Here is a 113,221-nt window from a genome sequence, read left to right as displayed (position 1 = left end):
ATATCGAGCATGTCGGTCAGCTTCTGGCTCAGCTCGGCCCAGCTCGGCAATTCGTCGACGCCGAGGATGTGCAGCAATCTGGCCTGCAGCGTATCGAAATTATTGGCGTATCTCGGTACGGCGGCCGAGATTGCCGCGGCGTTCGAGGTGATGAAGGCGGCCAGGATCAGCACGCTGGCGACGATGCCGATCAGCACGATCAGCCGTCGCCAGCGTCGCCCCAGCCGGCCGATCAGCGGCAGGCGCACCATCGCATCGGCGGCGGTGGTCAGGATATAGACCACGATGACCGCCATCAGCACCGGCAAGAGGATCGATTGGCCCACCCGCAGAAGCCAGCCGATCATCAGCATCAGCGCGATGGAATAGGTCGTCACCATCAGCCGGTTGCGGCCCTCGATCTGCATGTGGTCTCCCTTCGGGGTGGCGCCGCGGTGGCGCGGCCGGGATCAGAAAAGCAGGACCGGCGGCGGGGGGCAATGGGGCAGGGCGCGGCGGCGGGGATCGGAGCCCATGTTTCCGATAGGAGACGCCATTCACCGCGCATCACGGGAATGCGACATTTCGACAGAATTTCACGACATCACCGATATTGCGCGATCCTCGAATCGCCAGTATATCCAGCAGCGGGACACCCCTCCCCAACGAGGGGCGCTTATCTGGAAGGTTAATGTCACATGGCTGACAAACACCCGGTATCGCGGCCGGCTAACCCGCGTTTTTCCTCTGGCCCCTGCGCCAAGATCCCCCATTTCAATCTTGAGATGCTCGCCGACGCGCCGCTCGGCCGTTCGCACCGTGCCGCTGTCGGCAAGGACAAGCTGAAAGCCGCGATCGAAACGACGCGCGAGATTCTCGGGATTCCCGCTGACTATAAGATCGGCATCGTCCCCGCGTCGGACACCGGTGCCGTGGAAATGGCCCTCTGGTCGATGCTCGGCGCCCGCAAGGCCACCATGCTGGCCTGGGAAAGCTTCGGCGCCGGCTGGGTGACCGATGTGGTCAAACAGCTCAAGATCGACGCCGAGGTGAAGACCGCCGAATACGGCCAGATCGTTGATCTCGCCACGGTCGATTTCAACACCGACGTCGTCTTCACCTGGAACGGCACCACCTCGGGCGTGCGCGTGCCGAATGGCGATGCGATCCCGGCCGACCGCGAAGGTCTGACCATCTGCGACGCGACCTCGGCCGCTTTCGCGCAGGATCTGCCCTGGGACAAGCTCGATGTCACCACCTTCTCCTGGCAGAAGGTGATGGGTGGCGAAGGCGGTCACGGCATGCTGGTCCTGAGCCCGCGCGCGGTGGAGCGTCTTGAGACCTATACCCCGGCCTGGCCGATGCCGAAGATCTTCCGCATGACCAAGGGCGGCAAGCTGATCGAAGGTATCTTCAAGGGCGAGACGATCAACACGCCCTCGATGCTGGCGGTCGAAGACTATCTGGTCGCCCTCGAATGGGGCAAGAAGGTCGGTGGTCTGCCCAAGCTGATGGAACGCGCGGATTTCAACGCCAAGATCATCTGGGACTTCTGCGACGAATACGACTGGATCGACAACCTCGCCGAGGATCCGGCGACCCGGTCGAACACTTCTGTCTGCCTGAAGTTCACCGACGATCGGATCAAGGATCCGGCGGCCTTCGCCAAGGCTGTGGCCAAGAAGCTGGAAACCTATCAGGCCGCCTATGACATCGGCTCCTACCGCGATGCGCCGGCTGGCCTGCGCATCTGGTGCGGCGCCACCGTCGAAGCCGCTGACCTGGAGAAACTGACGCTCTGGCTGAAGTGGGCCTTCGAGGTCTGCATCGCAGAGCAGGAATAAGAGCCGGCGGCGGGCTTCGGCCCGCCCCACGCCTCTGTTTCCACCGTTTCCGGTAGCGCGGGCTGCAGCCCGTCTTCCTTCCTATTTCCGACTTTCGAAGGAGTGCCTGACATGGCCCCCAAAGTTCTGATTTCCGACAAACTGTCGCCCGCCGCCGTTCAAATCTTCAAGGATCGTGGCATCGAGGTCGATTTCCAGCCCGACCTGGGCAAGGACAAGGACAAGCTGGCCGCAATCATCGGCAACTATGATGGTCTGGCGATCCGCTCGGCCACCAAGGTGACCGACAAGATCCTGGAAAACGCCACCAACCTGAAGGTGATCGGCCGCGCCGGCATCGGGGTCGACAACGTCGACAAGGAAGCGGCATCGAAGAAAGGCGTGATCGTGATGAACACGCCCTTCGGCAATATGATCACCACCGCCGAACACGCCATCGCCATGATGTTCGCTGTCGCCCGGCAAATCCCCGAGGCCTCTGCCTCGACCCAGGCCGGCAAGTGGGAAAAATCCAAGTTCATGGGGGTCGAGCTGACCGGCAAGACCCTGGGCGTGATCGGCGCCGGCAACATCGGCGGCATCGTCTGCGACCGCGCCCGTGGCCTGAAGATGAAGGTCATCGCCTTCGACCCCTTCCTCAGCCAGGAAAAGGCCGACAAGATGGGCGTCGAGAAGATCGAGGATCTCGACGAGCTGCTGAAGCGTGCTGATTTCATCACCCTGCACGTGCCGCTGACCGACTCGACCCGCAACATCCTCAGCAAGGAAAACCTCGCCAAGACCAAGAAGGGCGTGCGGATCATCAACTGCGCCCGCGGCGGTCTGGTCGATGAAGCGGCGCTGGCCGAGCTGATCAAGTCCGGCCATGTTGCTGGTGCCGCCTTCGACGTCTTCTCGGTTGAACCGGCCACCGAAAACCCGCTGTTCGGCCTGCCGAACGTGGTCTGCACCCCGCACCTGGGCGCCGCCACCACCGAGGCGCAGGAAAACGTCGCCCTGCAGGTCGCCGAACAGATGTCGGATTACCTGCTGACCGGCGCCGTCACCAACGCGCTGAACATGCCGTCGGTCACCGCCGAGGAAGCCAAGGTGATGGGCCCCTGGATCAAGCTGGCCGGCCATCTGGGCAACTTCATCGGTCAGATGACCGAAGAGCCGGTGAAGGCGATCAACATCCTTTATGACGGCGTGGCCGCCACCATGAACCTCGAGGCGCTGAACTGCGCCGCCGTGGCCGGGATCATGAAAAAGTTCAACCCGGACGTGAACATGGTCTCTGCTCCGGTCGCCGCCAAGGAACGTGGCATCAAGATCTCGACCACCAATCAGGACAAGTCGGGCGCCTTCGAAGGCTACATCAAGCTGACCGTCGTGACCGAAAGCCGTGAACGCTCGGTGGCCGGGACCGTCTTCTCGGACGGCAAGCCGCGCTTCATCCAGATCAAGGGCATCAACATCGACGCCGAAGTGGGCGGGCATATGCTCTATACCACCAACCTCGACGTGCCGGGGATCATCGGCAAGCTGGGCACCCTGCTGGGCGAAAACAACGCCAACGTGGCGAACTTCACCCTCGGCCGTGCCGCCCAGGGCGGTGAGGCGATCGCCATCGCCTATCTTGACGAGCCGCTGAAAGCCGAAGCGGTCGAGGCGCTGCAAGCCACCGGCCTGTTCCGTCAGGTCAAGCCGCTGGAATTCGAGGTCGCCTGACCGGCTGGCCGTCCGGCCGGAGCCTTGTAAGGAAATGAAAGGGCCGTCGCATCCCCCGGGTGCGGCGGCCCTTTCGCTTGGTATGGGTCAGGCGGGGCTGCGCCGCGCCCGGCCGCCCTTGAGCACCACCCCCGCGAAGACCAGCATCGACAGCAGGGTCAGCATCGAGCCGATCTTGGCCAAGGTCTCGCCCTCGCGCTGCAGCGCCATGACGATCCCCGGCACGATGGTGATCAGCCCGGCGGTGGCGATCAGCAGATGCACCCGCGCCAGCGGATTGTCCGCTGCCGAGGGAACCGAGTGATAGTAGAAGGCGAAGATCGCGCAGCTCACCCATCCCAACAGGTTCAGATGCGCATGCGCTGCCGCCATCGTGTGATTGCCGCTGGCCGACATCTGGATGCCCCAGGTCATGCCCAGAATGGCCGAGATCACCCCAAGCAGCATGAAATACCGTGCAATTCCGTTCATGTGTTCCGTCCCTTTCATTTGGGCCGGTCGCGATATCCGCGCGCCGGCCTTGCCTGGGCGTCCCGGTCCCCCTCCCGGCCGCGCCCGTCCTGAGGCTGCCTCAGGACGGGTCGTTCGCAAAGAAGATTGATGGCGAATGCAGGTTTTCCTGCGCCGGGGCCGGTGGCGGGCCTTTCCCCCGGTGGCCATTTGGGGCATCACGGGCCTGTCCCGGGCAGAGCCGGAACCGGAGGCGGACGCGATGACTGAACCGATCTATGCGGTGGCCGATATCCATGGGCGGCGCGATTACCTAGACCGCGCGCTCGATCTGATCGAGGCGGATGGCGGCGGCGGCGCCGAGGTGATCTTTACCGGCGATCTGGTCGATCGCGGCCCGGAAAGCCGCGCGGTGATCGACACTCTGATGCAGGGGATCGCGGCGGGACGGAACTGGCAGGTGCTGCTGGGCAATCACGACCGCATGTTCGCGCGCTTCCTGCAGGACGGCAGCGTGCATGACGCGCGGATCCGCTCGGGCATCACCTGGACGCATCACAAGGTGGGCGGGCTGACCACGCTGGCCTCCTATGGCATCGAGGCCGGCGCCGAGGTGCCCTTGCCTGATCTTTTCGCCGCGACGCGGCAGGCGGTACCGGCGGCGCATCGGGATTTTCTCGGCGCCCTTCCGAGGGTGCTCGAGCGCGAGGGGCTGCTGTTCGTTCACGCCGGGCTGCGCCCCGGGGTGGCGCTGGCGGATCAGGATCCGGAGGATCTGATCTGGATCCGCGACGAATTCCTTGATCATCCGGACCCGCACCCCTGGTTGGTGGTGCACGGGCATACGGCGCTGGAGTATCCGCAGCATTTCGGCAACCGGATCGACCTCGATGGCGGTACCGGCTATGGCCGGCCGTTGCATCCGGCGGTGATCGAGGACGGCAAATGCTGGCTGCTGACCGAGCGCGGCCGCGAGGCGCTGGAGCCTGCGACCTGACGCCGCCCCCGGCCCCGATCGGGCCGGAAACAGGGCGTCGAGGCACCCGGGCGCGTCATTCCGGCGCAGGCGGATCGCTGGCACCCCGGAGTTTCCGGGCTAGATTACGCCCGTCGCCAGGCCCTGGGCGGCGTTGAATTCCAAGCCCCGCAAACCCGGATCCAGACACCCCATGCCCGCCAAGCCCTCCGCCCGCCAGTTGATCACCGCCGCGCCGAAACGGCTGCTCAGGCAATCCTCCTCTTGGGCGCTGGCCTCGGGCGTGCTCTGGCCGTTGCAGGCGGGGCTGATCGCCTGGGTGGTGGCGCAATGGGCGGCCGGTACGCTGGGCGGGGCCGGTTGGATGGCGGCGGCGGGTTTTGCGGCGTTGGGGATCGCGCGGGCCGGGGCCGACCGGATGGGCGCGCGCCGGGCCTTTGCCGCCGCCGATCTGGCGATTGCCGAACGGCGCCGGCTGCTTTTGGACCGCGAGGCGCTGCGGATGGATCGCCGGGTGTCCTCGGCCGATCTGGCGGCGCTCCTGTCGGAAAAGCTGGCGATGGTCGGGCCCTATATCTCGCGCTACACGCCGGCGATGTCGCGCACCGCGGTGCTGCCGCTGGTCTATCTGGCCTGCACCTTCTACGTCTCGTGGATCGCCGGGCTGATCCTGGTGATCTCGGGGCCGCTGATACCGGTCTTCATGGCGCTGGTCGGCATGGCCGCGAAAGAGGCCAGCGAACGCCAGATGGCGCAGATCGGCGACATGAACGCGCTGCTGATCGACCGCATCGCGGCGCTGCCCGATATCCTGCTGCTGAACGCCGCCGACCGGTCGCGCGCCGATTTCGCCGACAAGGCCGAGGGGCTGCGCAAGCGCACCATGGCGGTGCTGCGGGTGGCCTTCCTGTCCTCCACGGTGCTGGAGCTGTTCGCTGCCATCGGGGTGGCGATGGTCGCCGTCTATACCGGCTTTTCCCTGTTGGGAGAGATCACCATCGGCGCCTGGGCGACGCCGCTGACGCTGGGCGAAGGCGTGTTCATCCTGCTGCTTGCGCCGGAATTCTTCCAGCCGCTGCGCGATCTGGCCTCGGCCTGGCACGACAAGGCCTCGGCCGACGCGGTGAGCGCCGAGCTGCAGGCGCTGGCCGAACGGGACAGCCCGCCGGTGCTGGGCCAGGGCGCCCCGGCGCCGCGGCTGGAGGGGCCTGCGCGGTTGCAGATGAGGGGCGTCAGCCTGACCCGGGGTGGCGCCTGCCGGGCGCTGCCCGATCTGGTGGTGGAGCCGGGCGAAAGCGTTGCTCTGCGCGGCCCCAGTGGGGTGGGGAAATCCACCATGCTCGACCTCGCCGCCGGGCTTTTGCAACCCGAGAGCGGCGAGATCACGGTCGCGGGCCAGCCCCTGAACGACGATACCGCCGATGGCTGGCGCGCCCGCGTCGCCTTTGTGCCGCAGTCGGTGCATGTGCCGGATGTCACCCTGCGCGCCTTCCTCGACCCGCATGGCTCCGGTGCCGATCTGAACGAGGCGCTGGCCCGGGCGCGGGCGACCGATATCGTCGCGGGCCTTCCTGAAGGGCTCGACACCCATCTGGGGGAAACCGGCGCCGGTGTCTCGGGGGGCGAGGCGCGGCGGTTGTTGCTGGCGCGGGCCTTCCTGTCCGGGGCCGATGTGATCCTGGCGGACGAACCCACCGCCGATCTCGATCGCGCCACGGCGGCCGAGATCACGGCGGCGCTGGCCGATCTCAGGGCCGAGGGGCGCACGGTGATTGTCGCCACCCACGACGCGGCGCTCTGCGCGGCGATGGACCGGGTGGTCGATCTGGAGGCGGCGGCATGAAACACCTGTGGCAAATCCTGAAACTCCTCTGGTCGGCCGATCCCTGGGCGATGGGGCGCGGCGCGGCGCTGACGGTGGTGGTGCTGATCATGGGGGCGGCGTTGCTGGGCCTGTCGGGTTGGTTCATCACCGCCACCGGGCTGGCGGGGGTCGCCGGCATCGGCATCGCCTTCGATGTCTTTCGCCCCTCGGCCGGGGTGCGGTTCCTGGCGCTGGGGCGGGCGGCGGCGCGCTATGGCGAACGGCTGTTGACCCATGACGCGACGCTGCGCGCGCTGTCTGCCCTGCGGGTCAGCCTGATGCGCCGGCTTGAGCTTTGGCCGATGGAGGCGCTGCGCCGGCTGCGCGGAGCCTCGGCCTTGACCCGGATCACAGCGGATGTCGACGCGCTGGACGGTGTCGCGCTCAGGCTGGCGCTGCCGGTGGCAGCGGGGCTGGTGACCCATCTGGTGGCCTTCGTGCTGATCGCCTGGCTGGTCACCCCGCTGGTGGCGGTGAGCCTGACCGCCGGTTACCTGGTCGGTGGGGCGCTGGTGCTGCTGCGGGTGGCGGCGCGGACCCTGGCGCCCTCCACCCGGGCCGAGGCCGCGATGCAGGCGCTGCGGCGCGGCGCCATCGGCCTGTTCCGGGGCCAGCGCGAGGCGATCCTGCAGGGCGCCCTGCCGGACTGGCGCGCCCGCATCGACGCCGAGGAGGCCGAGGCGCGCGCCGCCCACGATCTGCTTGACCGGATCGACGGCGGCGCGGGCTTTGCCCTGTCATCGCTGGTGGCACTGATCACCGCGCTGATGCTGGGCCTTTCCGGCGGGCTGGTGGCGGCCGGAGGCATCGACGCGGCGCAGGCGGCGATCGGCGTCTTCGTGGCGTTGGCGCTGGCCGAGACCATTCTGCCGCTGCGCCGCGGCGTGGGCGAGATCGGCCGCATGCGCGACGCCGCCGCCCGGGTGCTGGCCGATGTGCCCGCAGGGCCGGCGCCGGTCGCCGCAGCAAAGACCCTGCCGGCAGTCGACCCCGACCGAGGCATTGAGCTGCGCGAGGTCACCCTGATGCGCCCCGGCCGCGCCCGGCCGCTGGTCGAGGGGCTGAGCTTTTCCGTCGCCCCGGGCGAGATGCTGGTGATCAGCGGCGCCAGCGGGGCAGGCAAGAGCACGCTGCTGGACGCGCTCGCCGCCGTCGTCCCGGTGGCGGGGGGGGAGATTCGCTGTCTGGGCGCGGCGCTGGCCGATTGGCCCGAATCAGAGCTGCGCCAGCGGCTTACGCTTTTGCCGCAGCGCAGCGCATTGCTGGGTGGCAGCGTCCGCGACAATTTGGCGCTCGCCCGTGACGGCCTGACCGACGAGGCCGCCTGGGAGGTGCTGTGCGCGGTCGCGCTCGACCAGGTCGTGGCCGAGCGCGGCGGGCTCGACGCCATGTTGGGAGAGGGGGGCGCGGGCCTCTCCGGGGGCGAGTCGCGCCGGCTCTCCCTGGCGCGCGCATTGCTCAGAAAGCCCAATATCTTATTGCTGGACGAGCCCACCGAGGGGCTTGATCCGCAAACCGCCCGGACGGTGGTGCGGGGCATCCGCGCCTATCTGCCCGGGGCCGCGATCATCGCGGCAAGCCACCGCGCCGCCGAGGCCGAAATGGCTGACCATCACAGGGAGCTGAAGGGGGGCGGGAAAAATAGATTATGAAACAATAACCCCTTTGACGCAGATCAAATCAGCTTCCCGCCTCATGGGTGTAGCTGGTAACAGTAGAAAATCATGCATTTTCAAGGCAGGTTTGTGTCCAATGGACCTGCAGAACCAAACCCGAGGAGATGCACATCATGCATATTGATGTCGTCGAGCTGTCTCGTCTGCAATTCGCGATGACGGCTATGTACCACTTCCTCTTTGTGCCGCTGACGTTGGGTCTGTCGATCCTCGTCGCGATCATGGAGACGGTCTATGTGATGACGAACCGCCCGATCTGGCGACAGATGACCAAGTTCTGGGGCACCCTGTTCGGCATCAACTTCGTTCTCGGTGTCGCCACCGGGATCACCATGGAGTTCCAGTTCGGCATGAACTGGTCCTACTACAGCCATTACGTCGGTGACATCTTCGGCGCGCCGCTCGCGGTCGAAGGGCTGATGGCCTTCTTCCTCGAAGCGACCTTCGTCGGGCTGTTCTTCTTTGGCTGGAACAAGATGTCGAAGGTGGCGCATATGATCGTCACCTGGCTGGTGGCAATCGGCTCGAACTTCTCGGCGCTTTGGATTCTGATCGCCAACGGCTGGATGCAAAACCCGGTCGGCGCCGCGTTCAACCCGGAGAGCATGCGGATGGAGATGACCTCCTTCTTCGACGTGGTCTTCAACGAAGTGGCGCAGGCGAAATTCGTGCACACGGTTTCGGCCGGTTACGTGACCGCCTCGGTTTTCGTGATGGGGGTTGCCGCCTGGTACATGCTGAAGGGACGTCATATCGAGCTGGCCCGCCGGTCGATCGCCGTTGCCTCGGCCTTCGGTCTGGCAGCCTCGCTTTCGGTCGTGGTTCTGGGCGACGAGTCGGGTTATTCCGCCAGCCACACCCAGAAGATGAAGCTCGCCGCGATCGAGGCGATGTGGGAAACCCATGATGCGCCGGCGCCCTTCACCCTGATCGGCATTCCCGACCGCGAAGCGCGTGAAACCCATTATGCGGTTGAGGTTCCCTGGGTCATGGGGCTGATCGGCACCCGCTCGCTGACCAAGAAAATCCCCGGCATCAACGAATTGGTCGCCCAGGCACAGGACAAGATCCGCTCGGGTCTGATCGCCTATGACGCGCTGATGACCATCCGCGCAGAGCGGGCCAACACCCCGGCCGAAGTGCGTGCCACCTTTGAAGAGCATTCGGCCGACCTGGGCTTTGCCTTCCTGCTGAAACGCTATGTCGACGATCCGCGCACCGCGACGGAAGAACAGATCGCCATGGCCGCCAATGACACCGTTCCCGGCGTCGGGCCGCTGTTCTGGGCATTCCGGCTGATGGTGGGTCTGGGCTTCGGCTTCATCGCGGTGATGATCTACTTCGCGGTGACGGCAAACCTGCGCGGCATGCGGTTCCCGCGCTGGGCGCTGCGTCTGGCCGTGATCATCATCCCCTTCCCCTGGATCGCAGCCGAGCTGGGCTGGTTCGTGGCCGAGTTCGGGCGGCAGCCCTGGACGGTGGACGGCGTGCTGCCCACGGTTCTGTCGGCCTCGCGTCTGAGCGTGGCGGATCTGCTGATCACCCTGGCGGGCTTCGTGACGCTCTATACCGTTCTCTTCATCATCGAGATGGGGCTGATGATCAAATACATCCGCAAAGGCCCCTATGAAGACGTGGAGGAAACCGAAATCTGGATGGCACGCCATGAAGACCGTCTGAAACATAGCGGCGGCTTGGCCGAGCCTGCGGAGTAACAGCCATGATCCTTTCTGAACTGATTGATCTCGATATCCTTCGCGTGATCTGGTGGGTGCTGCTGGGCGTCCTGCTGATCGGCTTCGCCCTGACTGACGGGTTCGACATGGGGGTGGGTGCGTTGCTCCCCTTCGTCGGCAAGACCGATGTGGAACGCCGCGTGGCGATCAACACCATCGGCCCGGTCTGGGAAGGCAACCAGGTGTGGTTCATCCTGGGCGGTGGCGCCATCTTCGCCGCCTGGCCGCCGCTCTATGCGGTCAGCTTCTCGGGGTTCTACCTGGCGATGTTCACCGTCCTGGCGGCACTGATCCTGCGGCCGGTGGGCTTCAAGTACCGGTCGAAACGTGACAGCGCCGCCTGGCGGAACGGGTGGGACTGGGCGCTGTTCGTCGGCGGCGCGGTTCCGGCCCTGCTGTTCGGCGTGGCGGTTGGCAACGTGCTTCTGGGCGTGCCCTTCCACTTCAACGAAGATCTGATGGCCTTCTATGATGGCAACTTCTTCACCAAGTTCATTGGCTTGCTGCGCCCCTTCGCGATCCTGTCCGGGGTGGTGTCGCTGTCGATGCTGCTGATGCACGGTGCCGCCTGGCTGACGCTCAAGACCGAAGGGCCGGTGCAGATGCGCGCCCGCACCATCGGCTCTTACGCCGGTATCGTCGCCGCGGTGGCCTATGCGCTGGCCGGTGTCTGGCTGGCCTATGGGGTGGATGGCTTCCATCTGGTGGGCGAGGTCGCGGCCAATGGCCCGTCGAACCCGCTGCACAACGAAGTCACCCATGGCGGTTCCTGGCTGGTGGCCTATAGCGAACGTCCCTGGATCGTCATTGCGCCGATCATGGGCTTTGTCGGCATCGCCCTGGCGGTGATGGGGCTGCGCGCGGGGCGCGAGGTTTCGACGCTCCTGTGGTCGAAACTGGCGATCACCGGGATCATCTCCAGCGTCGGTCTGACGATGTTCCCCTTCATCCTGCCCTCGACGGTCGATCCCAACAGCTCGCTCACCGTCTGGGACAGCTCGTCGTCGCAACAGACCCTGTTCGTGATGCTGGTGATGGCGGTGATCTTCATGCCGATCATCCTGGCTTACACCGCCTGGGTTTACAAAGTGCTCTGGGGCAAGGTGACCGAAGACGAGATCACCGGCTCTGACCATAGCTACTGAGGAAGGAAAACGAGAATGTGGTATTTCGCCTGGATCCTTGGCCTTCCGCTGGCTGCGATGTTCGCAGTGCTGAACGCGATTTGGCTTGAAATGCGTGAAGACGCGAGGCTGACCGAGGAAGACAAGAAGCATTGAGCGCTTCCCGGTCGAGACAGAGAAGCGGGCGCCCCCTTGGGCGCCCGTTTTCATTTGATGGATGACGATACCGGGGGCGCGCGGCAGCGAGGCCCCGGCTTTCGCGCTCTCGCCTTCCGGGCCGCTTGCGCGCAGTATGGCCGCGACAGGACGGCAGGGAGGCGCCCATGAACATCCTTTTCATCATGTACGACCAGCTCAGGCACGATTACCTGGGCTGCGCCGGTCATCCGCATCTGAAGACGCCGAATTTCGACCGGGTCGCGGCGATGGGGGTGCGGTTCACCAGAGCCTATGTGCAATCGCCGATCTGTGGCGCCTCGCGGATGAGCTTTTACACCGGACGCTACACCTCCTCGCACGGGGCGCAATGGAACGGCTTTCCCCTCAGGGTGGGAGAGCTGACGCTGGGCGATCACCTGCGCAAGATCGGCATGGACTGCTGGCTGTTGGGCAAGACCCATATGAAGGCCGATGCCGAGGGCATGGCGCGGCTGGGCCTCAGCCCCGACAGCATGATCGGGGTGCGGCAGGCCGAATGCGGTTTCGACGCCTGGGTGCGCGACGATGGTCTCTGGGCCGAGGGGCCGGACGGGTTCTATGACGAGAAGCGCTCGCCCTATAACGAATATCTCAAGGCCGAAGGCTATCCCGGCGCCAACCCCTGGGCCGATTTCGCCAATGCCGGGATCGAGGGCGGCCAGATTGCCAGCGGCTGGATCCTGAAGAATGCCGACAAGCCCGCCAATATTCGCGAGGAGGACAGCGAAACCCCCTGGCTGACGTCCGAGGCGCTGGATTTCATGGAACAGGCCAAGGCGCCCTGGTGCGCGCATCTGAGCTACATCAAGCCGCATTGGCCCTATATCGTGCCGGCCCCCTATAACGACATGTTCGGCCCCGACCATGTGCCCGTCGCCTGCCGGTCTGAGGTGGAGCGGGACGGCGCCCATCCGGTGCTGGCGGCCTATATGGAAACCCGCGTGGCCGAGGCGTTCCAGAACGACGCGGTGCGGCAGAAGGTGATCCCGGCCTATATGGGGCTGATCAAGCAATGCGACGATCAGCTTGGCCGCATCCTCGATTATCTCGAAGAGACCGGCGAGATGGCCAATACCATGATCGTGCTGACCTCGGATCACGGCGATTATCTGGGCGATCACTGGATGGGCGAAAAAGACATGTTCCACGATCAGGCGGTGAAGATCCCGCTGATCATCTATGACCCGCGGGCGGAGGCCGACGCGACCCGCGGCACCACCTGCGACGCGCTGGTCGAGGCGATCGACCTGACCGCCACCTTCATCGAGGTCGCCGGCGGCGAGGTGCCCGGCCATATCGTCGAGGGGCGCTCTCTGCTGCCCTGGCTGCGGGGGGAGTTGCCGGCGGACTGGCGGCAGGTGGCGATCAGCGAATACGACTATTCCAGCACCGGGCAGGCGGTGAAGCTGGGGCTGGAGCCGCGCGACGCCCGGCTGTTCATGGTGTTCGACGGGCGGTTCAAGCTGATCCATGCCGAGGGCGGCTTCCGCCCGATGCTGTTCGACCTTGAGACCGATCCTGAGGAATTCCACGATCTGGCCAAGGGCGACGGTCATCAGGCCGAGATCGCCCGGCTTTACGATCACCTCGCCCGCTGGGGGAGGCGGATGTCGCAACGGGTGACGAAATCGGATGCCGAGATCGTCGCGGGGCGGGGCAGGTCCCTGCGCCGGGGGATTCTGACCTTTCTCGCCGATGGCACCGAAGTGCCGGAGGAGCTGGTGATGAAATACATGGGACCGGCCAAGGCGGATTATACTGGCAGCTAGATATTGGGGGTTACCCCTTCCGCCCGCCGCTTATGTGGTTGTTCTCTGGCGGCTGTTGCACGTGGAACATTGGATGCCGGCCCCCGGGGCGATGCGCGGGCACAGCCCGGCGGTGCGGTTTCGTCCGGGGCCGGAACAATCTGTCCCATCCCTGTCGAATAGCGGCTGAACACAAGTGGTTCGTTTCGCAAGATGCGATGATAAAGATCAAATGTGACTTTAGGAGCTTTCGGAGAGACATAATATTGCGCGGAGTGATTGACAAACGGCAGGGGGACCGGCTGATATGTCAGGAATCCGCAGGATTTGTGTTTGCATGTCACATGCGGAATCGCGGCCCGACCCGGGGAAGAGGAGCCCCGCCAGGGACTGCTGCGCATGGCGCAAGGGGAGGGGAATTTGGACATCTTGCAACTGCTGGTCAGCGGGCTGGCAAATGGCTGCGTGTACGGTCTGATCGCGCTGGGCTTCGTCCTGATCTACAAGGCGACCGAGGCGGTGAATTTCGCCCAGGGCGACCTGATGATGTTCGGCGCCTTTGTCGCGCTGGGCCTGACCAATGCGGAATACATCGGCCTGCCGTTCTGGATCGCGGCGCCGCTGGCGATCATCGTGATGGCGGTGATCGGCTATCTGCTCGACCTGCTGATCCTGCGCCACATCTTCGGGCAAAGCCAGACGGCGGTGGTGATCCTGACGATCGCGCTGGGCTTCGTGCTGCGGTTCATCGCCGGGGCGATCTGGGGGCACGAGCCGCAGACTCTGCAAAGCCCGCTGGCGACGGGAGACATCCGGCTTGGCGGCGTGGTGCTGGGGATGGCCGACGTCGCGGTGATCGTGGTCACCGTGCTGCTGACCATCTGCCTCTATCAGTTCTTCCAGCGCACCAAGCTGGGGCTGGCGATGCAGGCGGCGTCGCAGAACCAGATGGCGGCCTATTACATGGGGATCCCGGTGAAACGGGTGCAGGGGCTGATCTGGGGGCTGTCCGGTGCGGTGGCCGCCGTGGCGGGCATCCTCTTCGCCTCCAAGGGCGCAATCGACCCTAACGCAGGGCTTCTGGGCATCAAGGCCTTTGCCGCGGCGGTGATCGGCGGCTTCGGCTCGCTTCCCGGGGCGCTGGTGGGCGGGCTGATCGTGGGGGTGATCGAACCCTTCGCCTCGCGCTATCTCGCCGCCGGCTATTCGCAGATCGCACCCTATGCGCTTTTGCTCTTCGTCCTGGTGTTCCGCCCGCACGGCCTGTTCAGCCAGGTCCGCGTCAAGAAGGTCTGACCCATGCGCATCCACTTCAAGACCTCTTACGACCACGACATCCGGCTGTTCCCGGATTGGTGGAGCTTTTCGGTCTATGCCGCCCTGGTGATCGTCGCGGTGATCCTGCCCTGGGTCCTGGGCGATTTCTATCTGGGCGAGGTCACCAATGTGCTGATCTGGGCCATCGCCGGGCTTGGCCTGATGTTGCTGACCGGCCAGACCGGCCAGGCGAGCCTGGGTCATGCCGCCTTTCTGGCGGTGGGCTGCTATTCCTGCATCATCCTGATGGAACACGGTTGGCCCTTCCTGCTGGCCTTCCCGGCGGCGGGGGTCATCACTGGGGTATTCGGCACGCTCTTCGCGATTCCGGCGGTGCGGCTGCATGGCATCTATCTGGCGATCGCGACCATTGCCCTGTCGATCCTGGCCGATGACATCATCGTGCTCCTCGCCCCCTGGACCGACGGGGTCAGCGGCAAGTTCGCCCCGATGATCAATATCTTCGGGCTGGAGATCGAACGCTGGAGCACGCCGGACCGGTTCTATTGGCTGGTGCTTGCGGTGACGATCCTGTGCACCCTGGCTTATCGCAACCTGTTGCGCGCGCCGCTGGGCCGGGCCTTTGCCGCGGTGCGGGATTCCGAGGTCTCGGCGACGGCGATGGGGGTGCATATCGCCTTTACCAAGGCGGCGGCCTTCGGCCTGTCCTGCGCGATCACCGGCTTGGCCGGGGCGCTGATGGGCTTCTATGCGGGGGCCTTCAATAACGAGACATTCTCGATCACCATTTCGATCAACCTGCTGATGATGATCGTCATCGGCGGCCTGGGGGCGATCCACGGGGCCTTTTTCGGCGCAATTGTCATCGCCTTTCTGCCGCAGGCCCTGTCGATGGTGACCGATATGATCGGCGGCGGCATCGCCATCCCGGGGCTGGAAATGGGGGTCTTCGGCGCGATCCTGATCCTCTTCATCCTGTTCGAGCCGATGGGCATCTATGGCCGCTGGCTGAAGATCCGCACCTGGCTGGAACTTTTCCCCTTCGCGCGCAAGGACATGTTCCGCCGGCAGAAATCCTATCTGAAAACGGAGCGGCTGAGATGAGTCTTCTTGAGATCGACCGCGCCACGTTGAAGTTCGGCGGGGTGACTGCCGTGAACGACCTGAGCTTTTCGGTCGAGGAGGGCGAGGTTTACGCCATCGTCGGCCCCAATGGCGCGGGGAAATCCACCGTCTTCAACCTGATCTCGCGGTTCTATGAACCCTATTCGGGTCGCATCACCTTTGCCGGGGAAAACCTGCTGGACCGGCGCGCCGATGCGGTGGCCGATCTGGGCATCGCCCGGACCTTCCAGAATATCGAGCTGTTCGATCACGCCACCGTCCTGCAAAACCTGCTGGTCGGCCGGCACCGGCACCGCCGCACCAATATGATCGAGGAGCTGCTGTTCACCCCCCGCGTCCGGCGGGAGGAACGGCGCCATCGCGAGGCGGTGGAGGAGGTGATCGATTTCCTTGATCTCCAGCCCTATCGCGACAAGATGATCGCCGGCCTGCCCTATGGCGTGCGCAAGGTGGTGGAGCTGGGCCGGGCGCTGGCCTCCGGCCCCCGGCTCTTGCTGCTGGACGAACCCGCCTCGGGCCTCTCGGTCGAGGAGACGCAGGACATGCGCTGGTGGATCGACGACATTCGCAAGCAGATGGGGATCACCGTCCTGATGGTGGAACACGACATGGGGCTGGTCTCGGGTGTCTCCGACCGGGTGCTGGCGCTGGCCGATGGCGCCAAGCTGGCCGAAGGCACCCCGGCCGAGGTGCAGAGCGATCCGGCGGTGATCGCCGCCTATCTCGGCGCCCCCGCGGATGGGGAGGCGGCGTAATGGGGCGGACCATTCTCGAGATCAAGAACCTCGAAAGCTTCTATGGCCCGATCATGGCGATCCGCGGCGTCAGCCTGAAGGTCGAAGAGGGCAAGGTCGTCACCGTTCTGGGGGCCAACGGTGCCGGGAAATCGACCCTGATGAAGACGATTTCGGGGATCATGGACCCGGAGAAGGGCCAGATCCTGTTCGAGGGGGAGGAGATTCAGGGCCGTGAACCCCATGCCATCGTGCGCCGTGGCATCGTGCATGTCCCCGAGGGGCGCGAGGTCTTCCCGCTGCTCACGGTGGACGAGAACCTGAGCCTTGGCGCCTATTCCCGTCATGATCGCGCCGAGATCGCGCGCGATCGCGACATGGTCTTCGATTATTTCCCGATCCTGGCCGAGCGCCGCGATCAGGAGGCCGGAACCCTGTCCGGCGGCCAGCAACAGATGCTGGCGATCGGGCGCGGGCTGATGCTGCGCCCCAAGATCATGCTGCTGGACGAACCCAGCCTCGGCCTGTCGCCGCTGTTGGTGCAGGAGATTTTCGCGATCCTCAAACGGCTGAACCGCGCCGAGGGGGTGACGATGATGCTGGTCGAACAGAATGCCCGAGTGGCGCTCGATCTGGCCGATTTCGGCTATGTGATGGAGATCGGCCGCATCGTGATGGAGGGCACGGCCGAGCGCCTGATGCAGAGCGAGGATATCAAATCCTTCTACCTCGGCCATCAGGAGGAAGGGCAGCGCGGCGAACGCCGCTGGAAACGCAAGAAGACCTGGAGGTAGGCCGATGAATGCGCAGGCGCCCAATATGACCGAAATTCGTGGCGTTCAGGTCAACGCCCGCCCCGGCACCCGGCCGGCGCTGGTGGATGGCTGCGACACGATGGTGAAGCTATTCGCCAAACGCTGCGCCGAACTGGGCGACCGGGTGGCGCATCGTGAAAAGGACCTGGGGATTTGGCAGTCCTATTCCTGGCGCGACTACTGGACCCATGCCAAATGGCTCGGTTTGGGTCTGCGTGCGCTGGGTCTGCGGCGGGGCGAGGTCGTCTCGATCCTCAGCGAGGATCGCAAGGAATGGCTCTATGCCGATATGGGGATTCAGGGGGTCGGGGGCATTTCCTCCGGTGTCTATACCACCGATTCCGCCGCCCAGCTTGAATACCTGCTCCGCGATTCCGGCAGCCGCTTCCTGTTCGTCGAGGATGATGAGCAGCTCGACAAGTTTCTCGAGATCGAACATCTCGCGCCGCAGGTGCTGAAGGTCATCATCCTCGAAAAGGAGGGGCTGCACGACCTGCGCCATGACAAATGCGTCTTCATCGACGAGCTTTATGAGACCGGCCGCGCCTTCGAGGCCGAAAACCACGGGGTCTTCGAAGCCGAGATCGACAGGGCCAGGCCCGAGGATGTGGCGCTGCTGATCTATACCTCCGGCACTACCGGGGCGCCCAAGGGGGCGATGCTGACGCAGGAGAATATCGTCGCCGCGATGATCTCCGGCATGCATGCGCTGCCGGCCTATCCCGAGGACGAGCAGCTTTGCTTCCTGCCGCTTTGCCATATCCTCGAACGCGATGTGTCGATCTATTTCCCGCTCGCCGCGCGCTCGACCGTCAATTTCGCCGAAAGCGTCGAGACGGTCTTCGACAACCTGCAAGAGGTGTCGCCGGCGCATTTCACCGCCGTGCCGCGGGTCTGGGAAAAGATCTATTCCAAGGTGCGGGTGCTGACGCAGGAGTCGACCGCCATCGGTCAATGGGCCTTTGCGCGGGCACAGAAGGCGGGGGCGGCGCGGGCAGAGTATCTGATCGCCGGCAAGCGGGCGCCGGCGCTGGTCTCGGCGCGCTATGCGATCTGGGATTTTCTGGTGCTCAGGAATCTGCGGCGGATGCTCGGGCTCGACAAGATGCGCCGCTGCACCACCGGGGCGGCGCCGATCTCTCCGGAACTGCTGAAATGGTACTGGTCGATCGGCGTGCGGCTGATCGAAGGCTATGGGATGACCGAAAACACCGGCATGGCCACGATCAACGCGCCCGAGACCAATCGCGTCGGAACGGTGGGCCGGCCGGTGCCGGGGGTCAAGGTACGCATCGCCCCGGATGGGGAGATTCAGACCCTAAGCCTCGGCAATTTCCTGGGGTACTGGCACAACACCGAAAAGACGGCCGAGACCTTTACCGAGGACGGCTGGCTCAGGACCGGCGATATCGGCAGCCTGGACGCGGACGGCTATCTGCGGATCACCGGGCGGCTGAAGGACATCATCATCACGGCGGGCGGCAAGAACATCACGCCGTCGGAAATCGAAAGCCGGCTGAAGTTCAGCCATTACGTCTCGGACGCGGTGGTTATCGGCGACCGGCGGAAATATCTGACCTGCCTGATCATGATCGACCAGGAGAACGTCGAGAAATTCGCCCAGGATGCCAAGGTGCCGTTCAGCGACTTCGCCTCGCTCTGCGCCGCGGCAGAGGTGGTCGACCTGATTCGCGCCGAGGTGGAGGCGGTGAACAGGGAATTCGCCCGGGTCGAACAGATCAAGGATTTCCGCCTGATCAACATCCTGCTGACGGCGGAGGATGAGGAGTTGACCGCAACCATGAAGCTCAAGCGCAGCTTCGTGGAGAAGAAACACAAGGCGCTGATCGACGAGATGTATTGAGCTAGTCTGATCTTGCCGGCCGGTAGGAGGAGCCGCGCCGGCGCAACGGGAGGAACGATAATGAAGAGACTGACCAAGGCCCTTGCCGCATTGGCCGTCGCCGCCGGGATGACCGGCATGGCGCAGGCCGCCACCCAGGGGGTGAGCGATGACGAGGTCGTCATCGGCTCTGTCAACGACCTGAGCGGCGTTTTCGCCGCCATCGGCGTGCCGGCGGTGAACGGCGCCCAGCTGCGGTTTGACGAGATCAACGCGGAGGGCGGCGTCTATGGTCGCAAGATCCGTTTTGTCGTCGAGGACAACGGATATCAGATCCCGCGAGCGATGCAGGGCTATAACAAGCTGCTCAATCGTGACAAGGTCTTCGCCATGCTGCTGTCGATGGGCACGCCGATGAACCTGGCGGGCTTCAAGCTGCTCGATCCCAAGGGAATTCCGAACATCAGCCCGCTGTCCGCCGCCCGCGAGATGCTGCAGGAGCCGACGCACAACAAGTTCACCGGGTTTTCCAGCTACTGGGATCAGGTGCAGGTCGGGGTGGAGTATCTGGCCAAGGAAAAGGGTGCGACCAAGATTTGCACCATGTATCTGCCCACCGACTTCGGCGAGGAGATCGCGGGCAGTGCCCGGGATGTCAGCACCAGGCTGGGTCTGACCCTGGCCGGAGAGACCACCCACAAGCCGGATGAGCTGGATTTTGTCGGCTCCCTGACCAAGCTGAAGGCCGAGGGCTGTCAGGTGATCGTGATGGCGCTGGGGGTGCGTCAGGCAATCACCGTTGTCGGTACCGCCAAGAAGCTGGGCTGGGACGACGTGACCTTCATGAATACCTCGGCCGGTTTCCTGTCGGCGGTGGCCGCCGTGCCCGGCGGGGTGACCGAGGGGCTCTATGCCTCGTCGGGGTGGGTCGACATGAAGGCGCGCGCCGATCAACCCGAGGTGGCCAAGTTCATCGCCGACTACAAGGCGAAGTTCAATCAGGACCCGGGCGGCTTTGCGCTCCTGGGCTATGCCGCGGCGGACACGCTGGTGCGCGCGCTTCAGGCCGCCGGCCCGGATCTGACCCAGGACAGTTTCATCAAGGGGATGGAGACCCTCGATTACTATGATCCGCTCAGCGACACCAAGATCACCTATGGCCCCGAGGATCATCAGGGCGTCGATGATGTGGTGATCTCGATCGTCGAGAACGGCCAGTGGAAGGTGCTCGACCGGCGCTGACATATTCCCCGCCACCTGGCGACCTGGAGCCGGTGCGCGCCGTCGCATCGGCTCCTTTTGTCCGTCGCCGGGTCACAGCTACAACAAAAAAGAATGGTAGTTACCAAAATCCTGATTTGCACAGTGTTCCTGTTACATTAAACAGGTCACTCAATCGTATGCGCTGCTGAAGGGAAGAGGAACGAGGCGGGCTCCGCTGGCAGGCAGTCGCGAACGGTGGATTTGGCAATTTCGTTGCCATGACTGGTCAAAGGGAGGACTCACATGACCAATCGGAGAACTGTGCTGCGCGCCGTGGGCGGGGCAGCCCTGGCTGCGCTGACCACTGGGTTGCTGGCGACGTCGGCGCTGGCGCAGGAGGTCACGCTGAAGCTGCATCAATTCCTGCCGGCCCAGGCCAATGTGCCAAAGCTGGTTCTGGATGTCTGGGCCGACAATGTCGAAAAAGACTCCGGTGGCCGGATCAAGGTTGACCGCTATCCTTCGATGCAGCTTGGCGGCAAGCCGACAGAGCTGATGGATCAGGCGATCGACGGCGTTGCCGATGTGGTCTGGACCGTGGTGGGCTATACCCCCGGCCGCTTCCCCTCGACCGAGGTCTTTGAACTGCCCTTCATGATGACGAACGCGCGCGCCACCACTCGCGCCTATTACGAGATGTTCGAAGAGCACATGAAGGACACCGAATTCAAGGATGTCCATATCCTGGGCGCCTGGGTGCATGGTCCCGGCCTGATCCATACCGCCGATCCGGTTGAACATCCCTCGGACATGCAGGGGATGAAGATCCGCGGCGGGTCGCGTCAGGTCAACGCGCTCTTGACCCAGCTTGGCGCCACTCCGGTCGGCATGCCGGTGCCGGCGATTTCCGAGGCGCTGAGCAAGGGTGTGATCGACGGCACCACCATCCCGTGGGAAGTCACCCCGTCGCTCAAGGTGCCGGAGCTGGTCGAGAACCACACCGAATTCGAAGGCTCGGCTCTTTATACCGTGACCTTCGTTCTGGCGATGAACAAGCAGAAGTACGACAGCCTGCCCGATGACCTGAAAAAGGTGATCGACGACAATTCCGGGCTGGAATTCTCGATCTTCGCCGGTGGCACGCAGGCCGATGCCGATGGTCCCGCCCGTCAGGCTGCCGTGGATATGGGCAACAACATCATCACCCTGACCCCGGAACAGACCGAGGAATGGCGCGTTGCGGCCCAGCCGGTCTATGACCAATGGCTTGCCGACATGCAGTCCAAGGGCATCGACGGCCAGGCGCTGCTGGACGAGGCGCGCGCGCTGATCGCGAAATATACGCCGATGTATCAGAACTGATCGCTTGCGCGATCGGATCCCGGGCCGCGGCGGCGCTGGGTCGCCGCGGCCCCGTCTTTGAGGGTGGGAGCCAATGCAGAAACTGATGAGGGGACTGTCCCGGTTCATGGCCGTGGCCGGGGGGCTGGTGTTGAGCGCGCTGATCGTGCTGACCTGCCTGTCGATCGCCGGGCGGCTGCTGAACGGTGCGTTTCACAGCAACCTGATGCGCGACATCGCGCCGGGCTTTTCAAGATGGATGATTGAGCACGGCGTCGGCCCGATCAACGGCGATTTCGAACTGGTCGAGGCCGGTGTCGCCTTTGCCATCTTCGCCTTTCTGCCGCTGTGCCAGATCACCGCTGGGCATGCCTCGGTCGATGTGCTGACGAACTTGTTTTCGGCCCGGGTGAACCGGGTTTTGCGGATGCTGACCGAGATGCTCTTTGCCGCGGTCCTGGTGCTGATCGCCTGGAAGCTGTTCGACGGGATGATGTCGAAGAAAGAGCATGGCGAAACCTCCTTTCTCCTGCAGTTCCCGCTCTGGTGGGCCTATGCCGCGAGTCTGGTGGGCGCGGTCGCCGCTGCTGTCGTGGGGGTCTATATGGCCGGCGTCCGGATATCCGAATGCCTGACCGGCCGAATTCAAATCTGGGACGGGATCGAGACCGGCCACCCGATGGAGACTGAACAATGAGCGCACTTGACGTCGGGATCGCCTCCTTTCCGGTGCTGATGATCCTGATCTTCCTGCGGGTTCCGATCGGGTTGGCGATGTTCGTGGTGGGGCTGGGCGGGCTGGTGATGGTCACCGGTGACACCACCGTCGCCTTCGCCCGGCTGAAAAGCGAAACCTACGGCACCTTCTCGAGCTATTCGCTGACCATCGTGCCGATGTTCCTGCTGATGGGCCATTTCGCCACCCTTGGGGGCATGTCCCAGGCGCTGTTCAAGGCGGCGGAAAGCTGGCTCGGCCACCGCAAGGGCGGTGTCGCCATGGCGGCGATCGGCGCCTGCGCCGGCTTTGGGGCGATCTGCGGTTCCTCGCTCGCCACCGCGGCCACCATGGGCCGGGTCGCCCTGCCGGAACTCAGGCGCTATGGCTATGAGGGGGGCTTTTCCACCGCCACTTTGGCGGCCGGCGGCACGCTGGGCATTCTGATCCCGCCCTCGGTGGTGCTGGTGATCTATGCCATCCTGACCGAGCAGAACATCGCCAAGCTGTTCCTCGCGGCCTTCATTCCCGGCCTGTTGGCGGCGCTCTGCTATGTTCTGGCGATTTCCGTCTATGTCCGGCTCTATCCCAAATCCGCCGGGGTGCGGCCGCGGGTGCCCTATGCCGATCGGCTGACCGCGCTGTTCAAGGTCTGGCCGGTGCTGCTGGTCTTCGGGCTGGTGGTCGGCGGCATCTATCTGGGTTGGTTCACCCCGACCGAGGGCGCCGCGGTCGGGGCCGCCGGCACCGGGCTGATCGCCTTCCTGAACGGCGGGCTCACCCGCGCCACTCTGGTCGACAGCTTCTATGTCACCGCCCGTTCGACCGCGATGATCTTCTTCATCGTGCTGGGGGCAGGATTCTATAACGGCTTTCTCGCCCTGACCCAGGTGCCGCAGGAGCTGTCGAATTTTGTCGTCGGCCAGGGCTTCAGCCCCTGGGTGGTTCTGGCGCTGATCCTGGTCTTCTATCTGGTCTTCGGCTGCCTGATGGACAGCCTGTCGATGATCCTGCTGACCATTCCGATCTTTTATCCGGTCATCAGCGCAATGGATTTCGGGCTGGTGCATCTGGCCGACCTGCAGGCCAGCGCGGCGATGGAGGTGCTCAAGCACGGCGTGCCGGACGGCATGGCGGCGGATATGTTCGACTCGATCAAGAGCGCCATCGCCACCGGGGCGGAGCTGACCCGCGACCAGATGAAGGCGCTGGATATCCGCGTGACCAAGGCCATGGCCAACCGGATCGAGACCGAACATGTCGCCATCTGGTTCGGCATTCTGGTGCTGATCGTGGTCGAGGTCGGGCTGATCACCCCGCCGGTGGGGATGAACCTGTTCATCATCAACGCGATGGATCGCAAGACGCGGATGGTCGACACCTATAAGGCGGTGATGTTCTTCGTCACCTCGGACATCCTGCGGGTGATCCTGCTGGTGGCCTTCCCCTCGATCACCCTGTTCCTGCTGCACTAGCGGCGGGAGCCAGGGACGAACTCAGACCCGGTCCCCCGCGTGGGGGCCGGGCCTTTGCATGCCGGGGCAGGGGGATCAGATCGGCTGACCGCGCAGCAGGCGGGGCAGATCGCCGGTCAGCCCGGCAGCCTCGCGGATGAAGGTGCGGCGCAGCGGCGGCAGGGCGTTGACCAGCCCCAGCCCCAGATCGCGGCCCAGCCGCAGGATCGGGTTGTCGTTGGAAAAGAGCTTGTTGAAGGCATCGGTCGCCAGCGCCAGCGTCGCGGTGTCGAACCGGCGCCATTGCTGATAGCGTTCCATCACGTCGCCGGCGCCGATATCCTGCCCGCGCCGGGCGGCCTCGACCACCACCTCGGCCAATGCGCCGACGTCGCGCAGCCCGGCATTCAGCCCCTGGCCTGCGATCGGGTGCATCCCATGCGCCGCATCGCCCACCAGCGCCAGCCGTTCGGCGATGAAGCTGTTGGCGACGGTCAGGTTCAGCGGATAGCTCCAGCGCCGACCGGCCAGCTTGATCTCGCCCAGAAAATCGCCAAAGCGCGGCCGCAGCGCGGCCAGATATTCATCTTCGGGCAGGGCGTTGATCGCCGCCGCCATCTCGGTCCGTTCGCTCCAGACGATGGAACTGCGGTTGCCGGTCAGCGGCAGGATCGCCAGCGGGCCGGGTGGCATGAAGAACTGATGCGCGATGCCGTGATGCGGTTTTTCGTGTTCGATGGCGCAGACCAGCCCGGTCTGGCCGTAATCCCAGCCGGTGCGCTTGATGCCGGCGCGGCGCGCGGTGCCGCTGGCGCGCCCGTCGCAGCCGACCAGCAGCTTGGCCGAGAGCACCCGCCCGTCGGCCAGCGTCACGCTGATCCGGCCCGGTTCGGCCTCCTGGGCGATGACGGTGCCGGCGATCTGGGTGATGCCGGGGTCTTCGTCCATCGCCTGCAGAAAGGCGGGGCGCAGGTGCCGGTCCTCGACCATGAAGCCCATCGGGCCTTCCTCGATCTCGGTATGGTCGAAATGCAGGAAGAAGGGCGAGGGGCCTTCGCCGGCATGGCCATCGGTGACCTTGATGTCGAGCATCGGCTGCGCCTCGGCCGCGACGCGGGACCAGACGCCGATGCCGTCCAGCAGCCGTTTCGACGCCAGCGCCAGCGCATAGGCGCGCCCGTCAAAGCCCGCGTCCTTGCGGGCGCTTTCGGGCAGGGCGTCGATGACGGTGACGCGCTGGCCCGCTCGGGCCAGTGCCAAGGCCAGCGCCGGGCCGTTCAGCCCGCCGCCCACGATCAGGATATCGGAATCTTCAGTCATGGCGGGCACTATGCCTTTGGCTTCGGGATTGTCCATGCGCGGTGCTGTCGCTACCGTCATGAAAAAGCAAATCAGCAGGGGAACCGGGATGCAAGACTGGTTGAAGATGACGGCGGCGGATCTGGGGCGAGGCATCGGCGCGGGTGAGATCGACCCGGTCGATCTGGCCGAGACCTATCTGGACGCCATCATGGAACATCCGATGCGGGAGCGGATCTATGCCCGTCTGACGCCGCATCGCGCCCGGGCCGAGGCTGGCGCGGCGCGCGCCCGGGCCCGTGCGGGGCAGCGGCTGTCGCCGCTCGACGGGGTGCCGATCAGTTGGAAGGATCTGTTCGACAGCGCCGGCACTGCGACCGAGGCGGGATCGGCCCTGCTGAAGGGGCGGGTGCCGCGTCATGACGCCCTGGTGCTCAGGAACGCCTCGGCCATGGGGCTGGTTTGTCTCGGCAAGACGCATATGAGCGAACTCGCCTTTTCCGGCCTCGGGCTGAACCCGATCACCGCGACCTCGCCCAACGTGAACTATCCCAACGGCGCGCCCGGGGGGTCGTCCTCCGGTGCCGCGGCTTCGGTCGCCTTCGGGCTGGCGGCGGCCGGGATCGGGTCGGATACCGGCGGATCGGTGCGCATTCCCTCGGCCTGGAATGATCTGGTCGGGCTCAAGACCACCTCGGGCCGGCTCAGCCTGGAAGGGGTGGTGCCGCTCTGCCTGAAATTCGACACCGTCGGCCCGCTGGCCCGCAGTGTCGAGGATGCCGCGCTGCTGTTCGCGGCGCTCGATGGCAAGGCCCATGCGCCCGATCTGCGCGGTGCCACGCTGGAGGGCAAGCGGTTGGCGGTGTTGAAGACCGTCGCGCTTGACGATCTGCGGGAGGCGCCCGAACGCGCCTTTGCCGAGGCGCTGACCCGGCTCAGCATGGCCGGGGCCGAGATCGTCGAGATCGAGGTGCCCGAACTGGCCGAGGCCTTTACCCTGACCCCTGTGCTTTATACCGGCGAGGCTTATGGGCTCTGGCGCGATGTGATCGAGGCCAATCCGGAGGCGATGTTCTCGGAGATCCGCGAGCGGTTCCGGGCCGGCGCCAAATTCTCCGCCCCCGATTATGTTGCCGCCTGGTCGCGGCTGATGGCGATCCGGCTGGTCTGGGACGAGGCGGTGGCGAGCTTCGATGCGGTGCTCTGCCCGACCTCGCCGATTCTGCCGCCCGATCTGGACCGGCTCGAGGAGGATTCGGACTATTATGTCACTGAAAACCTGCTGGCGCTTCGCAATACCCGGGTCGGTAACCTGATGGGGCTCTGCTCGGTCTCGCTGCCGACGGGCACGCCAAGTTGCGGTCTGCAGCTCATGGCGGCGCCCGGGACGGAGCCTGCTTTGCTGCGCCTTGCGGCCGCGGCAGAGGCGGCGCTGGCCTGATTGCCACATTTGCCCAAAGCTTCATCGGCTTAGTCTGGACGCACGCCTGTCCTTTCTGTAACCTCCCCAGCAAACGGGACGTCAATGATCCCGATCCAGAGGCAGACATAATGGACTATCCTGAGCGGTTTTCGAACCTGCCGCCCTATGCGTTTCCGCGCCTGCGCGCGCTGCTGGACGATCATGCGCCCGGCGGTGAGGTCGTGCACATGACCATTGGGGAGCCGAAACACACCTTCCCCGAGTGGGTCACCAGGGTGATTGTCGAGAATGCGGCGGGCTTCAACAACTATCCGCCGAACGAAGGCACGCCCGAGTTGCGCGGCGCCATCGCCGACTGGATGGGGCGCCGCTATGGCGTGCCGGTCGATCCCGAGACCCAGGTCATGACGCTGAACGGCACCCGCGAGGGGCTTTATAACGCCGCCATGGCGCTTTGCCCCGAGACCAAGAACGGGCAAAAGCCGGTGGTTCTGATCCCGAACCCCTTCTATCAGGTCTATATGATCGCGGCGATTTCCGTGGGGGCCGAGCCGGTGTTCCTGCCGGCCACCGCGGCGACCGGCCATCTGCCCGATTTCTCCGCCCTGTCGGAAGAGGTGCTTAACCGCACCGCCATCGCCTATGTCTGCTCGCCCGCGAACCCGCAGGGCGCGGTGGCGAGCCGGGAGTATTGGGCCGATCTGATCGCCCTGGCCGAGAAATATGATTTCCGCATCTTCGCCGATGAATGCTATTCGGAAATCTACCGTGACACCCCGCCGCCGGGCGCCTTGACCGTGGCGCGGGACATGGGCGCCGATCCCGAACGGGTGACGCTGTTCAATTCGCTGTCGAAACGGTCGAACCTGCCCGGGTTGCGCGCCGGTTTCGTCGCCGGCGGGCCGGGCAGCGTGGCGCGGATGAAGACGCTGCGCGCCTATTCCGGGGCGCCGATCCCGGGGCCGCTGCAGGCCGCCGCGGCCGCCGTCTGGGCGGACGAGGCGCATGTGGTCGAAAACCGCGCGCTTTATCAGGCGAAATACCTGGTCGCGGACGAGGTTTTTGCGGGCGTGCAGGGCTACATGCCGCCCGAGGCGGGCTTTTTCCTCTGGCTGCCGGTCGACGACGGCGAGGATGCGGCGAAAAAGCTCTGGCAGGACACCGGGCTCAGGGTGCTGCCCGGCGCCTATCTGGCGCGCGAGGTGGATGGCTTTAACCCCGGCAAGGGGTTCATCCGGGTGGCGATGGTGGCACCCGAAGATCAACTCCGCGAGGCGCTTTGGCGCCTGCGGGATTGCCTCTACGGATAACAAGAAACGAAGCAGAACCGAGGACAGGCATGGCATATCAGACTCGCAGCCGCGACCCGCTGCTCGACAGCGACATGCAGGCGGTCATCGAGAAACGCGGCAAGGAACTGATCGGGATCGCCCTGATCTGTCTGGGCCTGGCTGCGGCAGCGATGATCGGCTCCTATACGCCGGACGATCCGAACTGGATGGTCTCGACCGACGCGCCGGTGCAGAACTGGCTGGGACGGCTTGGCGCCTCGATCGCCGCGCCGCTGTTCATGGTCGTGGGCGGCGGCAGTTGGGGCATTGCGCTCGTGCTGATCGGCTGGGGGCTGCGCTATGCCTTCCACAGTGGTGAGGACCGCGCGGTATCGCGACTGATCTTTACCCCGATCGCCATCGTCCTCGGTTCGGTCTATGCCGCCACCCTGGTTCCGGGGGATCTCTGGCGTGCCACCCACAGCTTTGGCCTGGGCGGGCTGTTCGGCGATACCGTGGTGGGCGCGCTGCTCACGCTGCTGCCGTTCGGGTCGCATTTCGCGGTGAAATTCCTGTCGCTGATGGCCGCCGTCGCCATGCTGGGGATGGGGGCCTTCGTGCTGGGGTTCACCCGTCCCGAGGTGACGCGCCTGCTGCGCTTCATCATGGTCGGCATGATCATGGTCTATGGGTTTGTCGCCAGCTTGCTGGGCAAGGGCGGCGTCGGCGCGGCGCAGATGGCGCGGCGCAAGATGGTCGATTTCTCCAGCCACCTGGCCGAGCGGCGCGAAAGGATCGCTGCCGAGCGCGCCTATAAGCAACAGATCGCCTGGGATGCCGAGCAGGCCCGCGCGGCTGAGGAGGCTGCGGCCTGGGCCGCGGTCGAGGAAGCCGAGGCGCAGGTGATCGAGCCCATCTATGAACCGGTCTATGCGGCACCGGTGGTGCCGCGGGTTCAGGCGCCTATCCCGGTGCACCGGCCGCAGGCGGCCGAATATGTTCCGCCGCAGGCGCAACCGCTGCAAGCTCAGCCGGCGCAGTTCCCGCCGATGCAGGCCGAGCCGCCGCGGCCGGCCTTGCGTCCTGAACCGCCGATGGCGACCGCCGCGCCGGTGGCCGCACCGGCGACGGTGGTGGCGGCCCCGTCCGTGCCGCGCCGTGAACCGGTGGCCGAAGAGCGCGTCGGGTTCCTGTCGCGGATGCCGTCGCTGCTGCGCCGGTCCGAACCCGCGCCGATGCTGGAACCTGAACTGGTCGAGGCCGACAGCTTTGCGGATGACTGCGACATGCCGGGCGACGATCGGATCCGCGCCAAGATTGCCGATGCGATCCGTGCCCGGTCGCAATCTGGCCTGCCGCCCGAGCCCGAGCCGCTGCCGGATCCGTCGCGCCCGCTGACCAAGGGCCGGGGATATGGGCCCAGACCCCTGCTGTTCAACCCGCTGCGCCGCGGCGCTGCGCCGGTTGCTGCCGCGCTGCCGCCGGAACCCCCGGTGACTGCGGCCCAGGTTGCCGCCCAGCCCGTTGTCGCCGCGCCGGCCCCGATGTCGGAACCGACACCGGCCCCGACCCTGCGCGCGCCCGAGCCGCATCCGGTGCAACAGCCGATGCCGCAGCCGCAGGTTCAGCCCGAGACCTATAGCGACCCCTATGCCGAGGCCTATGAGGCCGCCTATGCCGACAGCTATGTCGATTACGGCGATCCGGCCGAAATCGAGACGGATTACCCTGTCGACACGGTGGCTTATCAGTCCGAGCCCGAGCCTGAGGCGCATTATCCCGACCTGGCGCCGCTGCGTGCGGCCATCCCGCCGGTGCCGGAGCCGCGCAAGGTGGTCCAACCCCCGGTCCGCAAGCCGCTCGAGCCCTCGCGCCGGGCCCAGGCCGAGGCGCAGCCAGGGCTGACCTTCGAAGATCAGCAAAGCGATTTCGAACTGCCGCCGCTTGGCCTCCTGGCCAACCCGGCCGAGATCGAACGGCATTACCTCAGCGACGAGGCGCTGGAGGAAAACGCGCGGATGCTGGAAAACGTGCTCGACGACTATGGCGTCAAGGGCGAGATCGTCAGCGTGCGCCCCGGCCCCGTCGTCACCATGTACGAGCTGGAGCCGGCGCCGGGCCTCAAGGCCAGCCGCGTGATCGGCCTGGCGGACGATATCGCACGGTCGATGTCGGCGCTGTCGGCGCGGGTTTCCACCGTGCCGGGACGGTCGGTCATCGGGATCGAACTGCCGAACGAGAACCGCGAAAAGGTGGTGCTGCGCGAAATCCTCGCCGCCCGCGATTTCGGCGACAGCAAGATGAGCCTGCCCTTGGCGCTGGGCAAGGACATCGGCGGCGACGCGGTGGTGGCGAACCTGGCCAAGATGCCCCACCTGCTGATCGCCGGGACCACCGGCTCGGGTAAGTCGGTGGCGATCAACACCATGATCCTCAGCCTGCTTTACAAGCTGACGCCGGACGAATGCCGGCTGATCATGATCGACCCGAAGATGCTGGAACTTTCCGTCTATGACGGCATCCCGCATCTGCTGTCTCCCGTCGTCACCGATCCGAAGAAGGCGGTTGTCGCCCTGAAATGGACGGTGGGCGAGATGGAGGACCGCTATCGCAAGATGTCGAAGATGGGCGTGCGCAACATCGAAGGCTATAACGGCCGCGTGCGCGAGGCGCTGGCGAAGGGCGAGATGTTCTCCCGTACCGTGCAGACCGGTTTTGACGACGAGACCGGCGAGCCCGTGTTCGAGACCGAAGAATTCCAGCCCGTCGCGCTGCCCTATATCGTGGTGATCGTCGACGAGATGGCCGACCTGATGATGGTCGCGGGGAAAGAGATCGAGGCCTGCATCCAGCGTCTGGCGCAGATGGCGCGCGCCTCGGGCATTCACCTGATCATGGCGACGCAGCGGCCTTCGGTCGACGTCATCACCGGCACCATCAAGGCGAACTTCCCCACCCGGATTTCGTTCCAGGTGACCTCGAAGGTCGACAGCCGCACCATCCTGGGCGAACAGGGTGCCGAACAGCTTCTGGGCATGGGTGACATGCTCTATATGGCGGGCGGCGCCAAGATCATCCGTTGCCACGGCCCCTTCGTCTCGGACGAGGAGGTCGAAGAGGTGGTGACCCATCTCAAGCAGTTCGGCCCGCCGAGTTATGTCGGCACCGTTCTGGACGGCCCGGACGAGGACAAGGCGGACAGCATCGACGCCGTGCTGGGCCTGTCGACCGGCGGCAACACCGATGTCGAGGATGCGCTTTATGACACCGCCGTGCAGGTGGTGATCAAGGATCGCAAATGCTCGACCTCCTACATCCAGCGCAAGCTGGCGATCGGCTATAACAAGGCCGCGCGTCTGGTTGAGCAGATGGAGGAGGAAGGTCTCGTCAGCCCGGCCAACCATGTCGGCAAGCGCGAGATTCTGGTGCCGGAACAGCAGTAACGCCACATCGGCGCCCTTTCGCAGATCGCGCCCGCGCCGGCTTACAATCCGCGCGGGCGCTCTTATGTTGAGACCCATGAAACAGATTGCTTTCGCCTGTGCCCTCGCCCTGGCCGCGCCGCTGGCCGCGACCCTGCCTTTGGCCCTGACCGCGCCCGCCGCCCAGGCGGCCGAGAAATTGCCCCTGTCGGCGATCTCGGCCTATCTCAATAGCTTCAAGACGGCGAAAAGCCCGTTCACCCAGATCAATGACGACGGCACGCTGACGACCGGCACGCTGTACCTGCAACGTCCCGGGCGGGCGCGGTTCCAGTATGATCCGCCCAGCGGTGCGGCGGTGATCGTCGGGGCGGGGGCCGTGGTGATCCATGATCCGAAGTCGAATCAGCCGCCCGAAAGCTATCCGCTCAGCCGCACGCCGCTGTCGATCATCCTGGCCAGCCAGGTCGATCTGGGGCGGGCGAATATGGTGGTGGGGCATGACTTCGACGGCACCGCCACCATCGTCACCGCACAGGACCCCGATCACCCCGATGCCGGCAGCATCCAGTTGGTGTTCACCGACAACCCGGTCGAGCTGCGCAAATGGGTGATCAACGACGCCAGCGGTGCGCAGACCACGGTGATTCTGGGGGCGTTGCAGACCGGCATGTCGCTGAACGGCAGCCTGTTCACGGCCACTGGCGGCGGCGCACCTTCGGACCAGCGCTGAACCGGGGTCCGGTTCAGCGGCAGGAGGCCAGTTGCGCGTTGTACATCCGGGCACGCCGATCGACATCATCGGCGACCCGCAACAGCCAGCTCTTGTCCTGGTGCGAACCGCGGGCATAGCCGCCGTGGCCTTCGTGATAGGCGAGATACTGGTTGCGGGCATCGGCCAGGGCGATGCCATTGCGCTGATTGCTGCGCGTCATGTACCAGCCCATGAAATCGGTCGCATCGCGCATCCGGTCGCGTTTGGCGCGACGGTTGCCGGTGGATCGGCGATATTCGTCCCAGGTTCCGTCGAGCGCCTGGCTATAGCCATAGGCGCTGGATTGCCGCCCCATCGGCAGCACGCCCAGCACATAGCGGAAGGGCGTCCGCGCATCGGAACGATAGCGGCTTTCCTGATAGATCACCGCCATCTGCACATGAGTCGGCACGCCATACTTCCGCTCGGCGGCTTGGAAGGCGCGTTTGTACTCGGGACGTTCTGCCAGAATGCTGCAAGCGTTGTCCAAATTCCGTGGAGGCGCCTTATAGCCACCGCTACAAGACGCAAGAATCAGGATCAGCATTAATGCGCTCAGATGTCTGCTCATCTGCCTCGTGCCTTTTTTGGTGTGATTTTAGCGTATATTTCTTGGGGATGGAATCACATTCGCCGGAGCTTCGGCACGAAGGCGCCCGAAGCCGCCATCGCATGTCCTCACTGTCATATTCGGTTGTACAGATTGTTTCTTCGAAACCCGCCGGGGGGATTGGACAATCGGGGCATGATACGGTTAAGAACAAATGATAGGGGCTGTTTACCGATGCTGAAAACGCGCGCGAAATATCATCTGGGCCAGGTTGTGCGCCATCGGAAGCACCCGTTTCGCGGGGTGATTTTCGACGTCGATCCCGAGTTCTCCAATACTGACGAATGGTACGAGGCGATTCCCGAGGACAGCCGCCCGGTGAAGGATCAGCCCTTCTATCACCTGCTGGCCGAGAACGAGCATACTTATTACGTCGCCTATGTCTCCGAGCAGAACCTGATCGCCGACTATTCGGGCGAGCCGGTGGACCACCCCGACATCCCCGAGATGTTCGGCCCGTTCCAGGACGGTTCTTACCCCCTTCATTTCCAATTTAACTAAAATCTCGGCGCTTTTCAGCCCGGGATGAGGAGCCTCCGGACCCGCCTGAGCGGATCCGGCCTGTTTCTCTGTTCAGTACCCCAGGGCGCAGCCGTCCTTGCGCGGATCGCTGGCCGCCTCCAGCACCCCGTCGGGGCGGATGCGGATGGCCTGGGCGCCGCCGATCGGCTCTTCGGGGATCTCAACCTTGTGGCCCATATCGGCCAGCTCCTGCCGCACCGCGTCGGTATAGCCGCGCTCGACTCGCATGATCCCGGCATCGGTAAAGCTGCGCGGCGCATCCAGCGCGGCCTGCAGATCCATGCCGAAATCGCGCAGGTTGCTGACCACCCGCGCATGGCCGTTGGGCTGATAGGCGCCACCCATCACGCCGAACGGCATCAGCCCGCGCTCGTCGCGCAGCATCGCCGGGATGATCGTGTGCATCGGCCGGTTGCCGCCGATCAACTCGTTCGGGTGACCCTGGTTCAACGTGAAGCCGGCACCGCGATTCTGCAGCAGCACGCCGAAGCGGTCGCTGGCGATGCCGGAGCCGAAGCCGTAATAGATCGAATAGATGAGCGATACCGCCATGCGGTCGCGGTCGACCACGGTGATATAGATGGTATCCTTGTGCACCGCCTCGCTGACGGCGGGGGGATTGGCCATCGCGCGTTTCATGTCGACCAGCCCGGCGAGCTTTGCCGCGGTTTCGGGGGCGAGCATATGGTCCAGCCGCGTCATGCGGTCGGGGTCGGCGATGAAGCGGTTGCGCGCGTCATAGGCCAGCTTGGCCGCCTCCGCCTCGACATGGGCGCGCTCTGCGCCGAAGGGAGCCATCCCGGCGATGTCGAAATGCGACAGGATCTTCAGCATCAGGATCGCCGTGGCGCCCTGGCCGTTGGGCGGGTGCTCGAACAGATCGGCGCCGTTATAGGCGCCGGAGACGGGCCGGCCCGCGGTACAGCGGGTGGCGGCGAAATCGTCGAGCGTATGCACGCCCCCCAGCGCGTTGAGCGAGGCGCAGATATCCTCGGCCACCTCGCCGGAGTAAAACCCGTCGCGGCCCAGCTTCGCCACCCGCCTCAGCACTTCGGCCTGACCGGGCGCGCGGAAGAGTTCGCCCACTTTCGGCACCCGGCCGTCGATCAGATAGGTCTCGCGCGCGCGGCCCTTCAGGGCGGGCGCATCCTTGATCCAGTCAAACGCCACCCGGGGCGCCACCGGCACGCCCTCTTCGGCATAATGGATTGCCGGCGCCAGCAGGGTGTCGATCCCCAGCTTGCCGACGGTTTCCGACAGGTGGCAGAAGGCATCCATGGCGCCGGGGATGGTCACTGCCTCGACCTCCTGGACCGGGACCGTCTGCAGCCCGCGGTCGCGCAGCGCAGCGGCGCTCGCCGCTTTGGGCGCCCGACCCGAGCCGTTCATCGTCTTCATCTCGCCGGTCGCGGGGTCGGTATAAAGCACGAAGCAATCACCACCGATCCCGGTCATCTGCGGTTCGCAAATCCCCAGGAGCACGGCCCCGGCAATCGCCGCATCCATCGCATTGCCGCCGCGGCGCAGCGTATCGACGGCCACCTGTGCCGCCAAAGGATGCGACGTGGCGCACATCCCGTTTGTCGTCAGCACCTCGGACCGGCCGGGGCTCTGGAAATCGCGCATGACGATCACCTCCCTGTTGTTGCTGCCCGAGCTTAGGCAGCAACCCGGCCGATTGCCAACTGCTGCGGCAGGCCGATCAGGGGAGAAAGGGGAGAGAAGTCCTCGACGCCGCGCATTGGGTGGGGGCTATGACAGCGCGGCGTCGAGGGAAGCCTATTGCAGCTACCGCTCCCTTGTCGCTCAGCATTCGGGCAGCAGTTTGATGCGAATGCGGCAGTTTCAGGGCGCGACGCGGGATTGGGAACCTGCGTCGTCCTGTTCCTCAGGCAGGGCGAAGACCATCGACAGCGTGTTGCGCTGCGCCCGGCGGTCATAGCGGACCGCGCTGGTCAGCGCATGGATCAGCCCCCAGCCAAAGCCGCCTTCGGGCAATTCCTCGGCGCTGCCGGACAGATCATGGGGTCGGGGTTGGGGCATCTTGCCCTCCGGCATCGGCAGGCCGTTGTCAGAAATCCGCAGCACCAGCCGCTTGTCCTCCAGCCGCGCAGTGACGGTGATGCTGCCGTCGTCGCGTTCGCGATAGGCGTGTTCGGTGACGTTGTTCACCGCTTCGGCCAGCGCCAGTTCCACGTCACCGGCAATCTGCTCGGGCAGATCGAGCGCGCGCAGCCGTGCCATCACGGCGACGATGCCGCCGCGTGCAGCCAGCTCCGTGGCTCTGAACCTATGCGTGAAACGCTCTGGCATTGCGGTTATCCGCTACTCCGGCACACACGGGCCGCCGGTTCAGCCCTCAAGCCCGACCATGGCCTCGTCGATCGACGGAAACAGGGTGAAAACTGTATCCATGCGCGTCAGCCGCAACACTTTATCGACCAGCGGCGTCAGCCCGGCAAGATCCAGCCGCCGCTCGTCGCCAAGTTGCTTCATGGCCGCGACGATCGCGCCCAATCCGCTTGAGTCGATGAACTTCACCGCCGAGAGATCCAAGATCACCCGATCGGGCGCGCTTGCGGTCTCGGTACGCATGTCCTCCTTGAACTGGATGGCGACGGCCGCGTCGATCCGCTCGGCGTTGACGGTGACGATACGCGTGTCGCCCCTTTGTATACTGCTCAGGAACATGGCTCTCCTCAGGTGGTAATTCGGGCAGTTTCAAGCTAGACGGGAATTCTTACCAATCGGTTTTCCGATACCTGTGGAGGAGACGGGATGAAAGAGGTTGTGATCGCAGGGGCCGCGCGCACCCCGATGGGAGGGTTCCAGGGCATCTTCAACGGTGTGGCTGCCGCCGAACTGGGCGGCTCGGCGATCCGGGCCGCGCTGGCCGGGGCTGGCGCCCGGACGGTGGACGAGGTGCTGATGGGCTGCGTGCTGCCCGCCGGCCAGGGCCAGGCGCCGGCACGGCAGGCCGGTTTCCTGGGCGGGCTGGGCGAAGAGGTGCCGGCCACCACGCTGAACAAGATGTGCGGCTCCGGCATGAAGGCGGCGATGCTCGCCTTCGATCAGATCGCGCTCGGCCAGACCGACGTGATGATCGCCGGCGGCATGGAAAGCATGTCGAACGCCCCCTATCTGTTGCCGGCGATGCGCGGCGGCGCCCGCATCGGCCATGGCCAGACCATCGACCACATGTTCCTCGACGGGCTGGAGGATGCCTATGACAAGGGCCGGTTGATGGGCACCTTCGCCGAAGACTGCGCCGAGGCCTTCCAGTTCACCCGCGAGGCGCAGGATCAATATGCCCTGGGCTCGCTCGACAATGCGCTGGAGGCCGAGCGCTCCGGCGCCTTCGAGGACGAGATCGCGCCCTTCACCCTGCACGGCCGCAGCGGTGAACAGGTCTTCACCCGCGACGAACAGCCCGGCAAGGCGCGGCCCGAAAAGATCCCGCTCCTGAAACCGGCCTTCCGCGCCGGTGGCACGGTGACGGCGGCGAACTCATCCTCGATTTCCGATGGCGCCGCGGCGCTGGTCCTCGCCTCCGCCGAGGCGGCCGAGGCGCAGGGGCTGACGGTGCGCGCCCGCATCCTGGGCCACGCCAGCCATGCCCAGGCGCCGTCGCAATTCCCCACCGCCCCGGTGCCGGCGACGCGGAAGCTCCTGGCCCGGATCGGCTGGCGCGCCGAGGATGTCGACCTCTGGGAGGTGAACGAGGCCTTCGCCGTCGTTCCCATGGCCTTCATGCGGGAAATGAAGGTGTCGCGCGACAAGATCAACGTGAACGGCGGCGCTTGCGCCCTGGGTCACCCGATCGGCGCCAGCGGTGCGCGGATCATGGTCACCCTGCTCAACGCGCTGGAAAAGCGCGGCCTGAAACGCGGTATCGCCGCGATCTGCATCGGCGGCGGCGAAGGCACCGCCATCGCCATCGAACTGGTCTGAGCCTCGGGCGCGGCTCCCTGCGTTCTTCTCTGTCGAAATACTCCCGGGGGTGAGCGGCCCCCGGGGCCGCGAGGGGGCCGGCGGCCCCCTTGCCTTTGCCGCAATCTCGACCCAAGCTTTTGGGTCATGATCTCCCGGAAAGGTCCAGCATGCCCGTCGATTACCCGGCTCTCGCCCGCAGCATCGCCGCCCTGACCGAGGGCGAGACTGATCAGATCGCCCTGATGGCGACGCTCGCCTGCGAGGTGCATCACGCCGATGCGCGCTTTGACTGGACCGGGTTCTATCGCGTGGTCGGTCCCGAGCTGCTGAAGATCGGCCCCTATCAGGGCGGTCACGGCTGCCTGACCATCCCGTTTTCGCGCGGGGTCTGCGGCGCGGCGGCGCGCACGGGCGCGGTGCAGCTTGTCCCGGATGTGGAGGCCTTCGCCGATCACATCGCCTGTTCCAGCTCGACCCGGTCGGAACTGGTGCTGCCGGTGCGCGACGGGTCGGGCCGTCTGATCGGTGTCTTTGACATCGACAGCGACCAGCCCGATGCCTTTGGCGATGCCGATGCGACGGCGCTGAAGGCGATTCTGGATCAGACCTTCGGGCGGCTCTGAGGGGCAGTCGACCCGGGCCATCCGGTCGATCTGCGGCGCCATGCTGCATCATTCGTCCTGATCGGTCCGCTCCCAGACCGCGTCGGTCTCGGTTGCAGGAAGAGCGAGCCGTCCGATGTCGGAGCGGATGAGCCCGGGGGTCAGCAGATTCAGAAACAGCCTGTCGACGCGCTGGGACCGTGGCGGGCGGGCGATGATCCGGCTCCTTTTCCGTCGGTTTTCCGGTTTGCCGGGCAAGCCCGGGGATGGGCCAAACCTTCTCCCGTGGAAAAAAGTGGATGCGGCGGCGGCGAAAACCGGGCAGATTGCAGGCGACATGAAAAGACATCTATTTGGCATGACCTTGGCCCCCCTCCCCGAGGCAAGACAGCAATGAGTTTCGAAGCCTGGAGCGTTTTCACGCTGTTCTGGGTGGCCTTCGTCACCACTCCCGGGCCGAATGCGGTCAACTGCATATCGAACGGCATGACGCTGGGCTTTCGCCGGGCCTTGGTGGGGGTGCTGGGCATCCTGACCCAGGCGACGAGCTTTCTGGTATTGTCGGCCGCCGGGGTGACGGCGCTGATCGCCACCTCGCCCACCGGCTTCACGGTGGCGAAATTCATCGGCGCGGCGGTGCTGATCTGGCTCGGGGTGCGGGGCTGGATGAACGCCGGCAAACCCGCCCCGACCGAGGTGCGCCCGGCGCGCCATGTCTATCTGCACGCGCTGGCGATCGCCACGATCAACCCGAAAAGCGTGGCGGGATATCTGGCCGCCTTTTCCGCCTTCGTGCAGCCGCAGGTGCCGATCTGGGATCAGATGGCGGTGATCGTGCCCACGGCGCTGGTGCTGACCACGCTCAGCTATACCGGTTTCACCGCTCTCGGCGCGCTGATGGGGCGGGCGGCGCTCGGGGCGGTGTTCAACGTCTGGGTGCGCCGCGTGCTGGCCAGCTGTTTCATCCTCTACGGTCTCCTGCTGGGCTTCGCCGCGGCGCCGCAGGTGGCGGGCTAGGGTCCACCCCCGTCGCATCCGCAGTCTCGCGAGGCGGCCGCTGTCTTCCATTGCCTGGGACCAAGCCCTGGCCTAAAGCGGTGGGCGAAGAGGAGTGCCCGCGATGACAGCGCAGCCGATGACAGCCCCGGCCACGGGAACCGGGGACAGCCCTCAGGGACTGGCCTTTGCCGTCTCCGCTTATCTGATGTGGGGGGTGCTGCCGCTCTATCTCAAGCTGATGTCGCATCTTTCCCCGTTCGAGGTGGTGGCGCATCGGATCGTCTGGTCAGTGCCGCTGGCCGGGGCGCTGCTGATCGTGCTGGGGCGGACCGGCGATGTGCGCCGGGCGCTGGTGCATCCGCGCACCCTGGCGCAGGGCGCGCTGACTGCGGCGCTGATCACGGTGAATTGGGGTGTCTATATCTGGGCGATCAACAGTGGCCACACGCTGGATGCTGCGCTGGGCTATTATATCAACCCGTTGTTCAGCGTGTTTCTCGGCGCGGTTCTGTTGCGGGAAAAGCTGGGCCGGGCGCAGATCGCGGCGCTGTCGCTCGCCGCGATGGCGGTGGTGATCCTGGCGGTGGAAAATGGCCGGATGCCTTGGCTGTCGCTGCTGCTGACCTTCAGCTGGGGGTTCTATGCCTTCTTCAAGAAATCCCTGCCGATCGGTCCCAATCAGGGTTTTCTGCTCGAAGTGCTGATCCTGTTGCCGCCGGCCCTGGGCTATATCCTCTATCTCGGGGTCAATGGCGGCGGCCATTTCGGCGGGTTCGATCAGAGCACACTCTTGCTGCTGGGCTGCGGCGTGGTGACGGCGATTCCGCTGATCATCTATGCCAATGGCGCCAAGCTGCTGCGGCTCTCGACCATCGGGATTCTGCAGTACATCACCCCGACCATGGTGTTCCTGGTCGCGGTCTTCCTGTTCGGCGAGCCGGTGGGGCGGGGGCAGATCCTCGCCTTTCCGCTGATCTGGCTGGCGCTGGTGATCTATACCGGCGCGTTGATCCAGCAGAGCCGGCGGCGGGGCTGAGCGGCCGGGAAACCGGCCGGCGAGCGGCGTTTCGTCTGACCGGCCTGGGGTTTTTATCACATCTGCGGGGGCAGGGGTTCAGGCCCAGACCCTGCGCGCGTCCTACACTACCACCGCGATGCGTTTCTGTTCACCCACCCCGAACACGCGCTTATAGCGCTCGATCTCCTCGGCTGGCCCCATCGCCTTTTCCGGGTTGTCCGACAGTTTCACCGTCGGGTTGCCATTGGCGCTGACCGCCTTGCAGACCAGGCTGAAGGGCGCCAGCGCGTCATTCGGCACCAGACCGCGGAAATCATTGGTCAAAAGCGTGCCCCAGCCGAAGCTGACCTTGACCCGACCGGCGAATTTGCCGTGCAACTCGACGATCTTGTCGACGTCGAGCCCGTCGGAGAAGATCACCAGCTTCTTCCGCGGGTCCTCGCCGCGTGATTTCCACCAGTCGATCGCCACCTCGGCGCCTTCGACCGGATCGCCGCTGTCGATGCGGATGCCGGTCCAGCCGGCCAGCCAGTCGGGTGCACGGTCGAGAAAGCCCTTGGTGCCATAGGTGTCGGGCAGGATGATACGCAGGTTGCCGTCGTGTTCCTCCTGCCAGTCCTCCAGCACCTTATAGGGCGCCTGGGCCAGCTCCGCATCGGTCTCGGCCAGTGCGGAATAGACCATCGGCAGCTCATGCGCATTGGTGCCGATCGCCTCGAGGTCGCGTTCCTTGGCGATCAGGCAGTTCGAGGTGCCGGTGAACTTCGGCCCGAGCCCCTCGATCATCGCCTGCACGCACCAATCCTGCCAGAGGAAGGAATGCCGGCGGCGGGTGCCGAAATCGGCGATCCCGAGCGGCGAAAGTTCTCGCAGACGTTCGATCTTTTCCCAGAGCCGGGTCATCGCCCGGGCATAGAGCACCTTGAGCTCGAACCGGCCCAGATCGTTCAGCACGGCGCGGCTGCGCAGTTCCATCAGTACGGAAAGCGCAGGGATTTCCCACATCATCACCTCGGGCCAGTCGCCTTCGAAGGTCAGCTCGTACTGATCGCCGCGGCGTTCCAGGTAATAGGGCGGCAGCCGCAGCTTTTCGAACCACTCCATGAAATCGGGGCGGAACATCTGGCGCTTGCCATAGAAGGTATTGCCCCTGAGCCAGGTGCTTTCGCCGCGGCTGAGGGTGAGCGAACGGATATGATCAAGCTGTTCGCGCAGCTCTCCCTCGTCGATCAGCTTGGCCAGCGGCACCGAATCCGTGCGGTTGATCAGCGAAAATGTCACCTGCGTCTTCGGCTTGTTGCGAAACACCGACTGACACATCAGCAGCTTGTAGAAATCGGTGTCGATCAGCGAGCGGACGATCGGGTCGATCTTCCACTTATGGTTATAGACGCGGGATGCGATATCCACCACGGGGGGCCTCTTTGCTTGCTGCCCGTGGTTGATACGTCACGAAAACCCCCGGGGCCAAGGGGAAACCGGGAAAATCCGCCCAAACCCGACCTGGGCGGCGAAAATCATTCCACCGTCGCGCCGCGCGGAATGCTGAGCTGTTCGGCCATGCCGGCCAGCAGATCGGCCCGGCGGACCGGCTTGCTGAGAAAGCCGTCCATCCCGGCCTCGAGGCAGGCGGCGCGGTCGCTGTCGAAGGCATTGGCGGTCAGCGCGATGATCACCGGCTGATGATCGGCCTCGGCGCGGATGCGGCGGGCCGCCTCGATGCCGCTGAGTTCGGGCATCGACATGTCCATCAGCACCAGATCGGGCCGATGCGCCAGGGTCTTCTCGACCGCCTCACGCCCGTCATGGGCGAACTCCAGGTCGACCTCGAAACCGGAAAGAAACTTGCGGATCAGGGTACGGTTCACCTCGGCGTCCTCGGCGGTGAGGATGTGCTTGCCCTTCAGAATCTTGCGCAGCGCCGCATCGGACATCGTCTGGCCACCAGGCTTTTGCTCGGAGGCCTCCTCACCCTGGGGCAGCTGCAGGGCGACGGTGAAACAGGCCCCCTGTCCCGGAGCGGAGCGCACCTTGATGGTGCCCCCCATCGTCTCGATCAGCATCCGGGAAATGGTCAACCCCAGGCCGGTGCCCCCATATTCCCGCGTGGTCGAGGCATCGGCCTGGGCGAAACGTTCGAAAATCTGTTCCTGCTTGTCCGCGGGGATGCCGATGCCGGTATCCTCCACCTCGATCCGCAGGTCGCTGCCGCCGTTCTCGATCCGCTGGTTCAGCACCCGCACGGTGATGCCGCCGGTCTGGGTGAACTTGATGGCGTTGCCGACCAGATTGATCAGGATCTGGCGCAACCGGCTGTCGTCGCCATACAGGCGATCCGGCCCGTCGCCGATGAATTCGAGCTTCAGCGCCAGCCCCTTGCCGCGGGCCTGCGGTCTGAGCAGGCGCACCGGCTCCTGTATGCAGGTCTTCAGGTCGAAGGCCTCGGGCGATAGCGTCATCTTCTGCGCGTCCAGCCGCGACAGGTCGAGCACGTCGTTGATGATCGTCAAAAGCGCCTGTGCCGAGCTGCGGATGGTGTCGGTATAGACAAGCTGCTCGGCCGACAACCCGGTTTCCGCCAGCAGATCGGCCATGCCGATCACCCCGTTCATCGGGGTGCGGATTTCATGGCTCATGGTGGCGAGGAATTCGGCCTTGGCCCGCGCCCCTTCCTCGGCGGCATGGCGGGCGACGATCATCTCCTCTTCATGCTGCTTCGCCTCGGTCACGTCGCGTTCGACCGCGACGATCATCTCGACCTCGCCATTCTCGTCGATGATCGGCACCTGGTTGGTCTCGATCCAGATGATGTCCCCAGATTTGGTGCGGTTCTGAACCTCACAGCGGAATGGAGTGCCTTGCGCGGTCGCTTCGTGCAATTGATCCACCGTCACCAATTGCGTCTCGGGCGCGTTCAGCAAGGCCCCCGGCATGCGTCCGATCGCCTCTTCGGGGGTATAGCCGGTGGTGCGGGTGAAGGCCTCGTTCACCCAGGTGATCTGGCCGCGCCGGTTCAGCAGCAGGACGCTGTCGTTGGCGTGACGTGCGACCAATGCCAGCCGATGGGCTTCCTTCTGCTGGGTGGCGAGCTTGTGATTCACCGCCTTCAGCTCCGCCCCCTTCTCGATCAGCTCACGGGTATTGCGCAGCTGGCGGCGGAAACCGGCGACGCCGAAGTTCAGAAAGATGAAGACCATAAAGCCCAGTATCAGCGTGCCGGCGGCATCCATGGCAAACTGCGTGTCTGGCGGCCCGTAGAGCACCGCAGTCGTCGCGAAGAGAAGCACCGGCAGGAGGGCATAGATAGTCAGCCGAATCGTACCGGCGCCTCGGTGATAGGGCAGTACCAGCCCGCCGTTGATCGCCGTCCCGACCAGAAAGGCCACCGCGAAGAGCGGCGATTCCGACGTTTGGATGCCGAACCACGATAGCGCGATGCAGATCGAGATGGTGATCGCCTGGAAGCCGGCGGTCAGCGTGCTGATCCACTGCACCCGGCGCAGCGGCTGGCCGCGCTCCAGGCGTGCCTCGACACCCTGGAGATAGAAGCAGTCCACCGCCTCGCCGATGATGGCGATCAGCATGGCGGCCAGCCCTGAAGCCGGGCCGTTCATGATCCATAGAAACAGCCCGCCCGAGATCGTCATGATCTGGCGGCTGCCGAAATTCGCCACCCGTCCGCGCGCATAGCGGATCAGCAACCCGGCCCGATTGTTCCTGCGCTCGAAATCGGCCAGTGAGTCGCTGGACGGTGGCGCTGCCTTCTGCATCGACGGACTCCCGATCCTGTCAGATGCCCCCCGTTCAGTTAGACCTGGGGGGTCTTAACAATTTGCAATCAGATGCACTGTTTCGTCACAGCCACCATGATCTGGGCCAATTTATACCAGGCTCACCCCGGCGGCGCGCATGTCGTTCAATGCGGTCTCGAGAGACCCCCCGAGGTCGATGCCGCGACACATCGCCAGGCGGACCGTCACCTCGAACCCCAGTTTCGCCGCATCGACGGCGGAATAGTTGACGCAAAAGTCGGTTGCCAACCCGACCAGGGTCAGCTTGTCGATGCCTCGGCTGCGCAAACTCCCCTCCAGCCCCGTCGGGGTCTGGCGGTCGTTTTCGAAGAAGGCGGAATAGCTGTCGATCGCCGGCCGGAACCCCTTGCGCAGGATCATGTCCGCCCGGCTGGTGTCGAGATCGGGATGAAATTCCGCCCCCTCGCTGCCGATCACGCAATGATCGGGCCAGAGCACCTGCGTGCCATAGGCCATCTCGATCAGCTCCATCGGTGCCTTGCCGGGGTGGTTGCCAGCGAAAGAGGAATGGTCCGCCGGATGCCAGTCCTGCGTCAGGATCACCGCGTCGAATTCGGTCATCAGGGCGTTGATGGGCCGGACGATCTGATCGCCCTCTGCCACCGCCAGCGCCCCGCCGGGGCAGAAATCGTTCTGGACGTCGATCACGATCAGGGCCTGGGTCATGCGCGCTCTCCTATGTCTCCCAAGGGGTAGAAAGCCGGGCGCCCTGCGTCAATCCCGCGCCGTCGCGTTGACGGCTCTGCCCTTGCCGGATTGCAGGCGAGGGCGTAAATCCGCGCCCATGTACACGATTGCCGCACTCTATCACTTCACCCGCTTCGCCGACCCCGCAGCCCTGCGTCCGGCTCTGCTTGACCTTTGTCTCGCCCGTGAGGTCAAGGGCACGCTGCTGCTGGCCCAGGAGGGGATCAACGGCACCATCGCCGGCCCGCGCGCCGGTATCGACGCGGTGCTGGCGCATATCCGCGCCCTGCCTGGCTGCGCCGATCTGGAGTGGAAGGAGGCGACCAGCGATCATCCCCCCTTCGCCCGCATGAAGGTGCGGCTGAAGAAAGAGATCGTGACCATGGGCCAGCCGGATGTCGACCCCAAGGCCCGCGTCGGCCATTATGTCGAGCCGGAGGAGTGGAACGACCTGATCCGCAGCCCCGACGTGGCGGTGATCGACACCCGCAACGATTACGAGGTCGCCATCGGCACCTTCGAGGGCGCGATCGATCCGCAGACCGAGAGCTTCCGCGACTTCCCCGCCTGGTGGGAGGCGAACAAGGACCGGTTCCACAACAAGCGGATCGCGATGTTCTGCACCGGCGGCATCCGCTGCGAGAAATCCACCAACTTCCTGCTCGGCCAGGGGGTGGAGGAGGTCTATCACCTCAAGGGTGGCATCCTGCGCTATCTTGAGGAGACGCCGGCGGAAAACAGCACCTGGCAGGGCGAATGCTTTGTCTTCGACAACCGGGTGTCGGTGGGGCACGGGCTGAAAGAGGGGCCCTATGACCTCTGCCACGGCTGCCGTCGCCCGATCCTCGAGGAAGACAAGGCGCGTCCGGAATACGAGGCCGGGGTATCCTGCCATCATTGCATCGACGAGACCTCGGACGAGGACAAGGCCCGGTTCCGCGAAAGGCAAAAGCAGATCGCCCTGGCCCAGACCCGCGGCGAACGGCATCTGGCGGCGGAGTGACCCGCCGCCATTGATCCCTTTTACTTGGGGTCGTCCTGCCCCAGCTTCGGCGCCGCATGGCTGAGGTTCAGCTCTGCATCCGAGAAGACGAAGGGCGAGCGCACGCCCGGCACCCCGTCCAGTTCGATCTGCATGCCACGGGCCACGACCTGCGGGTCGGCCATCACCTCGGCCATGTTGTTGATCGGGCCGGCGGGCACGCCCTCGGCCTCGCAGGCGGCCAGAAGATCGGCCTTGCCGCGTTGCGAGGTCGCCGCCGTCAGCCGCGCGATCAGATCGACGCGATTGGCCAGACGGTCCTTGTTGTGCAGGAACTCCGGCGCCTCGGCCATCTCGTCGAGCCCGAGGATACGACACAGCCGCTGATATTGCGGATCGTTGCCGGTGGCGATGATGATATGGCCGTCGGCGCAGTCGAACACCTGATAGGGCGCCAGGTTCATATGCGCGTTGCCCATCATCCCCGGCGACACCCCGGTGGTCAGATAGTTCATCGCCTGGTTGGCGGTGACGGAGACCGCCACATCCAGCAGCGCCATGTCGATATGCTGACCCTTGCCGGTACGTTCGCGTTGATAGAGCGCGGCGAGGATGCCGGTGACCGAATAGACCCCGGTGAAGATATCGGTGATCGCCACCCCTGCCTTCTGCGGCTGGCCGCCCGGCTCGCCGGTGATCGACATCAGCCCGGACATGCCCTGGATGATGAAGTCATAGCCGGCGCGATGCGCATAGGGCCCGGTCTGGCCGAAGCCGGTGATCGAGCAATAGATCAGCCGCGGGTTGACCTCTTTCAGGCTGTCGTAGTCGAGCCCGTATTTCTTCAGCCCGCCCAACTTGAAATTCTCGATCAGGATATCGGCGTCGCGCACCAGTTCGCGCACCTTTTCCTGGCCTTCCTCGGTGGCGAAATCGGCGATGACCGAGGCTTTGCCGCGATTGGCGCAATGGAAATACGCAGCCGAGGTATCGCCTTCACGTTCGACAAAGGGCGGACCCCAGGCGCGGGTGTCGTCGCCGCGCGGCGCCTCGACCTTGATCACCTCGGCGCCCAGGTCGGACAGGGTTTGACCGGCCCAGGGGCCGGCCAGGATACGCGCCAGTTCGACGACCTTCAGACCTTCAAGCGGGGCCGTCATTGCTTGGCCAGCTCCGCGTCGATCACCGCCTTGAAGTCGTCCCAGGCCTGGTTCGGGACTTTCGTGCCGTTGATGATGAAGGTCGGCGTCGCGTCGATGCCGTCTTCCTTGGCGTGTTCCTGATACCAGGCGACCAGCGTCTGCGCCTTGGCGCCGTCCTGCAGACAGGCTTCAAGCTGATCGTTGTCGGTGCCGGCCAGCCGGCCGATCTTGCGCAGCGCATCGACGATCTCGGTCGGGCCGCCGGCGCGCACCCAGTCGTTCTGGGTCTTGAAGATCAGATCGGTGATGCCGAAGAACTTGCCGGTATCGCCCGAACAGCGCGCGATCATCGACGCCCACAGCCCGTAGCGGTCGAAATAGACCTCGCGATAGATCAGCTTGACCTTGCCGGTGTCGATATACTCGGCCTTCAGCTTCTTGAACGGCCCCTGATCGAAGGTGGCGCAATGCGGGCAGGTGAAAGAGGCGTATTCCACGATGGTCACTGGCGCGTCTTCGGCACCCAACACCATGTCATGAATGGTGGAGGTGTCGACCTCGGCCGCCTCATTCGCCGCCAGGGCGCTGCCAACCAACCAGGATGCCGGCGCGCGGCCCGGCTGATCGGAGAAAACGAAAGCGCCGGCCATCAGCAGGGCGGCCGCGGAAAGCGCGGGAACCAGTCGGGTCATATGTACCCCTTTCTCAGTGACTGCGTTTGGATAGAACGTTGCGGCCCAGACGTTCAAGGGCCGCGCGCAAATCGGCGTCGCCGACGCCCTCGGCTGCCTCTGCGATCTCTTTCTCCACCTCGGGAGAAGGCGCCGGCGCCTGTTTCGGCGGCGCCGGTTCGAACCGGGCATGGCCTTCGGCGAAACCGGTCGGCGCGGTCTGGGTGATCCGGACGCGGCTGATCGCGTTATAGCCATAGACGGCATTGACCCGCTCGCGCAGCTTTTCCTTCTGCATCTCGAGCATGGGGGCCTGGGCGCCGGTGGTCAGGATGGTCAGCGTCGCCCCGAACCCCTGGCGGCCATAGCCGATATTGACCGGCCGGGCGATCGAGGCAATCTCGGGCCCGGCGATCTCGGCCCAATGGGTCAGCACCCGGGTCACGGCGAAACCGCGGCTTTCGCCGGTGCGGCGGATCTGATCGTTCAGCAATGTATCGGTTCGCTTGAAACCGCGTGTTGTCGAAGATCGTCGCTGCGCCATAGATGGATTCCATTCGGTTCCACACTATTTTAGGGTCCACCTGCCCAAGCGCCAGCGAAACCGGCTAGAGAAGGCAATAAAGATTGCGTGACACCATCCCCGAGCCCGCCCTCTCCACCCAGCTGCTTGAGTGGTACGACCGCCATGCCCGCGATCTGCCCTGGCGCGTCGCCCCCGCCGATCGCAAGGCCGGGGTGGCCCCCGATCCCTATCGGGTCTGGCTGTCCGAGGTGATGCTGCAGCAGACCACGGTGGCCGCCGTGCGCGATTACTTCCACCGCTTCACCAGCCGCTGGCCGACGGTTCAGGCGCTGGCGGCGGCCGAGGATGCCGATGTCATGGGCGAATGGGCGGGGCTTGGATATTACGCCCGCGCCCGCAACCTGCTGAAATGCGCCCGCGCGGTGGCGGCGGAGCACGGCGGAACCTTCCCCGAGGATCACGACGCGCTCCTCTCCCTGCCCGGCATCGGTCCCTATACCGCCGCCGCGATCTCGGCCATCGCTTTTGATGCCCCCGAGGTGGTGATGGACGGCAACGTCGAACGGGTGATGGCGCGGATGTTCGATATCCACACGCCGCTGCCCGATGCCAAGCCCGACCTGAAGGCGCGCGCGGCAGAGCTGACGCCGCAGGATCGCCCCGGCGATTACGCGCAAGCGGTGATGGATCTGGGCGCCACGATCTGTTCGCCGAAATCGCCGGCCTGCGGCATCTGCCCCTGGCGCGATCCCTGCCAGGCGCGTGCCGCCGGCACCGCGCCGGAATTGCCGAAGAAGGCGCCGAAGAAGGCCAAGCCGGTGCGCCAGGGCGTGGCCTATCTTGCCCAACGCGCCGATGGCGCCCTGCTGTTGGAGCGCCGCCCCGACAGCGGCCTTCTGGGCGGCATGCTGGGCTGGCCCGGCTCGCCCTGGGCGGAGGCGCCGGCCATCGATCGCCCGCCCTTCGCCGCCGATTGGCAGAGCCTGCCCGGAGAGGTGCGCCATACCTTCACCCATTTCCACCTGATCCTGACGCTCCGCACCGCGCCGCTGCCCGACGGGCCCGCCCCCGAGGGGTTGCTGATCGTCGAGCGCCACGACTTCCGCCCCTCCGATCTGCCCACGGTGATGCGCAAGGCCTATGATCTCTGGCGGGGCGGGTCAGTGTGACCCATGGTCTTTCCATCGCGATCGGCTAGACTGCCAGGCGATTTCGGACACGCGGCAGGAGGTGCCTGATGATCCCCCGCGAAACGATCGCCCGCTGGCAAAGCGCCGCGCCCTTCTGGGCCACGATCCTGCTGATCCCGGTCATCTGGCTGGGCGGTGCCGTCGGCGGCTGGACGGTGCTGCTGCCGCCCTTGATCACCTGGTATCTGTTCTCTGCGATCGACGCGGCGACCGGGTTGAACCTGGAAAACGCCGATCCGGAGACCCCGGCCGAGGATCTGCTCTGGTACCGGATGCTGACCACCGCCTGGGTGCCGCTGCAATTCTTCACCCTCTTCGGGCTGATCTTCTATGTCACCCATAGCGATCACCTCTCGGTGCTGGAAAAGATCGTCCTCTTCTTCGGCATGGGGGTGGTCACCGGCACGGTGGGCATCAACTATAGCCACGAGCTGATGCACCAGAAGGACCGGTTCGAGCGGGCCTTGGGCGATCTGCTGCTGGCGATGGTGCTCTATTCCCATTTCCGCTCGGAACACCTGCTGGTGCACCATTCCTATGTCGGCACCCCGCGCGACGCGGTGACCGCGCGCTATAACGAGGGCTTCCACCGATTCTATCCCCGGGTGCTGCGGCAGGTCTGGCTGTCGGCCTTCCATGCCGAGAAGCTGAGACTTGCCCGCAAGGATCTGCGCTGGACCGACCGGCGCAATCCCTTCTGGCGCTATTGGGCGTTGCAGGCGGCGATGATCGCGCTCGCCGCGGGCTTGGGCGGTTGGGCGGGGCTGGGTCTCTTCCTGCTGCAGGCGGGGGTGGCGATCTGGCAATTGGAGCTGGTCAATTACGTCGAACATTACGGGCTGACCCGCAAGTACCTGGGCGAGGGCAAATACGAACAGGTGCTGCCGCGGCATTCCTGGAATGCCGCGCATCGGGCCACCAACTGGCTGCTGATCAACCTGCAGCGCCACTCGGATCACCATTACAAACCCGACCGGCGGTTCCCGCTGCTGCAGAACTATACCGAAGCGGATGCGCCGCAACTGCCCTATGGCTATCCGATCATGACCATGGCGGCGATGATCCCGCCGCTGTGGCGCCGGGTGATGAACCCCCGCGTGCGCGCCTGGCGCAAGAGCCATTACCCCGAGATCACCGACTGGGCGCCCTACAGCAAGGCGATGAACCCGATGCCCCGGGGCAGCATCTAGCCACCGACCGCCGCGCGAAGGGCACCTTGGGGAGCCTCCGGCGGCCGTATTTGCGACGAAGAGAAATGATAGGGGGTGTCCCGCTTCTTCTCGTGTCAAATACGGCGGGGGGCGGCCGCAGGCCGGGGGGCAGAGCCCCCCTAATAGAGCGCCCAGAGCGTCATCTTGTCCTCGATGCCGCGCACCGTCTGATCCTCCAGCCGGACCAGACCGTCAAGCGTACCGCCCGGCGCCGCGGCGCTGCCGTCGGTCTCCTCCAGCACCCGGGCGCGCAGCCGGTCGCTGATCGCCAGCCGCGCGGCCAGCGGCCGGGTCAGCGCCTCGAGCCGGCTGGCGACATTGACGGCGGTGCCGATCACCGCGAATTCCAGCCGGTCGTTGCCGATGTCGCCCAGCACGGCGGTACCGTAATGCAGGCCGATGCCGGCGCGGATTTCCGGTTCGTGCAGCCGGCGACGGTCCAGGTTCCAGCGGTCGATCACCGCGATCATTCCGCGCGCGCAATCGAGCGCATTGGCCGCGTCGCGGCCGCTGGTCACCGGCGTGCCGAAGGTCGCCATCAGCCCGTCGCCCAGATATTTGTCGAGCGTGCCGCCATGGCGGAACACCTCGCGTTCCATCCGGGAATGGAACTGGCGCAGCACCTTGATCACCTCATAGGGATCGCGATCGGCCGAGAAGCCGGTGAAATTGACGATGTCGATGAAGAGCACCGCGATTTCGCGCCGGTGCACCTGTTGCAGCGGATCGTCGTTCTGCGACAGCGCCTCGACCACATTGGGCGAGAAATAGCGCGACAGATTGGCCCGCTCCCGTTCCAGGCCGGCGTTGTCGTGCAACAGACGGTCGAAGCGGCGGGAGGAGAGGCCGAGCGCCACCGCGGTGATCAGGAAAATCGCGATTTCCTGAAGCCGCAGGCGGAAGTGAAAGGCATTCGGATCGAGCCGCGCCGCCAATTCGGAACCGGCCCCGAATGCCGCCTGGACCGCTGCGGTCAGATCGGGATGCGGGGTGGCCACGGCCCAGGAGATCGCCAGGGCGATGGCCCATATCACCGAGGTCCAGATTCCCATGGCGATGACGGTGCGCCAGGAGAAGGTCAGCGTTCCTACCGCGAGAATGCCGAAGAAATAGATGAAACTGTCGTACCAGTATTGCATCGCCAGCGGCATCTGGTCATTGCTGAGCGGGTTCGGCATGACCACCCCGAGGGTCATGATCGCCAGATCGGCGAAGATCAGGGACAGTTCGATCCGCGATTTCCCGACCTTGCCGAACTGGTACATCAGCCAGCCGTTCAACATCAGAATCCCGAGGATGGCGAGGTAGAACAGAACCTCGAGATGCGGGTCTATCACCAGCAGAAGCAGGCCGATCAGCGGCATCGCCACCAGCCGCGCCCGCATGGCCAGAGCCATCCCCTCGCGCTTGTGGCGTGCCAGCGCGGCCGTGGTGTATTTGTTTTGCGCCGCCGTCGCGTTGCGGTCCCGTGGCGAAACGAGGGCAAGCGTCGCCCTCCGGTCAGCAGCCTGATCATTCATCGGCCCGGTATCCTGTTCCTGTCCTCGCCCGCACGGTTGTCTTCCTAGCTGCAGGCCGGAGCAAATGGCAAAGCGATCCGGCAAGAAATCGCGACCCCACAAAAAAGCCCCGCCACAAGGGCGGGGCACAGGTCGGTGTCCCGGGTCAGGCCTCGGGACACCAGCGGTAACTGGAAAACGACGGATCAGATCTGCCGCATCTCGGAGCGGATCTGTTGGCGCAGCACGTCGATCGGCACCACTTTGCCGTCGCGCTTGAAGCACCAGTAGGTCCAGCCGTTGCACGACGGCGCCCCTTCGAGCGCGGCGCCCACCTGGTGGATCGACCCTTTGACTTCGCCGCCGATCAGGGTGCCGTCGGCGCGGACCTTGGCCTTGTAGCGGTTGTTCATCGAAAACAGCTCTTCGCCCGGGCGCAGCATGCCGCGTTCGACGACCTGGCCGAAGGGCACCCGCGGTTCGGCGCGCTTGCTGGTGCTGACCTGCAGCGCCTCGCGGTCGAATTTGCGCACCCGCGCGATCCGCTTCTCGGCGACCGCGCGATAGGCATCTTCGCGTTCGATGCCGATGAAGTCACGGCCCAGCATCTTGGCGACGGCGCCGGTGGTGCCGGTGCCGAAGAACGGGTCGAGCACCACGTCACCCGGGTTGGTGGAGCCCACTAGCACGCGATGCAACAGCGATTCCGGTTTCTGCGTCGGATGCGCCTTGTCGCCGTTGTCGTCCTTCAGGCGTTCATGCCCGGTGCAGATCGGCAGCACCCAGTCCGAGCGCATCTGCACGCCTTCGTTCAGCGATTTCAGCGCTTCGTAGTTGAAGGTGTATTTCGCGCCTTCGGATTTCGATGCCCAGATCATCGTCTCATGCGCGTTGGTCAGCCGCTTGCCGCGGAAGTTGGGCATCGGGTTCGACTTGCGCCAGACCACATCGTTGAGGATCCAATAGCCTTCGTTCTGCAGCGCGGCGCCGACCCGGAAGATATTGTGATAGGAGCCGATGACCCAGATCGCGCCATTGGGTTTCAGCAGCCGCCGCGCGGCCTTGAGCCAGTCCTTGGTGAACTGGTCGTAGGCGGCGAAGGAATCGAATTGATCCCAGTGATCGTCGACCGCGTCCACCTGGCTGTTGTCCGGGCGGTGAAGTTGGCCCTTGAGCTGCAGGTTATAGGGGGGATCGGCGAAAATAAGGTCGACACTCGCCTCGGGGAGGGAGTTCATCACCTCGATGCAATCGCCGGCCAATATGGTATTGAGAGGGAGCGCGGGCGCCCCCTTTGCATTGGTTCTTGTCATTGTACTGCCTCATGAACGGCGCGTTTTCGCGCTCGCATATTAGCAGTAAAGATGAGTCAATCCTGATTCTTCGTCAATTTCTTTTTTGAATCAGTCACTTACTGATTTGCCTTGATACAAGATGTTGTGCACAGGCTTGAACGAACGCCTATGATGTGGGGTTATCCCCAGATCTCGGAGCGCGGTTTTATGGCTTTGAGAGGGGTAGCCTGCATTGGTCTCCCAGCCGTAGCCGGGGTACTGTTGCGCCAAATCCACCATGAGCCGATCGCGACAGGTCTTGGCCATGATCGAGGCCGCTGAGATCGACACGGAAATCGCGTCGCCCTTCACCACGGCGCGCGCCGGGATGGTCAGGCCACGGGGGATCATGTTGCCGTCGATCAGCAGGAAATCGGGAGGCGGGTCCAGGGCGGCCACGGCGCGTTCCATCGCCAGATGGCTGGCACGCAGGATGTTGATCTCGTCGATCTCCTCGACGCTGGCATGGGCGACCGAGACCTCGGCCGCCGTGCTCAGCGCCCGTTCCAACGCCTCGCGGCGGCGCGCGCTCAATTGTTTGGAATCGTTCAGCCCGTCGGGAATCGCCCCCGGGATCAGGATGACGGCGGCGGCGGTGACCGGGCCGGCGATCGGGCCGCGGCCGACCTCGTCGACGCCGGCGATGCGAAGGAAGCCCTGCGCCTGCAGCTCTTCCTCCAGATGGTAATCAGGGGTGCTCATGAGCCTTTGCTGCCCCGTGGACCGGGGCAGCGCAAGGGGGGATCAGCGATCGGGTGTGTGCCAATCGGCGGGCGGCACCTCGCGCCGTCTGAGCCGCAGGGCCAGGCCGACGGCGACACCGACGCCGATGGCGATGGTCAGGTCGGCCACCACGGTCAGCACCAGGGTCAGCAACAACAGCACACGGTCCGAGGGGCGCGCCTGCATGTAGTCACGCCATTTGTGCGGCTCGGTCATGTTCCAGGCGGTCAACATCAGAAGCGCCGCCAGCGCCGGCATCGCCAGATAGCCGGCCAGGGGCGCGGCCACCATCATCACGATCAGAATCGTCAGCGCATGCACCATGCCGGCCACCGGCGTCTTGCCACCGGCGCGCACGTTGGTGGCGGTCCGCGCGATGGCACCGGTCGCCGGCAGCCCGCCGAACAGCGATGAGCCGACATTGGCGATGCCCTGGGCCAGAACCTCGGCATTGGGGCGGTGATGGCCGCCGATCATCCGGTCAGCCACCATCGCCGACAGGAGCGATTCGACCCCTGCCAGGAAGGCGATCACCGCCGCCGAGGGCAGCAGTTCGATCACCCGGGAATAGCTGATCTGTGGCAGGTGGGGCATCGGCAGCCGGTCGGGCAGGGCGCCGAAGCGGGAAAAGATGGTGTCGACCGGCAGCATCAGCACCGCGGCCAGCGCCGATCCCGCCCCTACGGCCACGATCAGCCCGGGGAATCGCGGGAACAGCCGCCGCAGCACCATGATCGCCACCATGGTCAGAAGACCGATGCCGAAGCTCTGCCAGCTCACCGAATCCCGGGCGGCCCAGAGCGCCGGGAGCTTCTCGACGAAATCGGCGGGCTCATGCGCCAGACTCAGCCCGAAGAAGTTCGAAATCTGGCCGAAGCCGATGATCACCCCGATGCCGATGGTGAAACCGTTGATCACCGGTTCCGGCACGAAGGCGATCAGGCTGCCGGCCCGCAGCCAGCCGGCCACGATCAGGATCAGCCCGGCCATCAGCGTCGCCAGCACCAGCCCGTCATAGCCGTGCTGGGCGATCACCCCATAGACCACCACGATGAAGGCGCCGGTGGGGCCGCCGATCTGCACCCGGCTGCCGCCGAAGGCCGAGATCAGGAAGCCCGCCACGATGGCGGTGACCAGCCCCGCCGCCGGTTCGGCGCCCGAGGCGATGGCGATCGCCAGGCTCAGCGGCAGGGCCACCATCGCCACGGTGATGCCGGCCAGCACATCGGCGCCGAACTCCGGCATGGTATAGGTTTTAAGAGTCGTCAAAAGCTTGGGTTTCATTCCGCCCGCCCGTTCATGTCTGTCTGATTGGGCAGGGCCCTGTCGTCGCCCTCAATACGGCGGCGGCGCTATTGCGCCAGGCGGCGGGCACTCCCGTGAAATATACGGGGCCGAAACGTCGCTGCGGGTCCTGTCCGAGTCTGGATGAAGCCATCAAACGGCATTGGCGCGGCGGTTTCAACTCCCCTCCGGGCAAACCCTGGGGCAGATGTGGCAAAAAGGGCGGCCCGATGGGGCCGCCCCGTGGCGCCGAGAGGAGGGGAGCGAGGCTCAGCGCCGGTTGTCGTGGGGCTGACGGCCCGGTTGCTGGTGGGGATAGACCCTCACGTGCTTGTCGACATTGCGATAGACGTTCCGGTCGACGTTGCGCTGGATATAGACGTTGCGCTGGGGCTGCGTGTAGATCGGGCGCGGCTGCGTGTAGATCGGGCGGGGCTGGACATAGATCGGGTGCGGCTGGACATAGACCGGGCGAGGCTGGACATAGACCGGCCGCGGCGGCGCATAGACCGGACGGGGATAGGCATAGGCCGGTCGCCGCGGGACAATCACCTGACGTTCGACCACGGTGGGTCGGTTGCTGCTGTCGATCGCGGCCCCGATCAGGGCCAGTGCGGCGATCCCGGCCAGAACCTTGGCGGCATCATTGTCGGCGCGGGCGGGGGCGGTGGTGGCGGCGGTCAGGGCGACGGCAACGGCCAGACCCGAAACCAGGGCGATGAATTTGCGGTGCATGACTGTGCTCCTTTTGCGGGGTGCCTCCGACCGGGGTGGCCGAGGTCTTGGATGTCCCGACCCTGCTCCCAACCCCGCCGGACAGGCAATAACGGCACCTTGTTATCGGATATCAAAGGCACCAAAGCCCTGTGGTTATTGAATAACCGCCGCAGTCGCGGCAGGATGCCCGCATGAAACATTTCACCCTCTCCCTCGTCCTCATGCTGAGCCTTTTGGCCGCACTTCCCGCCTCGGCGGCCGAGTGTTTCGCCGATTACAAGGCCAAGCGGGACAATCCGCTGAAGCTGCATTACGGCGTGATGCAGCTTCACCAGGGCTGCGACCGGCAATCCGCTTCGGCAGAGGTTTCGGCGCGGCTCAGACAAAACGGCTGGACGCTGCTGAACGTGGTGTCGGTCTTCGGCCCCGATGGGCTTGAGGGGAGGAAGGCGAATGCCGGACGTTTCTTCCTCAAGTTCTGAGCGACCACGCGGCCGCGGCTTTCCCGGCGGCCGCGTGGTGGCCTTCGGCATCGCCGCGATTGTGGCGATTCTGGCGGCCGCGGGTGGGTTGTTGCTGCTGACCCTGCCCGACGCCAATGCCTTCAACGCGCAGGTCGAAAAGCTTTTCGTCGAGAACGATCTGACGACGGGGGCCGAGATCAAGCTCTTGGAAATCCTCGCCCAGTCCGGCACCGCCTTTTCCGACACGCTGTCGAGCTATCGGATGGTGATCTTCGTGCTGCTGGTCTTCGCCACTATGATGATGGTGGCGGCGCTGGTCTTTCTGGTGCTGCTGGCGGGGCTCAATCGCCGCATGGCGCAGGTTGAACGCGCCGGTATCCAGGTGAACTCCCTGCTGATCAGCCGGGAAGAGAACACCGTCTATCTGAACAACATGGGCTTCAAGCTGACCGCCGCCGCGATGGAGACCCTGGCGGTCCTGGCCGAGGCCCGGCTGGATGACGAGGTGCTGTCGGGGGTGGAGATCGAGGCGATGATCTCGGGCCGCGATGCCGCCGATTGCGAAGAGGCCGCCGGCGCCACCCGAATCAAGCGGCTGCGCGACACGCTGGGCAATCAGATGATCAGCGAACTTCTGGTCAAGACCATCGCCCGGCGCGGCTATATGCTGGCGATCGAAAAGGACGTGATCCGCATGGTCTGATGGATCGGGGCGATTCGTGGCCGGATCGCCCCGCCGGGATCACAGCCCCAGAACGTCGACCATATCGTATTCGCCGGGGTCCTTGTCCTGCCCCCAAAGCGCCGCCTTCAGCGCGCCACGGGCAAAGATCGCCCGGTCGGTGGCGACATGGCGCAGGATGATCCGTTCGCCATCGGCGGCGAACAAAACGTCATGTTCGCCCACGATATCGCCGCCTCGGATGGCGGAAAACCCGATGTGGCCGCGTTCGCGTGCGCCGGTGATGCCGTCGCGGCCCCGGTCGGCGACCTCGGCCAGTTTGACGCCGCGCCCCTCGGCCGCGGCCTCGCCCAGCATCAGCGCGGTGCCCGAGGGCGCATCGACCTTGTTGCGGTGATGCGCTTCGATCACCTCGATATCGAAATCCTCGTCCAGCGCGGCGGCCACCCGTTTCGTCAATTGCACCAAGAGGTTGACGCCAAGGCTCATGTTGCCGGCACGGATGATCACCGCATGGCGCGCCGCCGGCTCCAGCTTGGCGATCTGCTCGTCCGTCATGCCGGTGGTGCCGATCACATGCACCGCGCGCGCCTGCGCCGCCAAGGCCGCGAATTCCAGCGTCGTCTCCGGCGTGGTGAAGTCGATCACCGCCTGGGCGCGGGCGAAGGCCTCGAGCGGCTGATCGGTGACGGTGACGCCCAGAGGCGCGCCCCCCATCGCCTCGCCGACATCGCGGCCAACCCAGGAATGGCCCCTACGCACCACCGCCCCGACAAGATGCGCCTTGTCGCTTGCCGCCACCGTCCGGATCAGCATCTGCCCCATCCGGCCCGATGCCCCGGTCACCACGATTCCCGGCTTCATTGTCATCTCGGCGCCCTCTCGCTGTCTTGCCCCGCAAACTCCTACCGCCACAGGCACCGCTTGGCAAAGCCCCGACAAGCGCCTAGATCGGAGGAATGACACAGAACAGATTCCATGAAGGGTCCGGCCCCTCGCAGCGCCAGTTGCGGGTGAGCGAGTTGATCAGGCGCACGCTGGCCGAGGTGCTGGCGCGTGGCGATATCCATGACCCGGACCTGAACCGCATGTCGGTCACCGTGGGCGAGGTGCGCATTTCGCCGGACCTGAAGATCGCCACCGCCTATGTGTTGCCTCTGGGCGGCAAGGGGCAGGAGGATCTGGTGAAGCTTCTGGCCCGCAACAAGGGCGAGCTTCGGCGCATCATCGGCAAGAAGGCCGGGCTGAAATTCACCCCCGACCTGCGCTTCCAGCTTGACGAGACCTTCGACCAGATGGACGAAACCCGACGCATGTTGTCGCAAGACGCGGTGCGCCGCGATCTGGACACGTGATCCGCGCGGCCCTGATTCTTCTGGGCCTGCTGTTCGCCTCTGCCGCCGGCGCGGTGGAGTGTCGTGACACGGAGTACGAGGGCAACCGCTATACCTTGTGCGAGGTCGATGCCGCGCAAGAGGATCTGCGATTGTTCCTCAAGGACGACCAGGGCCAGCTGCTGGGCCAGTTCGGCGCGGTGAACGCGATGCTGGCCCCCCGGGGCGAAAAGCTCGTCTTCGCGATGAACGCCGGCATGTATCATCAGGACCGCTCTCCGGTCGGCCATTATGTCGAGCGGGGGGAGGAGTTGATGCAGGTCGTCCCGAACGCCGGGCCCGGCAACTTCGGCCTGCTGCCCAATGGCGTCTTCTGCATCCGCCCCGGCCGTGCCGATGTGGTCGAAACCCTGCGGTTTCTTGAACAAAAGCCGGCCTGCACCTATGCCAGCCAATCCGGACCGATGCTGGTGATCGACGGGGCGCTGCACCCGCGCTTCCTGCCCGACAGCACATCGCGCTATGTCCGCAACGGGGTGGGGACCAGCGCCGACGGCGCCCGCGCGGTCTTCGTGCTGTCGCGCGACGCGGTGACCTTTCATCAATTCGGCCGGGTCTTCCGCGACGCGCTGAAACTGCCGCAGGCGCTCTATTTCGATGGCAATATCTCGCGGCTCTATGCGCCGCGGATCGGCCGGGACGATCTCGGCTTCGCCTTGGGGCCGATCGTCGGCGTGGTGGAAAAGGCCAATTGACCGCCCCATCGCGGCATCGGCGAAATTGACAGTGCCGCGGTCATCGGCTAGGCCCCCGGCCTCATTCGCATGACATCGGGGACAACATGGCACGCAAACGCAAGGGGCGCGATCTTTCCGGCTGGCTGGTGGTGGACAAACCCGCCGGCATGACCTCCACCGCGGTGGTCAACAAGGTGCGCTGGGCGATGGACGCGCAGAAGGCGGGCCATGCCGGCACGCTTGACCCCGAGGCCACCGGCGTTCTCGCCGTCGCCCTGGGCGAGGCGACCAAGACCGTCCCCTTCATCACCGACGCGCTGAAAGCCTATCGCTTCACCATGCGGCTGGGCCAGGCGACCAATACTGACGACGCCGAGGGCGAGGTGATCGCGACCAGCGACGCGCGCCCGTCTGACGATCAGATCAAGGCGGCGCTGGGCCAGTTCGTCGGCGACATCATGCAGGTGCCGCCAAAATTCTCCGCCGTGAAGATCGACGGCCAGCGCGCCTATAAGCTCGCCCGGGACGGCGAGGACTTCGAGGTCGAGGCGCGCCCGCTCTGGGTTGAGGAGCTGCTGATGACCGACCGACCCGACGCCGATCATGTCGAGCTGGAAATGACCTGCGGCAAGGGCGGCTATGTCCGTTCCATCGCCCGTGATCTGGGCGCCGCGCTCGGCTGCTATGGTCATGTGGTGCGCCTGCGTCGGATCTGGTCCGGCCCCTTCGATGCCGAGGACGGGCTCAGCGTCGAGCAGATCGACGCGATGGCGAAAACCACCGAGCTCGATCAATATCTGCGCCCGCTGGAAGAGGGGCTCGCCGATCTTCCGGAGGTGAAATGCACCCCGGAAGGCGCGGCGAAGCTCCGCAACGGCAACCCCGGCATCGTGCTGCCCTCCGATGTGGAGTATGGCGATGAATGCTGGGCCTCGCTCGGCGGCAAGGCGGTGGCGGTGGGCATCTACAAGGCGGGAGAGCTGCACCCGAGCCGGGTGTTCAACCAATAGACGCCCCTGCGGGGCGTCTGCCTCCGGCGGCCGTATTGGAAACGAGAAGCAGCAGCAGTGGCGCTCCTCCGTCCAACGGGGGAGGGCGCGGTGCGGCGCTTTTTCTAGCTGAAAATATCCCGGGGGGCGGCCGCAGGCCATGGGGGGCAGAGCCCCCCTTCCGCCCGCGGTACCGATCCCCGGTTTCCAATCGTGTCCCTGAGGGGCTAAACCCCGCACATGATCACCCGCAGCCATATCAAGGGCGATGCGGCCTCTGTCGCCGTCTATTCCGATTGCGAGGCCTATCGCTACAGCCTCACCCGCGTCTGGGATCCCGAGGGCGCACGGGTGGGTTTCGTCATGCTGAACCCCTCGACGGCGACCGAGGTGCAGAACGATCCGACAGTCGAACGCTGCGAACGCCGTGCCCGGGCGCTGGGATTCGGCGGTTTTCGCGTCACCAATATCTTCGCCTGGCGCGACACCGATCCGCAGGCGATGCGCCGGGCCGTCGATCCGGTGGGGCCGGAGAATGACGCCGCCTTGATCGAGGCCGCGGCCTGGGCCGATCGGGTGATCTGCGGCTGGGGCAATCATGGCGCGCATCTGGGCCGTGGCCCGGCGGTCGAGGCGCTGTTGCGCGCCACCGGCAGACCGCTTCATCATCTGGGGCTCAGCAAGGCGGGTCATCCGAAACATCCGCTCTATATCGCCTATGCCAAGGGGCCCGAACCCTGGGAGCCGCGGGCGAGCATCCGGCCCTGAGGTTTTCCTTTGCCAAGCCGGGCAAAACCGCCTATACGCCCGCATCCCGGGCCGGAATCGGCGCGGGATTTCTCCATGGGCCTGTGCTGGACGACATCCCGGCCTGCGCCATCCCTCTAACCTGCAAAGGAGACCCCGATGTCGATTACGCCGGAAGAAAAAGCCCGCGTCATGAAGGAATACGCAACCAAGGAAGGCGACACCGGTTCGCCCGAAGTTCAGGTTGCGATCCTCAGCTCGCGCATCGCGACGCTGACCGAGCACTTCAAGACCCACAAGAAAGACAACCACGGCCGCCGTGGCCTGCTGAAGATGGTTGCCCAGCGTCGTAAGCTGCTGGATTACCTCAAGGCCAAGGACGAAGCCCGCTATCAGTCGCTGATCGAGCGTCTGGGCCTGCGTCGCTGAGCCGGAAGAGATCTTAGACGATTTCAACGCCCGTTCCCTCTGGAGCGGGCGTTTTTCTGTGCCGATTTCCCGTGGAGAGGCGCGGTATCCGGCGCTTCCAGCAAAAACGGCGGCGGATTTGCGTTCTGTCAAAGTCGCGGGCTGGGAATAGATGTATCGACGGCTCAGCATTTCTGACTGAAAGAGGGTCGAAAGCCATGCGCCGCAATCCGGATACCTTCTCGCTCGCCCAGCGTGCCCTGCATTGGGCGATGGTGGCGCTGATCCTGTTCAATCTGCTGTTGCCGCAGGCCATGGGGGGCAGGGGGCTGGATCTGGGTTTCATCCCGCCGGTGTGGCTCCATATCGCTGCCGGCAGTGCGGTGCTGATCCTGGCGGTGATCCGTCTGGCGCTGCGGCTGATCCATGGTGTGCCGCCCGAGCCCTTGGGGGCGCCGTGGGTTTTCCGAGTGTTGGCGCGCAGTGGGCAATGGGTGTTTTACCTGCTGTTCTTCGCCATGCCCGTCACCGGCCTTTTGACCTATTACGACGGGTTGGTCTGGGCGCGGTTCCTCCATGCCGATGTGCTGCGGCCGTTGTTTTGGCTGTTGATCGCGGTGCACGTCGGGCTGGCGCTGGCGCATCAATTCTATTGGAAGACCGACATGCTGGGCAAAGTCATCCGCGGCTGAGCGGGTTTTTCACCGCACCACGGCCAGGGCGAAGCCGTCCCAGCCCTTTTCGCCGGCGGTTTGGATCGCCGTGGCGTCGAGCCCGGGGTGATCGGCGATCATCTGCAGGCACTGGCGCACGCCCTGCACATTCGCATCGCCGCTGTCGGGATCGACCACCGCGCCGCCGCGCACCACATTGTCGCCGATGATGACGCTGCCCGGTCGGGTCAGCCGAAGCGCCTGGGCCAGATACTGCGGGTTGTTCGGCTTGTCGGCGTCGATGAAGACCAGATCGAAAGGCGCTTGAAGCGCGGGCAGTATCTCGAGCGCCGGGCCTTCTCGCAGATCGACGCGGTCCGACAGGCCGGCGCGGGCGATATTGGCGCGGGCGACCTCGGCATGACGGGGATTGGCCTCGATCGTCACCAGTTGCCCGTTCGAGGGCAGGGCGCGGGCCATCCAGATGGTGGAATAGCCGCCAAGGGTGCCGATCTCCAGCACCCGGCTCGCCCGCATCATCCGGATATAGAGCGCCAGCAGCTTGCCCTGCGGAGCGGAGACGTCATGCGGCGGCAGGCCGGCGCGGGCGTTTTCCGTCAGGGCCTGTTCCAGTGCCGCATCGGCGGGGCAGAGGAGGTCGCCGAAATAGCGGTCTACCGCCGCCCATTGTCCCGTCTCGCCTGCGGGGTAATCCGGAATGCGCATCTCTGGCCCCTCTGCCGTCCCATTCGCTGCGCTCTAATCGCCCGGCATGACGGGGTCGTGACAGCGTTCATGGCGCGGTCGCGGCCGAGTCGCGCCCATAACTCCCTGCTTCCCAAAACAGCGAAACTCCTGTATGCGCGCCCCATCTGAGACGTGACGCCTTCAGCCCCTGGGCACATGCGAGAGGATAGGGGGCGGCGGCAATGGGGCCGCCACGCAAACGGGAGACCCGGGATACGCCCGGGAGCGCTTCCTAACAGGAAAACACGATGTTTAATGTAACCAAGAAATCTATGCAGTGGGGCGAGGACACCCTCACTCTGGAAACCGGCAAAGTCGCACGCCAGGCCGATGGTTCGGTCATCGCGACGCTCGGTGAGACCAGCGTGATGGCCAACGTGACCTTCGCTAAGGAACAAAAGCCCGGTCAGGACTTCTTCCCGCTGACCGTGCATTACCAGGAAAAATACTACGCCGCCGGTAAAATCCCTGGCGGCTTCTTCAAACGTGAAGCCCGCCCGACCGAAAAAGAAACCCTGACCGCGCGTCTGATCGACCGGCCCTGCCGCCCGCTGTTCGTCCCCGGCTTCAAGAACGAAGTCCTGGTGATGTGCACCGTGCTGAGCCACGATCTGGTCAACGATCCCGATATCGTCGCCATGATCGCCGCCTCGGCCGCGCTGACCGTCTCGGGCGTGCCTTTCATGGGCCCGATCGCCGGCTGCCGCGTCGGCTTTGTTGACGGCGAATATGTGCTGAACCCGACCGTCGAGGACATGCATCAGCTGCGTCTGAACCCGGAACAACGCCTGGATCTGGTCGTTGCCGGCACCAAGGACGCGGTGATGATGGTGGAATCGGAAGCCTATGAGCTGACCGAGGCCGAGATGCTGGGCGCCGTGACCTTCGCGCATGAGCAAATCCAGCCGGTGATCGACCTGATCATCGCCCTGGCCGAAGACGCCGCGAAAGAGCCTTTCGACTTCACTCCGCCGGATTACAGCGCGCTTTATGCCGTGGTGAAAGCCGCCGGCGAAGCGCAGATGCATGCCGCCTTCGCGATCACCGACAAGCTGGAACGGCAAGCTGCCATTGCCGCTGCCGTCGAGGCGATCAAGGAAACGCTCACCGAAGATCAGCTTGCGGACGAGAACCTCGGCTCTGCCATCAAGAAGCTGGAATCGAACGTGCTGCGTGGCGATGTGGTCAAGAACGGCCGCCGCATCGATGGCCGTGCGCTGAACCAGGTGCGCCCGATCGTGTCGGAAACCGGCCTGCTGCCGCGGACCCATGGCTCGGCCCTGTTCACCCGTGGCGAAACCCAGGCGCTGGTGGTGACCACGCTGGGCACCGGCGATGACGAACAGTTCATCGACGCTCTGCACGGCAACTTCAAATCAAACTTCCTGCTGCACTACAACTTCCCGCCCTATTCGGTCGGCGAAGTGGGCCGTGTCGGTTCCCCGGGTCGTCGCGAGATCGGCCATGGCAAGCTGGCCTGGCGTGCGCTGCAGGCGGTTCTGCCGGCACCGACCGACTTCCCCTATACCATCCGCGTGGTCTCCGAGATCACCGAATCGAACGGCTCCTCCTCGATGGCCTCGGTCTGCGGCGGTTCGCTGTCGATGATGGATGCGGGCGTGCCGCTGAAGGCGCCGGTCGCCGGTGTGGCGATGGGCCTGGTGCTGGAAGATGATGGCTCCTATGCGGTTCTGACCGACATCCTCGGCGACGAGGATCACCTCGGCGACATGGACTTCAAGGTTGCCGGCACCTCGGAAGGCATCACCTCGCTGCAGATGGACATCAAGGTTGCGGGGATCACCCCGGCGATCATGGAAAAAGCCCTGGCGCAGGCCAAGGAAGGCCGGATGCACATCCTGGGCGAGATGTCCAAGGCGCTGAGCGAAGCGGCCGAATTCTCGGTCCACGCGCCGCGGATCGAGACCATGACCATCCCCACGGACAAGATCCGTGAAGTGATCGGCTCGGGCGGCAAGGTGATCCGCGAGATCGTGGAAACCTCGGGCGCCAAGGTCGACATCAACGACGACGGCGTGATCAAGATCGCCTCGGCCGACGGGGAAGCCATCAAGCGGGCCTATGACATGATCTATTCGATCGTGGCCGAGCCGGAAGAGGGCAAGATCTACAAGGGCAAGGTCGTGAAGATCGTCGATTTCGGCGCCTTCGTGAACTTCTTCGGCAAGCGGGACGGTCTGGTCCACGTCAGCCAGATCGAAAACCGCCGCCTGAACCATCCGTCGGATGTGCTGAAGGAAGGTCAGGAAGTCTGGGTCAAGCTGCTGGGCTTCGATGATCGCGGCAAGGTTCGCCTGTCGATGAAGATGATCGATCAGGAAACCGGCGAAGAGATGAAGAAAGAAGAGAAAACCGAGGAAGAGGCGGAGTAATCTCCTCTCACCCCCGAGTTTCACAAGCCCCGGCAGCGATGCCGGGGCTTTTTTGTTGCACCCCCGGCGTCGCCCTGCTTTCACTGAGATCACAGGCTGTGATCTCAGGATAATACCCGCTTCATGACCCTCCCTGCTCCGGCGATCATCAATCTGTTCGACGTGCCCCTGCTTCTCGACCGTGAGGCGGCACGGCTGTTCGGGGTGGAAACGCGTGTGGTGAACCAGCAAGTGTCGCGCCACAAGGCCCGGTTCACCGATGAATTTGTGCTGAAGCTGACGCCGGAACAGACCAGGCTGGTGAGATCACAATTCGTGACCTCACGGCCCGACATGACAGAGCGTCTACGCACCCCGAACGCCTTTACCGAGGAAGGCGTGATCCTTCTGGCGACCGTCCTCAATTCGGACAATGCGATCCGCGCGACCAAGGCGGTGATCCGCACCTTTGTCGAGGTCCAGCGGCTCAGCCGCGACGGTCAGAACCGGATGCCTGTTCCGGTAAAGGCGGAAGATGGGCTGCCCGTCCAGCCGGAGTTCCGCCGCAAGGTCGACACGATCGTGCGCCAACTGGCCAATGTGACCCTGAGCCCCGAGGAGCAGAACGCCGTCATGGTCGAGGCCACCCAGTTCAAGCAGGAAAGCCTCGGTGCCCTGCACGCCTGGCTGCAAAGCAAGAGCCTCGGCAATGCCGAACGCGTTGCCCGTATCCAGCGCGATCTGGCCGAAGCCGAACGCGCTCGGGCCGAAGCCGCCAAGACGATTGTCGAGACTCGTGAAAAGGAGCGGTTGGCGCTGATCCGCGAACTGCTCTTGACGATGGACCTGGAACGCGCACAGGAACAGGGCGATTATTCGGAATTCTCCCAAACCCTCAAGGGCTTGTTGAAATAGCCCCCGCCGCCCCGGATCGGTCAGAAAGCGCCCCATGCACTCCCTCATCATTCACATGTCCGCCAGCACCGCCCGCCGCCCGAATGCAGAGCGGCTTTTGCGCGATCTGCCGGAGGCGGAACTGGTCGAGGCGGTGAACGGCCGCGATTCGGCGCAGATCGCCGATGTGGTGACGGCGCCGGGCGATCTGTGGCGGCCGCGCTATCCCTTTGCGCTGCGTCCGGCCGAGATCGGTGTGTTCCTGAGCCATCGCAAATGCTGGCGGCGGATCGTGGATGCCGGCTGGGATTATGCCCTGATCGTCGAAGACGATCTGGCGGTGGACCCGGGCGGCCTTGCCCGGGCGCTTGACCTGATCGAGGCCCAGGCGACACCTGAGATGTACATTCGCCTGCCGGTCAAGCAACGCGAGACACCGGCTGCGGTTCTGGCGCAGGACGGCGACATGCGGTTCATCCTGCCGAAGGTGATCGGGCTGCAATGCATCTGCCAGGTGGTCGGGCGCGGTGCCGCCGAACGGTTGCTGCGCGCGACCGAGACCATCGACCGCCCCGTGGACACCTTCCTGCAGATGCACTGGGTCACCCACCAGCCGATCCACGCCATCCTGCCCAATGGCAACCGCGAGATCGCCCAGCAGATCGGCGGATCGACCATCCAACAAAAAACCCGCGCCAGCGGCAAGCTGGCGCGGGAATTCAATCGGGCCGTCTATCGGGCACAGGTCGCCCTGCGCCCGCAGCGGGGCTGACCGCTCAGTCCGGGTTCTTGGCGAAGCGCAGATAGGGCAGCTTCTTGTCGAGCGCGCCGTATTTCGCCTCGGCCGCGGCGTCGTCCAGCGACAGGGCAACGATCACGTCCTGACCCACGGTCCAGTTCGCCGGCACCGCCAGCGGCTGCTTGTAGGTCCGCTGCAGACCGTCCAGCGCGCGCAACACCTCGGCAAAGTTGCGGCCCACCGACATCGGGTAGATCATGATCAGCTGCACCTTCTTGTCCGGGCTGATGATGAAGACCGCGCGGACCGAGGCGCTGTCGGCGGCGGTGCGGCCATCGGGCAGATAGGCGTCAGCCGGCAGCATGTCGAACAGTTTCGCCACCTTCAGATCGCTGTCGGCGATGATCGGAAAGCTCGCCTTGGCCCCCGAGAAGCCTTCGATATCGGTCTTCCACTTCTTGTGCTCCTCGGCGCCATCGACCGACAGGCCGATCACCTTGGTGCCTCGCTTGGCCCATTCGTCGGCCAGTTGCGACACCGCCCCGAATTCCGTGGTGCAGACCGGGGTGAAGTCCTTGGGGTGCGAGAACAGGATCGCCCAGCTGTCGCCGATCCAGTCGTGAAAGCTGATCGCCCCCTGATCGGTCATCGCGGTGAAATCAGGCACAGTGTCGTTGATGCGCAGGCCCATGATATCTCTCCTCATCGTGGTCCGTTTCGATTGCGTGCTGCCACGAATGTAACCGTTCCTGCGCCGGGTTCCATCCCTGACTTGTCCCTATTCCTTTGCAATGACAGAGTGACGCGGAATCGCTGACTGCTCAGTCAGCGGAAACCGCCGAGTTGGGAGTATCAAAGATGATCGAGAAGCGGAATTTCTACATCAATGGCGAATGGGTCGCCCCGATCGAAGCACGCGATTGCGAGGTGATCGACCCCTCGACCGAAGAGCCCTGCGCGGTGATCTCCCTGGGCAGCGATGCCGACGCCGATGCCGCCGTCGCCGCCGCCAAGGCAGCGCTGCCGGGCTGGATGGCCACCCCGGTGGCAGAACGGATCGCGCTGGTCGAAAAGCTGCTGGAAATCTATATGGAGCGGGGCGAGGATCTGGCCCAGTCGATGTCCATCGCCATGGGCGCGCCGATCGACATGGCCCGCAGCCAGCAGGTCGGGGCGGGATCGTTCCATCTGAAGAATTTCATCAACGCCGCCAAGAAATTCCAGTTCGACCGGCCGCTCGACGAGAAATACCCGAACGACCGCATCATCTATGAGGCCGTCGGCGTCGCCGCGCTGATCACGCCTTGGAACTGGCCGATGAACCAGATCACGCTGAAGGTTGGCGCCGCCGCCATCGCCGGCTGCACCATGATCCTGAAGCCGTCGGAGGAAAGCCCGCTCGACGCCATGGTCTTCGCCGAGCTGATGGATGCCGCCGGGTTCCCCAAGGGGGTCTTCAACCTGGTGAACGGCGACGGTATCGGCGTCGGCACCCGCCTGTCGGGGCACCCGGACGTCGATATGGTCAGCTTCACCGGCTCGACCCGGGCCGGCATCGCGATCTCGAAGAACGCCGCCGAAACCCTGAAGAAGGTGCACCTGGAGCTGGGTGGCAAGGGCGCCAACGTGGTCTTCGCCGATGCCGATGAAAAGGCGGTGAAGCGCGGCGTGCTGCACATGATGAACAACACCGGCCAGTCCTGCAACGCGCCGTCGCGCATGCTGGTGCAATCCGGGATCTATGACCAGGCGGTGGAAATCGCGGCCGAGGTCGCCTCGAAGATCACCGTCGCCAGCGCCCATGACGAAGGCAACCACATGGGGCCGGTGGTCAACAAGACCCAATGGGAGAAGATCCAGGGTCTGATCCAGAAGGGCATCGACGAAGGCGCCCGCCTGATCGCCGGCGGCCCCGGCCTGCCGGAGAACTTCAACAAGGGCTTCTATGTCAAGCCGACCGTCTTCGCTGACGTGACCCCGGACATGACCATCGCGCGCGAGGAAATCTTCGGCCCGGTGCTGTCGATCATGAAGTTCGAGACCGAGGAAGAGGCGATCGCCATCGCCAATGACACCGAATACGGGCTGACCAACTATGTCCAGACCCAGGACCCGGCCCGCGCCAACCGCATGGCCCGCGTGCTGCGTTCGGGCATGGTCGAGATGAACGGCAAACCGCGCTCGGCCGGTGCGCCCTTCGGCGGCATGAAGAAATCCGGCAACGGCCGCGAGGCCGGCATCTTCGGGATCGAGGATTTTATGGAAATCAAGGCCGTCAGCGGCTGGACCCCGGAATAAGCCCGCAGGTCCGCGTCATCGGGAAAGCCGCCCTTTGGGGCGGCTTTCTTTTTTTGCCCGGTCCGGCAACCGCGCAACGGCGTCCCGGGCGGGATAGGCCGTATTTGAAACGAGAAGAAGCAGGGGACCGTGCCCCGCTTTCCAGCGTCGTCAGATGCGGCCGGCGGGGACCTGGCTGTCTGCGCCTCACAGTCCCGCCGGCCCCACGATCAATTGTGGCACCCCGTCCGAAGTCTTTTGCGGCGAGTGGCCGTTTTCGTCGATCGTCGCGGTCACCCGCTGGCGGAACGCCGAAAAGCTGTCGAACCGCACCACATCGACGGGGGTGTCGAAATGCAGGGTGACCCGCATATGCGGTGAATAGGGGCTGTGGCTGAGCCCATGGACCCGGCCGGTGAAGGGCTGACCCAGATAGCGCCCGGTCACCCGGTCGCCCACCGCCAGCGGCCGCGCGTTGGTGTCGCGCGCCGGCCGCGATGCCAGGGCGCGCAATGTGTTCCAGTCGCGCGCGCCTTCCTGATGCGCCACCAGCTCCAGCGCCTGGGAATGGCTGATCTCGGTGCCCTGCGCCGCCAGCTTGGCGCGCAGCGATTTCGCCCGGGCCTTGAAGCCCGCGATCTTGGGGTGATCTTCGGATGCACTCATCCTGAACCTCGTCTCCGATACGGCATGACGCGGGGGGTGACGGAGGTTCGCATTGCCATCGCTCGCATGCCTGGGAGAGTAGGACATCTGAGCCAATTCCGGGTTTCACCAAAGCGTGACGCTTGCGAACGGCAGGGCACCCGAACCTGATCCCCCATAGGCGCGCGCGCCCCCGCCGGTCAAGCCCGGCAGGGCGCGCCGGGCTGGCCCTGTTGCTGAAATCCCCCTAAAGACGATGCAAAGCCCTGTGAGACCCTCGATGATCTATACCCGCCTGCATGGACGCCTCGGCAACCAGATGTTCCAATATGCCGCCGGCCGCGCCCTGGCGACCCGGCTGAGGGTGCCGCTGGCCGTCGATTCGCGCGGCGCCCTGCGCCGGGGCGAGGGGGGGCTGACCCGCGTCTTCGACCTGCCGCTGGCCGAGCCGGGGGCGCTGCCGCCGGCCAAGCACGACGGCTTTCTCGCCTATGCGCTCTGGCGCGGCTTCGGCCGCCATCCGCGGTTCCGCCGCGAACGGGGACTTGGCTATAACCCGGCCTTCGCGGGGTGGGGGGACGACACCTATCTGCACGGCTATTGGCAGAGCGAGCGCTATTTCGCCGCCATCGGCGATGTGATCCGCCGCGACTTCACCTTTCCCGCCTTCAGCACGCCGCAGAACGCCGAAATGGCCGCCCGGATCGCCGGGACCACGGCGATCGCGCTGCATGTCCGGCGCGGCGATTACCTGACGCTTGGGGCCCATGTGCTTTGCGATCAGGCCTATTACGATGCCGCGCTCGCCCGCGTGCTCGACGGGCTGAAGGGGACGCCCACGGTCTTCGTCTTCTCCGACGATCCGGACTGGGCCAAGACCAACCTGCCCTTGCCGGTGGAAAAGGTGGTGGTCGATTTCAACGGGCCGGAGACGGATTTCGAGGATATGCGGCTGATGTCGCTCTGCCGGCACAATATCATCGGCAATTCGTCGTTCTCCTGGTGGGCCGCCTGGCTGAACGCGCATGATGACAAGCGCGTCGCCGGCCCCGCCAAATGGTTCGGCGATCCGAAGCTGCAGAACCCCGACATCCTGCCCGCCGACTGGATGCGGATCGCGGTCTGACCTGGCGCCCGCCGGCTCAGAACGGGGCCGGCGCCCGCAGCTTCAGCGATACCCCGCCCTCGGGGTTCTTGATGCGCAGCTCCTCGGAATGCAGCATCAACCGGGGAAAGTCGCGCGCCGCCCCTTCGGCATAGAACGGATCGCCCAGGATCGGGTGACCCAGCGCCAGCATATGGACCCGCAGCTGATGGCTGCGCCCGGTCTTCGGGAACAGCCGCACCCGCGTCTCGTTTTCGCCATAGCTCACCACCTTCCAGTCGGTCACCGCCGGCCGGCCGGTGTCGTGACAGACCATCTGCCGCGGCCGATTCGGCCAGTTGACGATCAGTGGCAGATCGACGGTGCCGGTCTTCGGCTCCAGCCGGCCCCAGAGCCGGGCGACATAGGTCTTCTTGGTCACCCGCGTCTCGAACTGCATCGACAGGTTGCGCTGCGCGTGCGGGGTCAGTGCGAAGACGATCACCCCGGAGGTATCGCGGTCCAGCCGGTGCACCAGCAGCGCGTCGGGAAAGGCGGCCTGAACCCGGCTCAGCAGGCAATCGGCCAGATGCTCGCCCCGGCCCGGCACTGACAACAGCCCGGCCGGCTTGTTGACGGCGACAAGCTGCGCATCCTCGTAAAGGATGTCCAAGGGGTCCATGGGGGGATTGTAATCGCTCATTCCCCGCTCCTACCTCACCGCGTCCTGACGTCAAGCTTGCCCGAACGGCGCCGCGCCGCCAAGCTGCCGACGGAGCCGGAGGAGGAGAACCCCGAGATGACCGCAGATTTGCACCCCGACATGCACCCGACCATCGCCAAGGCGCTGGAGATCATCGCCTCGGGCGATCACGAGAAGATCGCCGAGGTGCTGGCCGAAGACGTCCGTTTCCTGCCGCCGACCTATTGGGCAACCTGGACCGGGCGCGAACCGGTGGCCGCCGTCCTGGGCCATGTGGGCAAGGTCTTCAGCGATTTCCGTTATCGCCGGGTGATGGGATCGGGCAACGACTGGGCGCTGGAGTTCCAGTGCAAGGTCAACGGGCTCGATGCCGTCGGCGTCGATCTGATCACCCTGGGCGAGGACGGGCTGATCAGCCTCTTCGAGGTGGTGATGCGGCCGCACAAGACGGTGGGCGAATTGCGCGAGGCGATGAACGCCCGCGTCAAGACCGACCCGCGGTTCCTGGAGTATCGCAAGGCGCTGTCCTGATCCGGTGCCCGCGACCCCGAGGCAGTGGCCCCCCGCGCGGGGGCCCCGCTGCGGCCGTGGAAGCGGTGGGTGCCGTCACCGCTCCGCCGCGATCCGACGGCGCCGCATCATCCGTTCCCGCCAGATCACCAGCAGCCCGCCACCGGCGATCAGCAGCGCCCCGGGGAAGAGATCGGCAAAGGGTGCCTCGCCGAAGAACAGCCAGCCGAAGCTGAAGGCGAAGGGGATGCCGAAATAGGAAAATGGCGCCAGCGTGCTCTGATCCGCCATCCGGTAGGAAATCACCATCACCAGAACGCCAAGCCCGCCGAAGGTGCCCATCATCACGATCCAGCCCAGATCGCCCAGCGACTGGATCGGACCGAAGCCGCCGGTGACCAGCGCCAGCAGGATCGCCCCCAGCAGCGCCGTGCCCGAGGAATAGAGATTGACCAGCGGGCTCGGCACATCGCTGTCGATCCGCCGCGCGATCACCCCCGACAGCGCATAAAGCATGGCCGAGGCGAGCGGCGCCGCCGCATAGATCGTAAAGCTCTCCGATCCCGGTTTCATGATCCAGAGAACCCCGGCAAAGCCCAGCACCACCGCAGCCCAGCGAATCGGCCCGACCCTTTCACCCAGGATCGGTACCGCAAAGGCCGTCATGAACAGCGCGTTGGAATAGGTGATCGTGGTGGCGGTGGCAAAGGCCATATGCCCCAGCGAGACATAGAGGAAGAACTGCGCGAAGGTCACGCAGACCCCGCGCAGGCAGCCGATCGGCCATTGCCGGATGCGCCAGCGGCGCCCGGCGGCATGCCAGGCGCGCGACGACCACAGCGCGATCAGCGAGGGGATCAGCCCGATCAGGTTGCGATAGGCCGAAAGCTCTGCCGCCCCATAGCGGGGCGTCAGGAATTTGATCACCAGACCCATCAGGTCGAACAGCATCAGCGACAAAAGCGACAGGGCGATCGCCAGCCAGACCGTCTCCCGATGGGTTTGGGTCATCTCGGCTCAGCCGTGATAGGCGGCAACGGTCTTGAGCTGGGAGAAGCCGTAAAGCGCCTCAAAGCCCTTCTCGCGGCCATGGCCGGATTTGCCGACGCCGCCGAAGGGCAACTCGACCCCGCCGGCGGCGCCATAGTTGTTGATAAAGACCTGGCCGGCGTGCAGCTTCTTGGCCAGCCGCATCTGACGCGAGCCGTCGCGGCTCCAGATGCTGGCGACCAGGCCATAGTCGGTGCTATTGGCGATCTGCACCGCTTCCTCTTCGGTGTCGAAGGGGATCAGCACCTGCACCGGGCCGAAAATCTCGTCCCGCGCCAGCGCATGATCGCCCGGCACATCGGCGAAGAGGGTGGGGCAGAGATAGGCGCCCTCGGCCGGGGCATGGCCCACCACCTCGCCCTGGGCGGCGATGGTCAGATCGGCCCCCTTGGCGAGAAAGCCGGAGACGATCTCCTTCTGGCGAGCCGAGATCAGCGGCCCCATCCGCAGGTCTTCCATCGCGGGGCCGACGGTGATGGCGGCATAGGCCTCGGCCATCCGGCGCTTGACCTCGTCATAGACGCCGCGCTGCACCAGGATGCGGGAAGAGGCGGAACAGGTCTGCCCGGCGTTCTGACAGCCGGCATTGACCAGGAAGGGCAGCGCCGCGTCCAGATCGGCGTCGTCGAAAACGAGCTGCGGCGACTTGCCGCCCAGCTCCAGCGTCACCGGCACCACGTTCTTGGCCGCCGCCGTCTGCACCAGGATGCCGGTCGGCACCGATCCGGTAAAGCTGATGTGATGGATGCCCGGATGCGCGGTCAGCGCCGCGCCGGCCTCGGCACCGATGCCCGGCACCACGTTCAGCGCGCCGGCGGGCAGCCCCGCCTCCATCGCGATATGGGCAAAGGCCAGCGCTGTCAGGCAGGCCTCTTCCGCCGGTTTCAGCACCGCGGCGTTGCCCATGGTCAGCGCCGCGCCGACCGACCGGCCGATGATCTGCATCGGATAGTTCCAGGGCACGATATGGCCGGTCACCCCATGCGGCTCGCGCAGGGTATAGACGGTATAGCCCTCCATGAAGGGAATGGTCTGGCCGTGCACCTTGTCGGCGGCACCGCCGTAGAATTCGCAATAGCGCGCCAGCGCGATGGCGTCCGCCCGGGCCTGGGTCAGCGGCTTGCCCACGTCCATCGCCTCCAGCACCGCCAGCCGGTCGGCATAGTCCAGCACCAGCTGGCCGATGCGGGTGATGATCCGGCCGCGTTCCAGCGCCGTCATCCGGCCCCAGTCTCCGTCCATCGCGGCTTGGGCCGCCTGCACCGCCGCGTCGATATCGGCGGCGCCACCACGGGCGATCTGGCAGATGGCGCTGCCGTCCGAGGGGTTGACCAGCGGCAGGGTCTCGCCGCTTTGCGCCGGCACCCATTTCCCGCCGATCAGGCAGAGGGTGGGATCGAACCAGATGGGATTGGTCTCGCTCATGAAAGGCTCCTGACGTCACGGGGCGGCATCTTGCCCCTTCTTCTCGTTCCAAATACGGCCGCCGGAGGCATCGGCGCAGCCGATTTGCCCGGCAGGCGACCGGCGCGCCGATCAGCCCAGTGCGGGCAGGGTCGGCGCGGCGGCGATCAGGGTTTGGGTATAGGGGTGGCGCGGCGAAGTGAAGACCTGTTCAGTCTCGCCCTCCTCGACGATCTCGCCCGATTGCATCACCAATACGCGATCCGTCACCGTGCGCACCACGCTCAGATCGTGGCTGATGAACAGATAGCTGAGCTGATAGGCCGCGCAGAGCTCGACCAGCAGATCGAGGATCTGCGCGCGCACCGAGACATCGAGCGCGCTCACCGCCTCGTCGAAGAGGATCAGCTCGGGCCGGATGATCAGCGCGCGGGCGATGGCGATCCGCTGCCGCTGGCCGCCGGAAAACTCGTGGATGTATTTCGTCGCGTCCTGGGCCTTCAGCCCCACCGCCTCCAGCGCCTCGGCGATCGCCCTGTTGCGGGCCGCCCCGGTGGGCGGCGTGTCGAGCAGGTGGAAGGGTTCGGTCACCAGCCGGTCGACCCGGTGGCGCGGGTTGAAGCTGCCGAAGGGATCCTGGAACACCACCTGCATCCGGCGGCGCACCTGTGGGTCCGGCTTGTGCCCGGACCAGACCGGCCGCCCGTCCAGCAGGATTTCGCCGCCTTGCAACGGCTCCAGCCCCAGAAGCGCTCGGGTCAGGGTCGATTTTCCGCAACCGGATTCGCCGACCAGCCCCAGCCGTTCGCCCCGGTTGAGGGTAAAGCTCACCCCCTTGACGGCGCGGTGATAGCCGGGATCGCGGAACAGGTGCTTGCGCGGCAGACGGTAATCACGAACCGCGCCCTTCACTTCCAGCAACGGTTCCGGCTCGGGCCGCTCGGGCAGCACCACCTGATGGCCCGAGGCCTCGAACAGCATCCGCGTATAGGGATGCGTCATGTTGCGAAAGAGCTCGCGCGTGGGGCCTTCCTCGACCAGCTCGCCATGGCGCATCACCACGATGCGGTCGGCCATATCCGACACCACGGCCAGGTCGTGGGTGATCATCAACAGCCCCATGCCGAAATCGGCGACCAGGCTTTGCAGCAGATCGAGGATCTGCGCCTGCGTCGTGACGTCGAGCGCGGTGGTCGGCTCGTCCGCGATCAAAAGCTTCGGTCGCAGCGCGATGGCCATGGCGATGACGACGCGCTGGCGTTGCCCGCCCGACAGCTCATGCGGGAAGCGCGACAGCGGAAAGCGATCCTCGGGCAGGCCGACGCGGTCCAGCATCTCGCGGGCACGGGCGCGGGCCTGATCCTTCGGCATCGCCTTGTGGATCAGGATGGTCTCCATCACCTGATCGCCGATGGTCTTGACCGGGTTCAGCGCCGTCATCGGCTCCTGAAACACCATGCCGATCTCGCGCCCGCGCAGGCTGCACATCTGCGCTTCGCTCCGCGCCAGCAGGTCCTCGCCTTCCAGCAGGATCTTGCCCTGCGTCTCGGCCCGGTCGGGCAACAGGCCCATGACCCCCAGCGCGGTCATCGACTTGCCCGATCCGCTTTCGCCGGTGACGGCGACGATCTCGCCCGGGGCGACGGAAAAGCTCACGTCCCGGAGAATCGGCAGGCCGCCGATCTGCAGGGACAGGTTCTGGATATCGAGAAGGCTCATGACCGGCGCACCCTCAGTCGGGGGTCGAGCAGGTCTCGCAACCCGTCGCCCAGAAGGTTCAGCCCCAGCACCGTCAGCACGATGGCAAGGCCGGGGATCAGCGCCATATGCGGCGCCAGGCTGACCATGGTCTGGGCATCGGCCAGCATCCGGCCCCAGCTTGGCACCGGCGGCTGCGCGCCGAGCCCGACATAGGACAGACCCGCCTCGGCCAGGATGCCGAGCGAGAACTGGATGGTGCCCTGCACGATCAGCAGGTTCAGCACGTTGGGCAGGATGTGTTCGAAGGAAATCCGCGTCTGCGACTTGCCGGCGACGCGGGCGGCCATGATGAATTCCCGCTCCCACAGCGACAGGGCGGCGCCGCGGGTGATCCGGGCGAAGACCGGGATATTGAAGATGCCGATGGCGATGATCGCGTTGACCGCCCCCGGCCCCAAGATGGCGGTGATCAGGATGGCGATCACCAGCGAGGGGAAGGCAAAGACCAGATCGTTGCCGCGCATGATCAGCTCATCGAGCCAGCTGTCCTTGCGGGCGGCGGCCATCAGCCCCAGCGGGATCCCCAGGGCCATACCGATGCCGACCGCCACCAGCGCCACCGCGATCGAGGTGCGGGCGCCGACCATGATCATGCTGAACATGTCGCGGCCGAAGTGATCGGTGCCGAACCAATGGGCGGCCGAGGGCGGTTTCAGCTTCGCCGGGATATCCATCGCGGTGACGTCGTAGGGCGTCCAGACGAAGGAGACCAGCGCCGCCAGCACCACGAGAGACGACAGGACGGCGCCCAGAATCAGATTGCGGTTCATGTGCGCTGCCTCAGTCGGGGATCGACGGCGGCATAGGCCAGATCGACCAGAAAGTTCACGGCGATGACGGCGAAGACCAGCAGCATCACCACCGATTCCACCACGATCAGGTCGCGGGCCGAGATCGCCTGGAACACCAGTCGGCCGAGCCCGGGCAGGTAGAAGACCTGTTCGATGATGATGGCGCCGGCCAGCAGGAAGGAGAATTGCAGCCCGATGATCGTCAGGACCGGGATCATCGCGTTGCGCACCGCGTGACGCCACAGCGCCTGACGCCGGCTCAGGCCCTTGGCGCGGGCGGTGCGCATGAAATCCTCGCCCAGGATGTCGAGCAGCGCCGAGCGCATGACGCGGGCCAGAATCGCCGCCTGCGGCAGCGCCAGCGCGATCGCCGGCAGGGTCAGCGAATGGATGCCGGCCCAGAACCCCTTGTTCCAACCGGCGAAACCGCCGGCACCGAACCAGCGCAGGTTGATGGCGAAGATCAGCACCAGCATCATCGCGAACCAGAAGTTCGGGATCGCCACGCCCAGTTGGGTCGCCCCCATCACCGCCATGTCGCCCGGCTTGCCGCGCCGCGCGGCGGCATAGATGCCGGCGGGAAAGGCGATCAGCGTCGACAGCGCCAGCGCATAGAGCGCCAGCGGCAGCGATACCCAGAGCCGTTCGGCGACCATCTTGGTCACCGGCGTGCGATAGGTATAGGAGGTGCCGAAATCGCCGTGCAGCATGCCCCCCACCCAGGTGAGATAGCGTTCGACCTTGGGCACATCGAGGCCCAGCTCGGACCGCAGGGCCTCGACGGTATCGGGCTGGGCATTGATCCCCAGCATGAAGGAGGCCGGATCGCCCGGCGCGATTTCGATCACGAAAAAGATCACCAGGCTGGCGACGGCCAGGCTGAGGATCAGCGAGATCAGGCGTTTGAGTGAATAGCGTAACATCGGCGGCACGTTAGGGATGCCCCGCGCAGAGGTCCAGAGCCAGACTGACGATCTGCACGGGCGGAAATCTCGCCTGCGCAGATTGTCAGCGGTCCTGACCTTTCCGCCGGGGGCGTGGAAGGATCAGGAGGCTGTCGCGCCGGCGGCAATGATCGCCGGTTTGGCGTTCAGCTCGGCAATCGAAAACCCGGCGATGGATTTGAAGCGCGCCGCATGGGCGGCCAGATCGGCGGTGGGGATCACATCGTCGATGGTCTCGAACTCTCCGCCGCAGATATCCTCGACCATCTGCAGCACCGCGTCCGGTCCGCCGCCCTTGCGGTTGGCAAGGCCCACCGCGGTGGTCAGCGGGCGGATCTGGGCCTCATAGGCCGCCAGTGCCGCCGGGGTGACGCCATGAGCCAGCAGGCTGGCGCCGATGACGCGGGCGTCGACGATCGCCTGGCTCGCCCCGTTGGAGCCGACCGGATAGGTCGGATGCGCGGCGTCGCCCATCAGGGTGACCCGGCCCTCGGTCCAGCGCGGCAGCGGATCGCGGTCGACCATCGGATATTCGAACACCTGATCGGCGCCGCTGATCAGCGCCGGCAGGTCGATCCAGCCGAACCGCCAGCTTTCGAAATCGGGCAGGAATTCCTCGATCTTCGCGGCACGGTTCCAATCCTCGCGCCGCCAGTCGTTGCTGGGATCAAAGCGTTTCTCGGCGATCCAGTTCATGGTGACCAGGCCGGTTTCGGGATCGGCGGCGGAGATCGGATAGGCCACCGCGCGCAGGCTGTCGTGGCCGATCATCACCATCGCCCCGCCGCCCTTGTAATCGGGCGCCTGCGTCGTCGCCCGCCACAGGATGCGCCCATCCCAGATCGGCGCGCCCTCATCGGGGTACATTTGGGCGCGCAGCGCCGAATGGATGCCGTCGGCGGCGATGATCAGATCGCCGGGAATGCGCCGGCCATCCTCAAGGATCAGCGTCGCGCCCTCTGCCCCGGTCTCGAAGCCCTTGGCGCGGGCGCCGGTGACGATGCAATCGGCTCCGGCCCGGGCGATCAGCGCGCGGTAGAGCATCATCTGCAATTCGCCCCGATGGACCGAGAACTGCGGCCAGGCATAGCCGGCGCGCTCGCCCCGGGGTTCCTCCCAGATGGTATGGCCGAACTTGGAATAGAAGCCGAGCTGCCGGGTCCGCACGCCGATGGCGTCAAGTTCCGCCTCAAGCCCCAGATCGAACAGCTCGCGCACGGCATTGGGTTGCAGGTTGATGCCGACGCCCAGCGGTTTGATCTCGGCGGCCGCCTCGTAGATGCGGAAGGGCAGGCCGATCTGATGCAGCGTCAGCCCGAGGCTGAGCCCGGCAATCCCCGCGCCTGCGATAAGAATGGTCATGCTGATGTCTCCTCCCCGTCTCCGGCGGCAGAGAAAGCAGGCGCGAGAGGTCTGCGCAACCCCCTGTGAGGCGTTTTAGCGTTTCGCCACCCAGGTCAGATTGGGGTCGAAAATCCGGTCGGCATGCTGGTCGAGATAGATTTGCAACCAGGGGGTGAAACGCTCGGGGTGGCGGGCGACCTGGGCCAGCAGGTCGTGATAGTCGATCCAGCGGGTTTCCATCACCTCTTCCGGGTCGGGGACCAGCGGCAGATCGCGATGCGCCAGCGCCAGAAAAACATCGACCTCCTCATGTTCGATCAACCCGTTGCCGACCTCGGCGCGATATTCCAGCCGGTGGCGGAATTCGGGATAAAGCCCGGCGATCCCCAGCTCCTCGCGCAGGCGCCGGAGGGCGCAGTCGCTTGCGGTTTCACCCCAATGCGGATGGGTGCAGCAGCTGTTCGTCCAGAGCCCGGGGGTGTGGTATTTTCCCAATGCGCGGCGCTGCAGCAGGATGTCGCCGCCGCGCTGGACAAAGACCGAAACCGCCTTGTGCCGAAGGCCCTGGCGATGCGCGTCGAGCTTGTCGACAGGGGTGAGGGTGCCGTTGACCCAGGCCGGGATGGGCTGGCTCATCGGGCGATCAGGTCTGGCCCACCGCCGTTGCGGGCGGTGTTCTGGGCGGGGTGGCAAATCATCATGTGTTTGGCGGGGGGCCGCAGCTTGGGGTGGGGGGCGGCAGGTCGCGACCCTGGCGTCAAGCTAGGGTGTGACGGCCGCGCTTTCAACGATGCGAAAGGCCGCAGCCCTGGCGGAGCTGCGGCCTGATCCGTTTGCGTCCTGCGTCCGCTCTGGCGAGACGGTTATTCGCTGGCGGGCTTGTCCTCGCTGGTCCCTTCGGCCGGCGCCTCTGCCGGCGCGTCGGCAGGGGCCGGCACCAGGCTGGTGAGATAGGCATAGACGTCCTCCCCCCCCTTGGGGAGCTTGAAGCTCATCATCGACTTGGCTTTCTTGTCGTCGAGGTGATGCTGCAGGAACTTGCGCGGGTCCTGGACGTATTCAAGGAAGGCCTTGCGGTTCCAGATCAGCCCGGCCTCGCCGGCGGCGACCAGATCGGGGCCATATTTGAAATCTGGAAAGGTGCCGGCCTGACGACCGATCACGCCGTAAAGGTCCGGACCGGTGCGGCCGCCCTTGACGATGACTTCGCCGCTGTCGGTGATGATCGAATGGCAGGCCTTGCATTTGCCGAAGAGCTTTTCGCCCTTGGCTGCGTCGCCGTCATCGGCCAGGGCGGGGGCGGCGATCAGGGCGGCAAGGGCGGTTGCGATCACACGGTTCATGGCTTCCTCTCCTTGTTTGGGCCATCGCAAGATAGCGTTGGGGTGCCGTCCGGAGTCAATTGCCAACTTGCCGCAAGGGCAAGGGCCTAGCGGACAAGTTGCGACCAGCAGGGCAGCAGATCGCCCTCGGCCGGAGTGGCGGCATAGGCCGCGCGGGCGATGGCACGCGCCAGGCAGAGCGAGGCGGCATGGCCGATCTGCGTCAGGTCGCGTTCCGGTGATTGCATCGGCCGGGCGCCGGTGGTCAGGGCGAAGACCAGATCGCCATCACCGGGCGCATGGGCCGGCACGCAGGCGCGGCCGATGCCGTCATGGGCGGCGGTGGCCATGCGCTGGCACTGCGCCTTGGTCAGGGCGGCGTCGGTGGCGACGATGGCGATGGTGGTATTGGCGCGGGTCTCGCTGAGCGGCCTGCCGCCGTTCGCGGCCATCATCGCCGCGAACTTGCGGCTGTCGAGACTGCGGCCCAGCCCGGTTGCCGGGTCGGGGCCGGTGCCGCCGAATTCGCCGTCGACCTCGAAGGGGGCGGCCCAGAAATGCCGGTCGCCCGGTGTTGTCACCGCCCCCATCGGGTTGGCGGCGACCAGGGCGCCGACGGTGATCCCGCTGTCCAGCACGAAGGAGGCGGAGCCGAGCCCGCCCTTGACCATGGCGGTCAAGGCGCCGGTGCCGGCGCCTGCGGTGCCGATGGCGAAATCCTCGCCCAGATTGGCGAAGGCGGCCTTTCCAAGCGTGCGATAGGGGTTTTCGTCCCAATCCTTGGCGCCGCCGTTCAGCAGATCGAAGATGATGGCGCCGGGCACCAGCGGGATCAGCGCGGCCCCCAGCCTGAGGCCGCGGCCTTCGGCCCGAAGCGCGTCCATCACGCCCGAGCAGGCGTCGAGCCCATAGGCGGAACCGCCGGAGAGCACCAGCGCGTGCACCTCGGTATTGGTCTTGTCGGGGGCGAGCAGGTCGGTTTCCCGCGTGCCGGGCGCCCCGCCCATCACATGGACCGATGCGGTGAAGGGCTTGTCGGAACTCAGCACCGTGGTGCCGGATTTCAGCCGATCGTCCTGGGCGTTGCCGACCAGAAGGCCGGGTACATCGGTGATCAGGTTGCGGGGGCCTGGGATCATGGTTGGGCTCGCTGTCCTTGGGGGGGATTGACCGGCGGCGGGGTCAGATGCGCGGCCTGGGCGCGGCGCTGTCGGATTCGCCCGAATTCGGCTCGCCCTTCGGCTGGATCAGCAATACTTGGCATTCCTGTTCCGCCCGCGGGCGATGCATCGCGCCCTTGGGCACGATGAAAAGCTCTCCGGCATGGACAGTCTGCGACGGCTGATCTTCGATGTCGATCACCATCTCTCCCTCGAGAACGAGGAAGAAGTCGTCGCTGTGCCTGTGCCGGTGAAACGGAAACTCGCCGTGAAATTTGACCACCATGACGTCGTGACCATTGTAATCCGCAACCACGTGCGGCTCCCAATGGCCGGAGAACATGGCGAGCTTCGCGGCGAGCTTCACAGGTGTCATATGCAGCGGCCCCCGTCGACTTCCATCGCCACGCCGGTGATCATGCTGGCTTCTTCCGAGCAGAGGAAGGCGGCGGCATTGCCCATGTCCTCGGGGGTGGAGAAGCGGCCGATCGGAATGGTGGAAAGGAACTTGGCGCGCATCTCCGGCGTGTCCTGCCCCATGAAGGAGGCCAGCAGCGGCGTTTCGCCGGCCACAGGGTTGATGGCGTTGACGCGGATGCCCTTGGGCGCCAGTTCCACCGCCATCGACCGGGTCGCGGTGATCATCCAGCCCTTCGAGCTGTTGTACCAGCTCAGGTTCGGGCGCGGCGACACGCCGGCGGTCGAGGCGACGTTGAGGATCGCGCCGGTTCCCCGCGATTTCATATGCGGCACCAGGGCGCGGGCGGTCAGATAGACCGACTTCATGTTGACGTTGAACACGCGGTCGAAATCGGCTTCCGAGATTTCGTCGAGCGGCGTCGGCAGGTGGGTGACACCGGCGTTGTTCACCAGGATGTCGAGATGGCCGAAGGCCTCGAGCGCGGCTTCGGCCATGGCGTTGACCGAGGCGGCGTCAGAGACGTCGACGCGCTGGGCGATCGCATCGTCCCCAAAGCCCTTGGCCATGGTTTCGGCGGCCTCGCCATTGATGTCAGCGATCATCACTCGGGCCCCTTCGGCGATGAACTTGCGCACGATGCCGGCGCCAAAGCCCGATGCGCCGCCGGTGACGATAGCGGTTTTTCCCTTGAGTCTCATGGCTGTTTCTTCCTTTAGTCCGGATTTCGGACGGACATTAGGGCGACCGGGAGATTGGCACAAGCGGGACGCGAGGGATCAGCCCTCTTCGATCTTGCCGCGCAAGGCCTTGACCTCGCCGCGCACCTTCTTGGCGTCGAGCCGGCGGCGGATCGACCCCTTGGTCGGTTTGGTGGCGATCCGGCGCTTCGGTGCGATCAACGCCTTCTGGATCAGCTCGACCAGGCGGTCTCGGGCGATCTCGCGGTTGCGGACCTGGCTGCGGGTCTCGTCGCATTGCAGAACGATGGCACCCTCAAGGGTCCAGCGCCGCCCGGCCAGCCGTTTCAACCGTGCCTTGACCGCAGGGGTCAGCGACGGCGACCGTTCGGCCTCGAACCGCAGCTCGACCGCCGAGGAGACCTTGTTCACATTCTGCCCGCCGGGACCGGAGGCGCGGATGAACTGTTCGGTGAGTTCCCAGTCGGCAAGCGATATGTCATCGGTGATACGCAGCATGGCGGCAGGTTATCCTGTTCGCCGGTCGGGCAAAAGCGGGTACGGTGAATACAAAAAAGGGCCGCCCTGACAGGGTGGCCCTTTCGAAAGCCAAGGAGGTGGGGCCGGTTAGATTGTCGGCCAATCCACGCGGGCGGATATACCGCTCAGGGCTGCCTTAAACGGCCTCCTCCCACGCTGTCCCGACACCTCGCTCCAATACCTTTCTCGACACTGGATCACCTCCTTTTCTGCCCTGTTACCGTTATCATCAGGGTGCCACGACCGGCGGAGATCACCAAATAAAATCGTCACGCGGCGCCGCGACGGGTCAACATTTGTGCAACGATGAGGCGGAAGGGAATCAGTGCCACGATCGCGAGGCCCAGCTTCACCAGCCAGTCGGCAGTGCCGAGCGAGACCCAGAGCGGCACCATCGGACCGGCACCCAAGAGCGGCAGGTGTTCATTGGCCCAGGCAACGTCGTTGGCCGGGTCGATCCAGCCCAGTTGCAGCGAGAAGGCGATGGAGAAGAACAGCGCCGTGTCGGCTGCCGATCCCACCAGGGTCGAGGCCAGCGGCGCCCGCCACCACTTGCCCTCGCGCAGGGCCGAGAAGATAGCGACATCCAGCATCTGCGCCACCAGAAAGGCGGTGCCCGAGGCGAGCGCCACGCGCAGCGTCACCAGCGGGCCGAAGTCTCCGCTGATCTGGGTGCCGATCAGCGAACAGGCGACGCCGACGACAAAGCCGGCAAACACCACCCGGCGGGCGGATGCGGCGCCATAGACGCGGTTCATCACATCGGTGACGAGAAAGGCGAAAGGATAGGTGAAGGCGCCCAAGGTCAGCCATTGGCCGAACAGGAATTGCACCAGGATGTTCGAGGCCACCACAATGGCGGCCATGGCAAGAATGCCGGGAATATGCGATCGGTTCATGTCAGAGGCCCGTTTTGACAAGGTGGCGGCGACTTGTCCCGCAGCGGCCTGGGTTGGCCGGCGGGCAGGGGTCCATAGCCCGCCACGGCCTTGTAAGCAAGGATTTCCGGTTAATCCGGCAAGACGTAGTCGACCAGTTCGGTCCGCTGCAGCCGCAGAAAATTGTCGTCTGACACCATCGTCGCCCGCAGCCGCCCCTTTCCGTCGCGCCAGATCGAGACGCCTTCGAGGTTGTCATGCATCCCGGGTGCGGTGGTCAGCAGGGTTTCCTCCTGCCCGGGGCCGTCAGCCTCAATGCTCCAGCGCCGCAACCGGCTGCGAAACCCCAGCAGGGTCACCGCGCGTTCCAGCACGTAAAGCCGGCCATCGGGGCCGAAATCGGCGCCGACCGGCAGGAAGCGGCCCCGGGGCGGCAGGGTGAAGACCTCCCGCCATCGGCCGTTTTCCAGCCGATAGACCGGGATTTGCCCTTTGGCGTCGCGGCCGCCCTCGGGCAGGGTGTAGAGGCGCCCCTGCGCGTCGATCGCCAAAGCCTCCAGCGACCGGTTGCCGGGCAGGCCGCGAAAGACCTGCGGATCGTTCAACACTTCGGCGGCGGCGTCGGGGCGGCGATAGCGGGCGACGCGGTGCACCCCCTCGAAGGAGACATAGAGGGTTCCGTCGGGGGCCACCGCCAGCCCTTCGGAATCGCCGATCGGGCCCTTCATCGGGTGTCCCGTGCTCGACCGCAGGCGCCAGTGCCCCGAGGTCTGCGCCGCGACGATCCGCCCCTCGGCATCGCGGGACAGCCGCGCGGTCATCAACACGGTCCGGTCGCTCAGCACCGTGGCGGAAAGCCCGTCGTCGGAGAGTTCCAGCGCCGACAGCCCGCCGAACCAGGGATCGGCCTGCTGCCAGGTATAGCTGCCCAGCAGGTGCGCGCGATCCGCCCCGTCCTGATCCGAGGCATCGCAGGCGGTGCAGAGCAGCAGGATTACTGCGAGCGCAGGACCGAGACGCATTGCTTGGGCAGATCGGCCAGCACGTATTCGCGGCGCGGTTTCGGTTTCGGCGCGTTGGGATCGGGCGGCGGCGGGTTGAGGATGTTGTTCACCCATTCCTGCGCTTCGGCACAGCCGTCACCGGCGGGCGGCGCGTCCTGATCGACGCAGTCCTTGGCGCCCCGGGGGCAGGTCAGCCGGACGTGGAAGTGATAGTGATGCCCCCACCACGGCCGGATCTTGCTGAGCCAGCTCCGGTCGCCCTTCTCGTCGTTGCACATCTGCACCTTGGCGCCGGGGAAGATGAAGATGCGGGCGACGCGCGGGTCGCTGGCGGCGGCGCGCAGCAGGGCGTGGTGCTGCGGCGTCCAGGAGCTGTTCACGTAGGCGCCGTTCGATCGGCGCATCGAGATTGAGGAAATCTCCTCCCGCTCCTGCCGGCTGAGGGTCAGCCGCTCGGGCGGCAGCATCCAGATATCGGCATCCAGCCCGATCTGATGGCTGGCATGGCCCGAGGCCATCGGCCCGCCGCGCGGTTGGCTCATGTCGCCGACATAAAGCCCTTTCCAGCCCGGCAGGGTGGCGGCGAAACGGCTCAGATCCTCGATGAAGGCGACGGTTTCCGGCTGTGCCCAGTTGCGGTTCCGGCTCAGCCGCATGGCTTGCCAGGTCGGGCCGGTCTCGGGCAGGGCCGCGCCGCCGGCCATGCAGCCCTTGGCATAGCTGCCAAAGGGGGCGGGGCGTTGTTGCGACGGGGTGGCCTTGGCGCCGAAAAGCTGTTTCGCCGTCGGCTCGGCCCAGCTTGCCGGCGCGCTCAGGATCAGACAGAGGATCAGGCTCAGCCAGGCGAGTGGGCGGGTCATCGGGATAGGTCTCCTTTCGGTTCAACCCAGCGTAGCAGGATCAGCCCCAGCAGGAAAAGGGCGATCAGCGGGGTCACGCCGATCTGCTGGCTGCCGGTCAGCAGGGTGACGGTTCCGATGGTGAGCGGCGCGATGAAGGAGGTCGCCTTGCCCGCCAGCGCGTAGAGCCCGAAGGAGGCGGTCATGCGATAGGGATCGGCCTGGTGGACCAGCATGGTGCGGCTCGCCGACTGGATGGTGCCGCCGGCCGCCCCGATGATGGCACCGAAGACATAGAAGACGATATCGGGCAGGGCAGAGTTGTCCGGCACGGTCATGCCGAAGACCATTCCCGGCCTGACGAAGATGATGCCCAGGGCGACGCCGGTCAGCAGCAGGACGCAGGCGGCGATCACCGGCTTGGGGCCGAATCTCTGATCGGCGCGGCCGCCGGCCCAGGCGAAGATCGCGCCCGAGATGATCGACAGGATGCCGAAGATGCCGGTATCGACCACCGACCAGTTCAGCACCCCGGCGGCATAGATGCCACCGAAGACATACATGCCGTTCAGCGCATCGCGATAGAACATCGAGGCGGCGAGATAGGCAAAGAGCGAGGGGCGATCGGGCAGTCGCCGCAGGGTCTGGCCGACATCCCGCAGCGCCGCCGCCACGCTGCCGCGCCGTCTTTCGGCGGGCACCGGATCGCGCACCCAGAGGAAGAAGGGGATCATGAAGACGGCGTACCAGATCGCCGTCAGCGGCCCGACAAAACGGGTGCCTTCCCGCGTGGCGGGGTCGAGCCCGAAGGCCGGCGCCAGGCCGAGGAAGGTTTTGCCGGTGCTGGCGCTTTCGGCGAAGAAGCCCAGCATGATCACCAGAGAGATCAGCCCGCCGACATAGCCGAAGGCCCAGCCGTTGCCCGAGATGCGGCCGATCTCGTCCCGCGTGCCGAGGTCGGGCAGGATGGAATTGGTGAAGATCGTCGCGAATTCCATCCCGATCAGGCCGATCGCGAAGAGAATGAGCGTGAGCAGCAGGTTGAAATGCCCCGGCGCTGCCGTCCAGAGCCCGGCCGAGCCGATCACGTAGAGCAGCGAGAACAGCCAGATCCAGCGCATCCGGTTGCCCGAGAGATCGGCCATCGCCCCCAGGATCGGGGCGAGCAGCGCGATGACGACGCCGGCGGCGCCGATGCCGAAGCCCCAGGCCGATTGCGCGGCGCTGCCGTCGCCCATCAGCTCTTTCACGTAAGGCGCGAAGATGAAGGTGATCAGCAAGGTGTTATAGGGCTGGCTGGCCCAGTCGAAAAAGAACCAGCCCCAGATCCGCTTTCTGGTGGAAATACCCGTCATCACTGCCCCCGCCGCTTTGCGCCGATATGACCGGGCCACCGGGGGAGAGGCAAGCGTCGATCGCCGGCCCGCGCGGTTCCGTTGCGCGATATGATCGACCCGCGCCCCGATCTGCCGCAATACGCCAGCGAATGACGCGCAGGGATCACGCGGGGCTTGCCCTCAGGTCCGCTCGACCTTAGGTCAGGGGTCGGTTTGAAAGGGAAATTTCGATGCAGTCTCTGTTCCAAGTCCTGATGCTGATCTTGAGCATCGCTCAGTTCTTCATCATCGCCCATGTGATCATGAGCTGGTTGATCAACTTTCAGGTGCTCAACACCAGACAGCAACTGGTGGCACAGATCTGGTATGGTCTGAACCGGGTGCTGGAGCCGATCTATGGCCCGCTCCGCCGTCTGCTGCCGCCGATGGGCGGGCTGGATCTGGCGCCGCTGATCGCGCTCTTGGGCATCTATGTGATCGAGATCGTCCTGCGCAACAATATCGGGCTGTTCTACTGAGGGCGCATTTTCCGCTCCCGGCGCCTGCGGCGGGCTGCGGAAGCCTCCGGCGGGAGTATTGGGGCAGAGAAGAAGGCGCGCGGCGGGGTAAGGCGCCCGAGGTTGCGCCGGTCCTGCCCTTGTCCCCCGAGTCGCGCTGTGGGACAGTGGCGGCCTGAGCAGTTCTTCCCCCCAGAGGCCCAACCATGACCGACCCGCTGCCGCTTTTGCGCGATGTCTTCGGATTCGACGCCTTCCGCCCCGGGCAGGAAGAGATCGTCGAGGCCGTCGCCAAGGGCGAGAACGTGCTGGCGATCATGCCGACGGGCGGCGGCAAGTCGCTCTGTTTCCAGCTTCCGGCGCTGATGCGCGAGGGGGTCACGGTGGTGATCTCTCCGCTGATCGCGCTGATGCGGGATCAGGTGCGCGGGCTGCAGGAGGCGGGCGTCGAGGCCGGCGCGCTGACCTCGGGCAACACCCAGGAAGAGACCGACGCGGTCTGGGAGGGGCTGGAGGCCGGGCGGCTCAAGCTTCTCTACATGGCGCCGGAACGGCTGGCCTCGGGCGCGGCGCTGGGGATGCTGCGGCGGGTTGGCGTCAGCCTGATCGCGGTGGACGAGGCGCATTGCGTCAGCCAGTGGGGTCATGATTTCCGCCCCGATTACCTGCGGATCGGAGATCTGCGCCGCACGCTCGGCGTGCCGCTCGCCGCCTTCACCGCCACCGCGGACGCGGAGACGCAGGAGGAGATCGTCCAGAAGCTGTTCGACGGCGAGCCGCCGCGCGCCTTCCTGCGCGGCTTCGATCGGCCGAACATCCATCTGGCCTTTGCGGCCAAGGACAACCCGCGCCGCCAGATCCTCGACTTCGCCGCCGCCCGCCGGGGCAGCTCCGGCATCGTCTATTGCGGCACAAGGGCGAAGACCGAGGCGCTGGCCAAGGCGCTGGGCGATGATGGCCACAGCGCGTGCTTCTATCACGGCGGCATGGAGGCGGAGGATCGCCGCGCGGTCGAGACCCGCTTTGCCCGCGAGGATGGGTTGATCGTGGTCGCCACCGTCGCCTTTGGCATGGGGATCGACAAGCCCGACATCCGCTGGGTGGCGCATGCCGATCTGCCGAAGTCGATCGAGGCCTATTATCAGGAGATCGGCCGCGCCGGTCGCGATGGCGCGCCGGCGGAGACGCTGACGCTCTATGGTCCCGACGACATCCGCCTGCGGCGGTCGCAGATCGACGAGGGGCTGGCGCCGCCCGAACGCCGCGCCGCCGATCATGCCCGGCTGAATTCGCTTCTGGGTCTGGCCGAGGCGCTGGGCTGCCGGCGGCAGGCGCTGCTGGCCTATTTCGGCGAGGCGTCTGAGCCTTGCGGCAATTGCGATCTGTGCGAGACGCCGCCCGAGCTGTTCGATGCCACCACCCCGGTCCGCATGGCGCTTTCGGCGATCCTGCGGACCGAGGAATGGTTCGGCGCCGGTCATCTGACCGATATCCTGATCGGCAATATGACCGACCGCATCCGCGAGCGGGGGCATGACCGGCTGCCGACCTATGGGGTGGGCAAGGGATACGACAAGCGGCAATGGGCGGCGATCTTCCGGCAGATGATGGGGCGCGATCTGGTGCGCCCGGATCCCGAGCGTCACGGCGCGCTGAAGATGACCGATGCCGCCCTGCCGGTGCTGCGCGGCGAGGCCACCATCACCCTGCGGCAGGATGTGATCCGCCAGGCGGCGGGGCGGCGTCCGGCGGTCAGGGCGCTGGTGTCGGAGGAGGATGCGCCGCTGCTCTCGGCCCTGAAGGCCAAGCGGCGGGCGTTGGCGGAGGCGGCCAAAGTGCCGGCCTATGTCATCTTCCCCGACCGCACCCTGATCGAGATGGCCGAGAACCGGCCGGCCAATCTGGATCAGATGGCGCGGGTCAACGGGGTGGGCGCGAAGAAGCTGGAACGCTATGGCGCTGAGTTCCTGGCGGTGATCAACGGCGAGGTGGAGGAAACCCACCCGGCGCGCCGCAAGCTGGCGGGTCATGATGCCGGCGGCCTTTACGACCGGCTGCTCGAGGCGCAGGCGGTATTGGCGCGGGGCGAGGCCGGCACCGAGAAACCGATGAGCTGTTCCGCCGCGGAGCTGGCCAAGCTGGCGAAGATGCGGCCGCGCGATCACGGCGATCTGGTGCGACTTCTTGGCGAGCGTCGGGCAGAGCGTTTCGGCCCCGCCTTTCTGGACGTGTTGCGCGACGCGGGCTAGATCCCGGGGAAACGGATTTGGGGAACTGAGCATGTTGGTGGTGATCTCTCCGGCGAAGAAGCTGGACTGGGCGGAACGCGATCTCGAGACGACCGAACCGGGCTTTCCGGCCGAGGCGGCGGCACTGGCCGAGGTGGCGCGCGGGCTGAGCGCGGAGGATCTGCAAAATCTGATGAAGATCAGTCCCGATCTGGCCAGGTTGAACCGCGACCGGTTCCGCGATTTCCAGGACAGGCCCGCCGCCGATCTGACCCGTCCCGCCGCGCTGGCCTTTGCCGGCGATACCTATCAAGGGCTTGAGGCGGCCTCGCTCGATCCCGATGAAATGGACTGGGCGCAGGATCATCTGCGGATTCTCTCGGGGCTTTACGGCGTGCTGCGGCCGCGCGACGCGATCCAGCCCTATCGGCTGGAGATGGGCAGCCGGCTGAAGACGCCGCGCGGCAAGTCGCTCTATGACTGGTGGGGCGACAGGATTTCCAAGGCCCTGAACGATCAGGCGGCGGTGCTGGGAACCGATGTGCTGATCAACTGTGCCAGCCAGGAATATTTCGGCGCGGTCGATCCGGCGGCGCTGACGCTCCGGGTGATCACCCCGGTCTTCATGGAAGACAAGGCGGGTGGGCCGAAGATCGTCAGCTTCTATGCCAAACGGGCGCGGGGTGCGATGGCGCGGTTCATCATCCAGCGCCGGCTGAGCGATCCCGCCGGGATCGTCGATTTCGACTTGGGTGGTTATGTCTATCGCCCCGATCTGTCCGAGGCCGACAAGCCGGTTTTCATCCGCCCCTATGAGGCGAATTCGAAGTAAATCCCGGCCAATGTCCGCTGCCGGCCCTCGCGGCGGTGGAGAGGAATCCTTGCAAAGCCCGCGCCGTCCTGCGACCCTTGCGGCCACAGGACGGAGGGTTTCATGAACCATTTTCTGCGCGCGTTTTTTTCGATTGTTTTCATCGCCTTTGCCGGGGCTGCCCTGGCGCAGCAGGCGCAACCTCCGATCCCGGCCTTCCGTTATATCGGCACCGGCGACATGGATTTCTATGGCTCCGATCTGGACGCGCTGTTCGACACCGATCTGGACAGTTGCCTCAAGGCCTGCACGCTGAACGACCGCTGCACCGCCTTCACCTTCAACACCCGGTCGAACGCCTGTTTCCCCAAGAACGGGGTGAGCGAGCGCAAGCCCTATACCGGCGCCGTCTCGGCCGAGAAGGTGGCGACCCCGGCCAAGGTGATGACGCTGGGCGGCAAGCGGGCGGCCGAGCTGACCTTTCTCAAAAGCGATGATTTCGACGGTGCGCGAGACCAGGCGCGCAGCCTGGGGGTGACCCATCGCGCCGGCGGGATCGAGCTGCAGGCCGCGTTGGACGCCGCGCGCAACACCGATGACACCGCCCAGGCGGCGATCTGGACCGGCATCGCCGTGGCGCTGAGCGATCAGGGCGCGCTCTGGACCGAATACGGTCGGCTGCTGCTGGCGATTCACACCGACAATGACACGCTGCGGCAGGATTATGATCAGCGCGCCGGGCTCGCCGCGCTCAACGGTTACCTGCGGGCGGACAAGGATCCGGCGCGGGTGACCGCGCTGCAGGTTCTGGCCGAGGCGCTGGAGCGGCAGGGGCGCGGGCGCGACATGCTGTTCGCGCTCAGGCTCGCCAGCCAGATTCAGCCGCGTCCCGACATTCTCGCCGCGCTGGACGAGGCGGTGGGCAAATACGGCTTCCGCATCACCGATACCACGGTTGAAAGCGACAGCGAGGCGCCGCGCATCTGCGCCCAGTTCTCGGAACCGCTGGTGCAGGCGGGGGTGGATTATGAAACCTACGTCAAGCTGCCCGCCCCCGGTCTGGTGGTCGAGGCGAAGGACAGCCAGCTTTGCGTCGACGGGGTCGAGCATGGCCAACGCTATGTGGTGACCTTCCGCAAGGGGCTGCCGGCGGCGAGCGGGGAGACCTTGGCCAAGGATGTCGAGATCACCCATTACGTCCGCGACCGCAGCCAGACCGTGCGTTTCCCCGGCCGGGCCTATGTGCTGCCCAAGGCGGCAGAGGCGGCGCTGCCGGTGCAGACGGTCAATGTCGACAAGCTCGACCTGACGCTCTACCGGGTCAGCGACCGCAACCTGATCCGCGCCATCCGCGACGATTTCTTCGCCCGCCCGCTGAGCCAGTGGCAGCAGCAGGAGCTGTCCGACAGTATGGCGGTGGAGATCTGGAAGGGCACCGGCGAAGTTCAGAACAGCCTCAATCAGGACATGACGACCCGCCTGCCGATGGCCGCGGCGATCGCCGGTCAGCCGGCCGGGATCTATGCGCTGGTGGCCAAGGTGCCGGGCGCCGACCCTTATGACAATCCGGGCGCGACGCAGTGGTTCGTGCTCTCCGATCTGGGGCTTTCCACCATGTCGGGTGCCGATGGGCTGCATGTGCAGGTCGAGGGGCTGTCCGACGCTCAGCCGCGCGCCGGGATCGAGATCAGCCTGATCTCGCGCGCCAATGGTGTGCTGGGCACCGCCGTCACCGATGCCTCTGGCCAGGCGCTCTTCGCGCCGGGGCTGGCGCGGGGCACCGGCGGCGCGGCGCCCGGGCTGGTGCTGGCCCGGCAGGGGGAGGAGGACATGGCCTTCCTGTCGCTGACCGAGCCCGCCTTTGACCTGTCGGATCGCGGTGTCGCCGGCCGGGCGCCGGCGGGGCCGATCGACGTCTTCCTGACCACCGATCGCGGCGCCTATCGCGCCGGCGAGGTGATCAATGCCACGGTCCTGGCGCGGGATGATACCGCGCAGGCGATCGACGGTCTGCCGCTGATCGCCATCCTGTCGCGCCCCGACGGGGTGGAATACAGCCGCCAGATCTCGGACGGTGGCCATGCGGGCGGCCATGTCTTCAGCTTCCCGGTCGGTGCCAGCGCCCCGCGCGGCAGCTGGCGGCTGGAGGTGCGCAGCGATCCCGATGCCGCGCCGCTGGCGGTCCAGACCCTGCTGGTCGAGGATTTCCTGCCCGAGCGCATCGATTTCGCGCTGAGCCTGCCCGATGACGCCATCCACCCCGGCGACACCCCGCCGCTGCATATCGAGGCGCGCTATCTTTTCGGCGCCCCCGGCGCGGATCTGAGCGTCGAGGGGCAGGTGAGCCTGCGCGCCGCCACCAGTGTCGATGGCTGGCCCGGCTATCGCTTTGGCCGCTATGACGCCGAGAACCGGCCGCAGAGCAGTTTCTTCGGCGGCGAGAAGACCGATGCCAAGGGGCTGGCCGATGTCGGTATCGACATCCCGCGGCCCGAGGCCGAGGGCCAGCCGCTGGAGGCCGAGGTGATCGCGCGGCTCGCCGATGGCTCCGCCCGGCCGGTGGAACGGCGCCTGACGGTGCCGGTGCGCCCCGACAGCGCGGTGATCGGCATCAAGCCGCTGTTCGACGATGTGGTCTCCGAAGGCAGCGAGGCGGGGTTCGAGGTGATCGGCCTTTCGTCGGATCTGAAGCCGGAACCGATGACGGTGCATTGGACGCTGAACCGGGTCGAGACGCAGTATCAGTGGTATCAGCTTTACGGCAATTGGGATTGGGAGCCGGTGACCCGCCGCAGCCGCGTCGCCAGCGGTGACGCGACGCTGGGCGCGAGCCCGCTGCAGATCGCCCATCCGGTCGATTGGGGCCAATACGAGCTGGTGGTGGAACGCACCGGCAGCGACTATGCCGCGGCCTCGGTCGATTTCTATGCTGGCTGGTATGTCTCGGGCGATGCCTCCTCGACGCCGGACCGGCTGGATCTGTCGCTGGACAAAAGCTCTTACGCGGTGGGGGATACCGCCCAGCTCAGGATCGTGCCGCGCATGGCAGGCACCGCGCTGATCACGGTGATGGCGGATCGGGTGATCTCGCGTCAGGCGGTGACGGTCGCGGCCGGTGAGACGGTGATCCCGGTTGCGGTGACAGAGGATTGGGGCACCGGCGCCTATGTGACGGCGACAGTGATCCGACCGATGGACGTGGCTGCCGGCCAGATGCCGGCGCGGGCCATCGGCCTGGCCCATGCTGCGGTTGATCCCGGCGACAAGGCGCTGGCGGTCTCCATCGCCGCGCCCGAGCTGACCCGCCCGCGCGGCACCGAACGGGTGCGCGTCGATGTGGCCGGCGTCAAACCGGGGCAGGAGGCCTGGTTGACCCTGGCTGCGGTGGATGTGGGCATCCTGAACCTGACCGGGTTCAAGAGCCCGGATCCGCAGGCCTATTATTTCGGCCAGCGCCGCCTGGGGGTGGAGCTGCGCGATGTCTATGGCCGGCTGATCGACCCGATGAACGGGGCGATGGGCAGCGTCCGTTCGGGCGGTGACGGCGGCATGGGGGCAGGGTTGCAGGGCCCGCCGCCGACGCAGGATCTGATGGCGGTCTTCTCCGGCCCGGTGCGGGTGGGCGAGGATGGCGCCGCCTATGTCGATATCGCCCTGCCCGATTTCAACGGCACCGTGCGGCTGATGGCCGTGGCCTGGACCGATCATGCGGTGGGGCAGGCGCAGTTCGACATGATCGTGCGCGACCCGGTGGTGGTGACCGCCAGCGTGCCGCGATTCCTTGCGCCGGGAGACGAGGCGCGGGTGCATCTGGAGATCGCCCATGCCGATGGGCCGGTGGGCCAGACCTCGGTCGCACTGAGCGTTCAGGGCGAGGGCATCACGCTGGGGGTCAATCCGGCGCCTTTCACCCTGACCGAAGGCGGCAAGGTGGCGCTGGACATCCCGGTGCGCGCCACCCAGGCCGGCGATCCGGTGATCGAGCTGGCCTTGACCACCCCGGCGGGGCAGGTTCTGAACCAGAGCCTGCGGCTGCCGGTACGCGCCAATGATCCGGAGATCGCCCAGACCCGCCGCTTCACGCTCAAGGGCGGGCAGAGCTTTGCCTTTACCGAGGATGTCTTTACCGGCCTGCGCGCGGGAACCGGCAGCGCCATCCTCTCGGCCGGTCCGCTGGCGCGGTTCGATGTGCCGGGGCTGTTGGCGACGCTTGATCGTTATCCCTATGGCTGCACCGAACAGGTGACCAGCCAGGCGATGCCGCTGCTCTATCTGTCCTCGGTCGCCGATGCGCTGGGGCTGGGCAATGGCCCGGCGGTCGACAAGCGGATCGACGAGGCGGTGACGCGAATCCTCAGCCGGCAGGCCTCGGGCGGGTCGTTCGGCATGTGGCAGGCGGATTCGGGGGACTTCTGGCTTGATGCCTATGTCACCGATTTCCTGTCGCGGGCGCGGGCCGAGGGGCATCCGGTGCCCGACCGCGCCTTTGCCCAGGCGCTTGATAACCTGCGCAACCGGGTGAATTACGCTCCCGATTTCGACGCCACCGACGACGCCGGCGGTGATATCGCCTATGCGCTGATGGTGCTGGCGCGCGAGGGCGCGGCGGCGATGGGCGATCTGCGCTATTACGCCGATGTGAAGGGCGGCGATTTCGGCACGCCCTTGGCGGCGGCGCAATTGGGCGCGGCGCTGGCGGCCTATGGCGATCAGCCGCGCGCGGATGTGATGTTCGCCCGCGCCGCGAAACTGCTGACGCAGCAGAAAGCGGAGGAACCCCGGTTCTGGCAGGCCGATTACGGCAGCGCCTTGCGCGATACCGCCGCGGTGCTGACCCTGGCGATCGAGGCCGGCAGCACGGCGGTGGATCAGGCCGCCTTGGCCACCCGCGTGGCGCAGGCCGGCGATCAACGCTCGACCCAGGAATCGGTCTGGACCCTGCTCGCGGCCCATGCGCTGGTGAAATCGCCCGAGGTCTCGGGGCTGCTGGTTGATGGGCAAACCGTCGCCGGCCCCTTCGTGCGCCGGCTGGCGGATGACGGCGCGGGCGGCCAGACGATCACCGCCGTCGATGGCGCGACCACCGATCTGACGCTGACCACGCTCGGCGTGCCCGAGGTGGCGCCGGAGGCCGGCGGCGGCTATGCGATCACCCGGCGGTTCTATACGATGGAAGGCAAGCCGATCGAGGGCAGCAGCTTCCACGTTGGTGACCGCTTCGTCGCGGTGCTTGAGGTCACGCCGGTTGAAAAGCTGGGGGCGCGGCTGATGGTCAACGACCCGCTGCCGGCGGGGTTCGAGATCGACAACCCCTCGCTCCTGCGGTCGGGCGATGTCGGGGCGCTGGATTGGCTGAGCCTGTCCGAGGCCGATCATACCGAATTCCGCTCGGATCGCTTCCTGGCGGCGGTGAACCTGCGCGATCCGGACAAGATCACCCTGGCCTATGTGCTGCGGGCGGTGACGCCGGGCAGCTTCCATCAGCCGGCGGCCTCGGTCGAGGATATGTATCGTCCGGCCTTCCGGGCACGGACCGCGACCGGCCAGATCACGGTGGCCGAGTGATGCCGGGCCGCACCGTCGCCATGGCGCATTGGCGCCGTCTGGACGGTGACGGCACCGACCGCTGCACCCTGTCGCGCGCCGATCAGGGCTGGCTGCTGTCCGGCCAGGCCGATTGGCGCGAGGCGGGGGTGGAGCATTCGGTGCTCTATACCGTGCGCTGCGGGCCGGATTGGGCGACGCTGTCGGCCGATATCACCGGCGAGCGCGGCGGCGCGCCGGTGGAGTTGCGCATTCAGGCGGGGTCCGAGGGATGGCGGCTGAACGATGTGCTACAGCCGGCGGTGGCGGGCTGCGTTGATATCGACCTCTGTTTCACCCCGGCCACCAACCTGCTGCCGCTGCGGCGGCTGGGCGCCGGGGCGGAGGAGATGTCGCGACTGCGTGCTGCCTGGCTGGTGCCGGGGCTCGACCGGTTGGAGTGTCTGAACCAAAGCTATGCCCCCTGCGGACAGGGGGCGATCGATTACGCCTCGGAGAATATGCAGGCGCGGCTGGAGGTTCATCCGAGCGGATTCGTGACCCGCTATCCCGGGCTTTGGGACGGCTGGGTCGATGCCTAGACGGCCGCGCTTCGTGCGGGGGCTCATCGCGGTGGCGCTGGTGCTTTATGCCGGGGCGCTGCTGCGTGATCGGTTCGACGCCTGGGTGGCGGCGACCGACCTGCCGCCGGTTCTGGCCGAAACCTCGGTCGAGGTGCGGGACCGGGAGGGGCGCTTGATGCGCGCCTATCCGGTGGCGGACGGGCTGATGCGGCTGGCCCCGCCCGCGGCCGGTGGCGTCGATCCGCGCTTTGTCGCCATGCTGACGGCTTACGAGGACAAGCGCTTTGCCAGCCATTCCGGTGTCGATCCCCGGGCGATGATTCGCGCTGTCGGGCAGGCGGTCTCGAACGGGCGGGCGGTCTCTGGCGGCTCCACCCTGACGATGCAGGTGGCGCGGCTGCTGGAGGATGGCAGCACCGGCCGCTGGGCCGGCAAGCTGCGACAAATCCGGGTGGCGCTGGCGCTGGAACGGCGGCTGGACAAGGCGGCGATCCTGTCGCTCTACCTGACGCACGCGCCCTATGGTGGCAATCTTGAAGGCATCCGCGCCGCGACGCTGGCCTGGTTCGGCAAGGAACCTGGCCGGCTGACCCCGGCCGAGGCCGCGCTGCTGGTCGCCCTGCCGCAAGCGCCGGAAACCCGCCGCCCCGACCGCCATCCGGAGGCGGCGCGGGCCGCGCGTGACCGGGTGCTGGCCCGGATGCTGGCGGCGCATATTATCACCGCAGAGGAGGCGGAGGGCGCCTCTCACGCCTCCCTTCCGCGCGCCATGCGGCCCTTTCCGATGCTGGCGCCGCATCTGGCCGACCGCGCCCGTGCCGCCGATCCGCTGGCGCGGCGGGTTGATCTGACGCTGGACGCCGATCTGCAGGCGCGGCTTGAACCCCTGCTGCGCGAGGCGGCGGAGCAGGCCGGGCCGCAGGTTTCCGCCGCATTGGTGGTGGCGGATCATCGCAGCGGCGATATCCTCGCCTCGGTCGGATCGGCGGGCTATGGCGACGGCCTGCGCCAGGGCTATGTCGACATGACCGAGGCGCTGCGCTCGCCCGGATCGACGCTCAAGCCGGTGGTCTATGGGCTGGCCTTCGATCAGGGGCTGGCGCATCCCGAAACGCTGATCCACGACGGGCCGGTGATGTTCGGTCGCTATGCGCCGCGCAATTTCGATGGGCTCTATCGCGGCGATGTCAGCATCCGCCAGGCCTTGCAGATGTCGCTGAACATTCCGGTCGTCAAGCTGACCCGCGATCTCGGCCCGGCGCGGGTGATGGCGGCGTTGCGCCGCGCCGGCGTCGATCCGCAACTGTCCGGTGGCGCGCCGGGGCTGGCCATTGCCCTGGGGGGGCTTGGGGTGACGCTGGAGGATCTGGTGCAGCTCTATGCCGCGCTGGCCGAGGGCGGGCAGGGGCCGGTGCTGCGCTGGCGCGCCGGGGAACCGATGACCAGGGGCGCGCGGGTGATCTCGGAGGTGGCCGCCTGGCAGGTGGGCGACATCCTGCGTGGCCTGACGCCGCCGCCCGGGGCGCCGGCGCGGGTGCTGGCCTATAAGACCGGCACGTCTTACGGCCATCGGGATGCCTGGGCGGTGGGCTATGACGGGGCGCATGTGATCGGCGTCTGGATGGGGCGGGCCGATGGCACCCCGGTGCCCGGCGCCTTCGGTGGCGAGCTGGCGGCGCCGGTGCTGTTCGAGGCCTTCGGGCGCTTGAAACCGGCCTTCGACCCGCTGCCGCCGCCGCCGCCCGCCACGGTGATCACCACCACCGCCGATCTGCCGCAACCGCTGCGCCGCTATCGCCCGCGCGGCGAGGTGGTGCAGAGCGAGGGGCCGAGGCTGACCTTTCCCCCCGATGGCGCCCGACTGGCCCCGGGCGACGGACGGCTGACGCTGAAGCTGAACGGCGGCGCCGCGCCCTTCACCGTGCTGGCCAACGGGGCGCCGGTGGAAACCGGGGTTTACGGCCGGGAATTCGACATTCCGGCGCCGGGCAAGGGGTTTTCGACCCTCGTGGTCCTGGACCGCGAAGGGCGATCGTCCCGGGTTTCGGTGGAGCTTCAGTAACGCTTGCGCGAGCCGGGACTGCGCCTAGGATGGGGCCAGCTCATCTGTGGGAGGAGAGACGATGCGTTCCGCAAACTGGATATTGGCCGCCGCCCTGTGCGTCGCGGCCCCGATGGCCCAGGCCGCCTGTGCCACCGAGGAGGAGATCGACGCCTTTGTCGACGCCTATAGCAGCAAGATGCCGGCCAAGGCGCTGTCGCCCGGCGGTGACATGGCCGATGCGATCTGTTCACAGGCCAAGCTGATCCTGGCGCTGTCCGATGTGATGGGGCCGGTCGTGGGCTATAAGGCCGGGCTGACCAGCGCACCGGCGCAGGAGCGTTTCGGGGTGAGCGAACCGGTGATGGGTGTGCTCTATCACGACACCATCCTGCCCGACGGGGCCGAGGTGGCGATGCCCTGGGGCGCCGTGCCGGTGTTCGAGGCCGACCTGATCCTCGAGGTTGGTGACGAGGCGATCAACGAGGCGCAGACAGTGGATGAGGTGATGGCCCATGTCGCCGCCGTGCGCCCCTTTATCGAGCTGCCCGATCTGATGCTGGCCAAGGGCGAGACGATCGACGGCGTCACCCTGACCGCCATGGGCGTTGGCGCCCGCTATGGGGTGATGGGCGAGGGGATCGCGGTGACCGACCCGGCGGCGATGACCCAGGCGCTTGGCGCGATGCAGGTGGTGCTGCGCGCGGCGGATGGCGAGGTTCTGGCCGATGTCCCGGGCGCGGCGGTGCTGGGGCATCCGGCGCAATCCGTCCTCTGGCTGCGCGACAAGGGGGTGAAGTTCAAGCCGGGCGATCTGGTCTCGGTCGGCTCCTTCGGGCCGCTGATGCCCCCCGCCAAGGGCAAGGGCGGCGCCAGCGTCACCTATGTCGGCCTGCCCGGCGATCCGGTGGTGCGGGTGACGTTCAAGTAACGGGGGAGCGGGGCGGCGGTGCTGGGTTGCTGGGAGCGCTCGAGAGACCGCCGCCGCAACCGGAGCCGGGAGGGGAAGGGGGGCGGCGGAAATCTGTGGGGGCGCTGCCTGTCTTGGATGTCAGCTTCGCGGGACGAAGCCGCCGGTGGCGCGGCTAGAATCTATGCCGGCAAGACCGTGCGAAATGTCCCCGGCACAAAGCATGACCGAAGCAGGTCGCGCTGCTTGTTGAACGTCTCACGGTTTTTCGAAACGTCAGCGAAGTTTTCGGAAACCTGAATGAGAACCCCGTTTTCGTCACGCGATGCCCTATGCGCCCGGCCAATCACTCCCTCTACATCGTATGTCCCCGCCCATTCTGGGCCGAAATAATTGGCCCAAGAGAGTTCTGGCAGATAGGTGAACTGACGTGGAAAGGTTCGCCGCCGCATATCTGGTCTGACAAGGTTTCCATCGGAGGTCACGCGAGCAGTGAAGGCGATCTCACCCGCAACAGGTCCATCGAAACTCAGGTAATCAAGTCTCTTGACTTCTTCGGGTGGAAAGCAGTGCAGCATGCCATATGCAGGCTTCAAGATAGTGCATAACTTGCTGAAAAGTTGAAGCCAATCGACGCTACCGGCAATCCTGGCGGAAAGCTGGAATGTCGAGGCGGCGTCACGCCCGGAACGATCCCCATGGGTCACTGTTCCCGTGCTTGCCAGCGACGTCCTGCGCCGCCAGATGGGGCCGAATTTGAACTCGGTGGCTCCCCCTTCTATTCTGGTTATGGCGTCGATAGACCAATAGCGGCTCCAGGTTTCTCGGTCCGCCACGGGGATGTTCACAGGTTCGTGCCAGTTGACGAACTCTGGCTGTAGCTTCCCCCCAAATTCCAGAAGCAGTTCATAAACGGCCAGTCCAATGGCTACCGAGGAAATGTCTTCATAAGTGGTGATACCGATAGCAATTCTTGGTTGTTTCAAATCTTCGCCTCGCTGCTCTCACTGTACCGTAGGTGATTTGTATTGTTGGGTCCAACGGCGGCTAAGGGCTCTGAGCGGTCCTTGGCGAGCGTGGCGCGCGATACTTCCGGCAACACATCCGAGGGAGCGGGGCCGCCCCTTACCGCCGCCCCTCCCTCAGCCATCCGGCCAGGATCAGCGCCGAGGCGAGGATCAGCACCAGCCAGGCGGGCAGCAGCGGGGTCTGGCGGAGGTCTCGGGTCTCATAGGCGCCGCGTGGGGTCAGGCCGATCCAGCCGCGTCCGGCGGCGGGGCGGCCTTCGCGGACGTCGCGCAGACGTGGCAGCCCGTCTTCCAGAGATTTGATGCCGCCGCGCAGGGGGGCGATCACCGGCTGCATCACCTCTCCGGTGGCGATGGTCTGTTCGAATTCCTTCGGTGCCGCCGGGCCCAGGCCGATCACCGCGCTCTGCTCCCCCTCGACCAGCCGGTAAAGCCCGATTTCCGGCCCCTGATAGGTCGCCTCGTAGCGGCCGGGAGAGACCTCGCGCAGCGGCACCTGATCGGTGCCGCCATCGGGGCGGGTGACGGTGACCGGGCCGACGGTGTCGCCCAGGGTGCGGCGGATGATGCGCATGGTCTGGCCGGTGGGTTCGGCCCAGAGCGCCTCTTCCTCCAGCTCGGGTTCCTTCATCATCCAATGGGCCAGCCGCCGCAGCAGTTCCAGTTGCGGCCCGCCGCCCTCGTAGCCCCGGCTCCACAGCCAGGCGTGATCCGAGGCGAGGAGCGCGACCCGCCCCTCTCCCACCCGGTCGAGGATCAGGAGCGGCCTGCCCTCGTATCCGGTCATGACCACCTCGCCCGAGGTCGGCTCGACCTCGATCTGCCTGAGCCAGGAGCCCCAGGTGGCCCCGTCGCCCAGATCGGCGGTGACCGGGTGGCGCTTGCCCAGATCGCTGACGGTGGGGCGATAGCGTTCCTCGATCACCCGGGCGCTCGGCCGGGCCGGCAGCACCGGCGCCAGGGGGGAGCGATAAATGCTTGCGGCATTGGCGAAGTCCGGGCCGGCGGCGACCAGCACGGCGCCACCGCCACGGACGTATTCGGCGACATTGTCGAGATAGAGCGCCGGCAGGATGCCGCGCCGCTTGTAGCGGTCGAAGATGATCAGATCGAAATCGTGGATCTTCTCCATGAACAGCTCCCGGGTGGGAAAGGCGATCAGTGACAATTCCTCGACCGGCACGCCGTCCTGTTTCTCCGGCGGGCGCAGGATGGTGAAATGCACCAGATCGACCGAGCTGTCGGATTTCAGCAGGTTGCGCCAGGTGCGCCCGCCGGCGTGCGGCTCGCCCGAGACCAGCAGCACGCGCAGCCGGTCGCGCACCCCGTTCATCTGGATCAGCGCAGAGTTGTTGCGGTCGGTCAGCTCGCCCTCTGCCGCGGGGACGGAAAAGCGGATCACGTTGCGGCCGCCATGCGGCAGGGTCAGCGGCAGGTCGATGTCGCGGCCGATCGGCACCTGGAACCGCTCCGGCGCGCTGCCGTCGACCGAGATATCCAGCGGTGCCATGCGGTCGTCTTGTGGTGCGGCGCCGCTGTCCTCGACCCGCAGGGTCAGGGTGACGGATTCGCCGATGATGGCGAAGGCGGGGGCATTGCGGACGATCAGCCGGCGGTCCCAGTCGGTCTTGTGCCCGGTCAGCAGCAGATGCAGCGGCGCTGGCAGCTCGGGGGCGCGGTCGATGTCGTGGACACGCCCGTCCGACAGCGCGATGATCCCGGCGACCCGGGCGCGGGGTTCCTCGGCCAGGGCATTCGCCAGCGCGGTCATCAGCTGGGTGCCGTCATCGCCGGCGCCATCGGGCACGCGGATACGGCGCAGCTCGGTATTCTCCCGCGCGGCGATCTCTCGCGCCAGCGCATCGGCGGCGGTTTTGGTCTGGGCGGTGCGGTCGGAGAGGCCCTGGCTGGCGCTCTCGTCCTCAAGCAGCAGGACGATATCGCTGAGGGGGGCGCGGTCCTCCTGCCGATAGGAGGGGCCGGCAAGCGCCGCCAGAACCACCGCCCCGGCCAGCAGCCGCAGCCCCCAGCCCGACAGGCCGCGCCAAAGCGCCAGCCCCACCGCCAGCGCAGTCAACGCGGCCAGGGCGGCAAGCGCGGGCCAGGGCAGCAGCGGGTCGAAGACGATTGAACCGGTCATTGTCCCAGCCTGTCGAGAAGGGCGGGCACATGGACCTGGTCGGACTTATAGTTCCCGGTCAGCACATACATCACCAGATTGACGCCAAAGCGCAGCGACAGTTCGCGCTGCCGCTCGCCGGTCATGCCGCGGCCGACCGGCAGCAGCGGGTTGCCGTTGCGATCCACCGCCCAGGCGCCGGCCCAGTCGTTGCCACCGATCACCACCGGGGTCACCCCATCGTTGAGATTGCGGAAGGGCATGCCTTCGACCTGTTCAGCGTCGGGGGGCGCAGCCTCGACCCAGACCGGGGCATTGGCGCTGCGGCCGGGAAAGTCCTGCAACAGATAGAAGGTGCGGGTCAGCACGTGATCGCGCGGCACCGGCTCCAACGGCGGGATGTCCAGGGGCGCGGCGATCTCCTGCAACTTGCGGCCGTTGGGGCTGGCGGCGCCAAAGCTTGCCACATCGGCGTCGCGGGTATCGAACAGGATCATCCCGCCCGAGCGGAGGTAGTCGTTCAGCTTGGCATAGGCGGCGTCCGAGGGGCGCGGCTGGTCCGGGGTGATCGGCCAATAGAGGAAGGGGAAGAAGGCCAGCTCGTCCTTGTCCAGATCAATACCGATGGGCACGGCCGGTTCGATCGAGGTGCGAAAGAACAGCGTATCCGACAGGCCCTTGAGCCCGGCCTGGGCGATATCGTCCAGCTTGGTGTTGCCGGTCAGCACATGGGCGAGGGTCAATTCGCCGGCGGCGCGGATGGCGAATTCGGTTTCGGCCTCGGTCGGCTGCGGTGCGGTGGCCTGTGCCCGCGCCTCGCCCTGCGGCAGGGCGGTGAGCAGGGCGATGGCGATGGCGGCGATCCGCCCCCGCTGCGGCAGCAGCCGCCCGCCAAGCGCGAGAGAGGCGATCACGTCGAGCGCCAGCAGAACCAGCGCCAATGCCAGCAGCGGGCCGCCGATCGGGCGTTCGGCGGACTCCGCCATGGTCTCGACCGGCACATTGGCGGGCCAGTCGGCCGGGGTGAGCACATCATCGGCCCCCAGCACGTTGCGCGCCAGTCGCCGCTTGCCGCTGTCATAGACGCCGGGGCGCAGATCCGGGCCGAGCGGGGCGGCGGCCAGGGTCGGACCGTCGACCCCGGGCAGGGCGCCGGCATCCGACAGCGTGCCGAAGCCGTCCATCACCTGTACCGGTCGCCAGGTGGTGCCCGCCAGCTCCTCGGCCGAGGGCGGTTTGGCGGCGGAGGAGATGGCGAGCCGTTCCAGCATCTGCACGAAGAGGCCCGAGAGCGGCAGGGAGGACCATTCGGCATTGGCCGTCACGTGAAACAATACGACCTGCCCCTGTCCCAGGTTCTTGCGGGTGACCAGCGGCGTGCCATCGGTCAGCGCCGCGATCACCCGGTCGGCCAGTGTCGGGTCTGGCTGCGCCATGACTTGGGCGCTGACCGAGACATCCGCCGGAATCGGCAGGCCGGCAAAGGGTGAATCGGGCGGGAAGGCGGCCAGCGTCTTGGGGGCGCCCCAGCTCATCGCGCCGCCGACGGTGCGGCCGCCGCTGCGCAGGCGCACCGGCATCAGCGGGTCTTCCTCGGCGCGGGACACATCGCTGGCGGCCAGATGCGGGCCGGCGAAGCGCAGCAGCATGCCGCCCTTTTCCACCCAGTCGGTCAGCGCGGTCTTTTCCGCCGGCGCCAGGGTGGCGACATCGGCCAGCACGATCACGTCGGGATTGGCCGGCAACAGATCCATCAGCCCGCCATGCAGCAGATCAGCCGAGGGTTTCAGCGCCTGTTGCAGGTAGTGCAGCGGCGACAGCAGCTCGAGCCCCTCGCGATTCTCACGACCCGCGATCAGCGCCACCTCGCGTCGGCGCAGGCGGTCGTCGGTCAGCGTCACCGCCCCGGCAGAGCGTTGGCCCTGCACCTCGAACCGGGTGACGCGGGCGCGCAGTTCCGCCGGCAGCGACAGCGCCAGATCGGCGCTCAGCGCGCCATCTTCGAAGCGGACGGGCGTGCTGGCCAGCATCCTTGGCGTGCCGGCGGGGTCGAGCCCCTGGGCCAGCACCGCCATCTCGCGCGCCGGGCCGGGGAGCGAGCGGTAGAGCGTCAGGTGAATAGCGCCGTCCTGAAAGCTGGCCGGGCCGATGCCGATCACCGGCTGGCCGGTCTCATAGACCGTGAGTGCGCCCTTCGCCTGCAGCGCCGCGATCAGCGCCGCGCGTCCGGGATGGGCGAGCCCGTCGCTGAGCCAGCGGCTGTCGAAGCTTTCGGTGGCGGCCTGAACCGCGGCGCCGGCCTGTGTCAGCTGCGCTTCGGTCGGCAGCCAGGCGGCGGGCTTCAACCCGGGCAGGCGGCTGCGCCAGGCATCGGCGGATTGGAATTGCAACGGCTCGGGCGCGGTCAGCGACAGGATCGCCACCGGTCGCCCGGCGCGGCCCGCTTCGGCCAGTTGGGTATCGAGATGGGCGATCAGGTCGGCCCAGCGGGGGGCGCCGGCCCAGTTGGCGTCCAGCACGAACAACAGCGGTCCGCGCCCCGTGGCCTGTTGCTGCGGGTTCAGCACCGGCCCGGCCAGACCCAGGATGATCGCCGCCAGCGCCAGCATGCGGATTAGCATCAGCCACCAGGGCGTGCGGTCCGAGGTCGCCTCGTCATCCTTCAGACCGAGCAGCAGCGCCACGCCGGGGAACCGCCGCCGCACCGGTGCCGGCGGGATGGCCCGCAGGATCAGCCAGAGGATCGGCAGCGCGGCCAGCCCGAGGAGCAGCCAGGGCGCGGTGAAGCCAAGGCCCAGCAGCGTCGTCATCGCATGCCCCCGTCGAGCGCACGGTAAAGCCACAGCAACGCCGACTGTGCGCTCTCGCCAGTGTGGTGGGTGCCGAACTGCCAGCCGGTGACCCGGCAGAGCCGATCGAGCCGGTCGCGCCGCTCCGCCAGCCGGTCGAGATAGCGGGCGCGCAGATCCCCGGCCTTCAGGGTTTCATGGCGAAGCGTGCCGCCAACGCTTTCAAAGATGGTGCGGCCCTGAAAGGGAAACTCCTCCTCCGCCGGATCGAGCAGTTGCAGCAGGACGCCGCGCACGCCACGGTCGGCCGCCTTGGTCAGCGCCAGCTCGACCTCCTGCATCTCGCCCAGGAAGTCGGAGATAAAGACCGCCCGCGCGTGCGGGATCATCGCCCGGTGTTCGGGCGGGGTGTAATCGGTTTCGGCATCCTCGATGAAGGCCTCGGCCAGCCGCAGGATCTGCGCCTGTCCACGCCGGGGCGGCAGGGCGGTGCCGGTCAGCCCCACCCTTTCGCCGCCGCGCACCAGCAGGATCGCCAGCGCCAGCCCCAGCAGACGGGCGCGGTCGGCCTTTTCCGGCAGCGCCTTGGAAGAGGCAAAGCGCATCGAGGCGCCGCGATCGACCCAGAGCATCACCGATTGCGCGATCTGCCATTCGCGTTCGCGCACGAATTGCAGATCCCCCCGGGCCGAGCGGCGGTGGTCGATCATCCGCCGGCTGTCGCCGGGCTGGGCCGGGCGGTATTGCCAGAAATCGTCCCCCATCCCGGCGCGTCGGCGGCCGTGTTCCCCCAGCAGGATGGTGCCGGCCAGATGGTCGGCACGCGCCAGAAGCGGCGGCAGGCTGGCGGCCTCGGCCTCGGCGCGGGCGCGCAGATGGGGGGCGGTGATCACGCCGCGGCCTCGGCCCGGATCAGGCCGGCGGCGGTGTCGTCGATCAGATCGGCCAGGCTGTCGCCGCGGGCGCGGGCGGCAAAGGTCAGCGCCATCCGGTGGCTCAGCACCGGGCGGGCCATGTTCAGCACATCCTCGACACTGGGGGCGAGACGACCTTGCAGCAGGGCGCGGGCGCGCACCGTCATCATCAGCGCCTGTGCCGCGCGCGGGCCTGGACCCCAGGCGACGGTTTCGGCGACGCGATCCGACACGCCGGGTTCCTCGGGGCGGAAGGCGCGCACCAGATCGAGGATCATCTCGACCACAGACTCGCCCACCGGCATCCGCCGCAGCAGGGTCTGCGCCGCCAGCAGCTCGGCGACTGAAAACACCTCGGTCGCCGCCTCTTCGCTCACCCCGGTGGTGGCGAGCAGGATGTTCCGCTCGGTCTCGCGATCCGGATAGGGCACGTCGATCTGCACCAGAAAGCGGTCGAGCTGCGCCTCGGGCAGCGGATAGGTGCCCTCCTGTTCGATCGGGTTCTGCGTCGCCAGCACATGGAAGGGCGGGCCAAGCGGGCGGTCCTGCCCGGCCACCGTCACCACATGTTCCTGCATCGCCTGCAACAGCGCCGACTGGGTGCGCGGGCTGGCGCGGTTGATCTCATCCGCCATCAGCAACTGGCAGAAGATCGGCCCGGGCACGAAGCGAAAGGCACGGCTGCCGTCGGCGGCGGTGTCCAGAACCTCGGAGCCCAGGATATCGGCGGGCATCAGGTCGGGGGTGAACTGGATGCGATTGCCCTGCAGCCCCATCACGGTGGACAGGGTTTCGACCAGCCGGGTCTTGCCCAGCCCGGGCAGCCCGATCAGCAGCGCGTGACCGCCGCACAGAAGCGCGGTCAGCGTCAGCTCGACCACCCGTTCCTGGCCGATGAAACGGCGGGTGATCGACGCCTTGGCGCGGGCCAGCTTGTCTTCGAGCGCCTCAATCTCGGCGACCAGATCGGCGGTGTCAGACATGGGATTCCTTTCGTGGGCCTTTCGTCGGGCTTATATGGTGTTAGTGTAACCTGCGCGAAGAAAATGGCAAAAGCGATGAGCGGACAAAAACCTGTGACACCCTCGGCCGATGGCATCGCCAATGCGGTACGTGCTGCGAAAACGCGCGGGCTTCCGCCTGTGCATCTGTGGAACCCGGATTTCTGCGGCGATCTCGACATGCGGATCGCGCGGGACGGGACTTGGTTCTATCTCGGCACCCCGATCGGGCGGCCGGAGCTGGTCAAGCTGTTCTCCTCGATTCTGAAGAAGGAAGACGGCAAATATTTCCTGGTCACCCCGGTCGAGAAGGTGGGGATCACCGTCGATGACGCCCCCTTCCTCGCGGTGGATTTCGAGGCGGAGGGTGAGGGCCGCGATCAGGTGCTGACCTTTACCACCAAGACCGGGGATGTCGCCGTCGCCGGCCCCGATCATCCGATCCGGGTGGTGCGTGATCCGGAAACCGGCGAACCTTCGCCCTATGTCCTGGTCCGGACCAATCTCGAGGCGTTGATTGACCGCAAGAGCTTTTATCGGCTAGTCGAACTGGGAACGCACCATGACGGCTGGTTCGGGGTATGGTCCTCGGGGCAGTTTTTCCCCATCATTCCCTCGTCGGAGCTTGAGACCGCCTGAGGGCGGGCAGTCGGCGCCGTCGGTTCATGTGCTATCCCGAAGGAAGACAAGATGCCGAAACTTGCCGCCAATATCTCTCACCTCTTTCCCGAGCGATCGTTTCCGACCCGGTTTCAGGCCGCCAAGGACGCCGGGTTCGAGGGGGTGGAGATCCTCTTTCCCTATGACGTCCCCGCGCAGGAAATTCGCGATGCTTTGGACGGCGCCGGACTGAAGCTGGCACTGATCAACGCGCCGCCTCGTGACGTGGTCCCCGATTACCCGGCGCTGCCCGGCGGCGAGGAAGGGTTCCGAGCGGCGATGGAGGCGGTACTGACCTATGCCGCCCCGCTGGCGCCGGATGTGATCCACGTGATGGCGGGCTATGCCGAGGGCATGGAAGCGGAAGAGGCGCTGGTCGACAACCTGCGCTGGTTGGCCGATCTGGCCCCCGATCAGACGTTCACCATCGAACCGCTGAACCTTGGCGATCAGCCACGCTATTTCCTCAGCGATTACGATCTGGCGGCGCGGGTGCTGGAGCGGGTGGGCCGCCCCAATCTGGGGCTGCAATACGACAGCTATCATGCGCAGAAGATCCATGGTGACGCCCTGGCAGTCTGGGAGAAGTTCCGCCCCCTCGTGCGCCATATCCAGCTTGGCGCCCCGCCGGAGCGGACCGAGCCGCGGCTGGGTCAGGGGCCGGTCTATTTCCCGGCCTTGTTCGCCGCCATCGCCACCGGCGGTTACGATGGCTGGATCAGCGCCGAATATCGCCCGACCACCGCGAAGACCGAGGATAGCCTGGGCTGGATGTCGGGATTAGGCGTCTAGGTCAGAGGCGCGGCGCCCGACCCGAGGGGCCGGGCGCGAAGGACGGGGGCGGGGGGCCTAGTGTGCCTCGGCCCAGTTCCGGCCCTTGCCGACGTCGGCCACCAGTTTGACGTTCAGATGCACCGCCGGGTCGGCGGCGCCTTCCATCACCTCGCGGGCGCGGGCGGCCACGGTATCGACGGCATCTTCATCAACCTCGAAGATCAGTTCATCGTGCACCTGCAGCAGCATCTTCGCCGGCAGGCCGGCGATCGCTTGCGGCATGCGGATCATGGCACGGCGGATGATATCCGCCGCCGTGCCCTGGATCGGCGCGTTGATCGCGGCGCGATAGGCGAAACCGGCACGCGGGCCCTTGGCGTTGATCTCGGGCGTATGGACGCGGCGCCCGAAGAGGGTGCGGACGAACCCGTGTTCCTTGGCGAAGGCTTTGGTCTCTTCCATATAGTCCTTGATGCCGGGGAAACGCTCGAAATAGCGGTCGATGAAGCCCTGCGCCTGGGCCCGCGGAATGCGCAGGTTGCGGGCGAGGCCAAAGCCTGAAATCCCGTAGATCACGCCGAAGTTGATGGCCTTGGCCTGTCGCCGAATCTCGGGTGTCATCTGGTCGAGCGGCACGTTGAACATTTCCGACGCGGTCGCGGCGTGAATGTCCTGGCCTTCGGCAAAGGCCTGTTTCATCGCCGGCAGGTCGGCCATATGCGCCAGAATCCGCAATTCGATCTGGCTGTAGTCGAGGCTGAGCAGCAGCTTGCCCTCTTCGGCGACGAAGGCCTCGCGAATGCGGCGGCCCTCTTCGCTGCGCACCGGGATGTTCTGCAGGTTCGGGTCGGTCGAGGCCAGCCGCCCGGTCGCCGCCCCCGAGATGATGTAGGAGGTATGGACCCGCCCGGTTTCCTTGTTGATATGATCCTGCAAGGCATCGGTATAGGTCGATTTCAGTTTCGACAATTGCCGCCAGTCCAGCACCCGGGCCGGCAGATCGTGACCTTCGGCCGCCAGATCCTCCAGCACGTCGGCACCGGTGGCATAGGCGCCGGTCTTGCCGCGCTTGCCGCCGGGCAGCGACATCTTGTCGAACAGGATTTCGCCCAGCTGCTTGGGTGAGCCGACGTTGAAGTTTTCGCCGGCCAATTCGTGAATTTCCGCCTCGAGCCCGGCCATCTTCTGGGCGAAGGCATTGGACATCCGGCTCAGCACTTCGCGGTCGACCTTGACGCCGGCCATCTCCATCTCGGCCAGCACCGGCACCATCGGGCGTTCCAGCGTCTCGTAGACGGTGGTCACCTTTTCGCGGTGAAGCTGCGGCTTGAAGGTCTCCCACAGGCGCCAGGTGACATCGGCATCCTCGGCGGCATAGGCGGTCGCCTCTTCGATCGGGACGAAATCGAAGGTGATCGCCGATTTGCCGCCGCCCAGCAGCGGTTTGATCGGGATCGGCTCGTGCCCCAGATAGCGTTCGCTCAGCGTATCCATGCCATGGCCGTGCAGGCCCGCGTGCATCGCATAGGACAACAGCATGGTGTCGTCGATCGGCGCCACCTTCACCCCGTGGCGGGCAAAGATCTTGGCGTCGTATTTCATGTTCTGCCCGATCTTGAGGATGGCGTCGTCCTCGAGCACCGGCTTCAGGCAGGCCAGTGCGTCTTCGACCGCGATCTGCCCCTCGACCAGCGCGGTGGAGCCGAACAGGTCGTCGCCCGCCCCGGTCTTGTGGATCAGCGGAATATAGCAGGCCTTGCCCGCCGCGGTGGAGAGCGAGATCCCCACCAGATCGACGATCATCTCATCAAGGCCGGTGGTCTCGGTATCCACCGCCACCACGCCGCGCTCACGGATCGCGGCGACCCATTTCTCCAACGTCGCCAGATCGCGGACGCAGTCGTATTTGGACGTGTCGAAGGGCACCGCCTCCGGCGCCGGATCGTCGCCCGCGGCCGGTTGGCTGGGGATGTCGGCGATCACCGGCGCCTCGGCGCCCAGCTTTTCGGCGATGCGTTTGGAGAGGGTGCGGAACTCCATCTCGGCCAGGAAGGGGAGGAGCACCTCGGGGTCGGGCTCCTTCACCTCCAGGTCGTCGAGCGAGAAGGTCAGGGGCGTGTTGCAATCGAGCTGCACCAGCTTCTTCGACAGTTCGATCTGCGCCCGGTTGTCGATCAGCGCCTGCCGGCGCTTGGGCTGCTTGATCTCCTCGGCGCGGTCCAGCAGGGCTTCGAGCGAGCCGTATTCGTTGATCAGAAGCGCGGCGGTCTTGATGCCGATCCCCGGGGCGCCGGGCACGTTGTCGACCGAATCGCCGGCCAGCGCCTGCACGTCGACCACTCGGTCGGGATCGACGCCGAATTTCTCGCGCACACCCTCGATGTCGATGCGGCGGTTCTTCATCGCGTCGAGCATCTCGACCCCGCCGCCGACGAGCTGCATCAAGTCCTTGTCCGAGCTGATGATGGTCACCCGCCCGCCAAGGTCGCGGGCCCGGGTGGCGAGGGTGGCGATGATGTCGTCGGCCTCATATCCCGCCATCTCCTCGCAGGCGATATTGAAGGCCTCGGTGGCGCGGCGGGTCAGCGGCATCTGCGGGCGCAGCGCCTCGGGCATCTCCTCGCGGTTGGCCTTGTAGAGGTCATACATATCGTTGCGGAAGGTATGGCTGCCCTTGTCGAAGATCACCGCCACATGGGTCGGCGCGTCGGGGCCGCTGGCGTCCTCGACGTATTTCTGCAGCATGTTGCAGAACCCTGAGACCGCCCCGATCGGCAGCCCGTCGGACTTGCGGGTCAAGGGCGGCAGCGCGTGAAAGGCACGGAAGATGAAGGCAGAGCCGTCGATCAGGTGCAGGTGGCAGCCTTTTCCGAATGTCATGGCCTCGTCTCCCCTAGCTGGTGATGCCCGCCCGTAATGCCATGCGGCGTCTGCGGGGGCCAGTGGGGAATGGGGGGCTTGTCCGTCGCTTCAGCGCAGCAGGCTAGGCACCAGCGCGATTGCCCCGGTCCAGAACAGATAGGTCATCGTCGCCATGGCGGCGATGTTGAACAGGGCGACCAGAACGCCGACCCATCGCCATCCGCCGACCTGTGGCGTGCGCCAGGCAGTTCGGACAATGGCCGTCCATAGGGCGGCATGAAACAGAGTCAGAAAGGTGATCCAGCCGCCCATCAGGATACGAAACTGTCCGGGGGAGAGGACCCAATGCGCGACAAGGAACAGAGTGAAGCCGAAGGGGGCAAAGACCAGCGCGGTCCCGAAACCGCCGATCCAGAACGTGTCGCCCAGCGACAGCCGCGCCGCCAGAAGGTCCAAGAACCAGCGCGGCGTGAAATAGCGCTTCCGCTCGGCGGCAATTGAGGCTGTGTCGATTCCGGATGGCATAATACTGCCTCTTGGCGGGTAGGAAGGTGAGATGTTTTCTCTCTATAGATGAAAGCGCTGTGGCTGCAACGGCCCGGAGCCGTCCTTGAACCTCGGTCCGGTGCCGTCCCGCCTAGGGTCATCCCGACAGCAGCCCCTAGGCGCGCCGCCGGGCGCCCGGCTCACCTCCCCGACCGATACCGTTCCACCCAGTTCCGGCTGGTCTCGTCGGCCAGTTTCCTGACCCCCGGCACCACCCCGCAGGCCGCCTCGGACTCCAGCCCCAGACGCTCCAGCACCCCGCGCAGCACGCCCAGGGGATCGCTCGACAACGCGTCGTAAGAGATCCGCAGCGGCCGCACCCCCTCACGCGCGAACCAGTCCTCCCAGGCGCGGTCATGGCCCTCCATCGTTTCGATGGCGGCGCGGATCGCCTCCCGGTCATAGGCGGGATCGCGATGCGGGGCGAGCCGCTCCAGCTCGCTGCCGTCCGCCGCCACATGCCACAGCCCGGTCTGTTCCGCCTTCAGATAGGACACCGCCTGCGCCAGCTTGTCCGCCCGCTGCAGATAAACGAACAGGGTCTCGCCAAAGACCTGCCGGAACCGGGCGACATCGCCCGCCGCCTCCGGGCAGAGCTCCGCCAGCCGCGGCAGGAAAAACTTCAGGCTATGGGCCTGCAGGCGCAGCCCGAACACCCCGGTGCCGGCGTTGCCCTCCCGGATCGCGGCACGAAAAACGGCATCGAGCGCCGCGCGCTCGGTCGCCCCCGCGTCCGGCACGATGCCAAGCCTCTGTTGCCAATCCTCGACCGCGGGCCGATGGAAATAGGAGGCCGGCCTGCCGGCAACCCTGGTCACCGTCAGCAGCTTGCACAGCAGGGTGCTGCCGCTGCGCGGCGCGGTACAGATCACGTAAGAGTCGTATATCGTCATGCGTGCCGGGCTAGGTTCTGAACCCATAAAGGGGATTCCCTGAGGGGCTGGTGCGTGCTTCCCTTCCGTTATCGGAGGTGAGCATGGCACGTTTTGATCTGACCGACTTCGAATGGGAGCTGATTCAGCCCCTTCTTCCC

The 113,221-nt window shown here is 65.9% G+C and carries 101 protein-coding genes (1 of these 101 cut by a window edge); 53 read left to right on the top strand and 48 right to left on the bottom strand.

Annotated elements, in window-relative coordinates:
* Positions 1-407: the start of an AI-2E family transporter gene (locus tag ACN0V4_RS15785; protein ID WP_417677808.1), read on the bottom strand. 649 nt of this gene lie to the left of the window's left edge; 407 of the gene's 1,056 nt are visible here — the first part of the coding sequence; its start codon is at positions 405-407; the stop codon falls past the left edge of the window.
* A gap of 270 nt (positions 408-677) precedes the next feature.
* Between ACN0V4_RS15785 and ACN0V4_RS15780 the strand changes: the two genes are divergently transcribed.
* Entirely contained in the window at positions 678-1,823 is a 1,146-nt protein-coding gene (locus ACN0V4_RS15780; protein WP_417677806.1) for a phosphoserine transaminase, read from the top strand.
* Positions 1,824-1,934: 111 nt separating this feature from the next.
* The gene (gene serA, locus ACN0V4_RS15775; protein ID WP_417677804.1) at positions 1,935-3,533 is read left to right on the top strand and encodes a phosphoglycerate dehydrogenase; all 1,599 of its coding nucleotides are present in this window, start codon (positions 1,935-1,937) and stop codon (positions 3,531-3,533) included.
* An 87-nt stretch (positions 3,534-3,620) separates the two neighbouring features.
* Here serA and ACN0V4_RS15770 read toward each other — a convergent pair whose 3' ends face one another.
* The gene (locus ACN0V4_RS15770) at positions 3,621-4,004 is read right to left on the bottom strand and encodes a hypothetical protein (protein ID WP_417677802.1); all 384 of its coding nucleotides are present in this window, start codon (positions 4,002-4,004) and stop codon (positions 3,621-3,623) included.
* A gap of 241 nt (positions 4,005-4,245) precedes the next feature.
* Between ACN0V4_RS15770 and ACN0V4_RS15765 the strand changes: the two genes are divergently transcribed.
* The 16 genes from ACN0V4_RS15765 to ACN0V4_RS15690 all read left to right on the top strand — a co-directional run bounded on the left by ACN0V4_RS15765 (position 4,246) and on the right by ACN0V4_RS15690 (position 23,834).
* Positions 4,246-4,980, top strand: coding sequence for a metallophosphoesterase (locus tag ACN0V4_RS15765; RefSeq protein ID WP_417677800.1), 735 nt, complete (start codon positions 4,246-4,248; stop codon positions 4,978-4,980).
* A 172-nt stretch (positions 4,981-5,152) separates the two neighbouring features.
* Positions 5,153-6,802, top strand: coding sequence for a thiol reductant ABC exporter subunit CydD (gene cydD, locus ACN0V4_RS15760; RefSeq protein WP_417677798.1), 1,650 nt, complete (start codon positions 5,153-5,155; stop codon positions 6,800-6,802).
* Entirely contained in the window at positions 6,799-8,475 is a 1,677-nt protein-coding gene (locus tag ACN0V4_RS15755; protein WP_417677796.1) for an amino acid ABC transporter ATP-binding/permease protein, read from the top strand. Before cydD ends, ACN0V4_RS15755 begins: the two co-directional genes overlap by 4 nt.
* 137 nt (positions 8,476-8,612) lie before the next feature.
* On the top strand, positions 8,613-10,214 hold the full coding sequence (locus ACN0V4_RS15750; RefSeq protein ID WP_417677794.1) for a cytochrome ubiquinol oxidase subunit I: 1,602 nt from the start codon (positions 8,613-8,615) through the stop codon (positions 10,212-10,214).
* Between the two features lie 5 nt (positions 10,215-10,219).
* Entirely contained in the window at positions 10,220-11,380 is a 1,161-nt protein-coding gene (gene cydB, locus ACN0V4_RS15745; protein WP_417677792.1) for a cytochrome d ubiquinol oxidase subunit II, read from the top strand.
* A 15-nt stretch (positions 11,381-11,395) separates the two neighbouring features.
* Positions 11,396-11,515 carry a cytochrome bd-I oxidase subunit CydX gene (gene cydX, locus ACN0V4_RS15740; RefSeq protein WP_417677790.1) on the top strand — a complete coding sequence of 40 codons (120 nt, stop codon included), beginning with the start codon at positions 11,396-11,398 and terminating at the stop codon, positions 11,513-11,515.
* 167 nt (positions 11,516-11,682) lie between these two features.
* Positions 11,683-13,326: a sulfatase-like hydrolase/transferase gene (locus ACN0V4_RS15735; protein WP_417677788.1), complete on the top strand. Its 1,644-nt coding sequence runs from the start codon at positions 11,683-11,685 to the stop codon at positions 13,324-13,326.
* A gap of 399 nt (positions 13,327-13,725) precedes the next feature.
* On the top strand, positions 13,726-14,601 hold the full coding sequence (locus tag ACN0V4_RS15730; protein WP_417677786.1) for a branched-chain amino acid ABC transporter permease: 876 nt from the start codon (positions 13,726-13,728) through the stop codon (positions 14,599-14,601).
* Positions 14,602-14,604: 3 nt separating this feature from the next.
* Entirely contained in the window at positions 14,605-15,687 is a 1,083-nt protein-coding gene (locus tag ACN0V4_RS15725) for a branched-chain amino acid ABC transporter permease (protein ID WP_417677784.1), read from the top strand.
* Positions 15,684-16,463 (top strand): ABC transporter ATP-binding protein, encoded by a 780-nt coding sequence (locus ACN0V4_RS15720; protein ID WP_417677782.1) that lies wholly within the window; start codon positions 15,684-15,686, stop codon positions 16,461-16,463. The genes ACN0V4_RS15725 and ACN0V4_RS15720 overlap by 4 nt, the downstream gene beginning before the upstream one ends.
* A complete protein-coding gene (locus tag ACN0V4_RS15715; protein ID WP_417677780.1) occupies positions 16,463-17,236 on the top strand; it encodes an ABC transporter ATP-binding protein in 774 nt (257 codons plus the stop codon). The genes ACN0V4_RS15720 and ACN0V4_RS15715 overlap by 1 nt, the downstream gene beginning before the upstream one ends.
* A 25-nt stretch (positions 17,237-17,261) precedes the next feature.
* Positions 17,262-19,121: an AMP-dependent synthetase/ligase gene (locus ACN0V4_RS15710; RefSeq protein ID WP_417677778.1), complete on the top strand. Its 1,860-nt coding sequence runs from the start codon at positions 17,262-17,264 to the stop codon at positions 19,119-19,121.
* 60 nt (positions 19,122-19,181) lie between these two features.
* Positions 19,182-20,342 carry an ABC transporter substrate-binding protein gene (locus tag ACN0V4_RS15705; RefSeq protein ID WP_417677776.1) on the top strand — a complete coding sequence of 387 codons (1,161 nt, stop codon included), beginning with the start codon at positions 19,182-19,184 and terminating at the stop codon, positions 20,340-20,342.
* Positions 20,343-20,606: 264 nt separating this feature from the next.
* Positions 20,607-21,665 carry a TRAP transporter substrate-binding protein gene (locus ACN0V4_RS15700; protein ID WP_417677774.1) on the top strand — a complete coding sequence of 353 codons (1,059 nt, stop codon included), beginning with the start codon at positions 20,607-20,609 and terminating at the stop codon, positions 21,663-21,665.
* A gap of 73 nt (positions 21,666-21,738) precedes the next feature.
* A complete protein-coding gene (locus tag ACN0V4_RS15695; protein ID WP_417677772.1) occupies positions 21,739-22,341 on the top strand; it encodes a TRAP transporter small permease in 603 nt (200 codons plus the stop codon).
* Positions 22,338-23,834, top strand: coding sequence for a TRAP transporter large permease (locus ACN0V4_RS15690; RefSeq protein WP_417677770.1), 1,497 nt, complete (start codon positions 22,338-22,340; stop codon positions 23,832-23,834). Before ACN0V4_RS15695 ends, ACN0V4_RS15690 begins: the two co-directional genes overlap by 4 nt.
* A 75-nt stretch (positions 23,835-23,909) precedes the next feature.
* On the opposite strand, the gene ACN0V4_RS15685 is transcribed toward ACN0V4_RS15690, so the two are convergent.
* Entirely contained in the window at positions 23,910-25,133 is a 1,224-nt protein-coding gene (locus ACN0V4_RS15685) for an FAD-dependent monooxygenase (RefSeq protein ID WP_417677768.1), read from the bottom strand.
* 88 nt (positions 25,134-25,221) lie between these two features.
* On the opposite strand from ACN0V4_RS15685, the gene ACN0V4_RS15680 reads away from it, so the two are divergent.
* The 4 genes from ACN0V4_RS15680 to ACN0V4_RS15665 all read left to right on the top strand — a co-directional run bounded on the left by ACN0V4_RS15680 (position 25,222) and on the right by ACN0V4_RS15665 (position 31,961).
* Entirely contained in the window at positions 25,222-26,553 is a 1,332-nt protein-coding gene (locus tag ACN0V4_RS15680; protein WP_417677766.1) for an amidase, read from the top strand.
* Between the two features lie 110 nt (positions 26,554-26,663).
* Positions 26,664-27,845, top strand: coding sequence for an aminotransferase class I/II-fold pyridoxal phosphate-dependent enzyme (locus tag ACN0V4_RS15675; RefSeq protein WP_417677764.1), 1,182 nt, complete (start codon positions 26,664-26,666; stop codon positions 27,843-27,845).
* 29 nt (positions 27,846-27,874) lie between these two features.
* Positions 27,875-31,249, top strand: coding sequence for a DNA translocase FtsK 4TM domain-containing protein (locus ACN0V4_RS15670; protein ID WP_417677762.1), 3,375 nt, complete (start codon positions 27,875-27,877; stop codon positions 31,247-31,249).
* A 76-nt stretch (positions 31,250-31,325) separates the two neighbouring features.
* A complete protein-coding gene (locus tag ACN0V4_RS15665) occupies positions 31,326-31,961 on the top strand; it encodes a LolA family protein (RefSeq protein WP_417677760.1) in 636 nt (211 codons plus the stop codon).
* A gap of 13 nt (positions 31,962-31,974) precedes the next feature.
* Here ACN0V4_RS15665 and ACN0V4_RS15660 read toward each other — a convergent pair whose 3' ends face one another.
* On the bottom strand, positions 31,975-32,553 hold the full coding sequence (locus ACN0V4_RS15660) for a transglycosylase SLT domain-containing protein (RefSeq protein WP_417677758.1): 579 nt from the start codon (positions 32,551-32,553) through the stop codon (positions 31,975-31,977).
* Positions 32,554-32,766: 213 nt separating this feature from the next.
* Between ACN0V4_RS15660 and hspQ the strand changes: the two genes are divergently transcribed.
* Positions 32,767-33,093, top strand: a complete 327-nt coding sequence (hspQ, locus tag ACN0V4_RS15655; protein ID WP_417677756.1) for a heat shock protein HspQ — start codon at positions 32,767-32,769, stop codon at positions 33,091-33,093.
* A 72-nt stretch (positions 33,094-33,165) separates the two neighbouring features.
* Here the strand turns inward: hspQ and ACN0V4_RS15650 are convergent, their stop codons facing one another.
* The 3 genes from ACN0V4_RS15650 to ACN0V4_RS15640 form a co-directional block, all read right to left on the bottom strand.
* A complete protein-coding gene (locus ACN0V4_RS15650) occupies positions 33,166-34,740 on the bottom strand; it encodes a gamma-glutamyltransferase family protein (protein WP_417677754.1) in 1,575 nt (524 codons plus the stop codon).
* Between the two features lie 219 nt (positions 34,741-34,959).
* Positions 34,960-35,427: an ATP-binding protein gene (locus ACN0V4_RS15645; protein WP_417677752.1), complete on the bottom strand. Its 468-nt coding sequence runs from the start codon at positions 35,425-35,427 to the stop codon at positions 34,960-34,962.
* Positions 35,428-35,466: 39 nt separating this feature from the next.
* Positions 35,467-35,805, bottom strand: coding sequence for an STAS domain-containing protein (locus ACN0V4_RS15640; protein WP_417677750.1), 339 nt, complete (start codon positions 35,803-35,805; stop codon positions 35,467-35,469).
* An 87-nt stretch (positions 35,806-35,892) separates the two neighbouring features.
* Between ACN0V4_RS15640 and ACN0V4_RS15635 the strand changes: the two genes are divergently transcribed.
* The gene (locus ACN0V4_RS15635; RefSeq protein ID WP_417677748.1) at positions 35,893-37,065 is read left to right on the top strand and encodes a thiolase family protein; all 1,173 of its coding nucleotides are present in this window, start codon (positions 35,893-35,895) and stop codon (positions 37,063-37,065) included.
* A gap of 149 nt (positions 37,066-37,214) precedes the next feature.
* Positions 37,215-37,670 carry a GAF domain-containing protein gene (locus ACN0V4_RS15630; protein WP_417677746.1) on the top strand — a complete coding sequence of 152 codons (456 nt, stop codon included), beginning with the start codon at positions 37,215-37,217 and terminating at the stop codon, positions 37,668-37,670.
* A gap of 48 nt (positions 37,671-37,718) precedes the next feature.
* On the opposite strand, the gene ACN0V4_RS15625 is transcribed toward ACN0V4_RS15630, so the two are convergent.
* A complete protein-coding gene (locus tag ACN0V4_RS15625; protein ID WP_417677745.1) occupies positions 37,719-37,988 on the bottom strand; it encodes a hypothetical protein in 270 nt (89 codons plus the stop codon).
* Between the two features lie 54 nt (positions 37,989-38,042).
* Here ACN0V4_RS15625 and ACN0V4_RS15620 point away from each other — a divergent pair, with 54 nt between their 5' ends.
* Both ACN0V4_RS15620 and rarD read left to right on the top strand, forming a co-directional pair.
* Positions 38,043-38,666 (top strand): LysE family translocator, encoded by a 624-nt coding sequence (locus tag ACN0V4_RS15620; RefSeq protein WP_417677743.1) that lies wholly within the window; start codon positions 38,043-38,045, stop codon positions 38,664-38,666.
* 103 nt (positions 38,667-38,769) lie between these two features.
* Positions 38,770-39,684 carry an EamA family transporter RarD gene (gene rarD, locus ACN0V4_RS15615; protein WP_417677741.1) on the top strand — a complete coding sequence of 305 codons (915 nt, stop codon included), beginning with the start codon at positions 38,770-38,772 and terminating at the stop codon, positions 39,682-39,684.
* A gap of 102 nt (positions 39,685-39,786) precedes the next feature.
* On the opposite strand, the gene pncB is transcribed toward rarD, so the two are convergent.
* The 3 genes from pncB to pncA all read right to left on the bottom strand — a co-directional run bounded on the left by pncB (position 39,787) and on the right by pncA (position 44,144).
* Entirely contained in the window at positions 39,787-41,076 is a 1,290-nt protein-coding gene (pncB, locus tag ACN0V4_RS15610) for a nicotinate phosphoribosyltransferase (protein ID WP_417677739.1), read from the bottom strand.
* 107 nt (positions 41,077-41,183) lie between these two features.
* Positions 41,184-43,436: an ATP-binding protein gene (locus tag ACN0V4_RS15605; protein WP_417677737.1), complete on the bottom strand. Its 2,253-nt coding sequence runs from the start codon at positions 43,434-43,436 to the stop codon at positions 41,184-41,186.
* Between the two features lie 111 nt (positions 43,437-43,547).
* Positions 43,548-44,144 (bottom strand): bifunctional nicotinamidase/pyrazinamidase, encoded by a 597-nt coding sequence (gene pncA / locus ACN0V4_RS15600; RefSeq protein WP_417677735.1) that lies wholly within the window; start codon positions 44,142-44,144, stop codon positions 43,548-43,550.
* 118 nt (positions 44,145-44,262) lie between these two features.
* Here pncA and ACN0V4_RS15595 point away from each other — a divergent pair, with 118 nt between their 5' ends.
* The gene (locus ACN0V4_RS15595) at positions 44,263-45,168 is read left to right on the top strand and encodes a rhodanese-related sulfurtransferase (protein WP_417677733.1); all 906 of its coding nucleotides are present in this window, start codon (positions 44,263-44,265) and stop codon (positions 45,166-45,168) included.
* Between the two features lie 20 nt (positions 45,169-45,188).
* On the opposite strand, the gene ACN0V4_RS15590 is transcribed toward ACN0V4_RS15595, so the two are convergent.
* The 3 genes from ACN0V4_RS15590 to ACN0V4_RS15580 are packed head-to-tail and all read right to left on the bottom strand — an operon-like array spanning position 45,189 to position 47,504.
* Positions 45,189-46,307 carry a CaiB/BaiF CoA transferase family protein gene (locus ACN0V4_RS15590; protein ID WP_417677731.1) on the bottom strand — a complete coding sequence of 373 codons (1,119 nt, stop codon included), beginning with the start codon at positions 46,305-46,307 and terminating at the stop codon, positions 45,189-45,191.
* On the bottom strand, positions 46,304-46,981 hold the full coding sequence (locus ACN0V4_RS15585) for a DsbA family protein (protein WP_417677729.1): 678 nt from the start codon (positions 46,979-46,981) through the stop codon (positions 46,304-46,306). The genes ACN0V4_RS15590 and ACN0V4_RS15585 overlap by 4 nt, the downstream gene beginning before the upstream one ends.
* 13 nt (positions 46,982-46,994) lie before the next feature.
* On the bottom strand, positions 46,995-47,504 hold the full coding sequence (locus tag ACN0V4_RS15580; RefSeq protein ID WP_417677728.1) for a DUF721 domain-containing protein: 510 nt from the start codon (positions 47,502-47,504) through the stop codon (positions 46,995-46,997).
* Positions 47,505-47,587: 83 nt separating this feature from the next.
* Here ACN0V4_RS15580 and mutY point away from each other — a divergent pair, with 83 nt between their 5' ends.
* Positions 47,588-48,655: an A/G-specific adenine glycosylase gene (mutY, locus tag ACN0V4_RS15575; RefSeq protein WP_417677726.1), complete on the top strand. Its 1,068-nt coding sequence runs from the start codon at positions 47,588-47,590 to the stop codon at positions 48,653-48,655.
* Positions 48,656-48,723: 68 nt separating this feature from the next.
* Positions 48,724-49,866 carry an alkane 1-monooxygenase gene (locus ACN0V4_RS15570; RefSeq protein WP_417677724.1) on the top strand — a complete coding sequence of 381 codons (1,143 nt, stop codon included), beginning with the start codon at positions 48,724-48,726 and terminating at the stop codon, positions 49,864-49,866.
* A 140-nt stretch (positions 49,867-50,006) separates the two neighbouring features.
* Here ACN0V4_RS15570 and ACN0V4_RS15565 read toward each other — a convergent pair whose 3' ends face one another.
* The 5 genes from ACN0V4_RS15565 to ACN0V4_RS15545 all read right to left on the bottom strand — a co-directional run bounded on the left by ACN0V4_RS15565 (position 50,007) and on the right by ACN0V4_RS15545 (position 55,462).
* Positions 50,007-51,407 (bottom strand): adenylate/guanylate cyclase domain-containing protein, encoded by a 1,401-nt coding sequence (locus ACN0V4_RS15565; protein ID WP_417677722.1) that lies wholly within the window; start codon positions 51,405-51,407, stop codon positions 50,007-50,009.
* Between the two features lie 185 nt (positions 51,408-51,592).
* Positions 51,593-52,699 carry a site-specific DNA-methyltransferase gene (locus ACN0V4_RS15560; RefSeq protein ID WP_417677720.1) on the bottom strand — a complete coding sequence of 369 codons (1,107 nt, stop codon included), beginning with the start codon at positions 52,697-52,699 and terminating at the stop codon, positions 51,593-51,595.
* A gap of 90 nt (positions 52,700-52,789) precedes the next feature.
* Entirely contained in the window at positions 52,790-53,422 is a 633-nt protein-coding gene (locus ACN0V4_RS15555; RefSeq protein ID WP_417677718.1) for a ribonuclease HII, read from the bottom strand.
* A 42-nt stretch (positions 53,423-53,464) separates the two neighbouring features.
* Positions 53,465-54,727, bottom strand: coding sequence for a SulP family inorganic anion transporter (locus ACN0V4_RS15550; RefSeq protein WP_417677716.1), 1,263 nt, complete (start codon positions 54,725-54,727; stop codon positions 53,465-53,467).
* Between the two features lie 270 nt (positions 54,728-54,997).
* Complete coding sequence (locus ACN0V4_RS15545; protein ID WP_417677714.1) at positions 54,998-55,462, bottom strand: hypothetical protein; 465 nt, start codon at positions 55,460-55,462, stop codon at positions 54,998-55,000.
* A gap of 173 nt (positions 55,463-55,635) precedes the next feature.
* Between ACN0V4_RS15545 and ACN0V4_RS15540 the strand changes: the two genes are divergently transcribed.
* Both ACN0V4_RS15540 and ACN0V4_RS15535 read left to right on the top strand, forming a co-directional pair.
* Positions 55,636-55,926: a hypothetical protein gene (locus tag ACN0V4_RS15540; protein WP_417677712.1), complete on the top strand. Its 291-nt coding sequence runs from the start codon at positions 55,636-55,638 to the stop codon at positions 55,924-55,926.
* Positions 55,898-56,611 carry a winged helix-turn-helix domain-containing protein gene (locus ACN0V4_RS15535; RefSeq protein ID WP_417677710.1) on the top strand — a complete coding sequence of 238 codons (714 nt, stop codon included), beginning with the start codon at positions 55,898-55,900 and terminating at the stop codon, positions 56,609-56,611. Before ACN0V4_RS15540 ends, ACN0V4_RS15535 begins: the two co-directional genes overlap by 29 nt.
* A 39-nt stretch (positions 56,612-56,650) precedes the next feature.
* On the opposite strand, the gene dapB is transcribed toward ACN0V4_RS15535, so the two are convergent.
* Entirely contained in the window at positions 56,651-57,460 is an 810-nt protein-coding gene (dapB, locus tag ACN0V4_RS15530) for a 4-hydroxy-tetrahydrodipicolinate reductase (protein ID WP_417677708.1), read from the bottom strand.
* An 89-nt stretch (positions 57,461-57,549) separates the two neighbouring features.
* On the opposite strand from dapB, the gene rbfA reads away from it, so the two are divergent.
* The 6 genes from rbfA to ACN0V4_RS15500 all read left to right on the top strand — a co-directional run bounded on the left by rbfA (position 57,550) and on the right by ACN0V4_RS15500 (position 61,497).
* Positions 57,550-57,945, top strand: a complete 396-nt coding sequence (rbfA, locus tag ACN0V4_RS15525; RefSeq protein ID WP_417677706.1) for a 30S ribosome-binding factor RbfA — start codon at positions 57,550-57,552, stop codon at positions 57,943-57,945.
* On the top strand, positions 57,942-58,679 hold the full coding sequence (locus tag ACN0V4_RS15520) for a phosphodiester glycosidase family protein (RefSeq protein ID WP_417677704.1): 738 nt from the start codon (positions 57,942-57,944) through the stop codon (positions 58,677-58,679). The genes rbfA and ACN0V4_RS15520 overlap by 4 nt, the downstream gene beginning before the upstream one ends.
* Before the next feature lie 86 nt (positions 58,680-58,765).
* A complete protein-coding gene (truB, locus tag ACN0V4_RS15515; protein WP_417677702.1) occupies positions 58,766-59,671 on the top strand; it encodes a tRNA pseudouridine(55) synthase TruB in 906 nt (301 codons plus the stop codon).
* A 219-nt stretch (positions 59,672-59,890) separates the two neighbouring features.
* Positions 59,891-60,418, top strand: coding sequence for a DUF1643 domain-containing protein (locus ACN0V4_RS15510; protein WP_417677700.1), 528 nt, complete (start codon positions 59,891-59,893; stop codon positions 60,416-60,418).
* A 138-nt stretch (positions 60,419-60,556) separates the two neighbouring features.
* Positions 60,557-60,826: a 30S ribosomal protein S15 gene (gene rpsO, locus ACN0V4_RS15505; protein WP_417677698.1), complete on the top strand. Its 270-nt coding sequence runs from the start codon at positions 60,557-60,559 to the stop codon at positions 60,824-60,826.
* Between the two features lie 197 nt (positions 60,827-61,023).
* The gene (locus ACN0V4_RS15500; protein WP_417677696.1) at positions 61,024-61,497 is read left to right on the top strand and encodes a cytochrome b; all 474 of its coding nucleotides are present in this window, start codon (positions 61,024-61,026) and stop codon (positions 61,495-61,497) included.
* Between the two features lie 9 nt (positions 61,498-61,506).
* Here the strand turns inward: ACN0V4_RS15500 and ACN0V4_RS15495 are convergent, their stop codons facing one another.
* On the bottom strand, positions 61,507-62,184 hold the full coding sequence (locus ACN0V4_RS15495; protein WP_417677694.1) for an O-methyltransferase: 678 nt from the start codon (positions 62,182-62,184) through the stop codon (positions 61,507-61,509).
* A gap of 269 nt (positions 62,185-62,453) precedes the next feature.
* Here ACN0V4_RS15495 and pnp point away from each other — a divergent pair, with 269 nt between their 5' ends.
* The 3 genes from pnp (at position 62,454) to ACN0V4_RS15480 (ending at position 66,243) form a co-directional block, all read left to right on the top strand.
* The gene (gene pnp / locus ACN0V4_RS15490) at positions 62,454-64,598 is read left to right on the top strand and encodes a polyribonucleotide nucleotidyltransferase (RefSeq protein WP_417677692.1); all 2,145 of its coding nucleotides are present in this window, start codon (positions 62,454-62,456) and stop codon (positions 64,596-64,598) included.
* Positions 64,599-64,721: 123 nt separating this feature from the next.
* Positions 64,722-65,492: an ORF6N domain-containing protein gene (locus tag ACN0V4_RS15485; protein ID WP_417677690.1), complete on the top strand. Its 771-nt coding sequence runs from the start codon at positions 64,722-64,724 to the stop codon at positions 65,490-65,492.
* A 34-nt stretch (positions 65,493-65,526) separates the two neighbouring features.
* Positions 65,527-66,243, top strand: coding sequence for a glycosyltransferase family 25 protein (locus ACN0V4_RS15480; protein WP_417677688.1), 717 nt, complete (start codon positions 65,527-65,529; stop codon positions 66,241-66,243).
* A 4-nt stretch (positions 66,244-66,247) separates the two neighbouring features.
* Here ACN0V4_RS15480 and ACN0V4_RS15475 read toward each other — a convergent pair whose 3' ends face one another.
* Positions 66,248-66,901: a peroxiredoxin gene (locus ACN0V4_RS15475; RefSeq protein WP_417677686.1), complete on the bottom strand. Its 654-nt coding sequence runs from the start codon at positions 66,899-66,901 to the stop codon at positions 66,248-66,250.
* A 167-nt stretch (positions 66,902-67,068) separates the two neighbouring features.
* On the opposite strand from ACN0V4_RS15475, the gene ACN0V4_RS15470 reads away from it, so the two are divergent.
* The gene (locus ACN0V4_RS15470) at positions 67,069-68,508 is read left to right on the top strand and encodes an aldehyde dehydrogenase family protein (RefSeq protein WP_417677684.1); all 1,440 of its coding nucleotides are present in this window, start codon (positions 67,069-67,071) and stop codon (positions 68,506-68,508) included.
* A 186-nt stretch (positions 68,509-68,694) separates the two neighbouring features.
* Here ACN0V4_RS15470 and ACN0V4_RS15465 read toward each other — a convergent pair whose 3' ends face one another.
* Positions 68,695-69,153, bottom strand: a complete 459-nt coding sequence (locus ACN0V4_RS15465; RefSeq protein WP_417677682.1) for a glyoxalase superfamily protein — start codon at positions 69,151-69,153, stop codon at positions 68,695-68,697.
* Between the two features lie 259 nt (positions 69,154-69,412).
* Between ACN0V4_RS15465 and ACN0V4_RS15460 the strand changes: the two genes are divergently transcribed.
* Positions 69,413-70,258 carry an alpha-1,2-fucosyltransferase gene (locus ACN0V4_RS15460; RefSeq protein ID WP_417677680.1) on the top strand — a complete coding sequence of 282 codons (846 nt, stop codon included), beginning with the start codon at positions 69,413-69,415 and terminating at the stop codon, positions 70,256-70,258.
* Between the two features lie 16 nt (positions 70,259-70,274).
* Here ACN0V4_RS15460 and ACN0V4_RS15455 read toward each other — a convergent pair whose 3' ends face one another.
* Complete coding sequence (locus ACN0V4_RS15455) at positions 70,275-70,919, bottom strand: pseudouridine synthase (RefSeq protein WP_417677678.1); 645 nt, start codon at positions 70,917-70,919, stop codon at positions 70,275-70,277.
* A 120-nt stretch (positions 70,920-71,039) separates the two neighbouring features.
* Between ACN0V4_RS15455 and ACN0V4_RS15450 the strand changes: the two genes are divergently transcribed.
* Positions 71,040-71,450, top strand: a complete 411-nt coding sequence (locus ACN0V4_RS15450) for a nuclear transport factor 2 family protein (RefSeq protein ID WP_417678136.1) — start codon at positions 71,040-71,042, stop codon at positions 71,448-71,450.
* A 75-nt stretch (positions 71,451-71,525) separates the two neighbouring features.
* Here ACN0V4_RS15450 and ACN0V4_RS15445 read toward each other — a convergent pair whose 3' ends face one another.
* The 16 genes from ACN0V4_RS15445 to ACN0V4_RS15370 form a co-directional block, all read right to left on the bottom strand.
* A complete protein-coding gene (locus ACN0V4_RS15445; RefSeq protein WP_417677676.1) occupies positions 71,526-72,440 on the bottom strand; it encodes a DMT family transporter in 915 nt (304 codons plus the stop codon).
* Between the two features lie 6 nt (positions 72,441-72,446).
* Positions 72,447-73,904 carry an aldehyde dehydrogenase family protein gene (locus ACN0V4_RS15440; RefSeq protein ID WP_417677674.1) on the bottom strand — a complete coding sequence of 486 codons (1,458 nt, stop codon included), beginning with the start codon at positions 73,902-73,904 and terminating at the stop codon, positions 72,447-72,449.
* 111 nt (positions 73,905-74,015) lie between these two features.
* Positions 74,016-75,602, bottom strand: a complete 1,587-nt coding sequence (locus tag ACN0V4_RS15435) for an ABC transporter ATP-binding protein (protein WP_417677672.1) — start codon at positions 75,600-75,602, stop codon at positions 74,016-74,018.
* On the bottom strand, positions 75,599-76,414 hold the full coding sequence (locus ACN0V4_RS15430) for an ABC transporter permease (RefSeq protein WP_417677670.1): 816 nt from the start codon (positions 76,412-76,414) through the stop codon (positions 75,599-75,601). Before ACN0V4_RS15430 ends, ACN0V4_RS15435 begins: the two co-directional genes overlap by 4 nt.
* On the bottom strand, positions 76,411-77,358 hold the full coding sequence (locus ACN0V4_RS15425) for an ABC transporter permease (RefSeq protein ID WP_417677668.1): 948 nt from the start codon (positions 77,356-77,358) through the stop codon (positions 76,411-76,413). Before ACN0V4_RS15425 ends, ACN0V4_RS15430 begins: the two co-directional genes overlap by 4 nt.
* Before the next feature lie 123 nt (positions 77,359-77,481).
* Entirely contained in the window at positions 77,482-78,741 is a 1,260-nt protein-coding gene (locus tag ACN0V4_RS15420; protein ID WP_417677666.1) for a flavin-dependent oxidoreductase, read from the bottom strand.
* 75 nt (positions 78,742-78,816) lie between these two features.
* Positions 78,817-79,359: an isopentenyl-diphosphate Delta-isomerase gene (gene idi, locus ACN0V4_RS15415; protein WP_417677664.1), complete on the bottom strand. Its 543-nt coding sequence runs from the start codon at positions 79,357-79,359 to the stop codon at positions 78,817-78,819.
* A gap of 227 nt (positions 79,360-79,586) precedes the next feature.
* On the bottom strand, positions 79,587-80,066 hold the full coding sequence (locus tag ACN0V4_RS15410; protein ID WP_417677662.1) for a c-type cytochrome: 480 nt from the start codon (positions 80,064-80,066) through the stop codon (positions 79,587-79,589).
* Positions 80,067-80,152: 86 nt separating this feature from the next.
* The gene (locus tag ACN0V4_RS15405) at positions 80,153-81,184 is read right to left on the bottom strand and encodes a P1 family peptidase (RefSeq protein ID WP_417677660.1); all 1,032 of its coding nucleotides are present in this window, start codon (positions 81,182-81,184) and stop codon (positions 80,153-80,155) included.
* A gap of 43 nt (positions 81,185-81,227) precedes the next feature.
* Complete coding sequence (locus ACN0V4_RS15400; RefSeq protein ID WP_417677658.1) at positions 81,228-81,581, bottom strand: cupin domain-containing protein; 354 nt, start codon at positions 81,579-81,581, stop codon at positions 81,228-81,230.
* Entirely contained in the window at positions 81,578-82,324 is a 747-nt protein-coding gene (locus ACN0V4_RS15395) for an SDR family oxidoreductase (RefSeq protein ID WP_417677656.1), read from the bottom strand. The genes ACN0V4_RS15400 and ACN0V4_RS15395 overlap by 4 nt, the downstream gene beginning before the upstream one ends.
* Before the next feature lie 78 nt (positions 82,325-82,402).
* Positions 82,403-82,822: an alternative ribosome rescue aminoacyl-tRNA hydrolase ArfB gene (gene arfB / locus ACN0V4_RS15390; protein WP_417677654.1), complete on the bottom strand. Its 420-nt coding sequence runs from the start codon at positions 82,820-82,822 to the stop codon at positions 82,403-82,405.
* A 290-nt stretch (positions 82,823-83,112) separates the two neighbouring features.
* The gene (locus ACN0V4_RS15385; RefSeq protein ID WP_417677652.1) at positions 83,113-83,742 is read right to left on the bottom strand and encodes a queuosine precursor transporter; all 630 of its coding nucleotides are present in this window, start codon (positions 83,740-83,742) and stop codon (positions 83,113-83,115) included.
* A gap of 110 nt (positions 83,743-83,852) precedes the next feature.
* On the bottom strand, positions 83,853-84,743 hold the full coding sequence (locus ACN0V4_RS15380; protein ID WP_417677650.1) for an esterase-like activity of phytase family protein: 891 nt from the start codon (positions 84,741-84,743) through the stop codon (positions 83,853-83,855).
* A complete protein-coding gene (mepA, locus tag ACN0V4_RS15375) occupies positions 84,716-85,585 on the bottom strand; it encodes a penicillin-insensitive murein endopeptidase (RefSeq protein WP_417677648.1) in 870 nt (289 codons plus the stop codon). Before mepA ends, ACN0V4_RS15380 begins: the two co-directional genes overlap by 28 nt.
* A complete protein-coding gene (locus ACN0V4_RS15370; protein ID WP_417677646.1) occupies positions 85,582-86,919 on the bottom strand; it encodes an MFS transporter in 1,338 nt (445 codons plus the stop codon). The genes mepA and ACN0V4_RS15370 overlap by 4 nt, the downstream gene beginning before the upstream one ends.
* Positions 86,920-87,131: 212 nt before the next feature.
* Here ACN0V4_RS15370 and ACN0V4_RS15365 point away from each other — a divergent pair, with 212 nt between their 5' ends.
* The 7 genes from ACN0V4_RS15365 (at position 87,132) to ACN0V4_RS15335 (ending at position 99,516) form a co-directional block, all read left to right on the top strand.
* On the top strand, positions 87,132-87,419 hold the full coding sequence (locus ACN0V4_RS15365; RefSeq protein ID WP_417677644.1) for a YggT family protein: 288 nt from the start codon (positions 87,132-87,134) through the stop codon (positions 87,417-87,419).
* Between the two features lie 185 nt (positions 87,420-87,604).
* Positions 87,605-89,647 carry a DNA helicase RecQ gene (gene recQ, locus ACN0V4_RS15360; protein WP_417677642.1) on the top strand — a complete coding sequence of 681 codons (2,043 nt, stop codon included), beginning with the start codon at positions 87,605-87,607 and terminating at the stop codon, positions 89,645-89,647.
* A gap of 31 nt (positions 89,648-89,678) precedes the next feature.
* Positions 89,679-90,458: a peroxide stress protein YaaA gene (yaaA, locus tag ACN0V4_RS15355; protein WP_417677640.1), complete on the top strand. Its 780-nt coding sequence runs from the start codon at positions 89,679-89,681 to the stop codon at positions 90,456-90,458.
* A 102-nt stretch (positions 90,459-90,560) separates the two neighbouring features.
* A complete protein-coding gene (locus ACN0V4_RS15350; RefSeq protein ID WP_417677638.1) occupies positions 90,561-96,002 on the top strand; it encodes an alpha-2-macroglobulin family protein in 5,442 nt (1,813 codons plus the stop codon).
* A complete protein-coding gene (locus ACN0V4_RS15345; protein WP_417677636.1) occupies positions 96,002-96,562 on the top strand; it encodes a putative glycolipid-binding domain-containing protein in 561 nt (186 codons plus the stop codon). Before ACN0V4_RS15350 ends, ACN0V4_RS15345 begins: the two co-directional genes overlap by 1 nt.
* Positions 96,555-98,606 (top strand): penicillin-binding protein 1C, encoded by a 2,052-nt coding sequence (pbpC, locus tag ACN0V4_RS15340; protein WP_417677634.1) that lies wholly within the window; start codon positions 96,555-96,557, stop codon positions 98,604-98,606. Before ACN0V4_RS15345 ends, pbpC begins: the two co-directional genes overlap by 8 nt.
* 61 nt (positions 98,607-98,667) lie before the next feature.
* Positions 98,668-99,516: a 2-keto-4-pentenoate hydratase gene (locus ACN0V4_RS15335; RefSeq protein ID WP_417677632.1), complete on the top strand. Its 849-nt coding sequence runs from the start codon at positions 98,668-98,670 to the stop codon at positions 99,514-99,516.
* 161 nt (positions 99,517-99,677) lie between these two features.
* Here the strand turns inward: ACN0V4_RS15335 and ACN0V4_RS15330 are convergent, their stop codons facing one another.
* From ACN0V4_RS15330 to ACN0V4_RS15310, 5 genes are all read right to left on the bottom strand, one after another.
* On the bottom strand, positions 99,678-100,481 hold the full coding sequence (locus ACN0V4_RS15330; protein WP_417677630.1) for a hypothetical protein: 804 nt from the start codon (positions 100,479-100,481) through the stop codon (positions 99,678-99,680).
* Between the two features lie 139 nt (positions 100,482-100,620).
* Positions 100,621-102,663: a hypothetical protein gene (locus ACN0V4_RS15325; protein WP_417677628.1), complete on the bottom strand. Its 2,043-nt coding sequence runs from the start codon at positions 102,661-102,663 to the stop codon at positions 100,621-100,623.
* The gene (locus tag ACN0V4_RS15320; RefSeq protein WP_417677626.1) at positions 102,660-105,452 is read right to left on the bottom strand and encodes a DUF4159 domain-containing protein; all 2,793 of its coding nucleotides are present in this window, start codon (positions 105,450-105,452) and stop codon (positions 102,660-102,662) included. Before ACN0V4_RS15320 ends, ACN0V4_RS15325 begins: the two co-directional genes overlap by 4 nt.
* Positions 105,449-106,324, bottom strand: a complete 876-nt coding sequence (locus ACN0V4_RS15315) for a DUF58 domain-containing protein (RefSeq protein WP_417677624.1) — start codon at positions 106,322-106,324, stop codon at positions 105,449-105,451. Before ACN0V4_RS15315 ends, ACN0V4_RS15320 begins: the two co-directional genes overlap by 4 nt.
* Positions 106,321-107,328, bottom strand: a complete 1,008-nt coding sequence (locus ACN0V4_RS15310) for an AAA family ATPase (protein ID WP_417677622.1) — start codon at positions 107,326-107,328, stop codon at positions 106,321-106,323. Before ACN0V4_RS15310 ends, ACN0V4_RS15315 begins: the two co-directional genes overlap by 4 nt.
* A gap of 75 nt (positions 107,329-107,403) precedes the next feature.
* Here ACN0V4_RS15310 and ACN0V4_RS15305 point away from each other — a divergent pair, with 75 nt between their 5' ends.
* Together ACN0V4_RS15305 and ACN0V4_RS15300 are read left to right on the top strand one after the other, a co-directional pair.
* Entirely contained in the window at positions 107,404-107,985 is a 582-nt protein-coding gene (locus tag ACN0V4_RS15305; RefSeq protein WP_417677620.1) for a DUF1285 domain-containing protein, read from the top strand.
* Between the two features lie 51 nt (positions 107,986-108,036).
* The gene (locus ACN0V4_RS15300) at positions 108,037-108,798 is read left to right on the top strand and encodes a hydroxypyruvate isomerase family protein (RefSeq protein WP_417677618.1); all 762 of its coding nucleotides are present in this window, start codon (positions 108,037-108,039) and stop codon (positions 108,796-108,798) included.
* 57 nt (positions 108,799-108,855) lie between these two features.
* Here ACN0V4_RS15300 and polA read toward each other — a convergent pair whose 3' ends face one another.
* The 3 genes from polA to ACN0V4_RS15285 form a co-directional block, all read right to left on the bottom strand.
* Positions 108,856-111,660 (bottom strand): DNA polymerase I, encoded by a 2,805-nt coding sequence (polA, locus tag ACN0V4_RS15295; protein ID WP_417677616.1) that lies wholly within the window; start codon positions 111,658-111,660, stop codon positions 108,856-108,858.
* Positions 111,661-111,750: 90 nt separating this feature from the next.
* Positions 111,751-112,167 (bottom strand): hypothetical protein, encoded by a 417-nt coding sequence (locus ACN0V4_RS15290; protein WP_417677614.1) that lies wholly within the window; start codon positions 112,165-112,167, stop codon positions 111,751-111,753.
* A gap of 161 nt (positions 112,168-112,328) precedes the next feature.
* Complete coding sequence (locus ACN0V4_RS15285; RefSeq protein ID WP_417677612.1) at positions 112,329-113,081, bottom strand: Stf0 family sulfotransferase; 753 nt, start codon at positions 113,079-113,081, stop codon at positions 112,329-112,331.
* Between the last annotated feature and the right edge of the window lie 140 nt (positions 113,082-113,221).

The sequence above is a fragment of the Pseudodonghicola sp. genome (assembly GCF_048268305.1).
Lineage (GTDB): Bacteria > Pseudomonadota > Alphaproteobacteria > Rhodobacterales > Rhodobacteraceae > Pseudodonghicola.
The sequence above is the reverse complement of the archived record's forward strand: the minus strand, read 5'-3'. Positions and strand labels throughout refer to the sequence as shown.

Coding starts and splice junctions, on each gene's coding strand:
- ACN0V4_RS15725 (WP_417677784.1), top strand. CDS start 14,605: ATGCGCATCCACTTCAAGACCTCTTACGACCACGACATCCGGCTGTTC.
- ACN0V4_RS15735 (WP_417677788.1), top strand. CDS start 11,683: ATGAACATCCTTTTCATCATGTACGACCAGCTCAGGCACGATTACCTG.
- ACN0V4_RS15755 (WP_417677796.1), top strand. CDS start 6,799: ATGAAACACCTGTGGCAAATCCTGAAACTCCTCTGGTCGGCCGATCCC.
- pnp (WP_417677692.1), top strand. CDS start 62,454: ATGTTTAATGTAACCAAGAAATCTATGCAGTGGGGCGAGGACACCCTC.
- ACN0V4_RS15365 (WP_417677644.1), top strand. CDS start 87,132: ATGCAGTCTCTGTTCCAAGTCCTGATGCTGATCTTGAGCATCGCTCAG.
- ACN0V4_RS15605 (WP_417677737.1), bottom strand. CDS start 43,436: ATGCAGAAGGCAGCGCCACCGTCCAGCGACTCACTGGCCGATTTCGAG.
- ACN0V4_RS15570 (WP_417677724.1), top strand. CDS start 48,724: ATGATCCCCCGCGAAACGATCGCCCGCTGGCAAAGCGCCGCGCCCTTC.
- ACN0V4_RS15410 (WP_417677662.1), bottom strand. CDS start 80,066: ATGAACCGTGTGATCGCAACCGCCCTTGCCGCCCTGATCGCCGCCCCC.
- truB (WP_417677702.1), top strand. CDS start 58,766: ATGGCACGCAAACGCAAGGGGCGCGATCTTTCCGGCTGGCTGGTGGTG.
- ACN0V4_RS15460 (WP_417677680.1), top strand. CDS start 69,413: ATGATCTATACCCGCCTGCATGGACGCCTCGGCAACCAGATGTTCCAA.
- ACN0V4_RS15700 (WP_417677774.1), top strand. CDS start 20,607: ATGACCAATCGGAGAACTGTGCTGCGCGCCGTGGGCGGGGCAGCCCTG.
- ACN0V4_RS15475 (WP_417677686.1), bottom strand. CDS start 66,901: ATGGGCCTGCGCATCAACGACACTGTGCCTGATTTCACCGCGATGACC.
- ACN0V4_RS15630 (WP_417677746.1), top strand. CDS start 37,215: ATGCCCGTCGATTACCCGGCTCTCGCCCGCAGCATCGCCGCCCTGACC.
- ACN0V4_RS15305 (WP_417677620.1), top strand. CDS start 107,404: ATGAGCGGACAAAAACCTGTGACACCCTCGGCCGATGGCATCGCCAAT.
- ACN0V4_RS15670 (WP_417677762.1), top strand. CDS start 27,875: ATGGCATATCAGACTCGCAGCCGCGACCCGCTGCTCGACAGCGACATG.
- ACN0V4_RS15425 (WP_417677668.1), bottom strand. CDS start 77,358: ATGTTACGCTATTCACTCAAACGCCTGATCTCGCTGATCCTCAGCCTG.
- recQ (WP_417677642.1), top strand. CDS start 87,605: ATGACCGACCCGCTGCCGCTTTTGCGCGATGTCTTCGGATTCGACGCC.
- ACN0V4_RS15400 (WP_417677658.1), bottom strand. CDS start 81,581: ATGACACCTGTGAAGCTCGCCGCGAAGCTCGCCATGTTCTCCGGCCAT.
- ACN0V4_RS15290 (WP_417677614.1), bottom strand. CDS start 112,167: ATGCCATCCGGAATCGACACAGCCTCAATTGCCGCCGAGCGGAAGCGC.
- ACN0V4_RS15565 (WP_417677722.1), bottom strand. CDS start 51,407: ATGAATGATCAGGCTGCTGACCGGAGGGCGACGCTTGCCCTCGTTTCG.
- ACN0V4_RS15300 (WP_417677618.1), top strand. CDS start 108,037: ATGCCGAAACTTGCCGCCAATATCTCTCACCTCTTTCCCGAGCGATCG.
- ACN0V4_RS15640 (WP_417677750.1), bottom strand. CDS start 35,805: ATGTTCCTGAGCAGTATACAAAGGGGCGACACGCGTATCGTCACCGTC.
- ACN0V4_RS15480 (WP_417677688.1), top strand. CDS start 65,527: ATGCACTCCCTCATCATTCACATGTCCGCCAGCACCGCCCGCCGCCCG.
- ACN0V4_RS15620 (WP_417677743.1), top strand. CDS start 38,043: ATGAGTTTCGAAGCCTGGAGCGTTTTCACGCTGTTCTGGGTGGCCTTC.
- ACN0V4_RS15395 (WP_417677656.1), bottom strand. CDS start 82,324: ATGAGACTCAAGGGAAAAACCGCTATCGTCACCGGCGGCGCATCGGGC.
- ACN0V4_RS15495 (WP_417677694.1), bottom strand. CDS start 62,184: ATGCGCATTCCGGATTACCCCGCAGGCGAGACGGGACAATGGGCGGCG.
- ACN0V4_RS15350 (WP_417677638.1), top strand. CDS start 90,561: ATGAACCATTTTCTGCGCGCGTTTTTTTCGATTGTTTTCATCGCCTTT.
- ACN0V4_RS15710 (WP_417677778.1), top strand. CDS start 17,262: ATGACCGAAATTCGTGGCGTTCAGGTCAACGCCCGCCCCGGCACCCGG.
- serA (WP_417677804.1), top strand. CDS start 1,935: ATGGCCCCCAAAGTTCTGATTTCCGACAAACTGTCGCCCGCCGCCGTT.
- ACN0V4_RS15650 (WP_417677754.1), bottom strand. CDS start 34,740: ATGCGCGATTTCCAGAGCCCCGGCCGGTCCGAGGTGCTGACGACAAAC.
- ACN0V4_RS15560 (WP_417677720.1), bottom strand. CDS start 52,699: ATGACAAGAACCAATGCAAAGGGGGCGCCCGCGCTCCCTCTCAATACC.
- ACN0V4_RS15555 (WP_417677718.1), bottom strand. CDS start 53,422: ATGAGCACCCCTGATTACCATCTGGAGGAAGAGCTGCAGGCGCAGGGC.
- mepA (WP_417677648.1), bottom strand. CDS start 85,585: ATGACCCGCCCACTCGCCTGGCTGAGCCTGATCCTCTGTCTGATCCTG.
- pncA (WP_417677735.1), bottom strand. CDS start 44,144: ATGACCCAGGCCCTGATCGTGATCGACGTCCAGAACGATTTCTGCCCC.
- ACN0V4_RS15665 (WP_417677760.1), top strand. CDS start 31,326: ATGAAACAGATTGCTTTCGCCTGTGCCCTCGCCCTGGCCGCGCCGCTG.
- ACN0V4_RS15405 (WP_417677660.1), bottom strand. CDS start 81,184: ATGATCCCAGGCCCCCGCAACCTGATCACCGATGTACCCGGCCTTCTG.
- ACN0V4_RS15695 (WP_417677772.1), top strand. CDS start 21,739: ATGCAGAAACTGATGAGGGGACTGTCCCGGTTCATGGCCGTGGCCGGG.
- ACN0V4_RS15715 (WP_417677780.1), top strand. CDS start 16,463: ATGGGGCGGACCATTCTCGAGATCAAGAACCTCGAAAGCTTCTATGGC.
- polA (WP_417677616.1), bottom strand. CDS start 111,660: ATGACATTCGGAAAAGGCTGCCACCTGCACCTGATCGACGGCTCTGCC.
- ACN0V4_RS15380 (WP_417677650.1), bottom strand. CDS start 84,743: ATGCGTCTCGGTCCTGCGCTCGCAGTAATCCTGCTGCTCTGCACCGCC.
- rarD (WP_417677741.1), top strand. CDS start 38,770: ATGACAGCGCAGCCGATGACAGCCCCGGCCACGGGAACCGGGGACAGC.
- ACN0V4_RS15705 (WP_417677776.1), top strand. CDS start 19,182: ATGAAGAGACTGACCAAGGCCCTTGCCGCATTGGCCGTCGCCGCCGGG.
- ACN0V4_RS15465 (WP_417677682.1), bottom strand. CDS start 69,153: ATGAGTGCATCCGAAGATCACCCCAAGATCGCGGGCTTCAAGGCCCGG.
- cydD (WP_417677798.1), top strand. CDS start 5,153: ATGCCCGCCAAGCCCTCCGCCCGCCAGTTGATCACCGCCGCGCCGAAA.
- ACN0V4_RS15635 (WP_417677748.1), top strand. CDS start 35,893: ATGAAAGAGGTTGTGATCGCAGGGGCCGCGCGCACCCCGATGGGAGGG.
- ACN0V4_RS15370 (WP_417677646.1), bottom strand. CDS start 86,919: ATGACGGGTATTTCCACCAGAAAGCGGATCTGGGGCTGGTTCTTTTTC.
- ACN0V4_RS15440 (WP_417677674.1), bottom strand. CDS start 73,904: ATGAGCGAGACCAATCCCATCTGGTTCGATCCCACCCTCTGCCTGATC.
- idi (WP_417677664.1), bottom strand. CDS start 79,359: ATGAGCCAGCCCATCCCGGCCTGGGTCAACGGCACCCTCACCCCTGTC.
- ACN0V4_RS15720 (WP_417677782.1), top strand. CDS start 15,684: ATGAGTCTTCTTGAGATCGACCGCGCCACGTTGAAGTTCGGCGGGGTG.
- ACN0V4_RS15445 (WP_417677676.1), bottom strand. CDS start 72,440: ATGACCCAAACCCATCGGGAGACGGTCTGGCTGGCGATCGCCCTGTCG.
- ACN0V4_RS15470 (WP_417677684.1), top strand. CDS start 67,069: ATGATCGAGAAGCGGAATTTCTACATCAATGGCGAATGGGTCGCCCCG.
- ACN0V4_RS15420 (WP_417677666.1), bottom strand. CDS start 78,741: ATGACCATTCTTATCGCAGGCGCGGGGATTGCCGGGCTCAGCCTCGGG.
- ACN0V4_RS15285 (WP_417677612.1), bottom strand. CDS start 113,081: ATGACGATATACGACTCTTACGTGATCTGTACCGCGCCGCGCAGCGGC.
- rpsO (WP_417677698.1), top strand. CDS start 60,557: ATGTCGATTACGCCGGAAGAAAAAGCCCGCGTCATGAAGGAATACGCA.
- dapB (WP_417677708.1), bottom strand. CDS start 57,460: ATGACAATGAAGCCGGGAATCGTGGTGACCGGGGCATCGGGCCGGATG.
- cydX (WP_417677790.1), top strand. CDS start 11,396: ATGTGGTATTTCGCCTGGATCCTTGGCCTTCCGCTGGCTGCGATGTTC.
- ACN0V4_RS15590 (WP_417677731.1), bottom strand. CDS start 46,307: ATGACGGCCCCGCTTGAAGGTCTGAAGGTCGTCGAACTGGCGCGTATC.
- ACN0V4_RS15310 (WP_417677622.1), bottom strand. CDS start 107,328: ATGTCTGACACCGCCGATCTGGTCGCCGAGATTGAGGCGCTCGAAGAC.
- ACN0V4_RS15685 (WP_417677768.1), bottom strand. CDS start 25,133: ATGACTGAAGATTCCGATATCCTGATCGTGGGCGGCGGGCTGAACGGC.
- ACN0V4_RS15535 (WP_417677710.1), top strand. CDS start 55,898: ATGCCGGACGTTTCTTCCTCAAGTTCTGAGCGACCACGCGGCCGCGGC.
- ACN0V4_RS15595 (WP_417677733.1), top strand. CDS start 44,263: ATGTACACGATTGCCGCACTCTATCACTTCACCCGCTTCGCCGACCCC.
- ACN0V4_RS15625 (WP_417677745.1), bottom strand. CDS start 37,988: ATGTCGCCTGCAATCTGCCCGGTTTTCGCCGCCGCCGCATCCACTTTT.
- ACN0V4_RS15675 (WP_417677764.1), top strand. CDS start 26,664: ATGGACTATCCTGAGCGGTTTTCGAACCTGCCGCCCTATGCGTTTCCG.
- ACN0V4_RS15435 (WP_417677672.1), bottom strand. CDS start 75,602: ATGAGCCTTCTCGATATCCAGAACCTGTCCCTGCAGATCGGCGGCCTG.
- ACN0V4_RS15485 (WP_417677690.1), top strand. CDS start 64,722: ATGACCCTCCCTGCTCCGGCGATCATCAATCTGTTCGACGTGCCCCTG.
- ACN0V4_RS15770 (WP_417677802.1), bottom strand. CDS start 4,004: ATGAACGGAATTGCACGGTATTTCATGCTGCTTGGGGTGATCTCGGCC.
- ACN0V4_RS15450 (WP_417678136.1), top strand. CDS start 71,040: ATGCACCCGACCATCGCCAAGGCGCTGGAGATCATCGCCTCGGGCGAT.
- ACN0V4_RS15455 (WP_417677678.1), bottom strand. CDS start 70,919: ATGAGCGATTACAATCCCCCCATGGACCCCTTGGACATCCTTTACGAG.
- ACN0V4_RS15550 (WP_417677716.1), bottom strand. CDS start 54,727: ATGAAACCCAAGCTTTTGACGACTCTTAAAACCTATACCATGCCGGAG.
- ACN0V4_RS15510 (WP_417677700.1), top strand. CDS start 59,891: ATGATCACCCGCAGCCATATCAAGGGCGATGCGGCCTCTGTCGCCGTC.
- ACN0V4_RS15320 (WP_417677626.1), bottom strand. CDS start 105,452: ATGACGACGCTGCTGGGCCTTGGCTTCACCGCGCCCTGGCTGCTCCTC.
- ACN0V4_RS15585 (WP_417677729.1), bottom strand. CDS start 46,981: ATGACCCGACTGGTTCCCGCGCTTTCCGCGGCCGCCCTGCTGATGGCC.
- pbpC (WP_417677634.1), top strand. CDS start 96,555: ATGCCTAGACGGCCGCGCTTCGTGCGGGGGCTCATCGCGGTGGCGCTG.
- ACN0V4_RS15765 (WP_417677800.1), top strand. CDS start 4,246: ATGACTGAACCGATCTATGCGGTGGCCGATATCCATGGGCGGCGCGAT.
- ACN0V4_RS15545 (WP_417677714.1), bottom strand. CDS start 55,462: ATGCACCGCAAATTCATCGCCCTGGTTTCGGGTCTGGCCGTTGCCGTC.
- ACN0V4_RS15325 (WP_417677628.1), bottom strand. CDS start 102,663: ATGACCGGTTCAATCGTCTTCGACCCGCTGCTGCCCTGGCCCGCGCTT.
- yaaA (WP_417677640.1), top strand. CDS start 89,679: ATGTTGGTGGTGATCTCTCCGGCGAAGAAGCTGGACTGGGCGGAACGC.
- ACN0V4_RS15580 (WP_417677728.1), bottom strand. CDS start 47,504: ATGGCGCAGCGACGATCTTCGACAACACGCGGTTTCAAGCGAACCGAT.
- ACN0V4_RS15680 (WP_417677766.1), top strand. CDS start 25,222: ATGCAAGACTGGTTGAAGATGACGGCGGCGGATCTGGGGCGAGGCATC.
- ACN0V4_RS15335 (WP_417677632.1), top strand. CDS start 98,668: ATGCGTTCCGCAAACTGGATATTGGCCGCCGCCCTGTGCGTCGCGGCC.
- ACN0V4_RS15345 (WP_417677636.1), top strand. CDS start 96,002: ATGCCGGGCCGCACCGTCGCCATGGCGCATTGGCGCCGTCTGGACGGT.
- ACN0V4_RS15540 (WP_417677712.1), top strand. CDS start 55,636: ATGAAACATTTCACCCTCTCCCTCGTCCTCATGCTGAGCCTTTTGGCC.
- ACN0V4_RS15385 (WP_417677652.1), bottom strand. CDS start 83,742: ATGAACCGATCGCATATTCCCGGCATTCTTGCCATGGCCGCCATTGTG.
- ACN0V4_RS15780 (WP_417677806.1), top strand. CDS start 678: ATGGCTGACAAACACCCGGTATCGCGGCCGGCTAACCCGCGTTTTTCC.
- rbfA (WP_417677706.1), top strand. CDS start 57,550: ATGACACAGAACAGATTCCATGAAGGGTCCGGCCCCTCGCAGCGCCAG.
- ACN0V4_RS15750 (WP_417677794.1), top strand. CDS start 8,613: ATGCATATTGATGTCGTCGAGCTGTCTCGTCTGCAATTCGCGATGACG.
- arfB (WP_417677654.1), bottom strand. CDS start 82,822: ATGCTGCGTATCACCGATGACATATCGCTTGCCGACTGGGAACTCACC.
- cydB (WP_417677792.1), top strand. CDS start 10,220: ATGATCCTTTCTGAACTGATTGATCTCGATATCCTTCGCGTGATCTGG.
- hspQ (WP_417677756.1), top strand. CDS start 32,767: ATGCTGAAAACGCGCGCGAAATATCATCTGGGCCAGGTTGTGCGCCAT.
- ACN0V4_RS15645 (WP_417677752.1), bottom strand. CDS start 35,427: ATGCCAGAGCGTTTCACGCATAGGTTCAGAGCCACGGAGCTGGCTGCA.
- ACN0V4_RS15690 (WP_417677770.1), top strand. CDS start 22,338: ATGAGCGCACTTGACGTCGGGATCGCCTCCTTTCCGGTGCTGATGATC.
- ACN0V4_RS15500 (WP_417677696.1), top strand. CDS start 61,024: ATGCGCCGCAATCCGGATACCTTCTCGCTCGCCCAGCGTGCCCTGCAT.
- ACN0V4_RS15660 (WP_417677758.1), bottom strand. CDS start 32,553: ATGAGCAGACATCTGAGCGCATTAATGCTGATCCTGATTCTTGCGTCT.
- ACN0V4_RS15430 (WP_417677670.1), bottom strand. CDS start 76,414: ATGAACCGCAATCTGATTCTGGGCGCCGTCCTGTCGTCTCTCGTGGTG.